We start from the raw sequence: 115,343 nt of genomic DNA, 5'->3' as shown, positions 1-115,343 counted from the left end.
TCATTAGTCATTAGTCATTAGTCATTGGTCATCACGAAGAAGGAAGAAGGCAGGATGCAGAAGGAAGACAAGGAGGAAGAAGTCAAGAGGAAGTTACAATCGACTGTTTATGTTTGTGCAATGCCAGAACGTCGTAACCGTCAGGGCGGTTGCTATATCGGTTCTCTAAAAAGTGAGGTATGCTTTTAGGCCCGATGCCCTGTTTGGCCGATGCCCTGTTTGGCCGATGCCCGGTTTGGCCTATGCCCGGTTTGGCCTATGCCGGATAGTACCTCATCTTTTTGAGACTCGTCTATATATCATCAGCATTGATCCGATGCAGGCTGGAGTGCCGGCAACTTTTAAGTTCTCAATACTAGCACTACTGTCAAAAGAACCACTATTGTATGGTTTTCTGGTTCTCAAACCTGGATATTCCGATATTTTAATGGGGAATTGTTCGCAGCCGGACGATCGCACCCTTGTTTCCCCACCAATTGATCTTTCACCCATCTTATAAAATTACACTTGCCAAGCTCATCAATGAATTAAATTAATGTTAATTCATATTAAGTTGCGATCGAAAGTAAAGATTCTTAACCTAACCTTTACTTTCGCGCGATATGCTATGGCCGGACATCCGTATAACGATCGCAGATTTTGTATACCTATGCTTTTTCGTCTGAACCTGATTAATCCGAATCGTGTGACAACAGCAATGTCCGCTGTGGCGATCGCCCTCAGCTTAGCAGCTTGCGGCGGTGGCAGCACAACCAGCAGCAACCCCGGCGACACCGCAGCATCCCCCGTTGCAGCCACAGGCACAGCCGCAAACAGCAAACTCACCCTAGCCTCAGACGTAGCCATAACCGCAGCAGGCGCCTCATTCCCCGCCCCCCTCTACCAGCGTTGGTTTCAAGACTTCAACAAAATCCACCCCAAAGTACAAATTAACTATCAATCAGTAGGCAGCGGCGCCGGAGTCGAACAATTTACCAAAGGCACAGTAGACTTTGGGGCCAGCGACACCGCCATGAAAGACGACGAAATCGCCAAAGTTCCAGCAGACAAAGGCGTGATTTTGCTGCCCATGACAGCCGGCAGCATCGTCATCGGCTACAACCTGCCAGCAGTACCCGAACTCAAACTGCCCAGAGACGTTTATACAGAAATCTTCCTCGGTAAAATTACCAAGTGGAACGACCCCAAAATTGCAGCAGCCAATCCCGGTGTAACATTGCCAGACCAAAACATCACCGTCGTCCACCGTTCCGACGGTAGCGGCACCACCGCCATCTTCACCAAACACCTCAGCGCCATCAGCCCCGACTGGAAAACAGCAGTAGGCGAGGGCAAAACAGTACAGTGGCCCGTAGGCGTAGGCGCAAAAGGCAACGAAGGCGTCACCAGCCAACTCCTGCAAACAGCAGGCAGCATCGGCTACATCGAATATGGCTACGCCAAAAACAACAACGTCAAATTTGCATCTTTGCAAAACAAAGCAGGCACATTTGTAGTACCTACAGACGATTCAGCTTCTCAAGCTTTAGCAACTGCGCCCCTGCCCGAAAACCTGCGAGCATTTATCGAAGACCCCGAAGGTGCTCAATCCTATCCAATTGTCACCTACACTTGGATGCTCGTTCCCAAAAAAGTTGCAGACCCCAACAAAGCCAAAGTTATCGAGGCAATGGTGGAATACGGCTTAACCGAAGGTCAAAAAGTTAGTGCAGAATTGGGTTACGTTCCTCTGCCCCAAAACGTCAGAGAAAAAGTTGCTTTGGCAGCCGACGGCATCAGCCCCGACTACAAGATTGAGATTGGTAAATAGTTATTGAAGTCATTTGACAGTTGACAGTTGATAGTTGACTGTTGACTGTTGACTGTTGACTGTTGGCAGAGGGAAAAAGGAAGAAGGAACAGAGATATTTCTGTAGGGGCGGCTTTAACCAGAAATACTTTTTCAAAAGTTAGGGAAGGCATCTACCCGCCCCTGTGTGTGTGATTTGATTTACAGTCTTTGTTTCTGCTTCGTTCTAGATTTTTCGGAAAAATGCGATTTTTCGTTACAGTTTTTTGAGACTTTTGTATATGATTTCAGATAGTAACACCGCTCAACCAGAGAAACGTTCCCGCTCTCGGATAGAAAAATCCTTAGACCAAGGCTTTATCTGGCTGACTCGGATTTTGGGAATCGGAGTTGGCGTAATTTTGCTGGTAATCGCGCTAACCGTTGCTTTCAGAGCTTTACCAGCGATTCAACAGTACGGTTTGGGCTTTCTGTTTAGCAGTGATTGGAATCCGGTTAAAGAAGAGTACGGTGCGCTGCCGATGATTTACGGGACGATCGTCAGTTCTGCGATCGCGCTCCTAATTGCAGTACCATTAGGAGTAGGGACTGCCATCTTTTTGAGCGAAGACTTTTTGCCGCTGCCAGTGCGTACAGCTTTAGTTTTCTTAGTAGAACTTTTAGCCGCCATTCCCAGCGTAGTCTACGGCTTGTGGGGAATTGCTGTATTGATTCCCATTATTAGCAACATCGGAAAGTTTCTCAACGGTAACTTCGGATGGCTGCCAATTTTTAGCACATCGCCAGTTGGCCCAGGAATGTTACCCGCCGGAGTAATTTTGGGGATTATGACTTTGCCCATTATTACTGCTATCTCCCGCGACTCTTTAGCAAGCCTCCCGCCCGAATTGCGACAAGCATCTCTGGGTTTGGGAGCAACTCGCTGGACAACAATTTTTAGAGTCCTCGTACCGGCCGCTTTCTCCGGCATTGTCGGCGGAATTATGCTAGGCCTCGGCCGCGCGATGGGAGAAACAATGGCGGCAACTCTGTTAATTGGCAATTCCAATCAGTTAAGTGCTTCTGTGCTAGCTCCTGCAAATACTATTGCTTCTCTGATGGCAAATCAATTTGCCGAAGCTTCAGGATTGCAAGTGGCTGCCCTGATGTATACGGGGCTAATTCTGTTTATTATGACGCTGATTGTCAATATTTTGGCAGAGTGGATTGTTTCTCAAGTAAGAGCGAAGTACAACTAGAAGTTTGGCACAATTTCCTACATAGTTTTAGTTTATGTCAAATAGCGTCTCAGATGAAAATCCTTTGGGATCGAAAACAGGCAGTTTAAAGAGGGTTAAAAACAGCTCGCAAGCGCTGTTTAGTATGGCGATGACTGTACTGGCTGGCTCGGCTCTGGCGATAACTCTGCTGCCTTTGTTTGCAGTGCTTTCCTACGTAGCCGTACAAGGTTTTAATCGCCTAAATTTAGACTTGTTCACCAAGCTGCCGCCCGCACCGGGACTGTCGGGAGGCGGTATCGCCAATGCCATTCTCGGTACATTAATGACCGTAGGAATTGCTTCTCTAATTGCTGTTCCTTTTGGAGTGTTGGCCGCCGTTTATTTGTCGGAGTTCAGCAGCGGCAAAATAACTCGCTGGGTGCGCTTTGCTACTAATGTCCTCAGCGGCGTTCCTTCGATTATTGCCGGGGTATTTGCCTACGGTTTGTTCGTGGTAAATATGGGAGGTTTTTCGGCAATCGCAGGGGGCGCGGCGCTGGCTGTGCTGATGTTGCCGACAATTGTGCGAACTACTGACGAAGCCCTACAAATCGTCCCGCAAGATATTAGATGGGCGTCGGTGGGTGTGGGTGCTTCTAATTATCAAACAGTGTTGCAGGTAGTTTTGCCTGCGGCTATTCCGGCTATTTTAACTGGTGTGACGCTGGCAATTGCTCGTGCTGCTGGAGAAACTGCTCCTTTGATTTTCACAGCGCTAAATTCGCCTTTTTGGCCTGCTGGATTTGATAAGCCAACTCCGAGTCTTTCGGTTTTGGTGTACAACTTTGCAACGGTTCCTTTTCAGGCACAGAAAGAGTTGGCTTGGGCTGCATCTTTGATTTTGGTGTTTATGGTTTTGCTGACGAGTATTCTTTCTCGCTGGGCTACTCGCCAAAAGGTTTATTGAAGTCATTGGCAGTTGGCAGTTGCAGTTGGTCTGAAAGTATTAGCTAATAACAACTAACAACTGACAACTGACAAAATTCGCTGGTTCTGTAAAAATTAAGAGGATAGTTATTTGTATGATGATGGATTTGGATAAGCAGACAGAAACTGTTTTACGGACTGAAAATATCAATATTTTTTACGGCGGTTTTCACGCGGTGAAAAATGTTTCGCTAGAAATTCCTAAAAATCGGATTACTGCTTTGATCGGGCCTTCTGGCTGTGGCAAAAGTACAATTCTCCGATGTTTTAACCGCCTCAACGATTTAGTTAACGGTTTTCGTTTAGAGGGCAGAATTCATTATCAAGGTCAAAATCTTTACGATCCTGATATTGATGCTGTGGAGGTGCGCCGCAAGATTGGGATGGTGTTTCAAAAGCCCAATCCTTTCCCGAAGTCAATTTATGACAATATTGCTTACGGTGCGAGGGTGAACAATTATAAGGGAGATATGGATGAGCTGGTGGAAAAGTCGCTCCAACAGGCTTATTTGTGGGATGAGGTTAAGGATAAGTTAAAGCAAAGCGGTTTTTCTCTTTCGGGCGGCCAGCAGCAGCGTTTGTGTATTGCTAGGGCGATCGCGATTAATCCTGATGTAGTGTTAATGGATGAACCTTGCGCTTCTCTTGACCCGATTTCGACGATTAAGGTTGAGGAGTTGATGCGGGAACTCAAGGAGAAGTATACCATCGTAATTGTGACTCACAATATGCAGCAGGCTTCTCGGGTTTCTGACCTGACTGCTTTTTTCAATGCTAAACTTTCTGACGATGGGAAGCGGTTTGGCTATCTTGTGGAGTGTGACAAAACTGAGGTAATTTTCCAAAGTCCGAAGGAAGAGTCTACTTTGGATTATGTCAGCGGCCGTTTTGGTTGAGTTACGGGAGTCTGTGGGAGTCTCCGCATGGTGCGCCACGATTTTTTATCTCTAAATTATCTTGAAAATTGAGCTAGCGACGCACCTGAGAATTTCTAGAGTGCGTCGCTAGCTCGAAAATCAATTTTGATTCAGAGATTTTTAATGGCGACACACCCTAGGGAAGACATTTGCATGATTTTCAATAGTTAGTATTATATCATGTCCGATCGACGATGGTAACAAAAAAGGTTCGTAATACGGACTTCAGTCCGATTTATATTGCGTATGCAAGTCCGCACTACGAACTAATTTTAGAGTAGCGGAAATTTTTATAAATTAATTCTATAACTGGAGAATTCCGGTGTCTCCAAGGCACCGGAATTCTGGGTTTTATATTTAATAGCTCGATCGCACTTTTTGCAGATACAAGCCGCTGATTTTGTTGAAGAAGTTATCGAAGAGTTCACATTTTCTTCATCCAATACTTTAACAAATTTTCCTTGACCATGTTCTGCCGCATAACTTCTAGCAAGTATTCCTGAGCTTGGTTTTGGCTCAAGTTTTTGACTTGTTCGCTCAGGACTTGCAGTTTGAACTGCTGTTCCATGCTGAGGCTGGTTGTAGGCATATCCATAATTCGCTCCTCCAGTTTGCTGAGATCGATGCGATCGCGATCGACATCACGTTTCGCAAGATTTGTTGTGTCTCCTACATTGTAAACTATCATAACATTCACTTGACAATATGTCCAAAGTAGACATTTTGAGACTAATTTGTGTCGCAAAAGTACATCTAAGTGGGGGGAGCTTTATCATAAAACAGGGGTAAAAACCGGGAAGCCTAAGCCAAAGGAGCTATTTTGTATGGATGCAATGGAGTTTTTTCAGAGTAGTGCTGGAGAATGGCGATCGCAGCGCAGCACTCACCACCTCGCTTTCCGCCAAGCGGAGATTGGGGATTCAAATATTCAGGTAACGGCCCTAGGTGCGGATGACGCGCGAGTGGCTGAAATTTGCCAGATGCACGAGGTCGATCCGAGTCGGGCTGCTGGGGGAGCATTTGTGACTTGGCACGGCACTATGGCGTGGGATAAGGATGATGAGAATCACAAGGGCTCTACCGTATTCGCGATCGTCCCAGATCCTGAGAATCCGCGGCAGGGTTTGATGTTGCGGGAACGCGGCTATGCGGAAATTGTGCCGGTGGCCGGCCGTTTTGAGATGGATGACGAGGATGCGCTGCTGCTGATTACGGAATACGAGACGATGAGTTCGATCGAGCGTTTTTGGTTTGCCAATCCCAACGTGCGGATGCGGACAAGCAGCGTCAAGCGCTTTGGCGGTTTCAGCACTTCAACTTTTTGTACTGAAATTCGGGTGGAACCAGACTCGGATGCAGCGGCCCCGGCTGCAGAGAAGGAACCCCTTGCTAGTGAGTTTTACTCGGCCCTAGGCTGGTAATTTATTTGGCAGTTGGCAGTTGGCAGTTGGCAGTTGGCAGTTGGCAGTTGGCAGTTGGCAGTTGGCAGTTGGCAGTTGTCAGTGGGTAGTTGTCAGTGGGTAGTTGTCCGTTGTCAGTTGTCAGTGGGTAGTTGTCAGCCAACAGCGAACAGTCAACAGCGAACAGCCAACAGCGAACAGTCAACAGCGAACAGTCAACAGTCAACAAATGTTACAGATTGTTGCAAAAAATCAGGAAAACCAGATTTAGATTGCGGGAATCCCCTAATCTGTATGTTGGTTAGTTGTATCGTTATGCTGGCAGCTCGCGGTATCAACTATTTCTGAAATTTGAGATAACGGAGATTATAACGTGGCGCTTCCTTTGTTAAATTACGCCCCTAAGAGCCAAAATCAGCGCGTTGCTGGTTATGAAATAGGGGGCGACGAGCAGCCGAGAGTTTTCACAACTGAAAACGTGCTCTCGTCGGGAGACATGGAAAATTTGATTTGGGCTGGATATCGCCAGATTTACAGCGAACACCAAATCCTCAAGAGCAACCGCCAAACGTTTTTGGAATCGCAACTAAAGTTCGGTCAGATTACGGTGCGGGATTTCATTCGCGGTTTGGCGACTTCGGCTCCTTTCTTGGAGCGGAATTACCAAACTAACAGCAACTACCGATTTGTGGAAATGTGCGTGCAGCGCGTTTTGGGTCGGGATGTGTACAGCGATCGCGAAAAGATTGCTTGGTCGATCGTGGTAGCCACTAAGGGGCCTCAAGGGTTTATTGACGAGTTGGTCAATAGCGATGAGTACCTGGGCAAGTTTGGCTACGATACAGTACCTTACCAGCAGCGCCGGGTTTTGCCTCAGCGAGTTGGAGGAGAAACTCCTTTCAACTTGAAGACTCCTCGCTACGGTGAGTACCACCGCTCGCAGCTAGGCTTCCCGCAAATCATTTGGCAGACGACTGTTCGCCGTTTTGTTCCTCAAGAGCAGCAAGCGAAGGCTGGCGATCCGTCCAACTATTTGGGTATGGCGCGGCAAGTCGCACCTCCTGCTACTCCTCCGCAGCGCGTGCCGTTGGCCAATATCAATATCGAGACGATGGTTCCTTACCGTCGGTAATTGATGCTGCCTGGTGCGATTATTTGTGTCGGGCGATCGACTTTTAGTCTAAAAGAATTTTGAGTTTTGAGTTTTGAGGTTTGAGTTTTTTGATAAACTTGGAATCCAAAACTCAGGACTCATAATTTTTTGGCTGTTGACTGTTGGCTGTTGTTATTTGTTATTTGTTATTTGTTATTTGTTATTGTTATTTGTTAGTTTTTGGTTCCTGTTTGGCCGATGCCCTGTTTGGCCGATGCCCTGTTTGGCTGATGCCCGAGGCCCAAGATATCAACTATTAGCTCGCAACCGCAATATTTTCAACAGGGTGTTGAATTGATCTGGTAAAGGCGCGATCGCCTCAATCAACTCTCCAGTTAAAGGATGTTGCAATTGCAACCTCCAAGCGTGCAGGGCTTGTCCTGTTAAATTTACGCCGATGGAACGGTTGGAACTGTACATCGGGTCGCCGATAATAGGATGTTTGATTTCGGCTGTGTGGACGCGAATTTGATGGGTGCGGCCGGTTTCTAATTGATAGTGAATTAAGCAATAGTTGCCGATTCTTTCTTTGATTGTCCAGTGAGTAACTGAGGGGCGGCCGCCTTTTTCTTCTGGTACTACTGCCATTTTTTTGCGGTCTGTGGGATGCCTGCCGATGGGTAGGTCTATTGTGCCTGTTTCGGTGTTAGGAACTCCGTAAACTACGCCTAAATATTCGCGGCGGGCGGTTTTGGTTTTCAGTTGGGCTTGCAGGTGTTGGTGAGCAATGTCGGTTTTGGCGATCGCGATCGCACCTGTTGTATCTTTGTCTAATCTGTGCACGATTCCCGGCCGCTGAACTCCGCCGATTTCTGCTAGGGGACAATGGGCTAAGAGGGCGTTAACTAATGTACCATCTGGGTGTCCGGCTGCTGGGTGAACGACTAATCCGGCTGGTTTGTTGATGATAATTAGGCTGTCGTCTTCGTAGAGGATGTCTAGAGGAATTGCTTGGGGTTTTAAGGTTGCAGGCTGGGCTTCGGGTAAGGTGAGGTGGATGCGATCGCCCGTTTTTACTGATATTTTTTTCGAGGTGCAGGTTTCGTCGTTGACTTTGACGTGGCCTTGTGATATGAGGGTTTGCACGCGCGATCGGGATAAGTCTGGTATCTGGTTTGACAGCCAAATATCTAATCGTTGAGTGACATTAATCGGGTTAAATTCCTCTGTATTTTCTACTGTATATATCTGTGCCGCCGTCTCTGTTTCTATCATTTAATTTTTACTGTTTGTTGCCGATTTTTTGGGCTGATATCATGTCCGATCTGCGATCGTCGCAAAAACTATTCGTACTGCGGACTAAAGCCCGCACTACGAACCGATCGCGATCTCGGTCAATCTACCCGACACGAAATGACGGATATGGGAATAGAAACCGGGTTTCTATGAGTTATGTAAACAAAAATGATAATTATAGGAAGAAACCCGGTTTTTGAGAGCATCTACTATTTTATCCTGGTTTCTACTCGCGATCGGGCGGGAGCCTGATAGCAGTATGATTTATGTCAAATAAATGCTTTTACTATAACATTTTTAAGTAAATTTGTCAATGCAAGCGACAATTATCGCAGTGGCCGCACCGCATAGATTGAGATTCCTTGGTAAAGCCAAAAGCTTGCAGCAAAAATTGCCACCGGCACTTTCGATGTTTGAGATATTGTGCCATTTCAGCAGGGGCGGTAAAATTTTGTTTTGCGCCTTTTTGCTGTGCGGATTTGTCGATCGCATAATTGAAAGGATCTTGCCAAGTTAATTGTCCGCTGCTGTGCAAGATAGAAAGGGCGATCGCGCTTTCGGGAAATTCGCGAGAAACTGCTTCTACATCGCCTTTAACTGGCAGTTGTTGGGCCAACTGCTGCGCTTCTCGGTATTGCGATCGCAATTTATCTTGAAAAAATTGTGCTCTTTGTTTGTCATCGGGATAAAGCAAACCCGTAGGTTCGCTAATCAATGTCAGGGCGATCGCCGATTTGCCGTCGCGTCCGCCTCTACCAATTTCCTGAATGTATTCCGATAATAGCAAAGGTGCTTGAAAGTGAACAACCCACCGCACATCCGGCTTGTTAATTCCCATCCCGAAAGCACAGGTACAAATCACAAATTTAAGAGCGTTATTTAGCCAAGCTGTTTCTATGTTTCGGCGCGATTCAGGACTCAAACCTGCATGATAGGCTGCGGTTTTATAACCTACATCTTCCAGCAAATTAGCCAAATTTTCGCTATCTTTTCTCGTGCGGACGTAGACTAAACCTGCTTGTTTTGGTCGAGATTTAATAAAATTTAACAACTGTTGTTTTCGTCCCCTCGGTGTCCAGACAGTCTGCACTTGCAGGTGCAGATTAGAACGGTAGGGACTTAGCAAAAATGCTTCTGGTTTTTGCAGTTGCAAGACATTTTTGATGATTTTTTGTGCTTCCGGGTTGGCGGTAGCGGTGAAAGCTGCGATCGCAATTTTACTACCTTCTGGTTTAGCTTTCAACAAAGCCGGTCGCACTGTTCCCAAACGGCGGTAAGCTGGTCGAAATGTATCACCCCACTGCACTAAACAGTGAGCTTCATCTAATATTAAACCGTTGATTTGGATGTGTGGCTGACTGATAATTTCCCAAACTGGTTTACTGAGTAATGTTTCGGGAGACAAATACAGCAATCTCAACTTGTTTTGTTGCAGCGATTGCATTGTTTGTCGGCGCTGCTGTGCTGACAGTTGACTGTGGAGGAGGGAAGCGGGCAAATTGCGATCGCGCAATTCTTGCACTTGATTTTCCATCAAGGCGACTAAGGGCGAAACCACCAAAGTTAAGCCTGTTTGTAACAAAGCTGGCAGTTGAAAGCAAATTGATTTGCCACCACCTGTCGGCATAATTATTATTGTATCTTTTCCTGCTAACAAACTACCGACAATTTCTGCTTGCGGCGGTCGAAAATCGTCGTATCCCCAGATTTCTTTGAAGGCGGCGCGGGCTTGATTTAATAATGTTGGTTCTGGTTGGTATTTCATTGGATTTATCCCCACATCAGAAGTATCAATTATACCAGACAGGAATTACGCATCAATGACAATTACAGTCGCAAGTGCGACTTCAGAAACCGGGTTTCTTCGTAGGCTTTTCGTTACTGATCGCCAAATTTTCTTAGAAACCCGGTTTCTCGCTCATGGGCGTCAGCCGTTAAACTGTCCGAAGTGTTAATTTAATAACAGTTAATAATTTTACTCGAATTTGAATTATGAACGCAAGCACCTTGAGCGAAGTTTTCAGCTATCGGCAAAAGACTTGTGAGCTTTCCGATACAGCAGGGGCGGTAGAGGCGTTACATGAAGATGGTTTTGCGCTGATTCCCGGTGTGCTCGACGAGTCGGAAATGGTGGCGGCCCGGGAAGCACTCGATCGCCTGCAACCCTTCGGACTTGATGGTAGCAGTTGGAGTGAATTGAACAAACATTTTAAATGCGTGTTTAATCGCGATCGGCTGTGGCTTTCCTATGCCGATCGACCTGGTATCATTGAATTGGCAGAAGCATTGATGGGCAGCGATTGCCACATTATCGGCATGACTGCATGGAAAAGTGGGCCCGGTTACGACGGTTGGCGCGTCCACGTCGATCAGGTGTTTGTGCCACTGCCCGAAAGCGTGTTTGCTGTTAGCGGATCCATCGAAGAAAATCGCACTTTTCAACTGCCAGTATGGATCTGTACAGCCCATTTCTATCTCAGTGACATCACAGAAGACCTCTGTCCTACCTATATTATTCCTGGCAGTCACAAATCGGGTAGAAAACCCGAACGCGGGGAAGAAACTTGGAACGGACACTCCCTAGAACCAGTTTTGTGCAAAGCTGGAGATGTGCTGTTTTTCCGCAGTGAAATTTGGCACTCTGGCGGCAGAAATACCACTGTCGATGGTAGTCGCTATATGCTGCAAGTGCATTATTCCCACCGCAACATCGCGCAGAAATTTTCGCCTTGGCCGTGGCAGTTCAATCCCGAAATTATCGCTACCGCTACAGAGCGGCAACTGCGACTTTTAGGCAAACATCCTGAGTCAAATTACGGTTAAAATACATTGCTAATTTTGTTTGAGGCGCGATCGACAAATAAACGGAAAATGTCATATTTATTTGAGAGTTGGAGTTTTGGATTTGAGATTGCGATCGATTCTAGAGGCTGGTAAATCTCCGAATATCTTGAGTAATCCAAAATCCCAAATCCAAAATCTACCATCGCCTAAGATTGACCGTCTCGGCGGCCGAGTTCGTAAACGCCGCCGCCAATACAGGCGATCGTCCCCATAGATACCGCCCAACCAGTACCCAGAGACCATTCGACTCCCCAATTGCACAATCCGCCCGCAATCAAAAAGGGCAGAATGCTCAACAGGGAAGCGTAAAAGGCATTTTGAGATTCTCTGGCTTGGCGGGTTCTTTCAAACTCGGCTTCCGAGGTGTAGAGGGATCTTTCGGCAAAATTCATCCAGCGGTTGAGTTGCAGGATTACCCATTCTGTCAGGGGCGACAGACCCCAGTACAGGGCTAAAGACCACAAGGAGGCACCGGCGATCGCAGTTGCGTCTATGGCAAAACTAAAAGGGAAAATTTCAGTAAGCATTGCTTATGTGTGTTATAAATTTGAGATTTCAGACTGCATCCAAAATCTCGTACTAAACTATAGTGTCAAATAAAAGCTCGATCGAATTCAACCGCAGCACAAATTTCACCGGGCCAATGACTTTCTGTTCGCTACAATATTTAAGCCAAAGGCTTGACATCAGTTCTCTATGCAGTAAGATACACCTTGGTTAACTGATTCGCTAGTAGATTCAGCACGCGAGGCAATCTTGCAGCGAATTGGCACAACAGACAACGCAGATTCGCCAACACATTAAACTTTCAGGAGTTAAATAAATCGTGCAAGACTCTAGGGGCCCGCTGACCGTTAAACGCTTTTTTCGCCTTAGACAGATATTACTGTTAGTTCTTTCGCTCTGTATCGTGGTGATTAGCCCTTATTTGCAGCAGGAGTTGGTCAAGGCTCAGTCAGCTTTACCAACCAAAATCGCTACGGGTAAGTTGTGGCAAGAAGCTTCTTTCCCAGTCGAAAATTTTGAAGCCTACAGTTCCACCTTCGGCCCCCGTGGTGGAGATTTTCATTACGGTTTGGACATGGCGGCGCCAGAAGGTAGCTATATCCGCAATTGGTGGGGCGGTCAAGTGGTGGAAGTTTGGGAAGATGGCAGGTGCGGCACTGGTATGGTGGTGCGATCGGGAGATTGGGAGCACATCTACTGTCACCTCGGAGGTAAGGTAGAAAAAGTTAACGGCGGGCGCTATTATGTCGATCGCGAAGGCAGCATGAAAATTTGGCAGGGTCAAACTGTGCCGGCTGGTGCGAGAATTGCCAGAGTGGGAATGACCGGCCGCACGACCGGCCCTCACCTGCATTGGGGATTGAAGTACGGCGGCCGCTGGGTAGACCCGGCTTTGGTACTTCGCGAAATGTATTCCAATCAGTCTTAATTAGTCATTAGTCGTTGGTCATTAGTCATTAGTCATGATAAAGAGTCATTAGTCATTGGTCATTAGTAATTTTTTTGGGTTAGTAGTAAAGTGCTTCAGACGCACTCTAAAAATAGAGTCGGTGCATAATTCCTACTTCGTCAACTAATGACTAATCACTAATCACCAATGATTGATGACTAATGATTCTTTACCTGAATTAATGACTAATGACTGATGACTGATGACTAATGACTCTTTACCAACTGCCAACTGACAACTGCCAACTGACAACTGCCAACTGACAACTGACAACGGACAACTGACAACGGACAACTGCCAACTGACTCTTTACGCTGGTTCCAACTCTTTTTTGGTCAACTCGGCGTATCGATCGACAATTTTGCGGAATTCATCACCGTCGATCGTTTCTTCATCCAACAGCACTTCAACCAGCTTGTCTACCAAATGACGGTTTTCGCGGATAATCCGGCGGGCTTCTTCGTAGCAGTGAATAGCAATTTCCCGGACTTGCCGATCGATCTTGATAGCCATTTCTTCGGAATACTCGGCCCGCGAATTCCAGCTTTGGCCCAAAAACACCTCATTGTTCGGACTTTCCAAAGCCACAGGCCCCAAATCCGACATTCCGTAAAGCGTTACCATCTGTCTCGCTAGTTTGCTGACTTCTGTGATATCGCTGCTGGCACCGAGAGTTACTTCGGCATCGCCATAAATTTCAGCCTCTGCAGCCCGTCCCCCCAAAGCTACTGTAATCCGGCTTAACAGCCACGCCCGACTCCTCAAACCTTCGCTGTCGATCATTTCGTCGTCGAGCACGTAGTTGGCAAAGCCTGCGATGCCGCCGGAACGCGGAATAATCGTGACTTTTTCTAGGGTGTCGGTATTTTTGAGCATGGATGATACGAGGGCGTGTCCGATTTCGTGGTATGCTACTAGCCACTTTTTCTTGCTGTCGAGCAGCGGATTCAGAGTCAGCCCGATCGTGATTCGGTCGATCGCATCATTAACTTCTAAGTTACCAATCGTGTCTTTGCGTCGCCTCGCGGTGAGAATTGCTGCTTCGTTGAGCAAGTTTGCCAAGTCAGCGCCGGAAAAGCCCGGAGTGCGGCGGGCGATCATGTCTAGGGCAACTTCGGCGTCAAGTTTTTTGTTGCGCGCGTGCACTTGCAAAATCCCCAAACGCCCTTTGTAGGTGGGCAAATCTACCATTACTTGGCGATCGAACCTGCCGGGCCGCAGCAGGGCAGTATCGAGTACATCAGGGCGGTTAGTAGCAGCAATCACAATCACGCCGCTGTTACCCTCAAAGCCGTCCATTTCTGTCAGCAACTGGTTGAGAGTTTGTTCGCGTTCGTCATTTCCACCGCCGATTCCAGCGCCGCGCTGCCTTCCTACCGCGTCTATTTCATCGATGAAGACGATGCAGGGCGAATTTTCTTTAGCTTTTTTGAACAAGTCGCGGACGCGGGAAGCGCCGACTCCGACGAACATTTCGACAAATTCGGAACCGGAGATGCTGAAGAAGGGGACGGCTGCTTCGCCTGCGATGGCTTTTGCCAGCATTGTTTTACCGGTTCCCGGAGGCCCGATTAACAAAACTCCTCTGGGAATTTTCGCGCCTATCGCGTTAAAGCGTTCGGGTTTTTTGAGGAAGGTGACAACTTCTTGCAGTTCTTCTTTGGCTTCTTCGATCCCTGCTACGTCGTCGAACATCACCCCGGTTTTGGCTTCCATTTGGAAACGGGCTCGGGATTTGCCGAAGTTCATGGCATTTCCTTGGGATTGGGTCGATCGGCGCACAATAGCCATCAACACCGCCAACACTGCAAAAATCACCAGTAAGTTTATTACTAAACTGACTGCCGCGGCATTGTCGGCTGTTTGTTTGACTTCAAAGTCAATCTTTTTGGCGCGGATTTGCGAGTAAAGTTCTCGGTTGTTGTAATCGAACAGAGTAACAGTTTGTTCTTGATCGGTTTTTTGATTTTTTAGCTTAACTTTTGCAGTTCTTTGAGTTTCGTCTATTTCGATTTTACTGACTTGCCCTTTCTCTATGTTGTCCATGAGTTTGCTGTAACTCATGGTGTTAGGCGCGCTGTCGGCCAAAACCGGGGGTGAGAGCAATATTCCTTGAGAAATCACCAAACTGCCCAGGATTCGCCAAAGATTCCGTCCGGGCATTGATTTTTTAGGATTCTGCTGGCTCGATTTGTCTTTGTTTACAGCTAGATGCCCCAGCCATACCTGTTTCCAAGAATTTTTCATATTGGTTTTTTGCCCGAGGTTGAAGACTGCCAAGATTGACCGCTTTTGATTTGCTACATTCATTTATTTTAACAAGATGCCGGGTGTTGGATGGGTTTCTCTGTCGCTGGCTTCTCAAGAGTCCGCTTGAGAGGGCTGGTTTTGAATCCACTGCCACTGATAAACCGGGTTTTTTACTGAATTTGGGGCTTTGATCGGGGATTTTGCTCAAAAAACCCGGTTTATCGGCCTGGTACACTAAACTTACGCACTGATCCTCAAAAAACCTGATTTTTTACCGAATCAGGGGCTTTGATCGGGGATTTTGCTCAAAAAACCCGGTTTTTCGGATCCCTCAGTCAATTCTTCCATCTAAAATCTTAAACTTGTACGCCGGCGTTGCCGAAGTATCTCAAATCGATTGACATTTGCCGATCGCACTTGTTATATTAATCATAGTCGTAATGAGTACGTTTTATTTCTGCAATTATTGTTTTTAAGTTTTATGGTGAAAATTGTCGGCATTGGTGGGAGTTTGCGGGCTGGATCTTACAGCCAGTTAGCGTTGAAGGTGGCAGCAGAACGGGCGCAAGCCCTGGGCGCGGAAGTTGAAATATTAGATTTGCGATCGCTCAATCTGCCCTTCTGCAACGGTGAGAATGATTATCTCGATTACCCCGATGTGGAAAAGCTGCGGAATGCGGTAAAGCAAGCCGACGCTTTGATTGTAGCAACGCCGGAGTATCACGGTAGCGTCAGCGGTGCTCTCAAGAATGCCCTCGATTTACTCACTTTCGAGCATTTGGACGGCAAAGTTGCGGGTTCGATTAGCGTTTTGGGAGGACAAGTTAACAGCAACGCACTTAACGATTTGCGAACTATTTTGAGATGGGTGCACGCTTGGGTAATTCCCGAACAAATTGCGATCGGACAAGCTTGGAAAGCTTTTAGTCCTGATGGTAAATTGTTGGATGAAAAATTGTCTGAAAGGTTCGATGAATTAGCTCGCAGTTTGGTAGAAAATACGCGGAAATTGCGAGAAATTTCTTAGTAGAAGGACTGTTAGTTGTTATTTGTTAGTTGTTATTTGTTAGTTCTTATTGGAAATTGAGAAGTGGAAAGTGGGAATTCGTAGCAAGTAACCAATAACCAATAACTACTGACTACTGACTACTGACTATTGCCAACTGCCAACTACCAACTGACTTCAAAATGGCATATCGATGATTTCTCCGAAAGGATGCGGTACGTCGATCGCCATTCTTCCGGGTTTTGACTCGTACTTATCAATCCACTTTTTCGCCAATTCCAAAGCTTCCTCTTCAGTCTTGGCATTTTGGACGGCGACGTGGCGGTTGCCCCGGCTATCCCAAACTTCGACGTAGAATACTTTCTGCGATTGCACAATCCAACCTTTATAACTGTCTGCTGGCTGCATAGTTAAAATTGTAAAATAATCGGGCGGGGAGTTGGACTGACGACCTAATTATAAATATTGCCCTGCATAAATTGAATTTTACGCTGGTTTCTATAGTATTTTTGGAAAAAAGTCAGTTTTACGGTTAACCTCATGACTAGACTCTTCAAGCAATTATTTAACTGGAGAAAATATCTCCAACCAGCGGCGGCGGCGATCGCGATCGCCCTGATCGCCTCGCAGATAGCGGTGTTGCCGGCGTTGGCGACTGGCGTGTACGACTTTCCCCTGTTGTCGGCGGGCGATCGAACTTGGGTGTTCGACAAAGGCGACGTACTCAGCCGTAGCAGCGAAAGCAATATCAACAGCGAACTCGACAAGGTGGAAAAGCAAACTGGCAAAGAAGTCAGGTTTGTCACCATCCGCCGCTTAGACTACGGCGAAACAGTTGCCACTTTTAGCGATCAACTGTTTGAACAGTGGTTTCCCACAAAAGAAGACCAGGCCAATCAAATTTTACTCGTTCTCGACACTGTTACCAACAGCGCGGTAATTCGCACCGGCGAAGGGGTTAAATCCCTGCTACCTGATGAAATTGCCCAGAGTGTAGCAGGGGAAACCCTGCAGGTTCCCCTGCGGGAAGCTAACAAATACAACGAGGCTTTGACTGAGGCCAGTTCGCGCATTGCTACTGTTTTGTCCGGTGAACCAGATCCGGGCGCGCCTAAAGTTGTTGACAACATTCAAGTTGAAGGCACCTTTAAAAAAGCTGAAGAAACAGAACAAGGTAATGCCACAGTTGTTGTGGTTGTGCTGTTGGTGTTGGCGACAGTGATTCCAATGGTGACTTATTTCTGGTATCAAGGTTTTTCGTAATCGCGTACTGCTAAATCCGATAAGTTACCTTTTTTCCAGAAATTAGGGCGAGGCTGGACTAATCTTGAACGTATTCTCGATCGCTCAACAATGCAAGTTCTGCCCGTACAAATTCCCGTCCCAGATAAGCCGCGTGATCTAACATTGTCACCGGGCTGGGGCGGGTTTCTTCTAGGATTTTGACGCAAAGTTCTTTGGCGGTTCTGCCGCTAAACAGCGTGCACTGAGTGCGTTCTACCTTGCCACGGGCGGGGATGGGTTTGCCAGTTTCGGGATCGACAGCCAGGCCGCGATCGTCGATGATGTTGGTGAAGTGTTTGGCACAAATTAAGCTGGTTTCGCGATCGAGATAGATGATGAAGTAGCCGCCTGGATCGAGGTCGATGTGGCGTTTGGAGAGGTTGTCATCGATGGCGGTGAGGTTTTCCAAGGTTTGACTCATGGTTGGTGAAAGGAAGTAAACAGTAGCTATATTTTTTTTGCTATTCCTAGTTTAGTGGGGTGCGGGACAAGTTTGGAAATTTTGGGCGATCGACATTATAGATGATATCTGCAGACACGGCAATTTCCTGTCCGTCGCCTGGTTTTTGTTTAAATTTGTATAATTAACCGCAGAGAACGCAGAGAACACAGAGTGAAAAAAGAAAGATAAACAAAATCTGTTATTATTAGCTTTAGCAAGATTTAGCATTAAATTATAGATGAAATTTATAGATTTGTTTTCGGGAATAGGAGGTTTCAGACAAGGTTTTGAAAACAATGGCTTTGAATGCGTCTTTTCCTGCGAAATCAATAGCAAATGCCGAGAAGTTTACACAGACAATTTCGGCGAAGTGCCTTTTGCCGACATCAGTAACATCAATCCCGCCGAGTTAGTAGACTTTGATGTTTTAGTCGCCGGTTTTCCGTGCCAACCTTTTAGCATCTGCGGCAAAAAGCTCGGTTTTGAAGATACTAGAGGCACGCTATTTTTTGAGATTTGTAAAATCATTAAAGTAAAACAACCTCAAGTAGTTGTCCTGGAAAATGTCAAGCACTTAATCCATCACGACAAGGGAAATACCTTAAAAGTAATTATTGCCAGCCTTGAAGATTTGGGCTACAGCGTGAATTACAAAATGCTGAATGCTAAAGACTTTGGACTTCCCCAACACCGCGAAAGAATATTTATTATTGCAACTAAAGGTAAACCCTTCAATTTTTCATTCCTAAAAAGCAAGTTTCCTCCCAAACTCAGGGAATTTCTAGACGAGACAGGGGATTTTGAAATATTGGACAAATCAGAGTATACTTTAATTGATTATCCGAAACAGCAAGATTCGGGACTTGTGTTTGTAGGATACAGAAATAAAGGTACTTGGAAAACTGGGGTGAGGCCGAATACAGAACATTTGTCGAGGGTTCACAGACAGCCGAATCGCATTTATTCGGTGGATGGCGTGCATCCGACAATTCCTTCGCAAGAAACATCGGGCAGGTTTTTTGTCTATTTTCCCGATCGAGATTTGGTGAGAAAGTTGACGCTGAAGGAATGTTACCGTCTCATGGGTTTTCCTGAAGATTTTAAGACTTATCCTAGTGCGGGGGAGAGTTACAAGCAAATTGGAAATTCGGTTGGCGTGCCCGTGGTGGTGGCGATCGCGCAAGAAATATTAAGTCAAAACTTATTGTCAAATGAGCCAAATAAACAGCAGACAAAAACAGAAGAATATATACAGCTTGTCGTCTTAAATTTCTGATATCAACTTGACGAAGATTCCCATACAATTAGAGACTGTCTTGCTAACAAAAGTGCAAGCTCATCAGCCCTTGGACGGTTATCTTCACGATAGGGCAACCCTATAATACTGCCATGAGATGAAGAGTCACATACTACATTTAGACCTAATTCTCGAATTTCCCCTACATTAAGGCTAGCAACTCCTTCACAGTTTCTCAATGCACTCAAAGATTGCTGAATGGAAAAATTGACAGAAATACCCTGTTCGTTTATACGTTGGCGCAAATAGTAGGCATCCGATTTGACGATCGATCTATCTCTATCTATCCATCCTTTTCGGAGAACTCGGTAAACAAGTGTACGATCCGGTAATTTTTCAAACTCTGACGCACTCCCTGAAGATTGTTCTATCATATTTTGTTAAACCACTGCAACCAGTAAACTAATGTTGATGATGAAGCGATATCTTCGACCGCATTTTCATTTTTTGCATGGTGATAAATGTCAACTGTTTGATCCGCACTGAATGGACAAAATAGGCGAACTGTACGCTCTGGTTCTAAGCTTGTCCAATCTAGTGTAATACTGCCTTGGTCATCTGTACCTGTAGAGCATTTTGGAAAACTGTTTCCCATGCTATCATAGGCCTCAACCACCAATTTCATCGCTGTCCTGAAAGCATATTCAGTCGGTCTCAAAACCCCGTACTCATCCTCTTCTTCTAAATCTAACAGTTCGATCAGACGTTCGACCGTGATGCGGAAATTCGATAAACCGCTGTTGCTATTGCTATTAGTAATCTGTTCTTTCGCTACAGTCATAAGATTCAATCCTTTTGAGCCGATCGCCAATTTGATCCTAACACAGCCTAATGCTGTCGAATTATTTGACAACTTACTGCACTATACTTGCGAAGGTTTCTAGACAATTTGAGACTGCTGTGCTAACAAATCAGCCAGCAAATCAGCATTACTACTAAACTCTTGTTCGTTCATGCTTGATTAAACCACTTTAGCCGATCGACTAATATTGCTGCTGAAATTACCTTCTCTGAACCGTGTTCATCATCTTTGCGATGATAAATGCGAACAGGTTGCTCGTCATCGTCAATAAACGGACAAAACAAGCGGACTTTACAAGCTGGATCTACACTTTTCCAAGTCAGGCTAACACCACCTTAATGATCGGTACAAGCTGACGCTTTTGGGAAACTGCTTCCCATAACAGAATGTGCTTCTACAACTAAATTAAGTGCTGTTTTGAAAGCAAAATCGCTGGTTTTTAAAAGGCCGTATTCATCCTCATCATCTTCGCCTTCATAAAGTTCTCCAAGACGTTTGAGAGTGATACTCAATCCTGAGCGGCTGTAGTTGCTATTGCTATCAGTAATCTGTTCCTTCGCTACAGTCATAAGATTCAATCCTTTTGAGCCGATCGCCAATTCGATCCTAACACAGCCTAATCATCTGCAATAATGACACGGCAGCAATAAGCAATAAGGACACCGCACTGTGTCCCTACTACTACAACAAACAAGTATTACGCTGGAACTTGAACTTTTTCACTGCCCGACAGCTCAAACGCCGCGTGAATTGCCTTCAAAGCTGTGACACCCTGTGCCTCATCCACAACGCAGCTAATCTTAATCTCAGAAGTTGCAATCATTTGAATGTTGATTTCGTGCTGCGAAAGCGCTTCAAACATCTTGGCGGCAACTCCCGGATGCGCTACCATCCCGGAACCGACAACGCTAACTTTGGCGATTTCTGTATCGACTGCTACTTCCCCCCATCCGAATTCAACTGCTGATTTTTCTAGGACTGTTTTAGCTGCTTCTGCGTCAATTTGTGCTACGGTAAATGCAATGTCGCGCGTTAATATGCCGTCGATATTGTGACACCGCTGCGATTGAATGATCGTGTCTACGCTAATATTTTCTTCGGCTAAAAGTCCGAACATTTTTGCTGCTACTCCGGGTCGATCGGGCAATTGGCGAATTGCCAGACGCGCTTGATTGAGATCCAACGCTACAGCCCTCACAGCGGGCGGTTTATGCGACGCACAACGCAGCCCGACAGGGGAGTTGGCGACATCAAATGCTTTGCAAAGTTCGGCAACTGCCCGATCGCACTCTGCAGCATCGATCGTACAACTAACCTTCACCTCGGAAGTCGAAATCATCTGAATATTAATCCCCGCATCCGCCAAAGTATTAAACATCTGGGCCGCTACCCTCGGACGGCCGATCATTCCCGCACCCGCAATGCTAACTTTAGCTATGGGTCTTTCTTCTGCCCTCACTTCCGGTTCCCCCAATTCTGGGCGCGAATTCTTGCCGAGGGAGGGCACGATCGCATCTGCAACCGCCACAGCTTGATTCAGCGAATTTCGCCTTACCGTAAAGGCGATATCGTTAGTATTTCCCTCGTGAATTGACTGAATAATTAAGTCTACATCGAGGTTTTGCTGCGCGATGGCCCCAAACAACCGCGCTGCTACCCCCGGGCGATCGGGCAAACGCAACAGCGACACCCCCGCCTGATCCAAATCAAACTCCACCGCATCCACCGCTTTCGCGAGCTCCAAGCCCTCCAAAGGCCGGGCTGATGGAGGGGGGGACACTACCCGCGTACCGGGCGCGTCACTCCAGCTAGAAAGCACCACCAGCGGCACACCGTAATTCTTGGCAATTTCTACGGCGCGCGGGTGCAGGACTTTTGCACCCAAACTCGCCAATTCCAGCATTTCGTCGCAGGTGATTTCGTCCATCAATTGCGCCTGTGCAACCAAGCGCGGATCTGTAGTCAGAATTCCGGGCACGTCAGTATAAATTTCGCATTTGTCGGCCCGCAGCGCTGCAGCGATGGCTACTGCTGTGGTGTCGGAACCGCCTCTACCCAAAGTAGTAATTTCCAATTCTGTCGCGTTAGCGATGCCTTGGAAACCTGCGACGACGACGACTTTACCGCTGTTTAACTGGGTTTGGAGCCTGTTCGGGTCGATTCGCAAAATCCGGGCGCGGGTGTGGGCGGCTTCGGTGACAATGCCGACTTGAGCTCCGGTGAGGGAAATTGCGGGCTGTCCCATTTCTTGCAATGCCATGCTCAAAAGCGCGATCGAGACTTGTTCCCCAGTCGAGAGCAACATATCCATTTCCCGCTTGCTGGGATTTGCGGAAATTTCCTTAGCCAGTTTCACTAAACCGTCAGTCGTTTTTCCCATAGCCGAAAGTACGACAACTAAGGAGTTTCCAAGCTGTACTGTTTTGACAACTCGTCGCGCTACTTCCAAAATGCGATCGACTGTACCAACCGATGTTCCGCCGTATTTCTGAACAATTAGTGACATAGGACTTTACACAAAAGTGATGCAATACTTTACTCTTAACCAATTAATATACGCAAATTCTGGATTATAGCCTACGTTTACCTATGAACTGCCAATAAAGAAACCGGGTTTTTGGCGAGATTGAGGGTTTGAATCGAATATCTTGACCCAAAAACCCGGTTTCTCGTCACCGCTGCGTAAGTTCAAAGAAACCGGGTTTTTGGGAGATTGAGGATTTTTTGCGAATATTTGGGCGAAAAAACCCGGTTTCTGGCTACCTATTAGCTGCCTTCTAACTCTCGCAAACGCGCTTCCAAAGCTTGAATTCACAACACAGCTTCTATGCGCCTTTGTCGTTCTTGTTCTGCCCGTTCCTCCGCCGCCGGCAGCAAAGTCCCCGATGCCTCCCACCAGCGCAGCAAAGGCAGTTCTACGCCCCGATCGACTCCTTGCCAAATGCCTAATTCTACTTTTATTTGTGCGATCGGGTAATGTCAGCGATTATTTTTTGCCACTAGCTCGAAGCGGTCTTCGATTAAATGATAAACTTCTACTAATAACTAGAAATATTTGTAGACACCGGGTTTATCGGGTCGATTGTCGGGGCGGGTTTAGCCTGTAAGCTCTAATACAATGGAGTTTATGACTGCTGCAAAAGTCGCATCTATGTTAAATTTATTCGCACATATTCTAATTTGAGGATTTTTTGAAGAAAATGAGTCAGTACAAGTTAATTATTTTCGATTTTGACGGCACCTTGGCAATTACTCACAGAGCTATTGTATATTGCTTTACCAAAACTTTTGAAAGTTTCAATATTGATCCGCCTGCTGCTGAGACAATTCAAGGGACAATCGGGATTAATTTAGCAAATAGTTTCAAAATCCTGCATCCGGCGATCGAGGAAAGTGCAATTCCCCAATGGGTGGAAACTTACCGCTCTTTTTATCGGACAGAAGGTGAAAAGCAGCTAGATTTATTTCCCGGAACCAAGCAAGTTTTGCAGTTGGCGAGCAAGTCGGGATTAAATTTGGGAGTTTTTAGCAACAAGCACGTTAGTTTTGTTAATTTGTTTCTAGAAAACTTGAAAATTCACAGTTTTTTTGATTTGATATTAGGTGATAACGGACAAATAATTCCGAAACCAAATCCGACTGTTTTTCACTCGATTATTAAACCGCTGTTCCCGGAGTTGGATAACAGTCAAATTTTAATGGTTGGCGATACAGCGATTGATTTGCTGTTTGCTAAAAATGCTGGGATAGATGTTGGTTGGGCGGCTTACGGATATGGCGATCGCGCTGAGTGTCTCGCCCTAGAGCCGACTTTCGCGATCGACGATATTTCAGAACTTGCTGTGTTCGTTCAAAATTAATTTTTCCTCGGTTTGTTTTAGAGAAGAGTTTGACTCATTTAACTATAAAGGATTTAATTATTTTTTTTACTAGAGCCGGATAATGTAGTTTTTATTTAATTAAAAAAATAAATGAACGAAATTGTAAGCCGCCTAAACTCTGCCAAGTAAACCATACCAGAGATAGAGTTATCGCTGGAACAACTATTATAAATTAACAACAAGGATTCCTTTGAAGGTAGAAGGCAGAAGGCAGAAGGCAGAAGGAAAAAAAACCGAGGGAAGCCAGATTTTATTTAGGTAGAATTTACCGCCCCAATTCTGCATGATAGCCTTTTAACTTCTGCCTTCGGAAAACAGACAATTCTGTTAAAATATAGGGTGTGCTGGCAGTCGGTATCTACAATAAACTCAATTTATAGAAACTCATGCAGATCGATATAAGCATTCCTTCTGAAACGCTATCGCCGACTCGTACTGGCGGCACACCAAATTTAATAGAAGAAGTCTGGAGGCTGTACGATCGCGCCCTGGCAGCTACCAGCAACGGCATCGCGATCGCGGACGCTACCCAGCCGGACAAGCCTATAGTCTACTGCAACGGCGCTTTCGAGCGGATTACAGGCTACAATCGCAGCGAAATAATCGGGCAGAACTGCCGCTTCCTGCAAGGCCCGGATACCGATCGCGCGGCCGTCGATCAAATCCGCGTGGCCCTCAAAGAACAGCATGACTGCAAAGTAGTTCTGAAAAACTACCGCAAAGACGGCACCGCCTTCTGGAACGAACTCAGCATCTCGCCGGTGCGCGACAGCAGCGGACTCGTTACCCACTTCATCGGCGTCCAATCTGATATCACCGATCGTAAACAAGCAGAAGAAGCCCTCAAACAAGCCGAGGCAAAATACCGCAGCATCTTTGAAAACGCCACCGAAGGCATATTTCAAACCGCCCCAGACGGGCGCTACCTCAGCGCCAACCAGGCACTCGCCCGAATGTACGGCTACGATTCCCCGTCAGAACTGATCGCAAAATGTTCGGCAAAAAACCTTTACGTCGATCGCACCCGCCGCGCTTCCTTCATGGCAGAAATCAGCAAAAACGGCTCCCTGAAGGAGTTTGAGTCCTGTGTCCGCCGCAAAGACGGCAGCACTACCTGGATCTCGGAAAACGTGCGCGAAGTCCGCGACGAAAACGGCGAACTCCTTTACTACGAGGGAACCGTGGCCGAAATCGTCGCCCGCAAAAAAGCCGAAGCAGCCCTGCGAAATCAAGAATACTGGCTGAAAACCGCGATCAACGCCGTCCCCGACGCGATCAACCTCACAGACAGCGAGGGGCGCTGGCTGATTGCCAACGACTGCGCCCTGCAACTTTTGGGGTGGGAAACCGCAGACTACCAGGGCAAAACTACTGCCGAACTCGCTGCCGCCGCCGATCCCAGAGTCAGAGAAATCCTGCTAACTTGGCAGGAAACCGACGAAACCACCTGGCAAGCAGGCACTCTTACCTCCAGCCGCCAAATTGTCTCCTTGCCCACAGGCGGCAGCAATTTGTTTGAAGTGCGGAAAGTGCCACTGTTCAACCCCGACGGTTCGCGCAAAGGTTTGGCAGTGGCGGGGCGGGACATTACGCAGGAAGTGGCAGCGGATGCAGCTTTGCGCGACAGCGAACAGCGGTTTCGGGCAATTTTTGAACGCGCTGCGATCGGCATGGTAGTCGCTACCCTCGAAGGTGTTGCGATCGCCACTAATCCGGCATTTCAAGCTATGCTGGGGATCTCGGAAGCTCAACTGCGGGGTGTCGGCCTCGACGACTGCGCGCATCCGGAAGACGCACCAGCTTCGCGGGAGTTGCGCCAACAGTTGGCAGCGGGATCGCGCGAAGCTTACCAAATAGAAAAGCGCTACCTCCGCCAAGACGGCAGCATCAGGTGGGGACGCCTCAGCGCCTCTGTTATCGACAGCAGTCAGGGAACCCCACAGTTTATTTTGCAAATGGTAGAGGATATTACCGATCGCAAACAAGCCGAGTCAGCTTTGTTGCAAAATGAGGCTAAATGGCGATCGCTGATTCTCAACAGTTCCGACATCATTACTATTCTCGACGAGGGCGGCGGCATTGTTTACGAAAGCCCTTCTGTAGAAACAGTCTTGGACTACGAACCAGAGGAACTCACCGATCGAATGGTTCTCGATTTCATTCACCCTGACGACATTTCCTCGGTGATATCCGACGGCGAAAAACTGCTCGCAAATCCAGGCGATCCGATCGCCCTAGAAGGTCGGTTCCGGCGCGCTGACGGTTCTTGGTGTTTTCTCGAAGGAGTCGGTATTAACCTGCTAGCAGACCCCGCTGTGAGGGGAATTGTGGTCAACTCCCGCGACATGACGGCGCGCCGGCAAGCAGAGTACCGCCTCAGCAAAATCAACGAGTGCTTTTTGGGATTCACCACCGATGCTGCTGACAACATCCAGCGCCTGACAACCTTAGCCGGCGAGCTTTTGGGCGGAACCTGCGCCGTCTACAGCCACGTCGGTGGCGGGCTGCTGCGCGCGATCGCAACTTGGCAAACGCCGCCTGACTACCCGGAGGTCGATCGCGCCGAGGGCCACATCTGCACTGACGTATACCAAAAAGCCAGCGATCTGGCTGTGGCAATTCCTGACTTGCAGAACACGATCTATGGCAAAAGCGATCCCGCTGTCATCCGCTACGAACTCAAAAGCTATCTGGGACAAGCAGTGCGGCGTGGCGACGATTATGTCGGTTCGGTGTGCGTTGTCTACACCGAACCGATCGCGCCTTCTAAAGCCGATTGCAAGCTGATCGGAATTATTGCTGGGGCGATCGGAGTTGAGGAAGAACGGGCCGCCTCCGCAAAGCGCGATCGGCAAAAATCTCAAGAACTGCAAACAGCTTTGCACAATTTGCAGCAAACTCAAATGCAGTTAGTCCAAACCGAAAAAATGTCTTCCCTCGGACAAGTCCTAGCAGGAATTGCCCACGAAATCAACAACCCAGTGGGCTTTGTCGCCGGCAACCTCTGCCACGTCCGCGACTACATTCTCGACTTGTTAGACATCGTGCAAATGTATCGAGAAGAGTACCCAACTCCCCCAGCCAAAATTCAGAAACAAGCCGAAGATATAGACATAGAATTTCTCGCAAAAGACCTGCCAAAATTGCTGAATTCGATGCACACAGGATGCGATCGCATTGTAGAAATCATTCAAACTCTCCGCAATTTCTCGCGGGCGGACGAAGCAAAAATCAAATCTGCCGACATTCACGAAGGTTTAGACAGTACCTTGTTAATGTTGAACAGCAGGCTGAAAGCCAAAGCCAACTGGCGGGGCATTGAAGTTATTAAAGAATACGGAGAAATGCCACAAATACAATGTCATCCCGGACTGTTAAATCAGGTATTCATGAATGTATTAGCCAATGCGATGGATGCCTTGGAAGAAAACAGCAGCCAAGGAAAGAATACCGCTGATTTTAACTTTCCTACAATTACAATTAAAACTGAAACAATTGATAATAAAAGTATTTGCGTTCGGATCAAAGACAACGGCCCTGGCATTCCCGAAGATAAGATTGTGCGTTTGTTTGATCCGTTTTATACCACAAAACCCGTAGGTAAAGGTACAGGTTTGGGTTTATCAATTTCGCACCAAATTGTCGTTGAAAAACATAACGGCAAATTGCAGTGTGTCTCCCAACCGGGTAAAGGTACCGAATTTATTATCGAAATTCCAATTCGTTGACATTCGGACGCAGGGGAAAAGTCAAATCGTCTCCGTTTGATTACCAAAACAAAAACCGTTTGTACTGCGTCCAAGTGTCCGTAGCGAAAACGGATTTAATATCAAATCCGGTTGCACTCATACATGACTGTTGACTGTTGACTGTTGACTGTTGACTGTTAACTGTTAAGAGGGCCCGCACGCACCATCCACCGCCCCTACGGACTGTTGACTGTTGACTCGATTTTATTTTTCCGATGCAACCGGAAACGATATAAGTCCGCACGCACGAACCCGATCGATCGCAGTCAAGCCATCGGACATGATATCATTAATCACTGATGACTGCTGACTATTGAATAATGCCAAAAATGAAGTTTTTGTTAGTTACAGATTTAGACAATACGCTCGTGGGAGATGACAAAGCAACTCAATTTTTCAACCAGCGCTTGCAATCAATGCGATCGCAAATTTGTTTGGTTTACGCTACCGGGCGTTCTCATGCTTCGACTTGCGAATTAATTGCAGAAAAACAACTGCTAGCACCGGATTATTTAATCGCAGGTGTAGGTAGCGAGATTTACCAAGATGGCGCGCTGGATTTAGATTGGGCTCAATATATTTCTCAAAATTGGGATAAAATGGCGATCGTCTCTTTAGTTCAGCAGTTTAAGAAACTTAAACCCCAACCCCCACAAACACAAAATCCTTGGAAAATCAGTTATTTTCTGGAACCATCAACAGAACATAGCTCGATTATTCAGGAATTGCAGCAAAAATTAACAGCATCGGGATTGGCCGCTCAAATCATTTTTAGCAGCAATCGCGATGTAGATATTTTACCGGAAACTAGCAATAAAGGTAATGCCTTGACTTATTTACAAAAGCGCCTGCAAATTCCATCAGAGTTAACATTAGTCTGCGGCGATTCTGGCAACGATATCAGTATGTTTGAACAAGATGTTCGGGGGGTAATCGTCGCTAACGCTATGTCCGAACTCTTAGCATGGCATCGCGAATTCGGCGGCAACAATCATTATTTAGCTCGCTCTGCTGGCGCTGGAGGAATCATGGAAGGAATGGCATATTTTTGGGAATTTTGATGGCACAAAATCCGGTTTTGTTCCCAGTCAGGATGACCGTCCTCATCGGGAGCATCTGTGTTTTGCATTTAAAGCCTGCGAGCACCTAAGCGAGCTCGCGCCCGATCGGGGTCAGAGGACTGAAGTCCTTACTACAAACGCACCGCAAGTCCCGCAAACCTTTAAAATCCGTTCAGAATCTCCACCGCATCTCGATCGAACCTGTGAGTGCGATACCATCAGCGTATACTAGCTTGCCAGACCGCCACATGGAACAAAATACTTTACCAGTAGAATTAATTCTCTCTCACCCCCGCCAATCTTTAGGCAGCACTCGGCTCGATTGGACACCGCAACCGGGGAACTATCTAGATTTCGAGGAACAAACCTATGCTGTTTTGGAACGCCACCACCGCTATCAACTCAAATCCGGCCGCTACCAACTGCAAAAAATTGCCCTGTACGTGCAGTCTGTGGAACCGCCGACGGAAAGAACATTTGTCAGCGGTATCTGGATTATCGGAGATCCTAGCTGTCGCTTTAACGCTCGATCGGAAATTCTCCGCTGTGCTGTCAAACCTAATGGCCCCTGCGACGGCTGCGGGGATTACCAAAAGTGTTAATCGCGATCGAACAGGTACACAATTATAGCTCGATCGCTCAACCGAGAGTGCCGAGCCGATCGGCATCTCCCCCATCAAGCGAAAACTATTCTTACCAACTAGCAACCCTCTCACCAGATTTAACTTGTTCCCAAACGCCACAATCTATCTTCTGATAGCTGTGCAGCACGTCGCGAATCCCAGTATGAATCAAATTTTCTATGTGCAGCAACTGCTCTGAAGAACAGCGAATCTGCACTTTTTGGTTGAGGGACTCACCGGAGTCGATCGCAATATATTTATTAGGAACTCGGCTGAGTACGTAAGCAATCAAATCCTGCCGCAAGCCCCAAGGGGAAAAAGCTTCTTGGTAAGGATACTTGGGATAAGACCCCAAGATAATTTCTACTTCCTCTGTCACTAAAGCCAAGGTCATATTGACAAGATTTTTCTGCATTTTTGCCGTCCTAAAACACTACTTAACTAATATTTTTTCCGCTCTAATTGTTCGGATTTTTTCTTGATTTTAGCGCGACAATACCGCACTTTTTTCTTTAGGAACAACCCGATCCAACTCAGAACTAACCTCTTCTATAACCCGCAGCACGTAGCACGGAATCTTGTCCGATAAAATAGCAGTTGCTACGGCGCAGGTGTGAATTTCTAAGACTGCTTCTACCGCAGCTTTAAACATCAGTCGCTCTCCCGGAAACACCACCCTTTCAAAGTACCAATTAGGAATGTTCCCAATCCGAACCACCTGAATTTGGTTCGTAGTATTTGGGTAATAGCACAAAATGTGGTCGCTATCTTTAGAAGATACCCGGTCTAACATTTAACAAATCTCCACAATCTTTCAAAAACTTATGCTGTGGCACCAGTTAATCGAAAGCACCATCCCTGACCCCGACTCCCCAGACTGCAGGTTTTTTCTTCGGCAGCGGGATACTGCTGAGAGTGTGACCTTCAACTGTAGAACCTAAAACAAACAATATCTAAAAAATCTGAGGGAATTATGAAGACTATCATTTTTTTTCGATGAATATACTTTTGCCCCAGCAGGCATTACCGCACTAGCGCAGAAACCCGGGTTTTTTACCTAATCTGTCGGCTGCAGACTCTGTAATTCGTGAAAAATCAAGGTGATTGCCGCCCGCGCGCCAGTCCTAAAAAAAACTTCGCTACATTCGACAGTCCGGGTTTTTAACCGGTGCTTGACGCAAGTCTCGGTAACTTCAACAACAGTTATTCTGCGCGTACATAATGTAGAGTTCGCTCAAATTTACGCGCCACAAAAAACCCGGACTCCCCGAGGTTATCTGTGGAACTTCTGGGGAATCAGGGTTTAAAGTAACCAATCACCCGATCTCAAAGCTAAATCCCAAAAATGAGGAAATTCTGAAAACAGCCGAATTAGGATTTTCCTGGACGCAGAAACCCAATTCATTAACATAATTGCGTGATTTTTGCAAGGAAATTACTGCGATTTGAGGGGGTTTTACCTTGATATTGTCGCTTTTTTCCGAGATTATTAGCTAACTTTTTCCCCTTCGCTTTCAAACGGTCCAGGCACCGTGAAATAGAAACTGCTGCCTTCAGAAACAACACTTTCGGCCCAAATTCTGCCGCCGTGCTGCTGTACGATGCTGCGACAGATAGCCAAACCCAAACCCGTACCTCCTTTTTGGCGCGAGTCAGAAGCATCCACCTGTTGAAATCGTCCAAAGATAGTTTCTAGTTGATCGGCAGGAATCCCCCGACCCCGATCTTTGACTTCAAATAAAACTCGTGAAGCGTAGCTATCCCGTAGGGAATCGCCCAAATCTTCAACCCTGACAGTTACTGTACACCCGCTCGGCGAAAATTTAATCGCATTGCTCAACAAATTTACCAGCATTTGAACGATCCTGTCCGGGTCAGCCCAAACTTTTGCAGAAGAGGGCAAAACCGACAAATTAATTTGATTTTCGGCCGCCACAGACAGCACAGCTTCCGCAGACTTCCGCATCAAAACCTCCGCGTCGCACCACTGCTTAATAATCGTAACTTGGCTCGATTCTAGCCGCTCTAAATCGAGAATATCATTGACCAAACGCACTAACCGTTCGGTCTGGTTCGACGCAATTTGTAACATCTTATTGGCCGTTTCCGGTTTGTCTTTGAGTACCCCAGCAGCCAGCAAACCTAAAGAACCGTGAATTGAAGTGAGCGGCGTTCGTAGTTCGTGGCTGACAATGGAAATAAACTCATTTTTCATTTTTTCAATTTCCCGGCTTTCTGTGATATCCGTGACTGTGCCGACGTGACCGATTAGTTGACCTCGGTTGGAAAAAATCGGAGCTGTTTTTAGCCAACAAAACCTGATTGTTCCGTCTAGTTTGACGTGGCGAAATTCGCAGGAAAATACCTCTTCTAGCGATCGCGATTCCGACCATTTAGACCGAATTAGTTTAATGTCTTCCGGGTGAACAAACTGCATCCAGCCGTTTCCCAAAGCTTGTGCTGCTGTGAAGCCACCAATTGCTTGACAGCGCGGATTTGTATAGGTACATTGTCCCCCACCATCGATTTTGAAAATGCCCACGGGGGAACTCTCGCTCAGAGAGCGAAATAAAGCTTCGTTTTCCCGGAGTTCTGCTTGAGAATTTCCTAGTTCTCTGGTTCGCTGCAAAACTCGCATTTCTAACAGTTCGTTGAGCTGTTGGAGGGCGGCTTCAGCTTGTTTGCGTTGCGTAGCTGCCGCCACGGCATCGCTAATATCGCGCTGCACGGCCACCCAATGGGTAAAGCAACCACTTTCGTTGGTTATGGGAACAATACTCAATTCTACCCAAAATTCCGTCCCGTCTTTGCGGCAATTTATCAACTCAACCCGCACCGGCTGCCAATTTTGCAAAGCTGTCCGAATGCTATCTAGACTTGCTCTATCTGTTTTTTCTCCTTGCAAAATGCGCGGCGTTTTGCCCAAAACTTCTTCTAGCGTATAGCCACTCATCCGCGTGAAAGCTGGGTTGACATACAGAATTCGCGGGCCCGGTTCGTCAATCGGTTCAGCTTCGGTAATTAACACCGCGTCGTTAGTCGTGGTGACTGCAGATTCCAACAAACGCAACTCTAATTCTCTAGCTTTGCGATCGGTAATTTCTCTAACAGTCCCCACCATCCGCACTGCATCGCCCGCTTCGCTATAAAAAAACTTACCTTTCCCCTCAATCCAGTGAATGCTGCCATCAGGCCAAATCACGCGGTGTTCGTGACAGAAGTTCGATCGCTGCACTCGCGCCACATTCACAGTATTCTCCAAACTTTCTAAATCTTCGGGGTAAATGCAGGCTACAAAGTTTTCATAATTTCCGGCAAAAGTTCCCGGTTTCAAACCAAACAACTCTTGGTGTTCCCTCGACCAAACAATTCGATTTTGCTGCACGTCCCAGTCCCAAAATCCGATTTTGGTAGCCGACAAAGCTAAGTTAAGCTGCTGGTTGATTTTCCGCAACTCAATGCTAGCAATCGCCACTCGCAGTTCTCGGGCAATTTCAATTTCGCACTGCTGCCAAGGCAAAGATTTTAACCTCACAGTTTCTTGCCACAAATCAAAGGAAGTGCGAGGAGACATCAACCTGCTGCCATCCGGTTTAAATTCAATTGGCCAGTCTGGTTGACCGGCCCAATTGACAGTTTGAATTGCTTCTGGACGGAACCACAAAATATAATAATTTTGCATTTCCGACAAAGCGATCACCAGCAAACCGCTAGCAACTTCTTTAAAGTTATGGGCTGGCGGATACAGTTTTGCCAGACAATCTGTATAAAAAATTTCATTATTTATTTGAGGTTTTATCCAAGCAATTAACTTTTCGATTTCTCCTAATTCCGGGGTTTTGCCGGTAGCGAGCAAATTTTCATTGGCACACACAACTCCACCGGTAGCCCCCACCAATGCCAGCCATGCCTCTGGGGATTTAAGTAAACCTTCTACAAAACAGTTTTCTTGAGAAAATTCTGCGATAAATTTACGGCAAATTTCTTTTAAAGAAATTGCATAGTTTCGATCTTCGTTATCTTGTTTGTAGTTTAGTTCTAAATTAACAAATTTGGCTAGTAATTCGCAACTCTTTCTTGTTCTGTAGTTGAGATACTTTGGTGTTTGGTGGTGACAGGCGATTAATCCCCAGAGTTTTTGATCTTTCATTAATGTCACAGTCATGCTAGCGCCAATCTTCATATTTTTTAGATATTGAAGATGGCAAGGAGAAACTGTTCTCAACAAAGAAAATTCCAGCTCCAGAGGGCAACCAGTCAGCGGATTGCAGTGAGGAATTAGTTGTACGGGCTGATAGTGAATATCGGGAATAAACCGAATTAAATTCATCGTGAACTGGTTTCTGGCCTGGTGGGGAATATCGGTAGCCGGATAGTGCAGCCCCAATAAAGGAGCTAAATTTTCTACTTTGTCTTCGGCGACGACTTTCCCGGCACCGGTGGCATCAAATTGATAGACGATCGCCCGATCGAAACCGATCGTTCTCCGCACTTCTTCAACTGCTGTCTGACACAGCGCTTGCAGGTTTGGCGTGTTGTGGATTTTGTCAATCTGCTGTTGAATCAAATCATCAGAATTGAAACAATCGCTAGCTTTGGGCGCAACAATCGGCTCTAGTTCCACAATTAATACTGAACTTGATTGATGCAGCGTTCCCTCAAAAACAGACTGGCGCTTTTGATTTTTGAATGATAATGTAATACGATTACGTTGAGAGCTATTTTCCAATAAAGCTTTTTCAATAGCCTCAATTTCCGCACTTTCAACAAATTCCTGTAAAAAATGATCCAAAAGTGCTTCGGGGTCAATGCCGAGTTCCTCAAAAGTATTGTTGCTAACTTGCAAAATTTTCAACAGCGGAGATTCTAGCACCAACAAAATACCGTGAGGTTGAATGGAACCCGGTGCGTAAATTAATTCGTATTCGCTGTCATTTAGAGCGGCTTTGTCTGAGGGTAATACCATTACTTTCGTGTTTTTGTAAATATGTTTTTAAATGAGTTTGTGTTTTTGCCTGTCGGTCATATCAAGTCTGGTCTATTGACCGCAGTAATACGAATTTCATAAAGTAGCGCTACATATTACCTTCCCCCAACCCCCCAAAGCATCGGGGGGCTATGACTTTATCCATAGCAAATCTTTAGAAAAATGGTATAAGGTTCGTGCGTGCGGACTTGCACAGGCTCAATATTGGGTACTTTTGTGGGCACGCGGGAACAGTATTTGTTATGGTAATCGACCTACATGATATCAAACATTGATCGGCACGCATCCGAATCGCACAACCTAACCATCCCAAATCTCGGTGAAAGCTTGCATTCACCGTCTCGGACATCTGCTGCATCCTTGATGTCAACAATTCCCTGAAAATCTTTGTACCTCGGGTTTACCGTCGAGTTCGGATTCCCCTCCCATCCCCCTTAAAAAGGGGAGTAGGGGTTGACGTCGATCCGCCCTAAATCACCCGATCATCCGGGGGATATGACGCTCTTGTCCCCCCTTCGATCGGAGGGCGCTGGGAGAATCGAGACTAAGCTTAACCCTGTGTCAGAGACAGTCTGTGTCTGAGTTGGCTTCGTTCCAAACGGTTCAGGAGGCGAGCAATCAATTCCGGTTCTACGATCGGCTTATTCACGTAATCGTCAGCACCCGCAACAAACATTTGGCGCACTATTTCCGACTCGGAATGAGCAGTCAAAAATAGGACTGGGAGCTTGCTCCAACGCAAATCGTTCCGTACTGCCAAACACAACTCAATACCGTTATAACCGGGCATTTCCACATCTAAAATTAGCAAATCGGGACAAGTGGTTTCGAGTACATCCCAGAATTTTTCTGGATTATCTAATGTTGTCACCTGAAATCCCCAAGGTTGTAGAATCACTTTCAGTACAGCCAATAGATGCACGTCATCATCTACCACCATAACTTTGGCTTCTGTAGAGTCCGTATGGTCGAGGAGTTGGGCGACTGCTTTGAGTATATCTGCTGCGGGAATTGATTTGTGTAAAAAGCCGGAAGCTCCCAAACGAGCAACTTCTATTCGATCGCTCAATTGATTGTGCCCGCTAAAAACCATCACCGGAATTTCGGGCTTTTCACTGCGGAGTTCGGCTAGGAGATTAAGTCCGTTTTCCTGAGTTCTGGAAAAGGTCAAATCCAGCAAAATCGCGTCGGGAGGCCGTTGAGAAATCGCATTTCTTGCGGATTGCGGAGAGTTTGCGACTTCTATCTCGAAGCCGGAACCGGAGGCGGCTATTTTTAGTCGATCGCTCTGCAAAGTATCATCATCAACAATCAGGATTCGGTATTGTTGGACAACCTGAGCAACAGGCTCGGTTTCAGGTTCCGGCGGGCGATCGAATACCTGTTTGAGCAAATCCAGAAATTCCTCCATCAGCTCAGCATTCCCAGGTTTCAAGACATTTTCCGCCTTGAACAAATGTTCGATTTTGCGCGCCACTTCCGAACCTTTCGGCAGCCCTAAAGTTCCCAAAGAACCGACTAATTTATGAGCTTGCTCCTGAGCTTCCCGTCGCAGTTCGTCCTCCAAGCTTCCGCTTTTGAGTTGAGCGATCGCGCGATAGAATATCGCCACCTTTTCGCTAAAATCGACTTTTAACTTTTCCCTAATTTGGGCGATCGCACTCAGGACTTTCAAGTGGCGATCCTCATTATTTAATTCCTGATTCTGCCCGCTGGATTCAGCAGATAAACTCTCTTGACTTCTAGTAGTTTCTGCCGTTTCCTGGAGAACTTTTTGGTTCTCCATATCCTCCGGCAGACTTTTGAGCCGATAGCCCAATCCGTACACAGTTTCGACTAAATCTACCGTCATCCCGGCTGCTTTCAGTTTGTGCCGCAACCCCTTAATGTGAGCGGTAACGGCTTCTTCTTGAGGAAATTCGCCGGACGACCAAATGCGATCGAGCATAGCGCTGCGGCTGAAAATGCGCCGGGGATTTCTCAGAAAAAGTTCCAACAAATTGTACTCTTTAGGAGTCAAATGCAGCATCTTTTCGGCATAAGTGACTTCCGTAGTATCCGGGTTGACTTGCAGTTTTTCCCAAGTCAAATTTGTACTCGACAAACTTGCCTTACCCCGGCGCAGCAAAGCCCGAATGCGAGCAATTAATTCTTTCAGATTGAAGGGTTTGACCACATAATCATCTGCACCGGCTTCTAAACCTTCAACTAAATTGCTGCTGCTATCTAGCGCCGTCAGCAGTAAAATCGGCATTTTGCAGCCGGACGATCGCAATTTCCGACACAAACTAATACCGTCTAATTTAGGAATCATCACATCCAAAACAATCAAGTCGTAATCGTAGGCCCGCGCCAAATGTAATGCTGTTTCACCGTCTGTCGCCGCATTCACATTGTAATTGTGAGCGTTGAGCGATTGAGTTAACAAATTAATTGTAATTGTGTCATCTTCTACTAGCAAAATCTTCATAAATATCACCTTTTAATTAAGCTGTTTGTGGAATGTGCGATCGATTTTTGCGGATTTCAATAGCCTGCCTCATGTCAAATGAAATTGTAACTTCTTGATACCTCTCGAACAATTATTGTGGAGTGTCGAGGATGCCTGCTCTGTACAGGCTTTTTATGAGAGGTCTTTTGTATCTCTCGTCCGATTGGTCTCGATGGGGAGCATACCCACTAATCACCCTCAACAATACTCACTTTAAACACTCTTCTCCCAAGGGAACAGGGGCGCAGGGGGTTCTGCCCGTCAAACAATAGATCGGCACGGCACAAGAGATTAAGTTGACACCCATGTTCAATAGCCTTTTCCAACTCTTATTTTAATTTGTTTCACCTCGCTCCAACAAATAGTATTTTTTCAACAGTCAAAATGTAAAGTTTTATTATGCTTGTAATTTTGGAAAAAAATTCAATTTATTACCATATTTTTACTAAAATTTCAGGGCTTTTTTGACTTCAGAGCCTGCTGAATTTTTTCGATCAGATATTGCGAAGAATTTTGCTGCTTAACTATTTCTTCTAATTCAGAAGCCGCGATTTCTGCGTGTTCTATATCTTTAACTAAAGAATGGGCTGTAACACTTTTGTTGATGCCTAAAGATTGTTTAGTATCTATAAATGAAGTAGGATTTTTTTCTGCTATTAATTCTTCCAATTCTAACAGCGCCATTTCGGCACGATCGATCTTGATGGTCACGAATTTTGCCACATTAGCACCAGCTCTTGCCGCCTCCGTGAGTTCGTGAACGCGAAGTTTAAACCGGCTGGCAATTTGCTCTATTTGAGTCCCCAATTCAAAAGTTTTACTTGCCAGTCGGCCAATTTCTAAACTCACTTGGCCAAGACCGTTGGGCTTGCTTTCCATCTGATTGGTAACTACAGCCACCTGTACTGCTAAATGCCTGACTTGTTCGATCGCCTCCCGGATGGTTCTGGAAGTGCGGTTAACTGTTTCTAGATCGTTAGCTATTGCTTTGCCAACTCCCAAAATTTTATCTGTATTGTTGCAAATAGAATTAGCACCTTGAAAAGTAGCTTGAAATGCTTGGCGACCCTCCGAGGAAATCAACTTCGCAATTCTCACAAATCGTCGATTCATTTGAGCAATTTGTTCGGCTTGTTTTGCCAGTGCCAATTCCTGAGAACTGGGAGTATTTTGCGATTTTTCTGTTTCCAGAAGTTGGGATTGTAAAAGCTTATGATATTCGCGAACTTGGGCTTGCTCTTTTTTAATTATCGCCAGATGTTTTTGTTTTTCTGCTCGGTATTTTTGAATAATTTTGTAAGCTTGCGCTAAATTTTTAGATTGCGCTATTATCAGAGTTTGAACATCCAAAAGGCGGAGTGTGTGGTTTTTCATTACCACAATAATTGGTTCATAAATCAAGTCTTTTTGCCTGTTGAGAGAGGCTTGCACGGCATCGTCAATTTTCCAGTTTTCCTCCATCACCAAAGGCGGAATTCTGATAAAATCTAACAAAGAGCGAATCGGGTGCTGCCCGTAAAGTTCTACGCGATCGGGAAGAATCATTTGCTCTCGAAATTTGACACGAGAAATCATTCCCAACACCTGCGATTCGTGAGTAATAATTACTCCCGGCAGGTCTGGTTCTTGCTCGAATTTTTCAGCCACTACCTGTCCTAGAGTTGCAGCACTCACTTGGCAGTGGTGAGACGGCAGATGTCCGATAGTGAAATCGGGGGTGAGTTGAGTTGGATTGCTCATTTACCCGGATAGTGTTAAGTAGAAGTTAACAAATTATATATTGATATTATACTGGAATAAGATTGTTTAAAGTAATCACAACTATAGGGAGAAATGTACTCTCCTACTCGCAGGCCTGATGAGAGCCTGCCTTCTGATTACTTTCATCTCAAGTCTTTGGGAGCGTTCGCGCCTGCTGCGCCCCGGTTTCGTCCCTAAAATATCGGGCTCGATCTTGTGTTCTTGAAAACAACCGGAAAAATACCTAGATTGAAACCAAAAAGCTTAAGTCGAACTTTGCCACTAGCAACCTTTGAGGCTGCTTACCAGTTGTTACAGCAAATGGCTGAACTCCCGGGGGCGATTTGGCTGGCGGACGATGCTCCTGCCTTTACTGAAAATCGGGAAAACTCGTCAGAACGGTTTGCAGCAGTAATATCAGATGGGTTTAGCGCGCTGCTGCGGGGGAAGCCCTTAGATGCTGCTGCAACAAACGAACGCAAACACAGCGAAAAATATCTCAATTGGCAATTAAATGTGGAGTTGACTTTTGAGCCAGAGGCGATCGCAAATTTTCTCTCTCCCATAGTAGCAAAAATCGCCCAAATAACGCCCGGAACCAAGGGAAAAATTAATATTCGTACCCTCAAACAAGCCATTAACAATATACAGCCAAACTCGGCCTTTATTCAAAGCGAATTTACCCTAAATTTGCTGGATATTCTCGCAATCGATGCCAGCAAAAACAATCACCAGCCCCTACAAGCCCAAACGGAAATAGAGGAAAATTCCGCGCCCCAACCGATCGCTCCCGAAACGCTACAGCACCAGATGACCGAAGTGGGCGATCGCGCAGAAGAAATGCCAAATTCCTGCATTCAATTTTGTCAGCCAGTGGAAGATGCTTTGCAGCAGCAGCTCGCACAAGAGCGACTTTTGAATCAGGTGACAACTCAAATCCGCCAGAGTTTGGAATTGCCTGTCATTTTGTCAAAAGCAGTTTCGAGAGTGCGAGAGTTTTTGGATGTAGATCGCCTGTTAATTTATCAATTTGAAAAAGTGCCAGCCTCTCCCGATGGCAAATTAAGTAAACAAATACTGGCAGAGGTTTCTGCGTCTGGCGAAGTCAAAGAAAATTCCCAGTATTTCTTATATTTAGGTCGCGTCACCTACGAAGCTTTAGCCAGCGACGCTATCTCGTCTGTACTAAATTTTAGTGAAGGTGCCGAGTGTTTTCCCGATGGAATCATCGACAGAGAAAAGTATCGCAAAGGTTTGGCTTTGTGCGTCGCGGATGTCGAAAAAACTTACTCTTCGCACCCTTGTTTTTTAGAGTTGATGCGGCGGGCTCAGGTGCGGGCGAAATTGCTAGTGCCGATCGTAGTTCAAGACGACTTGTGGGGGCTGCTAATTGCCCACCAGTTTACTGTGCGGGAGTGGGAAGAAAGCAAAATAACATTTTTGCGACAAATAGCAGAACATTTGGCGATCGCCATTTACCAAGCCGAACTTTATGCAGAAGTTCAGCAACAAAAGCGCACCTCAGAACAGCGCGTCATAGAGCGCACGCGAGAACTGCGCGATGCACTGGTCGCCGCCCAGTCTGCCAGCCTCGCCAAGAGCGAATTTTTGGCAGCTATGAGCCACGAATTGCGGACTCCCCTCACCTGCGTCATCGGCATTTCCGACACGCTGTTGCGGTGGTCTTACGGCAAAGTTGGCACCAAACAAGTGCCGCTGCAAAAGCAACGACAATACCTGCAAACTATCCGAGATAGCGGCGACCACTTATTAGAATTAATCAACGATATTTTAGATTTATCGCAAGTAGAAGCGGGAAAAGCAATCTTAAAAATTAGTGAATTTTCAATTTCTAAATTAGCTTCCCAGAGCCTGCACGCCCTCAAAGAAAAAGCTGCGGCTAAAGGAGTAGAATTAATACAAGAACAGCGGGTAAAACAAGAGTGCGATCGCTTCACCGCCGATCCGCGCCGCCTGAGACAAATTCTGTTCAATCTCTTAGGAAATGCGATCAAATTTACTCCCGAAGGCGGGCGAGTCATCCTGCGAGTTTGGGTGACAGAAGATAAAAATCAAACGCCTGCAGTGCGACAGCCGGGTACTGCACCTGCAGGTAGCACCGCTGTGTTTCAAATCAAAGATACCGGCATTGGAATTCCCGAAAATCAGCGATCGCTCTTGTTTCAAAAATTCCAGCAATTAGATTCCCCCTACCGCCGCGAATACGGCGGTACCGGTCTGGGATTAGCCTTAACCAAACAGTTAGTAGAACTTCACGGCGGCGCGATCGAAGTCAACTCTACAGTTGATGTCGGCTCTACTTTTACCGTTTTTATACCGAGTCAAACTAAAAGCAAAGATGAATCCACAAAATTCAAATATGAAAAATCCAATTCATCTTTACCGCTGCACTCCTCCTCCCTGCGAGGCAGCATCGTGCTCGTCGAAGAAGATGAAGAAACTGCCATGCTCATTTGCGATATCCTGACAGCAGCAGGACTGCAAGTAGTGTGGATGATTGAAGGTTCGGCAGCCGTAGAACAAATTGAACTTTTGCAACCGAATGCTGTGATTGTAGATATGCGTTTACCAGGGATGAATGGCTGCGAAATAATCCAACAACTGCGCCAAAAACCAGCTACTGAAAATCTCAAAATCCTGGCTTTAAGCGCCCAGGAAATTCCTGCAGATCGAGTATCTTTCGTGACAGCGGGAGCTAACGATTGTTTGGCTAAACCGATTCACCCTCAGCAATTGCTAGACAAAATTCTTTCTTTAATGGTGGGGATTGGTAATGGATAATTGGGCATGGGGCATGGGCCCGCGCAGGGCATTGGCCCGCGCAGGGCGAGCGCGAAGCGGAGGGATGGGCCCGCGCAGGGCGAGCGCGAAGCGGAGGGATGGGGCATTGGCCCGCGCAGGGCGAGCGCGAAGCGGAGGGATGGGGCATGGGCCCGCGCAGGGCATGGGCCCGCGCAGGGCATTTAATATAATTGAGTTTTTGAGGTAATTATGGGAAGACCTGATTTTGAGGAATTAGAGGTTTATAAGTTAGCGGAAAGTTTGGCGAATCAGATTTGGGAGATTGTTAAAAAATGGGATTACTTCACAAAAGATACGATGGGCAAACAGATCGTTCGGTCTGCTGATAGTGTATGTGCTAATATTGCTGAAGGAAGAGGTCGTTATAATGACCAAGATAATCGGCGTTTTGTAAAAATTGCGCTTAGGCTCTTTGTACGAAACCGTAAACTGGTTAAGATTAGCCTATGCTAGACAACTTATCACAAGCGAAGAAGTAAGCAAATTTAAACCAATTGTCGATAAATTACTACCAAAACTTAACGCTTATTTGAGTTCCATAGGACACAGGGAATAAATTACAAAAAAATCCCAATTCCCAATCCCCGATGCCCTGCGCGGGCCGATGCCCAATGCCGCGGGCCCATCCCTTCGCTGGGCCCTGCGCGGGCCGATTCCCAATTCCCAATTCCCAATTCCCAATTCCCAATTCCCAATTCCCAATTCCCCATGATTAATTGTCAAATTCCTACAGGATTAATTGTTTCTTGTCAAGCACCTGCCGATTCGCCGCTGCACGATCCGATCGTCATTGCGGCAATGGCTCGCACCGCTGTCAATCGAGGGGCTGCGGGGGTGCGGATTGACTCTCCGGCTCACATTGCGGCGGTGCGAAAACAGGTATCGGCTCCGATAATTGGGATTTGGAAGCAGCAATTGCCGGGATGCGAGATTTACATTACTCCTCGGTTTGAAGACGCGCGGGCGATCGCCACTTCTGGAGCCGATATTATCGCCGTTGACGCTACTCTGAGAAACCGTCCTCCTGGCGAAGACTTAAAGACGTTAATCGATCGAATTCACAGCGAATTAGGGAAATTGGTGATGGCGGATGTAGACACGATCGAAGCTGCGATCGCGGCGGCCCAAGCTGGTGCAGATACTGTCGCAACTACTCTTTTTGGCTACACTCCCCAGACGCAAAATTTCTCGCCGCCCGGATTTGATTTGCTCGCCCAAATGGTAGAAAAGCTTAAGATTCCAGTTATCTGCGAAGGCGGAATCGCCGGGCCAGAAATGGCAAAAAAAGCATTACACTTAGGAGCCGCCGCTGTAGTTGTCGGCACAGATATTACTGGAATTGACATCAAAGTAACAGCCTATAAGTCGGTGATTGGGAAGTAAGAAGGAAGAAGGAAGAAGGAAGAGGGAATATGGGACAACTAAGAAGGGAGAAAGAAGAAGGAATAAGGAATATTCGGCGATTGAAATCGGTTCTAGAGAAACGAAACGCGCAAGGTAATGTGTGGAAATATCGGGCGATTTCGATCGCCCTTTTTCTGGGGAAATTGCTAAATCAGCGCGCTATTGATAAAGCTGCTAACTGCTGCCAGGGCGATCGCCCCCAATACCGTGCTCCACAGGCCCATCCGTAGGTGAAATCCTTCCACTAGCTTCGCAGCAGAGGCAAAAACGATCGCATTCATCACAAAAGCAAACACGCCGGAAAGCAATCCCAGCGTCAGTAAGTTCGGCACGAAAAAAACTGTTTTCAGAATGGGCAAAATTAAAACATTCAACAATCCCAACACCGCAGCGGAAATTACGGCTTTCGGTGTGCTGTCAATTTCCACACCGATTGGCAGTTGAGAAATTAGCAGCAAGCTGCTGCCAGTCACCAGCCAAGCAATCAAAAAATCGAGTGGTTCCACAGCGCCTGTACCTCCTGAGAAGTTGAATTGTCACAAAAACTTGATATTTAAAATCTACTTTAATCACAAAATATCGCTGATTCGTCTGCCAACCGGTAGAATTTCTGTCTGTCACTAAAGAGTGAGAATTTATAATGGTTGCATCTTCCACCAAATAATCCGGATGGCAACTGCATCTACTTGTTAGTTGAATAAAAGAGCAGATTAATTAATATGGCTGGCGATTTTTCTTTTAAATCTCACGTCCGATTCGACAAAAATGCCTTGGATAATGGTACGCGCCAGCGCAGCCGATCGTTCCAAGTGATGGTTTTGATGCTGCTAGTCACTACTTTGGTGACGCTGCCGGTATTTCGTCTGGCAGAACTGCAACTGGTACAGGGAGCATACAACCGACAGCGGGCGGAAAATAACCGCATTCGCCCTGTTTCTGTCGCAGCTAATCGCGGTCAAATTTTAGACCGCAACGGCAAAATTTTTGCGGCTAACCGCGTATCTCGATCGGTTTATCTGTGGCCGAAAGAGCGATCGACCAAAGACTGGCAAGAAGTCGCCGCTACACTAGGCCCGATCGTCAAACTTCCCGCAGCCGAAATTATCAAAAAAATCGATGAAGCAGGCTACAAATCTGCCCTCCCAGTGCGAATTAGTAAAAATATCGATGTCGGTACTTTTGTCGCCTTGGGAGAACAAGCTAATACTTTGCGGGGAGTTGAAATTCGCGCCGAATCGAGCCGAGACAATCCCAACGAGCAACTTGCAGCTCACCTTTTGGGATACGTAGGCGAAGCTACTTTAGACGAATTAAAAGCTAATCCTACATATCCGATGGGAATGATTGTCGGTCAAATGGGAGTTGAAAAATTAGCCAATAAAAATTTAGAAGGCGTTTGGGGAAACCGTTTGATCGAGGTGAATGCTAAGGGTGAGGAAATCCAAGATTTAGGGGTAAAAGCTCCTATTCCCGGCAAACCGGTGCAGCTAACTTTAGATTTGGATATGCAGAAAACTGCAGAAAAAGCTTTGGGCGATCGCCTGGGTGCAGTTGTGGCGATCGATATCAAAACCGGAGCTCTTTTAACAATGGCTAGTTGGCCGACGTTTGACCCCAATATTTTCACTCGCAAGGTAACTCAAAAAGAATGGGATCGACTGCAAGGGCCAGACAAACCATTTTTAAATCGGGCAGTTCAAGGCTATCCAGTCGGCAGCACTTTTAAGATTGTAACTTCTGTAGCCGGGATGGAGTCGGGCAAGTTTTCTCCTGACTCGACTTTACTATCATCTTCTTCAATTAATATCGGCGGAATTACCTTTAACGAACACGGCGCTGGTTACGGCGTTATCGGTTTTCGGGACGCTTTAGCCTACAGCAGCAATACATTTTTCTATCAAGTAGGCATGGCTGTAGGGCCGGAAGAAATGGCGAAATGGGCTAAAAAAATGGGCATTGGCGGTGCTATTAATTTAAAGCTTTTGGGGTTGGATGCATCCAATCACGGTCAAGTTCCGATCCCTGCTGAGAAACAGAAAATGTATGGGGAAGATTGGTATGTGGGCGATACGGTAACAATGGCGATCGGTCAAGGTTTGGTACTTTGTACTCCCCTAGAATTGGCTGTGATGGTGTCAACTATTGCCAATGGCGGTTCGCGATTGCAGCCACATTTGTTGGCTTCTCAAACCAATACGCCTATTACTAAAAAAATCCCAACAGGTATTAAGCCGGCAACTTTAAACGTCATTAAACAAGGATTGATTGACGTGGTGAAAAAAGGTACAGGCCGCGCGATGAATGACGGTACTATTCCTTTAAGTGCTGGTAAAACTGGAACTGTGGAAATGCCCGGTCATCCTGACAATGCTATGTATGTAGGTTTTGCTCCCGCTGACAAGCCGGAAATTGCGATCGCAGTTATTGTTGAAGGCGGTGGATTTGGTGCGGTTTCGGCGGCACCCATTGCTCAAGAGGTATTCCGAACCTATTTTAAAAATCAGGGTTTTAAACCTACTAATAAACCTTTCTAGTCATGAGTTAATTGGTGACTGTTGACAGTTCATATTTTGTGGTATAGGGTGCGCGAGGCGCACCTTTTTGCTATCAGTGCGCTCAAAAGTTTTCCCCTACCAATTGTCTCCTATCGTTTCCGGTTGCATCGGAATGATTTAACCTTACTAGAACACAGAGAACACAGAGAGGTCAGAGAGAAATGAATAATTCCGATCCTAATGGAATTGATATCACTTCCAAGAAAATGCGATTTCTTAAAAAGATTAACAGCGGTAAGGTGTGCATTGCACACCTTACATAATTTGATTCTGCGTCCTAGAATTTAAAAATGGTCGGACGGTTTACAGATACAAAAAGTTAAAAATCTAATTAATGCCTCTTTCTAAAATAATCATTTCCGAACCAACAATTGGACTTCTAGCGATTAATTTACCTTCGGAATTGGCAATTTGTAACTTGCTGAAATCGAGTGCATTAGCTTCTTTCCACATTTTACTTGCTAGCTGATTTTGCTCTGTTGTGCTGAGATTGTACCAATCTTCAGCGACATTCACTGTCAAAAGGCCGATGGAGAAATCAGCTTGAACAGACCTAACTAAACCGCCGCCAAGTCGATCGGTAATGTCAGCAACTTGAGTTTGAATTGCAGCAATCAAAGACTGTTCCGGCGTTAGTGGTGGCGGGATAATTTCTATCGATTGCGGTTTGTCTGGTGCTACTAAATCGGGCGATTTGCTTTTTAATTTAGCGGATGTTGGCTGAGAATTTGCGATCGCCTCTGGTGATTTGGCTGTGTCCGGCAAAAAATCGCTAAAGGTAGCCGGCGACTGCGGCGGTGCTGCAATAGGCGCTTTTGCTAGTTGTTCCGGCGGTTTTGCTGAGAAACTGTTGAAAGTTAAACCGACTGCAACTATGAGAATTGCTGCTAAGGAAGCGTTTAAAATTGGATCTGACACCTTGGCACTGACAACAGGCGGTAGCAGCTCGCGCACTAACCGCACAATACTTTGCCAAAGTACAACGACTTTCTCTAAAAAACTGTCGCCTGCGGGTTTTGATACAGACTTTTTACGATCGGATTTTACCGCAACTTTTGGCGGGGGAACGCTGTTAACTTCCGCTTTAACTTCTGCAGCAACAGCCGGAGGAGTTACTGTTGCTGAGTCAGAAGCGGTGGGCGCGATCGGCCTTTGGGGCTGCAACGGGGGTTCTGCTGCTACATTTTTCCCTTTTTTCCCCAAATTCCGAATTGAGAAAATCAAAGCTTTGATTTTCTGATTTTTGGGAACAGCGCTGCTGGCATTTTGAGCTTGGCTGGGTGTGGCGGCAGACTTTGCAGCCGCCTCGCCAACCTCCACTTTCGGAGATTGAGACGCTTCTGGAGTTGGTTGGTTTAGTTGTTCTTCTGACATTTTCTTTGCCTTGGAGCGTTGCAAATATATCTAATATATCTAAAGATAAATTTTAGTTGAGCCTTCTGGGCCTTAATTTATCATTTTATTAGTTCTAACTGAATCATCATGAGCCTTAAACGCCGTCACTTTCTATTTTTAGCCAGTCTCAGCAGCTTAGGTTTTACCGGAGTCTGGAAAATGCTTCAGCTTCGGACTTCCTGGGGGACAGACGCGAATGCTGCTGTACCTTCTAATGTTGAGGGCCAAAGGGCGATCGTCCCATTGCCAGCCTCACCGCCTATTTTACGCTTTATTTCGGTTGCCGACACCGGTACCGGGGCCCAAGGTCAGTATGCTGTGGCTGAGGCGATGACCCAATATCACGGGGAAAATCCTTTTAATATTGCTGTTCTCGCCGGCGACAATATCTACAATAACGGCGAAATTGAACAAATTAATGCTGTTTTCGAGAAGCCTTATCAGTCATTATTGCAGCAAGGCGTAAAATTTTATGCTTGTCTGGGAAATCACGACATCCGCACTGCTAACGGCGACCCGCAAGTTAAATATGCGGGTTTTAATATGCAAGGTCGCTACTATACTTTTCGGCGCGATCCGGTACAGTTTTTTGCATTAGATACCAATCGTAATGCAGACTGGGAAAATCAGCTTGTTTGGCTGGAAAAAGAGTTGACTCAGAGCACCGCACCGTGGAAAGTTGTGTTCGGCCACCACCAGATTTATTCTTCTGGTATCTACGGAGTGAATCAACCTTTTCTTAAGACTTTGACGCCTTTGTTTAAAAAGTACGGCGTGCAGCTTTATATCAACGGACACGAGCACAGTTACGAACGCACCCGATCGATTAACGGTACGACTTATTTGACTTGTGGGGCGGGCGGGGGTACTCGTCCGGTGGGGCGTTCTGAGTGGACGGAGCATTCTGCTAGTCTGCTGAGTTTTGCGACGTTTGATGTCTATGAAGACCGGATGTTTGTCAGTTCTATCGGTACTGACAAGCGGGTTTTTGACCGGGGAGTGATTGAAGTGCGATCGGCTTAATTCACATTATATTCAGGAGCCAACAAAATGAATAGGGGTTGTAGAGCCAATAAAACTGGTTTTGTTTTAGAAGCAACTGTAGAAGGTACCTTGAGAGGTCATGGATATCTCGAAATATGTCCTGAGTTGCCAAAAAAGCGCAAGTTAGATTGGCTCTTGCTCTCAACGCAAAATCACAAGCGATATGCTAAACAAGTTTATATCGGGTCTAGCATTTATGAAACAGAAATAAATGTCGATTTTTATATTGTTAGTTCTGCTTCGTTTCCTCTTGGTCTAATTGTTGAGTGCAAGTGGCAAGAAGATAAAGGATCTGTTGATGAAAAGTATCCCTACCTCAATTTAAATATTAAAACTTGCTATCGGGTTCCGACTATTGTGATCGTGGGCGGCAATGGGATGAGGCAAGGTTCGATCGACTGGTTTAAAAAACAAATTCCCGACAATCAAAATCTTTTGGGGGTTTACAAGCTCGAAGGTTTTATTACCTGGGCAAACAAACATTTGTAATCACACATTATACCAATTCCGGTTGCACTCCTGGTGATGTTAACTGTTAACAGTCAACACTCAACAGTCAACGGTTAACAGTCAACAGTGAATTTATTATTCCGATGAAGAGAGGATTTGATATTACATCAAGATTTATTCGTTACCGATCGCGATCGCCCTTTTTCCATTCGCTACAGTACAGTTGCATTTTTTGCAGAAACTGCTATGATTTGCGGTAACGCAGGATTCAAATATTTTAATTTTATTAAATTGAAAAAAAGCGCCTTTTTTTTTCGAGTTAAACCCTTGACTGTCAGGTTTTTTGGAGGTATCATTTAATAATGGGAGTGGTGGCAAAAATAAAATTTAAGTTACCACTTCCATTATCTAAAATATACCACAGAAGTCTAGATAAATCAATAGGTAATAGTTCCTTTTTTAGCCAATTTTTTGACCCTTGTTCTACGAGTTTTCCGTTGAGTAGCTTGAAATCCACGAAGAAGCCGTATTTCTGAAACCACTGTTTCAGGGCTTACACATGGGGGCGATCGACCCGGTTTCTGAAGTCACGGGCTGCCGTACCAAATATGTTTAAGTAGAGGCTTTGCAAAGAGTGTTTATTTAAATTGAACTTATTAATAATTCCTTGACTAGACCGCGTTTGTAGCTATTAGAATTAATTCCCCTAGATGCTGATATTTCAATTTGTTTGGGGAGATGATTTTTTCTGAAAGCTTGACTGTCGCTGTAGATTTGAGCGATAAAATCGCAGTTAGAATTAGACAGCATAACTTTCACGCGGCGTTGGGCAAGTTCTACAAAAACATCTCTTAATTTAATCTGTTCCGATTCTTTGAAATTATCTCGGCTGTAAGCGGTGAAGTTACTTGTGGCACTAATCGGATAGTAAGGTGGGTCAAAATAAACAAAGTCTTTACTGCTTGTAGCAAACTCCAAAATTTCATCGAATTTTCTTACTTCAATTTGAGCGGGCGCGAGTAAAGAGGAGACCGATCGCAATAAATCGGCTTGACAAATGTTAGGATTTTTGTATCTGCCCATCGGAACATTAAATTGACCTTTGGAGTTTTCTCTGTAGAGGCCGTTGTAACAAGTTTTATTGAGGTAAATCAGCCGTGCTGCTTTTTCTGTAGCTGTATTGTAGGAGCGCGATCGCACCGAGTAATAATAGGCTTGATTGTCTTTGCTATGTTCAGAGGCGTGCTCTAACAAAAGCTCAATCAGTTCCTCGACTTTATCCCTGACACAGCGATAAGCATTAATCAACTCAGGATTAATATCTGTTAACACAGCTTGCAAAGAAGGGTTCTGTTGTGCTAAGTAAAAAAAGACGGCTCCGCCGCCCAAAAAAGGCTCGTAGTAAGTGGTGAACTTTTCAGGAAAATAAGGTTGATATTGTCCGATCAACCTAGTTTTGCCTCCAGCCCATTTCAGAAAAGGACGCGGCAAGACGAAAGAAGGTGCGGCAGCAGACATTTACTTAGAAATAACAGCCCTATAATATTTATCACAACTACAACTAAATATACATACTTCTCTCATTTGTCACGGGAGGTATGGTGGCATTAAACAGACAGTGCCCGATCGACCGATCGAAAATATTCGTTAGAATTATATATATCAGCCTCGCGGGCAAAAACGCCCGATCGCCCGAGGAGCCGATTTAGCTCCGGCTGTGCCAAAATTATCTAACTCGCTCACAAGTGTTACCAGTCAACGATCGAGCTGTAACAAATTACCCCATCTGCGCTCATGCAAGATTTCATTAATAACGTCTCTAGGTACCCCCGTTTTTTGATTACTGTCTGTCTCGGAATCTTCTTTTTCCTGTTCGAGCGACTCAAACCTCTACTCGATCGACCGGCAACAGCCATCGTCCTGGTTACTTCGATTGTAGCGACTTTTGTCTTTCTAACTTTTACCCTGCGCGCCATGTTAGGTCTGAGCCCGGTTTAAAAGCAAGTTTCGGCCCGAAAAAGCCGGCTCACTCTGACAAACTGTGGCCCGCTTGGAAAGGCAGGTAGAGAGTTTAGGGAAGTTTCTGCTGCTGAGTTTGAGCGGAAACACTAATCACTAAAGCCAACACAATTCTGATGTGCGATCGCCCGCGCCGGCAATAGCCGCTGCGATAGATTATAAGAGAAAGAAAGTTACCCTAGTTATGTGAGCGCTCCTCAACCTTGGCGCAAGCAAACATTACCTAAGTGCAGCACAACTCTTTCGAGCCATCAACACAACTGGGGAAATACTGCACCTCTGTTTCCCCGATTCCCACTTAGTTCTTAGGAAGCGGCACACCCCGCCCCGCTTTCCTCTCCCGTCAACCTGACGGTATCGCGAGAGTTTCTAGCGGACAAGACAGATGAAATTTGAACATATCTATCAATTTTTTCAAGACCCCCCTCCTGTTTATCTAAACAAGGAACTAGCAGTGTGCTACATTCTCTCGGTGTTATTGCGATCGGATTCCTACGGTACAGAACTCATCGGACAACTAGAGCGGGAATTCCCCATCTACCGACTTTCCGATACCGTCCTCTACAGCGCTCTCAAATTCCTCGAAGATGAAGCCGTCATCACCGGTTACTGGAAAAAAGTAGAAGGACGCGGCCGCCCCCGCCGGATGTATCAAATCCTCCCCGAGTGGCGGCATCAAGCTCAAGACCTAGCTCGCCTGTGGCACGAGTATATCGGTCAGGGAAACGGCGCGTCTGGCCGTCGCCCCCGCGCCCTAGAAACTGGTCACACGGGTTAGCCGCTGTTGAAATCGGATGCCTAAACCCTTGAAATGCTGGCGCTACTAGCAAAGCGAACTGCCTTCCTTGTCTTCGCTTTGCAAGCATTGCCGCACAGGAATTAGAGCAGCTACACTACGTCAGGACTTACGCATTGTCACTTGAAAATTAGAAAGCGTGGGGAGATATAAGAATTTGGTGATGGGGAGAAAAAAACCTTGCTACAAAGCTTGTTGGTAATTTTGGTAAGCAAGTGTCTGCGTAAGTCCTCGATCGCTTTTGTCTGTAAAGTTATGTAAAGTAGTAGTAGATAATTTCAATTACACAAACTTCTACCGATGGATACTACTGTTCTTTCTTCAACGTTTACGATCGCCCTGCTGATGACTGTAGGCTTGTTTTTCTTCATCAAGGCCTCAGTCAAAGAAAGAATCGAACAAATCAAGTTTGCTTCGCCTCGCCCCCAAGAGTCACTTTTAACCCAGCTACAAGAGTATTTTGCTTCTAGAGCTTACCGAGTTGCAGCCGTCGATGCCCCAAACTATAAAGTCACTTTTGAAGGTTTTGTGCGGCCTAGTTGGTTTTTAGCTATTTTTCTCACTTTGCTGAGTGCAGGCGGCACTCTGTCCTTGGGCTTGCTTTTGGGAATGCTACTTCCCCAGCAAGGTCAAATTTTCCTAGCTTTGGTACTGCTGTCACCGCTGGCGGGAATATTTTACTGGAAAAAAGCTGGACGCTCGGAGCAAGTTTCCCTTAAACTCGAATCTGTTGCTGAGTCGGGAAGCCAAACTAAGAGCCTGGTTACTGTCAGAGCTCACCGCGATGAACTAGCAGCTATGGAAAAAGCTTTAGATTTAAAACCGCTGGAATATTAAAATTTTGGTGTGGAACGTTTTTTGATATGCTAGATGCCGTGCTTAAAGTTCTAGCCGACCAACCGATGAATGTTTGCGGCTCTCTCAAAGAGTCCGAAAGCTCGATCGACAGAACACTCAGTCGATTTTAGAGTCGAGATTTGAGATTTTCGATTTATCCTCAAGATGAATCAGGGAATTTGAATTTTCGTCTAAAATTTGAAGCCGCGACAGCTCTGCGGGGCTTGTATCCGTGAGCAGTGTCACAAAAACCATTATCCTGAGAGTGCGCGCTGTGGCGATCGCCCGTTGCAGGCGAGTATCCTGTTGCGATGGAGCCTTATACCCTTGTTCTTTATTCTTAAGGACTTTTCGCGTAAATTTCAGCCAGCACTCTCCAGACAATGAGAACTCTCGCACTTTTGTTAAAAGAGCTAGACAAACATTGCTGTCAATGTTTTGAACTCAACATTTTGACCTATGCGCGGGCGGACACCACAGAAATTTTTTCTGCGGCTGTTTCCAGCATTACCTTTAAACTGGGAAACAAGAAATGGTTCTCTTCTACGTATTGGGCTCCGAATAAACCTTTTTCAGCCCAGAAGTATCTGTCGGTGGTATGCTCGTTACGCTTGACTAACAGCAATGCAGGGGGAGCAATGCCTTCAGCATGGATGAACTTGCGAGCCGCTGTTACGGGTTTATCTTCGCCGCTCTCGATGCTATATTGAGGCACGCACTCTAAAATTCTGCGTCCTTCTTGTCGGCGGCGACTCTTGCGTTTGCGTCTCCTGGCCAATTTCTTTACCTCCTCTGTAAGCAGACAGTATGAGCAGACAGTATGAACAGACAGGTTTTGACATACTCCCCATCCCTAAAAAAAATGGGGATTCTGGATTCTAACAGCTTTCCTCAAGCACGGCTTGTCCGATCTTGCCGAGCCCCAGGTTGATGCCCCAACCTATTTGAGATTTTTTGGATGCTAGAGTTGAGACCGGATTTTTACATCTGGCGAATCAACAATATATGATTCAATCATCAAAGCCGTCCCGATCGGACGGGGTTTGAGATCGATTTTTTAGGTAATCATAGCTACCAAATCCGAGGCCAGTATATCCCTTCTAGCTCAAAAAATCAACTGTTTTTAATATATCGACACAATCTTAACATTCGTGCCGATCGACAAAATGCACCAGTTGTGGTAATGTAGGCCGCAAGTTCCGGCAGCAGCCAAGCTGGGAAATCTGTGGAAAGTATGCAGGCGGGACTTTACTTTTAAGCAACTTTTGTTTGTGAAAGCCGAATGCTTTGAACCTATCCGCCTTCCATCAAAGGGGAGACACCACAAATTTAGAAGTTTCTCATCTGTAATCAGCAGCGGCCCAGTTGTAATTGACTTAGAATTCCGTTAGATATCTTAATGTGGCGCTCATGTTAATGCCAGCCAGTTCCGAATTTGTCCAGCTTTGCCGATCGCAGGTGGCGATCGCCGTCAGTTTGGGAGCGACATTCAGCGCGGTATACCTGACACAAGAGCTCGTACCCGGAAGCGCAGCAAAGTTGGTAGAGATCGCGGTTTACCCAGAAACATCAGCCGAATCGGAAGAAAATCTGGGGCTGAGGCTGCAATCTTCCGAAAACTCGACAGTCAAACCAGTGCCGCGGCTGGCTGCGCCAGCTTTTCCTGTGGAAGAATCAACGGTGGGGGCGATCGCGCCCGAGCAGAGCCCGGATAATCAGCGGCGGAACGATCAGTGTCAAGGCCCGGAGAATGTGTGGCAGCAACGCCGGCAAATTGTGACGCCTATGGTACACGAGGGAGTTGTAATGGGACTCCTGGTGTGCGGCAGGCAAGACAGGCCTTGGAACGATCGAGAGGAGGCTCAAATGCAGCAAATTGCTCGCACCTTAACCCTGGCTTGTATTTTAGACCAGCGATCCCAGTGGATGCAGCAGGAATTGGGCTCGGCGAGGCAAATCCAGACTCAGGTGTACGATACGATGCACAATTTGCTGCACCAGTTCAAAAGTCCGCTGACAGCGTTGCGAACTTTTGGTAAGCTGTTGGCGCGCAGGCTGGTACCGGAAGACAGAAATCGCAATGTGGCTTTTAGTATTGTCCGAGAGAGCGATCGGCTGCAAGACTTGCTCGCCGAGTTCGATCGCACCCTTGACACAGGCGAAGCAAATCTCAGACTCCCATTTGGCACTTCAGAAAAAGCAGTGTCCAATTTAGAATTAATGTCGCATTCTTCTCTGTCGCTTTCACCAGCAGCCAATTTGGAAGAATCCTGTTTTGTGGGATTGGTACTACAACCGCTGTTAATTTCCGCCCGGGCGATCGCATCTGAAAGGCGTCTGTCATTGGTAGCCGACATTCCGGCAGATTTGCCGCCAGTTTCGGCGAACGATCGAGCTTTGCGCGAAGTTTTGAGCAATTTAATTGACAATGCTTTGAAATATAGCTCTGCCGGCTGCCAAATTTATATTAAAGTAAGGCACAAGGAAGCGAATGGCGATCGGGCAACACACCGCCCATTACCTGCCGTCGCAGTGGCAGTCAGCGACACAGGTGCCGGGATTCCACCCCAAGATTTAGAACATTTATTTGAGCGGCACTACCGGGGAGAAAAAGCGCAGACAGAAATTCCCGGCACTGGATTGGGTTTGGCGATCGCCCGCGATTTAGTCCGCCAAATGCAAGGAGAAATCGAAGTATTTTCTCCAGTAAATCCCGAATGGCTGCCACCAGCAGAAACTCATTTATATCCAACAGATCGCGGCACTACATTTGTACTTTGGCTGCCGCTCAATCAGTAGTAACTAAGCCTATTGTTTGGAGAGAGTTTTTATGAAGCGTCGGTCTTTATTAGATAAAATTCCCAATTTTTCAAATTCTTTAGAAATTTTCAAAACACACTTTTTTACTGTACCGTTTTTAGCTGCTTTCAACATTCTGACTGTCCTGATTTTGGGCTGGCTAAGCGTCTACGCAAAACTAAACAAGAAGGGAGACGGAGTTGAACGCCTGTTTAGCGATCCTTTTAATTTCTGGTTCCCTTACGAAGGCATTCTCACCGGAGTTTCCGAATTCCTAGGGTGCATTTGTGTGGCAATTTGTGCATTTACTTTTGGATTGCTGCGCCACAAAGATCCCCGCAGTCGATCGGCCATCTTCTTATTTTTTAGTGCTTTACTGCTGGGAGTCTTGTATGTGGATGACAGGTTTCGGATGACTTTGATTCTTACTCGGCTGGGAATATCTAAAAAAATAATTTATTTATGTTATGCGAGCGGTGTTCTTCTTTACATATATAATTTTTGGCGGTACATCAAAACTACTCCTTACTTGCCATTAGTCGCAGCATTATTCTTGTTTGCTATCTCGCGGCTTGAGGATATTATAAACTCTCCAAGTACAGGATTGCACGCGATGTTAGAAGATGGCACTAAGTTATTAGCTCTTCTGAATTTGGCTTTGTATTTTTGGCACGTATGTCATCAGGAAGTTGGGCGGCATTTCCAGCAGAGCGAAAAAAATTAAGGAAGAAGAGTTAGTTGTTATTTGTTATTTGTTATTTGTTAGTTGTTATTTGTTAGTTGGTAGGGGCGGTGGATGGTGCGTGCCCGCCCTCAGTTGTTAGTTGTTAGTTGTTAGTTATTGGTTATATCAATTCCGGTTGCACTCATAAATGATGTTAACAGTCAACAGTCAACAGTCAACAGTTATCAGTCAACAGTCATTAGGGAAAATTCCCAATGCCCTGCGCGGGCCAATGACCAATGCCCTGCGCGGGCCAATGCCCTGCGCGGGCCAATTACCAATTACCAAGGATTGCCAATCATTGTAAAAGCAGCCCAATAATAAGGATGGGAAAGCATTCGATCGCCCCTGGCCGCAATTTCAGGAGGCAAAACGATCGCCTCAGAAAGCCCTTCAACTCGCAGCATCCCGTCTTGAATCCGCACCCGCCCCCGCAACATCTGCAATTGCGCCCACCGCAAAGCCTCGGCTTTAATCATCAAATTACCACCGCTTCTGGGAGTCCGCAACAGCCGGTAAAACTCCGTCATTAGTCCCAAAGTCCCCTCATCGCTGACTTCCCACAAACTCGCCAAAGCCGATCGCGCACCGCTAGCTACCGCCAAACCCGCAAACCCCAACTCCGCCTCTTCGTCGCCCAAAGCGGTACTGCACGCGCTTAAAACTAACAGGTGCACCGGGGGAGAATTCCACCGCAACTGCCGCATTTGATCGAGGCGCAATTTAGTATCCCACAACTGAATGTAAGAATTTTTCGGTGCCCCTGGCTGGAATTCGCTGTGAGTTGCTAAGTGAATAATTCCAAAAGGTTGATTTGCCCGTTGAGCTTGCAAATTTGCGAGAGTAAAATCTTGATTCAAAAATGATTTTCCGCGCGTCGGCGGGGCGATCGACTCTAACTCCACCGGTACCGCCGGTAATGGCGCTTTATCCTGAAATACCGACGCCCCCATCGCCAACACTTCATCGTCAGTAATATTGTCGTAGCGGATATCAGTCAAACTCAGACTCGGCATCACGCTAAAGCTGTATTGCTCAACTAAAAATTGTTTACCATCGTGAAGAGCAGCAAACGGCACGCTTCGCAAACCCGCTGCCGGAATTACAATTAAATTATTAATTTTTAAAGCTGCCAATTCTCCTGCAAATGGCGCAATTAACCACCGATAAAGTTTTTGAGCTGCATCCAAATAACTGATACTATTTCTTCTTCTAGGATTAGTGATTTCGGTTTGCAAAGCGTCGGCTAATTGCAGTACCTGCCAGCGCGTTGTCGCCGAAACTAAAACGCGCATCGGTTGAGCGTTAGCTGTGACTAACACTAATTCTAAATGCTCGCCGGTAGGAACATCGGAAACTTCTGTGCCTGCTGTTGGCAACTTCTCCATCAACCCATCTTCTAACATTTTGGGAGGCGGCGGGATGAGGTTTTTTCTGACAGGCAAGAGATTAGATAAATCTCGACTTGCCACCAGCACCGAATCATTTTCTTTGGCTGCTGCTTTTGATTCGCTGACCCAATTCATATAAATGATTGCAGATTTTACCCCGGTAATTTGTTCGTTTTTGCGAAGGGTTTCGTAAATTACCGACATATTTATAATCGGCTTTCTGGCGGGCAAATTTAGATATTTTTCGTATTCGCGAGTGAAGGTTTGCTCAAAGGCTAAAATACCGGAAACTGCGGTATCGAAGCTGCGAGAAGGAATCAAAAGCTCCGGGCTAGTTGGGGAATTTCTGTTTTGATTTGGCGATCGCAATTGTACTTGCAAAGATGCAGGAAGTGACAGCGCAGGTTCGGGAATTGGTTCGGGAATTGGTTCGGGAATTGGTTCGGGAATTGGTTCGGGAATTGGTTCGGGAATTGGTTCGGGGATTGGTTCGGGGATTGGTTCGGGGATTGGTGGAGGAGTAGGGCGCGCGCCCGGTGTAATTAGGGAAATCTGGTTTTGTAAACTTCCTTGGGTGTAAGTTTGCCCAAAGGAAAAACTAGGCAAAATGGCGTTTTCTACGCCAGCATTAATGCTTCCCTGAGTTCCGTTGTCGATCGCCCCGCCAACTACAAACGGTCGATCACTACCGCCTCCGTGCCGAATTGCGATCGCCCCGCCTCCTGTACCTCCTGCAGTAGAAATACTGGCAAGATTGCCGGATATATCGTTAAAAACATTGTTCGAGCGAAACAAACCGAGGGTTGTCACATCAACGCTGCCGCCTCTAGCATTGATAAAACCCAACTGAATGTTACCGATCGCGCTCAGGGAGACTGCGCCGCCGTTTCCCTGAGTGCCGCTGGAGTTGAGATCGAGAGTAGAAATGCCGGCTTGCGAGGTAAGGGCAATATTGCCGCCGATCGCCCCCGAAGAGTTCAAGCCTCCCGCAGTTAAAGAGCCGGCATTGCTTTTGAGGGCGATCGCGCCACCTGTTCCCGTTGCTGACGAAGAGTCGATCGCCCCTGCTGCAACAGTATTTCCCTCAACCCGAATGCTTCCGCCGTTGGAGGTAATATTGCCAGTCCGAACCTCATCCAAAGCTTGCAAGTTAGCGCTGCCGCCATCCGTCCTTAAATTACCCTCTAACAGTACATTTCCGGCCTTGATATCGGCTCCCAAAGCGGCCGTGCTGTCCCCCCTGATAGTAGCAAAATCTCGCGCGTTCACGCTCAAAATGCGGGCTGCAATTTGGGAAGTAGCCGTCACGCTAGCAGCATCAGCCGAGAGCACGCCCAACCTCTGACTTTGACCAACTGCGCCGGTAAAGGTAATGTTGCCGCCAGCGCGCAGCGTCAAATTATTTGCCCGGCCTTGGATGCTGTCGAGGCTACTGGCAAAAGTGATGTTGCCGGTACTGGCCGAAATTGTGCTGCGGCGATCGACTGTGACGGGATTGTTGAAAGTGATGTCGCCAGATGTGGCGATCGCCCCAAATATCTCGGTAATGCCACCGTTTACAGTCAAACTCGCCAGCGGTGCAGTTTGACCCACTGTCGCGCCGAACCGGACTCGCCCTGCGTCAAGTCTGAGGGCGCGAGCTCCGTCTAGGCTGCCGGAGAACAAAATGCTGCCGGTAGTTCGATCGCCCAAAGTGGCATCAGCATTCAGGGAAAGGTTGCCAGTAAAAGCGATATCTGCGCCCGGTGCGGCGATGTTGGCACCGATCTCCGTTTGAGGCGCGTCGAGTGTCAAGCTAGCGCTGCCGGTTGTTCTGAGGGGATGGTCGATCGCGATCGAACTGCCTTGAAGTGTCAACGGGCTTTTGAAGGTAATTGGTGCGACGATCGCGATCGAGCTGCTGTTGGCGCGCCCGATCGCGATCGAGCCGAAACCCGCTGCCAAAGCACCCAGATCCCCTCCCGTCAAGTCCAAAACCCCTAAAATATCGCCAGTGCCGCCCACCCGAATCCCTCGGCCGTCGCTGGGCTGCAAGCTAATTGTCCCCCCCGCACTGCTGACGGAATTGCTGCCGCCCCTGAAGTCAATGCCGTTAGCAGTCAGAGCGATATTGCCACCGTTAGCGTTGACTCCGCCCAGAGAAATGCTGCTGGCAAAAATGTTAATGTTGCCACCTTGAGTCTCGATTAAATCCTTGGGGTCATTGACAAAAAACACTCCGCCTGATGTAAATGTTACGCTGTCTCCGGTTTGCGCTTGCAGTGCGAGTTTGTTGTCGGGCAAGTTTTGCAGGGTAATGTAGCCGGGGGTTTCTACAACTACATTGCTGCCGGCCGCCATCTGTTCTAACTGCACTTCTGAGATCGATGTTTCAGTGGGTGATTCTGTGGATTGGAGTTCCCCGCCAGCAGAGGATGAAGGGCTGTTTTCGCCGTTACCGCTGACGATCGAAATATTTGCCGGATCGAGCCACAAATTGCCGATCGCCCCGTTAGGCGCGCGGGTATCGACCTCTCCTTGGAAAACTAAAGCATTTTTACCGGAAACTTCCACTCTGCCGCCGTTTCCTGCTGCTGTGCCGCCGCGAGCCGTAATATTGCCGAAGAAGCGAGTTGTATTGTCTGACCAAATTGTCGCAGTACCGCCGTTGCCGCGGTCGATCGCGTCTGCTGCGATCGTAGAATCAGGACTAACATAAGTTACCAGGGAATTTGGCACTGGTTCCGTCCCCCGGAAACCGCCACCGACGCGCACGACTCCTCCGCCATCTGTCCCGGAAGCATTGATATTTGCGCCGAACAGTCCGACTTTTGACCCTAAAATATTGACTGTGCCGCCTCTTGCGCCAGAAGGTGCAAAGACATTTACAGCACCCGATATGATCGCGCTTCCGGCATTTACCGGCACTGTTTGGCCCCCAGTCAGGATTAATTGACCTTGTTCGTTAGTCGTTAAACCTGTGGCTGACTCTACGCCCGGGCCAGTCAGCAACACAGGTAAAGTAACTGGGGCGATCGCCGATTTGTCTGACTGCAAAGACGGAGTAATTTCTAAACTCAATAAATTACCAGTCTGACTGATGCGGACTGCATTGCTTCCCGCAACAGCAGCCACCGTAATTTGACCGGCCGGGGCGGACAATTGCCCGGTATTAATCGCAGTACCGCCCAACAAAGTTAAATTTTGACCGCTACCAACTGCTAAGTTTCCAGCATTGACAATTATTCCAGATTGTGAGTTATTAAAATTAAATTGAGTGGGGTTTCCCTGTAAAGATTTATAATCATTAATTCCGGCCGCATTAAACCAGCGATCGCCGAAACCGATATTCGTAGAAGTTGTGGCGAAAAAAGACCCCGGCACGTTCAATCTCGCATTTTGACCGAAAACAATTCCCGCCGGATTCATTAAGAATAAATTCGAGTTTCCCCCGCTTACTGAAATCAGGCCGTTAATGATGGAAACATTGCCGCCGGAAATTCGCCCTAAAATATTTTGAATATTTGGATTAGTTAGAAAATTAGCAATTTGACCTTCGCTGAGATTAAATTGGCTGAAGCTGTGAAACAAGTTTGCGCCGTTTCCAGACAGTTGGCCGCCTCTAATCTCTAATCGATTTTGCTCCTGGTTGACAATAGTATTAGTGCCGTCATTTGCCGGAATGACAGGTTGCGATCGCGCTGCTAGCGGTAGCAGCAAAAAACCTAATGTCAAAATTATAGCAGAGCGAAAATAGGTCATCAGTTATTAGTTATTAGTCATCAGTCATCAGTCATCAGTCGTTAGTGGTTGACAATTCCCAATTCCCCATTCCCAATTCCCCATTCCCAATTCCCCATTCCCCATTCCCCATTCCCCATTCCCCATTCCAATTCCCATTCTAATCTATTGTAGTTTTGATTTTTTTTTGAGCTGTAATGTTCCGCTAAAGTGCCAATAAACTTAAAAAGCTTGCGGGCACGGCGGTTTGCTCCCAGGGTGCAAATCAGCGTCTTTGAGTCGATCGCCCTGCAAAACCATCTTTTGCCAGAATGTCAGAAATACCAAGCATATTTCGTATTTATCTATCGGTCGCAGGTGTCTTGACAAAAAGCCTGCTGAGTCCTAAGATTGAAGCAAAGATATGGATGAAAAGGCAAAAACCCACAAAATAACTGCCTCCTCTAGCAAAATTAAAAACCAAATATTGATGCTTTTAGGGACAGATAATGCAAAATCAACCCTTCCCATTTTTAAATGAACAAGTAGTTGAACGGATCTTTGCCTCTGGTCAACTGACTCGCGAAGACAGACAGCGAATTCAGTCAATGCTCTTAGATGAGTCGATCGGCGAACATGAATTGAGTTTAGTTGAAAAAGTAATGTCAGGCGTAGTCAATGGCCTACTCGACGTACTCAATTAGTTGAGAAAAATTGCTTGGATATGTGCGGAGGCCCTCCGCACATATCCGTTTTTATGATCTTAATCGATCGGACGCGATGTGAGATGCTTGATGCAGAAACCGGGTTTTTGGCCGGGGCGTGAGTCCGGGACTGTTTCAAATCCAATCGAAAGTCCTTCTAAAAATCATCATCGTCCTCATCAGAACCCTCATCCGAACTCTCGTCGGGACGCACAAGTTCAGAAGGAGGCCTATCGCTACTCCAGGCCCACCACACGCCGTCGCACTGACAGCGATAAAATTCTTGCCACTTGCGACGCTGGAACTCACTGTATACTGGCGATCGGCGATTAATCCAGACCTCGCGGGCATCAGTGCAGCTAGCACCGCACTTGGGACAGCAAAACTCAGTAGCGTGAACCGCCATCGCAGTCCATTCGGGAGGATGTGGAGCAAAAGCTTCCATGTGTTGCGTGTTTTTATTTAAACTGCTGGTAATTAGGGCAAATCAACGGTTGCTAAAGATCCGCTTCCGCTGGCGCTGACATAAGCAACGACATAAATACGCTGTTGAGTGCGTAATTTATCTGCTAATTATTTTTTTTGGCACTTGCCGTCCGATGAATAGTATAACTGATGTGGTGCAAACCGTCGATCGGTATTCTCAGCTATTTTAAGGACTAGACTCATGTCTATTTACAACTTTATCTCATTTCTGGGCATTTTTGGGCTCTGCGCGATCGCCTGGATTTTCTCAGAAAACCGCCAAGTTCGTTATATACCTTGGCGCGTCATCATCTGGGGAATTGGCCTGCAATTAGTCTTAGGATTTTTAGTATTCCTGTTTCCCCCAACTCGCATCGCCCTAGAATGGTTTACAGGCTTGCTCGATGGAGTATTCACCGCTGCTGACACCGGAGCGAGATTTGTATTCGGGAGCAATATTGTACCAGTACCGGGTAAAGAGCCGGCAATTAATTTAGGATATATTTTCGCCTTTCGAGCTTTACCGACAGTCGTCTTTTTTTCCGGCCTCATGGCTTTACTTTATAACATCGGCGTAATTCAAATTGTCACCGAAGTTTTTGCCAAAATATTTTATAAGACAATGCGGTTGAGCGGCGCAGAAGCCCTCAGCGGCGCAGCCAATATTTTTGTAGGAATAGAAGCAGCAATAGTCGTCAAGCCTTATTTGCCGCAAATGACTCGTTCCGAACTTTGTGCCATTCTCTCCTGCTGTTTTGGAACCGCCGCTTCATCAACTTTAGCAATTTACGTCAGCTTTCTCAAGCCTGTATTTCCCAATATTTTAGGACATTTAGTTTCCGCCTCAATTATCGCCATTCCCGCTTGCTTTGTCATCTCCAAAATTTTAGTTCCCGAAACAGGAGTACCGCTGACAATGGGCGGCATCCCCAAGGAAGAACGGAAACCTCAAGGCCTCGGCGAATTTATCAGCGACGAAATTTCGGAAATCGACGGCGAAGCGCTCAAACAAGAGACTGTGGGCGGAGAACCCATCGAACGAGTCAGCCCTTTGGATGCAGCGATAATTGGTGCATTGGACGGTGTAAAAATGGCTGTGGCGATCGCCGCTGTTTTGATTTTAATCTTGGGCTTAGTTTCCTTAATCAATCAATTCTTTGGCTGGTTGGCCGTGTTGCCGGCTCCCATCGGCACAATCTTTAGTTTTGTCACCCTGCAAAATATCCAAGGAGTTTTATTTTATCCGCTAACCTTATTAACTGGAGTTCCCATTGAGGATTCTTGGGTAGCATCAGTAATCATCGGACGGCGGCTGTTAGAAACCGCAATTCCACCCTATCAAAGTTTAGCAGAAGCCGCAAAACAAGGACTGATTAGCGATCGCACAGTTTTGATTGTCAGTTACGCCCTTTCCGGCTTCGCGCACCTAGCATCCGTCGGTATATTTGTCGGCGGTACGATCGCCCTAATTCCCTCCCGCCGCAAAGACATTTCCGAACTCGGTTGGAAAGCATTATTTGTCGGCACCTTAGCAACAATGATGATTGCCTGCATCGCCGGCTTATTTGACACCGGAGACGCGAGCATTTTAGGTGCTAAGGCAGCCCCTGCAGCTCCGATAACTGCCCCCGCCTCCCAAAAACAGCAGGCATCCCCAAGCGTAACTTCCCAGCCGTCCGTTGCCCCAGAAGTTGCCAGCCCGAAGCCTTCGCCCAAGGGTGAAAAAGCAACTCCAAAAGCTCAAGAATCTCCTAAATCTGAATCGAAGAAAACGCCTTAAACAAGGTATGAGTTAAGGACACTTAACGTCAAACCTAGTTCCAGTATTCTGTCTGGTAATTAAGGCCCGATCCCCCCCTAACCCCCCTTCTTAAGGGGGGGACAAGAAGTGGTCAAAGTTCCCCTTTTATTAGACGGGAACTGGAAGCGGTCAAAGTCCCTTTTTTTAAGGGGGATTTAGGGGGATCTAGACTAAGTAATAAGCGAAATTTATCCCACCAATGCCCTCTTCCTTCTTCCCTCTTCCTTCTTCCCTCTTCCTTCTTCCCTCTTCCTTCTTCCTTCTTCCTTCTTCCCTCTTCCTTCAATCATGAATCCCGAACCTGAAATTCGACGCCTGTTAGATGTGATGCCCGCTTCCGGTCGCATGACGTGTAAAATTATTAATAAGCCTCAACAATCGACGGTAATTGATTGTGATTTTCCTTTGCCTTGGAATCAATCTCGACCGATTTATATTAATTTTGATTTGTGGAGGTTGCTATCTCAGCCGCAGCGAGATTTGCTGCTATTGCGAAATGTGAGTTTTTTGGGCAATTTCAAGTGGTTTAAGCTGGATATTTATCAAGGTGCTGCTCTGGCGGGAATTGTCGGGACTGTTGTAGAGTTGTCGCAGCGAGATGCGATCGGAATTGCGATCGCGGGTGGTTTGACGGGACTGGCGATGACTCGAATTTGGCGCGACAACCGCAGTTCGCAAGTAGAGTTAGAGGCTGACGAGACGGCGATTAAAGTGGCTCTAAGGCGCGGTTACAGCGAAGCCGAGGCCGCCGGACATTTGCTGTCTGCTATTGAAGCTGCGGCGCAAATTGAAGGACGCAGTTTGGATTTTAATGAGTTGATTCGGTGTCAGAATTTAAGGGCGATATCGGGTATTTCGGCGGTGGGCGTGCCGGATAGTGTGAGGAAAGATTGAAAACTACTTTCTTCCTAGCCTGGGTTGATCCCTTACGAAGTGAAACCCCAACAAAGCCTCGGAAACGGAGGGTTAGTATCGTTGCCGGTTGCATCGGAATGATTTTTTTAACCACAGAGGGCGCAGAGTACACAGAGTCCGAGAATATATATCTGAATCATTCCGATGTTACCGGATTTGATCTAACTGCGAATAGTATTTTTGTAAAAAATCCCGTTTGTCCTTAACTAGAGCAATGATAAATTTGATATTCATACCCGTCTACCGCAGGCAACTGGCGCGACTCAAGCTGACATTTTTGTTCTGCTAAGTTGACAGGTGTGGGAAAATTTACCAACCACAAATCTAGCGGACGTTCTAATTGACTGAGTGTCCGATCGAGTATTCCAGTCACAATTTCCGGCGCATCCCTTCTCTGCTTAACCAAAAGAAACCGTGGAGAATCAAAGGCTTTAACTTCTTCCTTCTTCCCTCTTCCCTCTTCCTTCTTCCTTCTGACTTCTTCCTTATGCCTTCTTTCCCATTCCCATCCAATCCCCATCAACTCTCCTATTTCTACATGAGTCTTTTGAGTAGTGGCAATTAAAACGGGAACTTTCGACGACACTTCGCGGATAATCGGAATTAAAAGGTCTGGTTTGTAATATTTGCGATAGCCGAGATTGGAATTTACTGTGATACCGCTGACAAAACTCATTGCTAAAATTAGCATGACTGCTCTTTTGCCAGAAATTTCTACGGCAGGTAAATTAAACCATCGACTTTTGACTGTAGGTGTGCTATAAATAACTGCTAAGATTACTCCTAACAATAAAATTACGCCGGGAAAGTAGACGAAATTGTAGCGTGCGCCGCGAGTTAGGTCAATTCCTAGAATATATGCAAAGCTGAAAAATAGGAAAATTGCTCCTAGCACAAATCCGCCGAAAATAACATTACCTAAACGATTATTTGGCGTTTTTAAGGAGTTTTTTTGAGCCATAAATAGGATGGGAAGCGCCCACAGCAAAAATATTGTCATGCCGATCGCAGATCCAGCCACTACTGCCAAATTTGACGATTCCACCGGCAGCAGCGACACGATAGTAATCCATCCAGCTAAAGCTTGAACAATCGGATTAATCAAATCTAAAAATGTGCGATCGCCACTGACAAGCCAATTCGTGAGCTCGCTACCGTATTTATTTGACAAAAATATCGGTAACCAAACTAAACCGCCAGCTAAAGTCCCCAGCGCTACTGCTAACAGCCGCCAGATAATTTGAAATTGCCAAATATTCGGCTGCTGATTATTTGAAGTTGCCAATTTTTGATTAAATTGCAGCAAAATTACAGCAATTAAGGCGATGGCTTCGGCACACAAAGTAAGCACAAAAAAGTAGTGACAAGCAATTCCCCAACAGTTAACAACTATCCACAGCAGCACCGCCCAAATAGGCAGCGGAGCGCGCTGTTGCAGTTTTTTTCCAGCTAAGGTCAAGCAAAAAAGAGAGGCAATAACTAATAAGATTCCTAAAGTATAATGGCGGGCTTCTTGAGCGAGATAAATGCCGTAGGGAGAAACTGCCATCATCGCGGCGGCACATTGACCAACTAAACGAGAATTGAATGCAAATTTGCCTAAAAGGTAGATGGCGGGTACGGAAATAACGCCTAATAATGCCGGCAGCGATCGCCCGATCCAAACTAAACTATCTTCGGTCGGGCCAAACAACTGCATCCACCAGTGGGCTAGCATAAAATATACTGGCGGATGGTTGCTTTCTAGCAGCAAATGGTTTAGGACATCTCCAATGCCAGCATCGGGACGAAATTGCAGCGGTTGTAATAGAGTGGCAAGGTCGATCGCGCGATCGATCGGCACACCGCGAAAACTGTTCCCCAAACTAAACACTAGAGTCGAAAACTCGTCCGTCCACAGCGGTTTCGAGTCCAAATTGGCAAAGCGCAGCATTAGGGCGATCGCCATCCACAGCAATATTAGCAACAGTTGTTTATGTTTAATCATCAATTCAGTCATTCAAAGGCCTTGGGAAGAAGAGTCATTAGTCCTTAGTCATTAGTCATTAGTGCGAGCACCTCAATAACTCGCTTTCCGTCCAACGTCATTTTATCAATTACCAATCGCCAATTATCAATTCCCCATGACCCAGTTTCTAATCAACTTCCGTAACCCGCCAGCTCAGCTTCATATTAATCCAGAAATTCCACAGAGTCACGACTGCGATCGCAATTAAAGTCGCCAAATATTCATTCATCCCCAAAATATTAAACATCACATTAACCAGCAGCACATTCAAAATCAAACCCATCAAGCAAATTGTATTAAACTTTAACAGCCGTTTCAAGCGCTGCTTCATTCCCGGCTGTCGCTTAGAAATATCCCCAAAAGTCCACCAATCATTCCAAAAAAAGTTACTGATAATTGCTAATTCAGCAGCAAGAATCAGACTGCGAGTCAGCTCCAAATTTAATATCTCACGCAGCACGTACAAAACCGCCATATTCACAAACACGCCACTGAAACCAACCACGCCAAACCGCAGAAACTTACCCATCGGCCAGCGGGCAAACCGCAATATGAGCAAATGCCGCAAATACTCAATATACTGTTTTCCAGTAACTTTGCTCTCGCCTTCCTTCCGCTCCTGAAACACGTAACCAACTTCTCCAATCCAGCGGATGTTTCCCCTCCCAAGCACTTCAATCAAAATTTTGTAACCGGCAGGATTCATGGTTTTCTCGGCAATGCAACTGCGGCGCACCATAAAATAGCCGCTCATCGGATCGGAAACTCGGCCCACCACTCCCGGTAGTACGATCAATCCGACTATTTGAGCTCCCCGCGACAACAATCGCCTGACAACGCTCCAGTCGCTCACCCCGCCCTCGTCAACGTGGCGGCTCGCAGCGGCCAAATCGGCTCCCCGCTGAATTTCTGCTAAAAGCTGCAACAGTGTCTCCGGCGGATGCTGCAAGTCGGCATCGATCACCCCCAAAACCTCGCCCCTAGAGGCTTGCCACCCGCGAATTACGGCGGTAGAAAGTCCCCGCTCGTCTGAGCGGCGCATCACGCGCAATTGCGGATATTCTGGTGTCAGGGACAGGGCAACTTCCCAGGTGCGATCGGGGCTGTCGTCATCGACTACAATTAACTCGTAGTTGCCGGGAATCATGCCATCAAGCAATTGGCTCAATTGTTCCACAATACTCTTGACATTCTTGCACTCGTTATAGGTGGGAATGACGAGGGAAAAATAAATGGGCGCTGTATCTGTGTCTGTAAAAGTTGAAGCGAAAGTCGGTACAGCAGGAATTTGCAAAAGTCCAGAAGGCACTGGTAACAGATGATTTGTTTGGTTGATGCCCATAAATTAAGTTTCACAAATTAAAAGATGCTTTTGTAAACGTTGAGATTTTAGCAGAGCGTTCATCTACGATCGATTTGTTAAGATATAAAAACGCCTTAATTCTAGGCAGTAATTCTGTAACTGAGCCAAAAATAAAACTGTGGATGCAATTCTAGATCGAGCTTTACAAGGTTATAACATTTCTACCGCCGAAGCCTTGATACTTTTGCAACAAAGAGATCCAGAGGCGATCGCCCAAATTCAAGCAACCGCTGACTTGCTGCGTCGCCGACAATCAGGGGATACTGTTACCTATGTTATAAATCGCAATATTAATTTTACCAACATTTGCGAGCAGCATTGCAGTTTTTGTGCGTTCCGCCGCGACGACGGAGATGAAGGCGCTTTTTGGTTAGATGCAGCCCAAATTCAGGAAAAGGCAACTGATGCAGTGCAGCGGGGTGCGACGGAAATTTGTATGCAGGGCGGCTTAAATCTTCAAGCTAAACAGGGCGGTGCATCTTTGCCTTATTATCTGCAATTGGTAAAAACTATTAAAGATAAGTTTCCGCAGTTGCACTTGCACGCTTTTTCGCCGCAAGAAATAGAATTTATTGCCAGACAAGATAATCTGAGTTTCAGCTATGTAATTTCAGCTTTGCAAGATGCGGGAGTTGGTTCGATGCCGGGAACGGCAGCGGAAGTTCTCGACGATGCGGTGCGGAGGATAATTTGCCCGGAAAAACTAGATTCTGCAACTTGGTTAGAAATTGTGGGAACTGCTCACCGTCTGGGTTTACCGACAACTAGCACGATGCTTTGCGGGCATATTGAAACCGCCTCTCAGCAGGTTTTGCATTTAGAAAAAGTGCGATCGCTCCAACAAACAGCAATTAACAACAACTATCCAGCTCACATCACAGAATTTATTTTACTGCCCTTTGTCGGACAGGATGCACCGGCTCCTTTACGCAGTAGAGTCGGCCGCGATCAACCAGTTTTAGCAGATACATTGTTACTCACCGCTGTCTCTCGAATCTTTTTGGGAAATTTGATTTCCAATCATCAACCAAGCTGGGTAAAACTGGGTTTAGATGGAGCTACAGAAGCGCTCAAATGGGGCTGCAACGACATCGGTGGCACTTTGATGGAAGAGCACATTACTACAATGGCCGGTGCAGTTGGCGGCAGTTGTCAGTCTGTGGAAGATTTGCAAAATGCGATTCGTTCTTTGGGGCGGGATTATCAGCAAAGAGATACAATTTATCGACGTTTAGGGGTTGACAAATTGGCTGTAATAAGTTAATAAATTCGCCATAAATCGGCGGTTGAAACCGCTGCTATACAAACAATGTCCGCCTCCGCGGACTAAGAAATAATTAAGTAAAAATCCCGGATTGAGTACGGGTGAGCAGGGGAGATGTGCGATCGCGCTTTTGACTCAATTCTCGAAATGGCGATCGCACATTTGACACTTCAATCCAACCGAATTAACTTAACTAACAAACTCATGATTTCTCCTTGTTCCGGTGTAATAATGATGCGATTGTCGGGAATGGCGATGGGATGCGTCCAACGAGCAACTTCCGCGTAGCGCAAGGCGTGGAGTTGGTGGATTGTGCGCCGTACTCCCAGCGGCGAACCGATGATGACGTGACGGATGGATTCGCGATTATCGGCCTCAAAGCTTTGGTTGGTTAAAACTTGGGGCGATACTTGGTTCGATGCGGAATCTTGCAACATAGTTTTGACAATTTTCGATAGGTTTGATGCTTTGTAACGGTAAAACCGCGTACAATGACAGATCGAAGAAAAGACAACAATTCCCCTACAGCACAAGTTGCGGTTCTGGTGCTGTCTAATCTTTATTGGCTTAAATCTAAATTAATTTAGGGCAGATGTCAATTATTTTAGGCAAAATCTAAATTATTTAATATAAGTTAACAAATAGCCTATGGAAACCTCAGAAAGAGCCGATCGATCGCCCTTAATGCGATTGAGAACTCAGCGGTTTATGACTCAAAAGCAGCTAGCAGAAGCACTTGGCGTTACGGAAGCGACGGTAAGCAACTGGGAAGCTGGGCGATCTGTACCGAAGCTGACGCCTGTGCAATACAAGAAGTTGCTAGAGATTTTGCAAATTACCTCTGCTGAATTACCAGACCAATTTGGTTTTCCTAGCGATGCTGATGGATAGAAAATGGAATATTATAATTGAGGCGTTTTATCTAAATAAACTAACTCATACAATGTTTTGAAAAAAAAAGGAATATGAGACTTAACATCGCTACTTTGCTCTGAATAAAATCTCCCAATTTCTGACGCTAGTTGCTCTCTATATACCCAATCTTCCCGGCTAAAGTCACCGGATGGCTTAATTAGATGCCAATAATCCTTAGCTTTTTTAATTGTCAGCAAAGCTACTATTAACTCATGCTTCTGGGTTGCATCAGTCGTATTTTGAAACTGATGTTTCCATGAATCCTGGAATTTGTCTAAGTCTAATTCCGTACAATCCAATCCCGAACAATGATTTATGCGCTCTAATGCTCTCTTTGTGTTAAGCTGCAAATCTTTATCGCTACTAATTGTATCAGCCATATCACTATAAATATTTGTTAGTGACGCTAAATTTTCTTGATATTTATAATACGGAGAATTAGGATAATCATCAAATACTGATTGAAGTTCAGGTGTCAGAAAATATGCTTCTTTGTGGATCAAACCTGTAATCCAGATCCGATGCTGTGCTGCGTTTGGCTCTTTCACCTGCGATTTTTCGTAAAGATTGCGAAAAATTGCTTCTGTATCTTTAAAAATATAATTCTCGATCGTTTGCAGTTGCAAGTCTAAATCTATCATTGCAAAAAGTCGCTCGGGAGCTAAATTTGAATTAGTGGTATCCTGTTCGTGTAATGTTAAAAGAGTAAAGTAGGTGTCTATTACATCTTTGCGATCGCCACAGTTGAAAAATGTCGGTCGCTTCTGGCTCCACCATTTCGGAATGCAATCCATATAAAAATTGGCATCTGGTCTGTGCTTCATTGCTTTATAAGATTGAACTGACTTTCTACCCCCGATCTCGGGAATCGTGCCTTCGCACAAGACAACAATTTTGTTTCTAATTTCGGGAGACTTAAGAATTATCTCGCAATGTTCTTCTAGCTGTTCTGGATTAAGACTCATTTGTAATATTAGATTCTTGTTTGATCAGTTTTGGCTCAATTTCTTTAACGTGAGCTGGTGTCAGAGCTTCACACAATGCGTAGGAGTGAGTTGCCAGAATATATTGATTGCTAGGAGCCCACTCTTGAAGGTCTGATATAATTTGATATTGCCAATCTGGATGAAAAGCAATTTCAACTTCATCCATCAAAACTATAGCATCTTTTATGTTGCGGGACTTTAGCCATATATAGATGCTAAGTCTTTTGAGTTCGCCGTGACTTAAATCTTCGGGATATAGTTCTATAGTTTCACCGTTATTATCCAATTTAAAATTGACACCAGCAAAATCTTCATTGAAATTTATTTTTTTATTTGCCAATAGCATATTTAATTCCTTAATTAGAGCTTGATAGCTGTTCCCGTAGCTGCCTGTGATTATCGCTTCTCTGAAATCGCGATCGCGAGCAGCTTTAAATGATTGAATAAGTATATCTACAGCAAGGAATTCATAGGTAAAAAAACCATTTAATTTAGATTTTACCGAGTCAACTATTCCATAATAACCACCATCTCCCTGACTCGATCCTCTAAATAATAATACTTGATAATACCTCGGCAAAAACAGAAAAACTTGTGTTAAAGGAGCTGCCAGAAAAATTTTATCGGACACTTTATTTAAAAATAATTTTCCTTCGTCCTGTTTCAGATTATTAAAATAACATAGTAACTGTGTATTTGGGTTTTCATGACCATTATAGTTTCGATCGCTTGAATAATTACATATATTTATTCTATGCTCTGGCTCTATATCTTCCTGCTGTATATTTTCATCTACCAAAGTAGGATCTTCAAATTTACGGACATAGAATTCAATTTTGAATGTTTCTTCTCCATCCCAAATGTCAATAATGGCTAAGACTCTTTTGTCTTCTCCATCAGCAATTTTAAAGCCGTGAAGTATATTTTGTAAAAACGGTTTTTTATCATCATCACCCGAACAGTGCAACAACACAAAAATCAACTGCAACAGCGTACTTTTTCCGCCACCATTTTGACTTCCCAGCGGAAAAATCTTAGGAACAAAATCCTTTTCAAAAGTGATGTCAATATCTTTTAAACCGCGAAAATCAGGAACTTGAACTCGTAGCAAGTGCATAATAAACTCCTGGTGTTGGGTTGCATTTTTTATTTAAACCCTGAGCCACAATCATTTTAGATTATAACTCACATCTTTTACTATTTTCATGAACAGGCAAGATGCCTGTTCCACAACATATCTATTTCTTGTGGGGTGGGCATCTTGCCCGCCCCAAAAAGACTTGCCTCTCGCCCTTTTACACCTTAAACTCTTCCCCAATCCGTCGCATCGCTTCCTCCACATTTTCCCGACTATTAAACGCCGAAATGCGGAAATAACCCTCACCCGCCGCACCGAAACCAGAACCCGGTGTCCCCACCACATTTACAGTTTGCAGCAACTTATCAAAAAACTCCCAACTCGTCAAGCCGTGAGGCGTTTTCACCCATACATAAGGCGCATTTTCTCCACCATAAACCTCGATTCCCGCCGCTGTCAATTTCTCGCGAATTATCTTCGCATTTTCCATGTAAAAATTGACTAATGCCTGAATTTCAGCCTTGCCTTTCTCAGAATAAACGGCTTCTGCACCGCGCTGCACGATGTAAGAAACTCCGTTAAACTTAGTAGATTGGCGGCGGTTCCACAACTTCCAAATTTCGACATCGGAACCGTCGGCTGCTTTTCCTGTCAAAGTCTTCGGTACTACTGTGAAGGCGCAGCGAGTACCGGTGAAACCAGCATTTTTGGAGAACGAACGAAATTCGATCGCACAATCGCGCGCACCTTCAATTTCGTAGATAGAATGTGGTAAACTCGGATCGGTAATATACGCTTCGTAGGCCGCATCGAAGAAAATAATCGAACCGTTCGCCTTAGCATAATTTACCCAAGCTTGCAAGTGTTCCTTCGTTGCAGTTGCCCCCGTCGGATTGTTGGGAAAACACAGGTAAATTAAATCGACTTTTTTGTCTGTCGGAATTTGGGCAGTAAAATTGTTTTCTGCTGTAATTGGCAGGTAAACAAAGCCTTCGTACTCGCCTTTGTCGTTGGCATCTCCCGTGTGTCCGGCCATCACGTTTGTGTCTACGTACACCGGATATACAGGGTCTGTAACTGCGATCGTGTTATTGTTGCCAAAGATATCGAGAATGTTGCCGCAGTCGCACTTAGAACCGTCAGAAATAAAGATTTCCGAAGCATCAATTTCGCATCCCCGCGACTTAAAATCGTGCTCGGCAATTTTCTCGCGCAGCCATTCATAACCTTGTTCCGGGCCGTATCCTTTGAAGGTATCCCGCGAACCCATGTCTGCTACCGCCGCCACCATCGCCTCGCGACAAGCAGCCGGTAGCGGTTCAGTCACGTCGCCAATCCCCAGCCGGATGATGGGCGCTTGGGGATTCGCATCTGCAAAGGCTTTGACTCTGCGCCCAATTTCGGGAAACAGGTAGCCGGCTTTGAGTTTGAGGTAGTTGTCGTTGATAGTTGCCATAGTTCGATCGCTAGTTTGTCGTAAAATAGCTTACTGCTAATTGGCAGTTGAGTGTTGACTGTTGGCTGTTGGCAGATTGACAAAAAAATCAACCACCTTGTATAATTAGATATAGTGTGCAGTGCAGAAGCAATTATGGACGACATCGAGTACGCCAAACTCTATCAAGAACTGGCGGCAATTCTAAATGAGTTTAAATTGGATTGGGTAGTTCAACAAGTAGCGGATACTGTAGAGATAGGTAAAGTAATTCAAGAGCGATCGCTCAAAAGAAAGACACCTCTGCTCAAGATAGAAGATTATACCGCAAAAGAACAACTTTTGCTGTTAATTGATGCTGTCGGACAAGCGACGGTGAACACTTCCGAAATGGAAGACGAAATAGCTTATTTCTTGAAAGTAGAATCGGAAACCTCTCCTCTGGGCACAAAAATTATTTTTGCCAATTCAGGTGCAGAAACAGCCCAAACAATCGAGTTTACCTCCAGCGTGACTGCCCCTCGCCACAAACAGGCGATCGCCCTCAAGCAATTACTCGAAAAACTGCCCTCAGAGCCTAGCAACTACGCCCTCAATTCCGACATTAAAAGCAAATTAAAAAGCTCCATCGACCCCGATTTCAACGGAGCAGCAGAACAAGCAAGAATTTTTGACGCTTACTTATTCACCATCCTGCTAAAAGCAGTTGCTAATGAAGGCGGTAATATTTATTACAACAATGTTTTAGACGACGAAACACCGAAATATTTAACCTTTAGAAAAACAGCCGGAACAATCCACGGCACCGCACATCCATACACTCATGCTGTGGTGGAATTTCCCGACAAACCAGCCCTAGAAATTCACCTCGGAGTAAAAGTCCAAGGTAGAGCCGGAGTTCTGCACAACTGCAACGTTTTAATTTTGTACCAAAAAGAAGCGAATATCTGTCGCTTGCTCAACCGCGAACCCCGACACTCGCAAGTAATTTTAGCGGTCAAAACTGAACACTACACCTCGGAACTTCAACTAGAAACGGCCGGTGCTTTTATCGGATTAGCGTCAGATATTCGTTACGAAGGCGGCAGCTATTTCATTTCTAACAGTTACTCCCAGCCCGTAGCAAAACTACTAACAACTGCGCGCAAAAAATGGGAGCTCAACATTTTTCCGAGGGCGACAAACGATGTCCACCGGTTGATGTACTCGTTTCAAACGATTTTTAAAGACTTTAAGGCGAGAAACTGATTCAATTAATCTGTTGCGGCATTTATATTTGACTTTTCGGAGGCTGTCGGAGCAAAGGCTTACAAAAAGTTTATTATTTACTAGCAGGGAATTTCAAGGTCGATCGGCTTAACTAAAGCAGGAGTTGCGCTCTCAAACCGAGTTTCTTAGAAAAATCCTCGGTTCTTCGCTAGATATTTAGGCAGAAATCCGGTTTGTGCCCTCGGCGCGCGTAAGTTTTGTAAAGTCTTCTTTTCTCGGAGATTTTGCGACTTCACGCTTTACTGCTTCTATTGCTATTCTTGCTTCTTCCGACTTCCGTTTCTGTTTTTCCTTCTTGTTTCAACATTTGCTACATTAGGCAAGGAAATCATCTATCATGTTCCGAGCACCCAAACCTTACGAATAATGTTTAAGAAAGATAAATCTTCCCTGCTGTTTGCGATCGGAGCCGCTACACTTCTGATCGGTTTAGGCTTTCTCGCGTACTACCTCGTCATTTCTCGCGGGTCCGCCAAAGATTTACCGGCGGGAGCAACGGTTGTCCCGCAAGATGCGATGATGGCTCTATCGATCACTACGGATGAATCGCAGTGGAATAAACTGCGAGAGTTTGGTACGCCCGAGTCAAAAGCTTCGTTTGAAAGGTTTTTAAGCGAATTGCGCGATCGCCTCCTGACAACCAACGGTTACGCCTACGCGCAAGACATTCAACCGTGGGTAGGTAACACAGCAATGGTAGCGTTTCTGCGAAACAAAACAGCAATACCAGTCCCCCCACGGACACCCAACTCGCCCCCGCCTCAGCCAATGCAGCAGTCAGTCGCAATTATCTTGCCAATTGCTAACCCGATTAAAGCCAAAGAATTATTAGCAAAACCCAGATCCCTCAACCAAGGAAAAATGGTTGAGCGCAATTATAAAGGCGTGCAAGTTACAGAAACTCAAGGTATACCCGATCGCAGTTTTTCAGTTGCGGTACTCGGCACAAACTATCTAGCAGTCACCACAGATCCCACGGCTACAGACAGAATAATTGACACCTACAAAGGCGAACCATCCCTCGCCAAAACCCCCGGCTATGCAGACGCCATCCAACAAATAAAAGATCCAGCAGCCTTCGGTCAACTCTACGTCAATATGCCCGTTGCAGCAGCCTTTACAGCAGCCAACTCAGCCCGCGAAATTTCGCCAGAAAACCTGGAAAAACTGCAACAAAATCAGGGATTTGCCACCACAGCGACACTAGATTCAGAAGGCATTGGATTCAAATCCATCTCTTGGCTCAAACCAGATTCCACGAGAAAGATAGTGGTAGAAAACAACGCTTTAAAAATGGTTGACCGCCTCCCAAGCAATACAATCATGATGGTATCGGGCGGCAACTTGCAGCGTTTGTGGCAAGACTATGTATTGGGAGCGGATGCTAACCCGCTGTCCCCAATTAATCCCCAAATTTTGCGTACAGGTTTAAAATCCACTACCGGCTTGGATTTAGATAAAGATTTGCTCGACTGGATGGGGGGAGAATTTTCTCTGTCATTAATACCTGCCAGCGCGCCAAATCCCAAAGACAAATATGCTGCTGGATTTGTATTTATGGTGGAAACAAACAACCGCAGCGCAGCTAACAAATCCCTGAAACAGCTTGATGAAACGATGAAAATGAAAGGGTTTAGAGTTGAGGATATTAAAGTCGGCGGTCAACCTGCGACTAAATGGACATCGCAGTTTGGAGGGATTGCGGTAACTCGCGGCTGGATGAATAATGTTGCGTTTATCGCAGTAGGAGCTCCCGTGGTTGAGGCGATCGTTCCTGCGCCGAAAAGTCCGCTTTTAAGCAGCGAAATTTTTCAGAAAACTGTACGATCGCAACTTAAGCCCAACAACGGCAATTTTTTCATCGACACCGAAACTGCGTTTAACCCGAAAAACCTAGCTTTACCGGAGTTTCCTCCCACCCAAAAAATGTGGATAGATGCCACGCGGTCGATCGGCGTTACAGCGGCCGTCATTAGCGATCGTACCACCCGCTACGACGCTTTTGTCAGACTCAAAAAATCCGACCAATCCACTCCTTCTCCAAAGCCCTCGCCGAATCCTAGTGCACCGAGTCCTTCGCCCACCGTCCAAACTTCTCCCAATTAGCTCTTAAATCATGGAACAAATCCGCCATGAAAACTCTTTATATCATGTCGGGTCGATTGCCATAACAAACACGGTTTGTAGTATCCATTTTTTGCTGGCGGAAAGCGGAGTCAAGTCCGCACTACGAACCTGCTTGCGCGTGCAGTTCGTAGTGCGGATATGATATTAAACAGCAACGGCGGGAGGCAAGATTATTTATTATTTTTATAATTTAATTAGGACTTGTGCAGCGGTTGTCACAAACCTGGTTTAATGGACTAAAATCCTCCGCTGCAGTCCCCAGTAATGCAAAGAAACCGGGTTTCTTGGCGGGCGATTGCGTGCTGGACTGTTAATGTTAGGTCATTGTACAGGCTATTTTGGTAGTGCTTTTATGTAAAGGATTGAGAAAATTGAGGGGGGTTGAATCTTCAGCATTGCTAATCGGATTTGGTGATTGTAGTCATGAATAAAATTCCAAGGGGGGATTTCTCCTAAAAGAATTACGCAATTGATTTAGACTAGCCATACAGAAAAATTTAACATCAGTCTGTGGGTACGATCGCCCAAAACATCTTCCACCATCATCAATCCGCTTCTAATCCGCCGGAATCATCCCCGATCGCACCCTTAACATCCTCCCAGCAACGGCGGATGCACTTTCATACGCCCCAGAACCTAGGAAGCAGAGGGGGAGTACGTTTGAGGTATTTGTGCGCGCAAAGGGCGCGATCGCCCCCTCAAGTGTAATCCCTCACATCGCCTCAATCTTCCTGCGGCAAATTTTCCAGCCAAACCTCTAAATCTGCGATCGACTGAAAATCTAACAATTCCTCTGCTAGAGTTTCAATTTGCTCGATCGACAAATCAGCAATTCTAGAGGTGATAGATTCCGGCAAAGTTCCAACTCGCCAATTTAACAAACGGCGATTTAGCTGACGTAAAATCAAGGCTCTTCCTTCTTGTTCGCGGCCTTGTTCAATGCCTTGTTCAATGCCTTGTTCAATGCCTTGTTCGATGCCTTCTTCCTTAGCTTCCCGATAAAACCGAGTTTCCTCAAGCGTAATCCCTAACATCGCCTCTGCCTCCCTTCGGTTTAAATTTGTAAACTTGTAAACCAGTATTGTCGTCAGCATCTCTATTATGGCGCGACTCGCCGCTTCCGATTCCTCCCGCTGCGATCGCGCCAGCAACAATCGCGCAGCTTCCGGCGTACTCGCTTCGTCGATAGTCGTCAACGCCATCAGCGCCACTCCCAGCGGCAACTGTTCGATCGCACCCAACTCATCCAAATATACCCGATGTACCTGATTGCTGCTGGTGAGCGATCGATAGGGATGCGTTTCTGATTGTTCAGTCGATCGACTCGGATAAATTACCACCGCTTCCCAATCAGTAAATCGCTGGCGGTTGCGATAAAAATACAAAAACGACTCACCAAACAATCTCTCATAAAGCAATTCATCCCGCTGAAACTGCACCTCACAGAAATATACAACTCCCGGTGCAGCATCCGGCGGCAAAAACACCCCATCAATTTCAAACTTCGGTTCCTTCACCGCCACCGAATCAAATCGATACTGTTCCGCATTTGATGGTGACTCTTCCAATAGCTCAAACAACAGCGTCGGAGCTTCTTGAAATAACTTATAAAAAATTGAATCTCGACGCATTAACTCAACATCTCCTATCGTGTGCGGTCGATTAACTTATCTCGGATTGGTTCGTCGTAGTGCGTATGCAAGTCCGCTCCGGGATTGCGTATGCCAGTCCGCACTACGAACTATTTTTGTTATACTAATCGACTGCACATGATATCATCTAGCCTGTGCAAATTATCCAGCCATCAGTCTATTTTAGATTTTAGATTTTCAATTTTAGAATTGACTTTTCTAGATAAATCACCGGAGCTTGAGCTTTGGTCTAAAATTTGGGGAGTATCCACGACTTGATTCGGGGGATTCCGTTGTTTTGCTGGTTGCAAAAACAGCAAGTGGGTAATCTGCTAAATCTATTTTAAACGATTCGAGATAGCCCAATATCAAAAAATATCCTATATTTTCAGTCCTAGACGCACTCCCGACAAAGAAACCGAGTTTTTTACTTAATCTCTGGGTGAAAACGAAGGATTTTCCTGAAAAAACCCCGTTTCTGCCCCTCTACGTCCAAGACTAAATTTGTTAGCGGGCGATCGAATTTCGACCCTCAGCATTCGGTGTTTCCTTACTTTCAACTCGTCCAACCTCAAGCCGTCAGCCAGAATCAACAAGCCCGACTTGACGGGGTGACAGTCGTCTGGTGGGTCAAGAGTAGCTTGTTTTAGGCGTCAGTGCGATCGCCCCCAGGCACCTCAACCATAGCCAAAAACTCATAATTGCCACAAAAATTCCAAATCTCAAACCCAAAACTCCCGAACCCCAGTACGATCGATCTAGTTAGCAAAAATAAGTAAAAACACTACCGGAGTAAATAATATGGATCTGGTCGTACTTCAGAACTGGCTGGACAACATCTCCTTCGCCATCCTGTTCGCAACAATGCTCATCTACTGGGTAGGCGCAGCCTTCCCCAACATTCCCTACCTGGCCGCCCTAGGCACCGCAGGAATGGCCGTCGCCAACCTCTCCATCGCCGCCTTACTCGGTTCTAGGTGGATAGAAGCCGGCTACTTCCCGCTCAGCAACCTCTACGAATCCCTATTTTTCCTAGTTTGGGGCATCACCGCCATCCATCTAGTCGCCGAAAACATGAGCCGTTCCCGTCTAGTCGGAGTAGCGACAACCCCCGTAGCAATGGCAATAACCGCCTTTGCCGCCCTGACTCTCCCCGACACCATGCAATCGGCAGAGCCCCTAGTACCAGCCCTCAAATCCAACTGGCTGATGATGCACGTTAGCGTCATGATGCTCAGTTACGCCACCTTAATGGTAGGAGCATTGCTAGCGATCGCATTTTTAATCGTCACCCGCGGCCAAAAAATCGAACTCACCGGTAGTTCCTTCGGCACCAGCAGCAACCGCAACGGCAACTACCGCCTCCAACGCCCGCAAAACCCCCAACCCCCAGCCGACGACGACAGCGGACAACCTGTTGGCGAACCCGCTTTCAACAGCAATAACGGTTACAGCACCACCGCAGTGCTCGAACTAGCAACCGTTCAAACCGCATCAACCGCCCCAACTCAAACCGCAGAACTTCTCTCGCCCCAGCGCTTGAATCTAGCAGAAACCCTTGATAACATTAGCTATCGCATCATCGGTTTAGGATTTCCCTTGCTGACAGTTGGAATTATCGCCGGTGCCGTTTGGGCTAACGAAGCTTGGGGATCGTACTGGAGTTGGGACCCGAAAGAAACTTGGGCGCTAATTACTTGGTTAGTATTTGCAGCCTACCTGCACGCCCGCATCACTCGCGGCTGGCAGGGAAGACGCCCAGCAATTTTAGCCGCCACAGGTTTTGTAGTAGTTTGGATTTGCTATTTAGGCGTTAATCTGCTAGGCAAAGGTTTACATTCCTACGGTTGGTTTTTCTAATTTCTCAGCCACCAATGGGCCAAAGAAAAACAGCATAAATCAAAGTGTAGGGATTAATAGCATCTCCGGTTCTCAGGTGGCAACGCCCAATATTAGTGTCAAATTCAGCCTAAAATCCTTTGTATCTCTCGTTTGCATCCGAGTCTGCCTCTTTCTCAATTCCCCTTTAAAAGGGGACTTCCATCGCTTCCACCCCCCCTCTTCTTAAGGGGGAGTAGGGGGCAAGAATTCGGCGGGCTCGGAGCCTAATCGTAAAACAGCAGACCGGTACTGCGTTTGAGGTAAACTTGACATCAATGTAATGCCAGCTTATAAAAGCATCGAGAATCAAAAACTTTCTTCCCTTTTCCTTCTTTTTACCCGCTCGCGTAGCCAAAGGGCTCTCTTCCCTTTTCCGTCTTCCTTCATTAACAGGACAATTGATATGGACGAATCACAAATATTTCTCAAAGAAGACGATGTTTTGTCTGCTCCTGCCAGCGCTTTAATGTATCAGTGTACATTCAAAGTTAGCGAATTTATGACCATTATGCAGTCAAAATTGCTAGAACAACACTTATTTTCAGACGGCATGGATTGCGAAGTTTTAAGTGCCGGAAAAAACTGGACAAAAGGCAAACTTAGGATGCGTCTGGAGTTTTACCCGATCGAATCTGAGGTAACAGAACAAAAAGCCCTTCCAGCCTCCCCAGAAACATCAGACACCACGCAGACCTACGACCAAAATAGCTCATTCCCAACTGATACTAATGATGAACCAACTGTAGCCGATTCAACACAAATAAGTGACAATTATCCTTTGTCTGGGTATCCAGACAGCAACCCTCACAGTAGAGGAATGTGGAGCTAAAAAGCAGAAATTTAGAGAATGGGAAAGTGGCAATTGTGAGTGAAAAAAAGGGGGAAATTGCCCTATTACCAATTCCCAATCCCTCCGCTTCGCTCCGCCCAATTCCCAATTCCCTCAACATCCATCTGTTAGGATCATCTCATATTTTTGCAAAAAGCTTTTTTTTCGCTTTGCAAGCTGTCGCGATATAGCACGGGCTTAGTGTCGGCGATGAGCGAGTTTTGTCTAACCGCTCTTCGTGGACAGCACTACCATAGCTTGCAGGCTAGACTGCGAGTACGCTGAACTTCCTTCTTCCTTCTTCCATTTCTCTTCGGACGTTGGACATTGGACGGAAAGCTCGGGAAGGACAGCACCAATGACTAATGACTGTTGACTGTTAACTGTTGACTGTTGACTGTTGACTGTTGACTAATGCCCTGTTTGGCCAATGCCCTGTTTGGCCAATGACCAATGACTAATGCCCAATGCCCAATGACTTACTGCATGAAAAACTGCTCTCATGGCTGAATCTTCCAATTGGACGTACCTCCACGCTCAACTGCACCGGACGCTGCTGCTGCGACAAATATTGCCATCAAATCAGCGATTGTTGGTAGCAGTATCCGGCGGCCAAGATTCTCTGTGTTCGCTCAAATTACTGGTGGATTTGCAACCAAAATGGGGTTGGGATTTAGCGATCACCCACTGCGATCACCGCTGGCGTTCTGATTCTCAATTAAATGCAAGTCATGTAGAAAATTTAGCGAAAAATTGGGGCATATCCTATTATTTGCAAACCGCCTTGTTAGTGCCCAAAACCGAAGCGGCGGCAAGACAGTGGCGGTATCAAGCTTTAACCGAAATTGCGATCGCCCACAACTACCCCTACATTGTCACAGGTCACACAGCCAGCGATCGCGCCGAAACACTCCTCTACAACCTGATTCGCGGTAGCGGTGCCGACGGACTTTCTGCCCTCACCTGGACGCGCCCCCTGTTCGATTTTCGATCGCCGATTTTAGATTTTAGATTGGAGAATCAAAATGAAAATTCCCAATCGAAAATCGAAAATCTAAAATCTAAAATCTATTTAGTTCGTCCCTTGCTCGAAATCACCCGATCGCAAACCGGTCAATTTTGTCAAGAGCAAAAACTACCAATTTGGGAAGATTCCACAAATCAAGACTTAAAATATGCCCGCAACCGCATTCGATCGGAATTATTGCCTTATTTAGAAACTCATTTCAACCCAAAAGCCCAACAGGCGATCGCCCAAACAGCCGAACTCCTCCGCGCCGATGTCGAATATCTCGAACTTGCAGCCAGCGACTTGCTACAGCGAGCAATCTGTCCCATTGCAGACAGCGAGCCGGTAAAATTTCAAATCCCCGTCAAGTTAAATCGCCCGATTTTGCGAGAAGCACCCCTAGCGTTGCAGCGACGGGCTATGCGACAGCTACTGCAACAAATATTACCCTCAGCGCCCAGCTTTGACAGCGTAGAAAAACTCACCAGCTTAATCGCAGCGCCCAACCGATCGCAAACCGATCCATTTCCAGGAGGAGCGATCGCCCGAGTTGAAAAACCTTGGATAATTTTAGATATTTAATTTTCAGCCGTCATGAAACCCGAAAGAACTTCTCGCAGATCCGAAGCTACCCGATCTTGCTCCTCCCCAGTCTGCTGCACGCGATCGAGTTCCGCCCCCGCCGCTTCCAGCTTGAGGCGCAGCCCGCTCAAATTGTCCTGCACCGGTTGCAACATTTCTTGATAAACATTCACCCGGCCCCATAGTTCCGCCATAGCACCTTTTTGGTTGAACAAATTCTGCTCTAACTGCTTGAGTTCGTAACGTTTCGACTCACTTTCTACATTTTGGCGGTTGACATTTTCCTCAATTTGAGATATAAGTTCCCGCACCTGCCTAATTTCATTTTCCAGCCTTTGCAGTTCTTGGCTTTGCTGCTGGCGCACAGAATTGAGCTTTGCAACCATCGGCTCCCAATCAATATCAGCAGGATCTTGTTTTGGAGCATTAGCAGTACCCAATCTTCGCCACAGCACCCCCTGATGCTGCTTCAAAACATCCTCCCGTTCCTGCAAGCGGAGCCGCTGTCCCACCAGAGTTTCGTTCAACATCTGATAACTTTCGAGCTCATCGGCCATTTCATTTTCCAAAGCCATGCGATCGTACTCCGAAGCCGCTTGAATTTTTCCTTGCAGCTCCTCAATAGTCTCCCGTTGGAGAGTCAACTCCTCCTCTTGATCGTTAACAAAGCGGAACACCTTTTCCAAATCCTCTTGCAAGTGTTGCACCAGCCCCTGCAACTCCTCAACCGGCATCTGCTCCAGAGCAGACACATCTACTGCCTGCTCCATACCCCCAGCACCCGCAGCAGATGCGAACCGAGAAAATTGCTCGTACATATCCTCAACAGCCCGCGCCTGCAAAGACATCGACTCAACCTGATCCTGCTTAGCGCTGAGCGTACTTTGATGCCCCTTAAGATCCGCCCGAGCTTGTCCCAAAACATCTTGAGATTGATACCACTCCTGCCAGCGGCTTTGCAGGCTTTGAAGCTGTCGATCAACATCTTCCTGCTGCTGCTGAGCATTGGCCCGTTTTTGCTCCAACTGCTGCCAGTGCAAATCCAAAATTGCTTGCTGAGCCCCCACAACACCAAAAGACTGATTCAATTGTTCCCGAACCCCTTGAGCTGCAGAAATTGCACCTCCCAGCTTGTTCATCAACTCCTGAATCCTCAGTGCCTGCTGCTCGTCGATCGCAGCCCCCTGCGGAATCTGAGACTGCTGAGTCGCCACCTGCTGCTGTTCGCCCCGCAACTGTTCCCAAGCCGTCTCAATTTCCACCCGGCTGCGATCGACCTCATCCCGCAATCGGTTAGCCTCATCGCGAGTATTTTCAATTTCCGAGCGCTGAGCCTCCAGCCGCTCCAACTCCTCCTCCATTTGAGCCAACTGCTCTTCGCGGGCTTGCATTTCCATTTCCCGGCGATTGAGCTCCTGACTCGAAAACGTCAGAGAAGCCTTCCACTGTTCAATTTCCTCTTCCTTATCCTTAAACTTGTCCTGCAAGCGCGAGAAATTTTGCAGAATGCTCACCAACTGGCGGGCAGCCTCCTGAATCCGCTGTACTTGCTTGTTAGCGCTCAACTCAACCAGCACCAGCGTGCCGTCGTTAAACTTATTAGCTTCCTCAACTGGAATCGCATCATCCCCCGGTACGGCACTCCAATTGTGTTCGCCCCGCTGACAAGCTAGCAGTTTCAGTTCAGCCTTACCGCCACCGAGACCAAAGCCGCTTCTCTGTTTTTGTACTTCTGCTAGATACAGCACACTAATAGTCCTCTGCTTCCTAAAACCTATCCAAACATACTTTAAGCTACTTAAAGACCGAAAATATAAGTCGTCTTTAGTGTCGTTTTCCCAATTCGGGGATAGCATCCTTTCCCAACTCTCTCGATCGCTCGCCCACAGCACTATACTCCCCAGCAGTGCATCCAAAAAGCACTGCCGCCGCCAGCTTTCTGGACGAAAGGGAGATCGGTATCAATGTCGCTTGATTAAAGACTAGCAAAACTGCGAGAATTCTCACAGCCCAAAACCGAAAAAGGTCAGTTTTTCGATTTTAGATTAAAGAATTGGATATTGAGAGATTTAAGCTGTTGTGCAAATAAACAGTGTATATTGCTGCAAGAATCCCAAAATCCTGCAATCTTCTCCCCTTCCACCTCTGAAACTCTCTCCCGCTCAATCGCTACCAACAATCTAGATGCAGTACAGCTTGCTTGCAGCATTGCACCTGGGAGCGGGAACTAAAGTCTCAAATTTGGGAATCGCCACTGGGGATAGTCAGCAACTTGTATCCCATTATTTTCGCTCGGTCAATTGGGGCATTGAAAATGTGAGAGTTGAGAGTTGAGATTTGAGATGCACTCCACAGACGAATCTGGGAGGTTGAAGTTTCTTCTAAAATTTGTGGCTCGCCACGACAGGAGTACGCGGCACTGTATCGGTTTTTGGGCGGTGTCAGTCAAAAACTGTCTGTTGATTGTACCAGGCTTTAGTTGCCGATCGAGCGTGATCTCCTCCCGGTTGCCCAAAGCAAGCTTCCAAAGCCGGCGGACTAGGGATTTGAACCGTGCTGTCATAGAATAGTGGAATGACGCGAGCCTGTGACTGAGCTGCAGGCGAGCAAAAAGGTCGATCGAGAGTCTGGATTTTCCTGACAGTTGCCAACAAATGTTCATACTTGACGGCACACAATTTTGGGGTTTAAAAAAGAACTCAAGCAAAAAGATCGACAGCGCAGGGTAAACCTCAAAAGTCTTGCACTCCCAGACTTGAACCAGTCGGGAATGCCAGCGTTGCCAGCTCCCCAAGCCCGTACAATTAATTGTGCGATTTGGCTTTTGCGAGTTTAGGCAACAGTTGGCATAGAAGGTGAAACTCTACAGCGGGAGAATGTCGCGAGTTTCGCGGTTTCAGGTTGTGGACTCGTAGCGCTGCCAACTCGCCCGCCGCTTGCCGCGATCCCTTTCGTCAATTCCCAATTGTACGATCGTCAGCATCAGCGCGTGAACGATCGCGGAAACTCAAGTCAATCTTTGGGCCAGCACACAGTCTTTCCGATCTCAGACAACGGTTTTAAAGAGGATAGTTTAGCTGCATGCAGGGAAATTTGAGTGAAATTGACATCCGCAGCATCCTGCAATTGATTGAGTTAGGTCAGCGCACCGGAGAACTGTTCGTAGAAGCCTACAGTTCCACCGCCAGCAACACGGGTACTCAACCCCCCCCGCGCTCCCTTGCAGGACAATCCTGGTATGTCTTCTGCTTCAACGGTCAGATTATTTACGCTACCCAGAGTGCGGGCAGTTTGTTGCGCTTGCGCGACTACCTGCGCCGCTACAAAGCAGACACAGCCCTCGACAAAATCCAAGTTCCTTATATGGCATCTACCAATGCCCCAGAATACGGCTATCTGTGGGCCCTGCTAGAAAACCACATCCTCACCCCAGCTCAAGGGCGCAACATCATCCACAGCATGGTTCACGAAACCCTGTTTGACTTGCTCAGCCTTCATCAAGGTTCCTTCACTTTTGAAATGGGGTCAGCATTAGCTCCTCAACTGACCAGCTTAGAAATTAGCCCCCTCCTAGCGAAGATTGTCAAACAGGTGCAGCAGTGGAAACAGTTTCACCCTCACATTCAGTCGCCAAACCAATGTCCGGTTATTTCAGATCCAACCGAGCTACGAGTCGCCCTCCCAGCCAGTACCTTTAATACTCTCAGGCGCTGGGCCGACGGTCACACTTCGATCCGCCAAATGGCACGCTACCTCAACAGAGATGTGCTGACTGTCGCTAAGGCGATTTACCCCTTCGTGCAGCAGGGATTGGTGCAAGTATTTTACGAGCCATCTGTTGCGCCGGCAAACGACAGAAGAGAATGGCCGCCGCATCCAGAAAACAAGGTTAAGAGAGTTGTCTGCATTGACGATGACAATGTGATTCGCAAAACAGTCGAGTCAATTTTAAACGAACACGGTTACGAAGCTACTGCCATCGGCAATCCCCTGCAAGCCCTGAGTTTGGTTTTTCAACTCAAACCCGATTTAATTCTGTGCGACATCGCCATGCCGGAACTCGACGGCTACGAAGTTTGCGCTATGCTCCGCAATTCTACCGCTTTCCGGCAAACGCCGATCGTCATGCTCACAGGCATCGACGGATTTATCGATCGCGTTAAAGCCCGCATGGCCGGAGCTACAGACTTCTACACCAAACCTTTTGGCGAAAGCGAATTATTAATGTTGGTAGAAAAATATGTGGGCCCAGGCTATCCTTCATCGAATCTATCAACAAGATTATTAGATCGCTCGCTCGAAGATGAACTCAAAGAAAAATAGACGTTGCTGATTTACGGTAAGGGTGCTGTTGGACTCGAAGTCGATGGAAGAAAGCAATAATCTTTTCACAGATCGCCTAAAAAAACCACTTGAATTAAACTGGATGAATCAATTGTCTGACAGGATGTATCAAAACGCTTTGATTAACCTCAAGGATGCTTTGACTCAGTATCGTTTTGGGCGATCGAGCGATTCAACTGTTGCCGATCGGCGAAACGGTCAATCCGGCGCGCTATATTTGTCAAATCGAAAAATTGTGTCCCATCCGAAAAACACAAGAATCGTCTCGCAAAAAGCCTGTAAAAAGCTAGCGAAAAACCTGCCCCACAAGGACGATCGCAGAAGTATAATTAAGATTGCCACACTTGGGACGTTCGACCTTGACGAACCTTTAAACTGTAGTTTGGTTTCCCAGACTTTTACCGTCAAAAAAAAAGCTGGTCGTTGGTTGGTTTCATTCTGCGATGCCGAAAGTTTACCATTCCCCAACCCCAAAAATCGGTAGGTAGGTATTAATGTAAGCGTTAAAACCTTCGTCACCGAAAACGCAATCGAAGAAAGCAAAGCCGAGGTGTCAAATAATGACGCTTTTGATGGAGAAAAATCGCTGTTTCCTTTGAACCAATTTGTCAGCCAATTAAGCCTAAAAAGCCAGATGTTCTCAAGCGGATTATCGCTCAAGCAAAGCATATCCTGAAAAATGCAGCAGCAGTTAATTCAACTCGGTGGGCATTATTTAATCGGCTGAAAGAAACTGGATTGCGTGTTTCAACTGGTTCTGGTGGATTAACCAAGTTTAATCGGACTCGACTGGGATTCCCTAAATCTAACTGGATTGATGCTGCTGGCGTCGGTCAAATAGAGTCTTTAGAAGTGGTGAATAATCGATCGCACCCTAAATTATTATTGAGAGCGCGCATTTATTGCCAAAAACGAGCAGCAGGATAGCCATTCACCCCTTGGCTGTGTCAAGCTTGGCATTGTCAAGTTTTGACCGTCGAAGTTTCCACAGTGCCTTCTCAAGGCGCTAAACGTTAAAAATTTGCTAGAAATGCAGGTGTCAGAATTATGATTAGTGGCAGCTCAGACTTTATATTACCAGGACAAAGCATAGATCAGGCTCCAGAATTCCAAGAACTGGAAACTCCCGAAGGCGAGCTGCACCTGCGGTTCTACGTTCCTTCGGGGAACGAGTTCGCACTGCCGGCGATCGGGATTAGAGAGGTATTATCTCCCTCCCCAGACCGCATGACACCTATCCCTAACGTTTCTTCTCTGCTTTTAGGTACGCTAAACATGAGAGGACGAGTGATTTGGGTGGCGGATCTCGGTCAGTTTTTGGGAGACCAAACACCTCTCAACACAGACAGACCCGAAATTCCCATCGTGGCTGTGGAAGACCAAGACACGATTTTGGGGCTCGCAGTCGATCGCATTGTGGGGATGGACTGGCTCGACGTAGAGCAACTGCACTCCCAAAACAATGCACCAGACGGCATGATTCCATTTCTGAGGGGAGAATGGATGTTAGGCCCACAAGCTCAAACAGTGCTGCGACTGCTAGATCAAGTGAAAATTCTGCGATCGGCGCGGTGGGCAGCGTGAAATCGATTTTAGATTGGCGATTGGCGATAGGGGTCTAATCATTAACAGTCACAGGACTTGAGGCGCGCATCTAAACATTCAAGATAAAAATCTAAAATCTAAAATCTAAAATCTAAAATCAAAAGAGGGCGGCAAATGGCAACAAGTACCAACTTTCAGCAGGACTACCAACGGGCAGAAGCGGCCTACATGGAGGGCAACTATTCAGAAGCTGCGGCCCTAGTTTATCAATTAGTAGAAGATTTTCCCGAAGACCCCAGCGCTCGCCTGCTGTGCGGACACATCTACTGCTACGGACTGCAACAGTACGAGGTAGCACGGGAACAGTACACGGTGGTGTTAGGTCTCAGCGACGACCCCAGTTTGGTCGAACACGCTCACAGCGGAATTACCTACACAGACCAATTTTTATCGGGAGAACTGCACACGGAAAATTTAGAGGCTTTGTCGGCTCAAACAGAATTGGAATTCTACCCAGACTTATCTGTTGATGAAGGCTTAGAAGACCCGGATCTGGGACTTTTTGGTGGAAATTCTGTCGCCGGGGAGCCCTATGTCGGTCAATTGGCAGACGACGACCTAGAAAACCTGGACTTGGCCGACTTGGGCATGAGCGGCTTGGAGTGGGAACCACAAGATGCCACGAGCAGGGACAATCAAGAAGATTTAACCTCGCATTCTCACCCCTTTGGTAGCGATAGCGGCGGGATGGCAGCTTATGCTGATGCGTCGGAGCCGCTAGACATGGATCGGTTTGCCGATTCTGATTTTGAAGACCCTTTTGCCTTGGATGAGGGAGCGTTTGATGCTGGTGACTTGTCTGGGGACAAAGCGTCTGCTAAAAGCGCACCTTATTCAGGAGATGCGTTTTCAGAAGCTCCGACTCAACTCAACGGTCAAGGTTTCGCTTCTTCAGAAATCGAGAATTCTTTTGACTCTAACGACATCGACTCCCGCACCGGGCCGTCGGACAATTTTAGCGAACCTTTTGGTGCGCTAGATTTGCCAGACGAACTCGACGATTTCTCTGACTACGACTACCAAACCCCGCCGACAAGCGGCTCGGATCTCGGTCAAAATCTACCTCCTTCGGCGACAGCGGCAGACCCCTTTGCCGATCCGATACCTTCGGGTTTCGGGTCTTCGGGAGCTCAAAACCAGCCGAATACTAACAACTCGGACTACTCGTCAAACTATTCGCTGGCGGAAGACGAAACGCTGCTGATGGGAGGTGCTGTCCCTAATTCTCACAGTCAAAGATCGAGCCAGGGACAATTTAATTCGGTCGATCGCTCTTCCTCTAACAACAACGGTTACGGCGACTCGGAACCCCCGGCATTTGGTTCGATCGACAGCTTCGAGTTAGACGCTTTTGATGACGACGCTTTCAGCGATGCTTTTTCTTTCGACGACAGCGAGCAAGCGACAGCTTTCGGGGCGGGCAACGCTCCCAACAGCGACTGGTCGTCAAAAACTGGGAATTCTCCAGAAAACAGCGACTTTTTAGACGAATTTGACGAGTTTGACGATTTGGGCAATTTGCCGGACTTTGACATCTCAGAAGATGCCAGCAGTTCGATGCTGACTCGAGGTAACACCAATTTTGGCAACTCGACGAGCGGCATGATCGGCTCGACGGGCAGCCTGGACTTTGACAACAGCGACGGCTCGGCAATTCGAGACGACGAGATGTTTACCATTTCTGGTCCTGTTGGTGCGTCGGTGTCGAGTTTTGCTGCGACAGAATCTGAAGCGCTGGATACTTCGGTGACTGTAGAACAGGGGGGATTGGCTTTCTTGGAAAATGCTCCTTTGTTTACAAAACAGTTGTACACGGCGATCGGGGCCGGACTGGTTTCTCTGGTAGCTGTGGCTTTCGTTACTAACATTGCTTCCTATCAAGCTCTGCGGCAAGACAAGCCGGAGGCGATCGTATACCTGCGACAAACAGGCTGGGTAATGACCGCAGCCGCAGGTATTACCAGCTTTTTAACTTCTTGGGGCATCGGCCAGTTGATCGCCAAGCAGGTGCGTAAATCCTCGGACAATTTGCAAGCTCAGTTCGATGCTGTATCTCAAGGAACTTTGGACGCTCGCGCTACGATTTATTCGGAGGATGAGTTTGGCAGAATGGCTGCTAAATTCAACCACATGGCGAAGGTGATCCAAACCACGATTAGCGATACCAGGCGCAAGTCTGACGAGCAGGAACAGGCAAAGGAAGATTTGCAGCGCCAGGTGATTCGCTTGCTAGATGACGTGGAAGGAGCGGCGCGGGGCGATTTGACTGTGACTGCGGAAGTGACGGCAGACGTTTTGGGCGCTGTTGCTGACTCGTTTAACTTGACGATTCAAAATTTGCGCGAAATTGTCCATCAAGTGAAGCAGGCGGCTCGCGAGGTCAGCAAGGGCGCTACGGATAGTGCCAAGTTTGCGGGCGATTTGTCTTCTGACGCGCTGCGGCAGGCTGAAGAACAGGCGGCGACGCTCAATTCGGTGCAAGTCCTCACCGACGCGATTCAGCGGGTTGCAGAGAGCGCTAGGGAGGCGGAAGAAGTGGCCCGGGGCGCGGCGGCGACGGCTCTCAAAGGTGGCGAGGCTGTAGAACGGACGGTGGCCGGGATTTTGGACATTCGAGAAACGGTTGCAGAAACCACGCGAAAAGTCAAGCGGTTGGCGGAAGCTTCTCAAGAAATTTCTAAGATTGTGGGTTTGATTGCGGCGATCGCCTCTCGGACGAATTTGTTGGCTCTCAACGCTAGTATTGAGGCGGCGAGAGCTGGGGAATCGGGTAGGGGTTTTGCGATCGTGGCGGATGAGGTGCGACAGTTGGCAGATCGATCGGCTAAGTCTTTGAAAGAAATTGAGCAGATCGTGATGCAAATTCAAAGTGAAACCGGCGCGGTAATGACGGCGATGGAAGAAGGGACGCAGCAGGTTATTGAGGGGACAAAGTTGGCCGAGCAGGCGAAGCGATCGCTTGAAGATATCATTCAAGTGACTAATCGAATTGACGTGTTAGTGCGATCGATTACAGCGGACACTGTAGAACAGAATGAAACAGCTCGCTCCGTCGCCAGTGTGATGCAGGCCGTGGAATTAACCGCTCAGGAAACATCCCAGGAAGCGCAGCGAGTTTCCGGTGCTTTGCAAAATTTGGTAGGCGTTGCTCGCGACCTTTTGACATCGGTGGAAAGGTTCCGAGTAGAAACGACAGAAAGACAATAATTGATTGTTTGATGCTTTTTTTACTTGCTAATTTATCAGCAGGTTTCTGCAGAAACAATGAAAGACAAAAAGTAACCTCGCAGCATTAAAAGCGCTGCGGGGATACCTATCCAGCACCTAAATAAACTAGGAGTTGTACAAATGGACGATACATAGTAGAGGTGATTACTGGCATATTTGGTGAAATTCAGCCGATGGGCTGTATTATCTCTACTCTTTCAAAAAATAGCAGGAGTTATACCGACAAAAGATATAAAATTGAGGGTGAAGAGAAACGTTTACAATACACCGTTTAGTATTAGCAAATAGCTTGGATCGTCCGACGATTAAAGCAGAATACTTTTTTCGCCATAGTGGTGATGTCCGTAACTGCATTAATTCTAATCATTTATGGAAAGTTTCTCGATTAGAAAAATCTCAAAATAGGTTTAAAAAAGGAAGGATTAAAGATGTAAGAAGCACATCTGCACCTCAACCTCAAAAACTACCGCGAGGCATAGAAATAATTCCTGGTATTCGGACTCAAATACAGCAAAATGGCTGCATGATTTGTATCTTGGGTGAAGTACCCACACCAACCGCTAGCCGGTATGGTGTATGTGTCCCAAGGGAGCATCTCAGTTTTGCAAAAAGCATTTTTTTTATTGTAGTGCGAGCACATCAAGAGCTCGCGTCTTGTACTCGCGAGCGGGGACGCTCGCACTATAAATGCAAAACTGAGATGCTCCCAGTAACGCTCTCTTGAGAGTTAACCTCTACTGTCGCTGGAGAAATCCTGCCTCAGCAAGTCGGCTCGTAGATTAAAGAATCTCCGTGCGTTTACGCCGGAGAGTGTCAATTAATCTAACAGAATATTTACGCAGTGTGCAGATATTTTCCGGTTGCGAAGCAAAATGGTCAACATCCCAACCTCGATCGACCAGGCTTTCATCCCACCCCAAATTGAAAATTATGAAGTGGGGATTCACGCGCCCGCTAGCTAAAATAGACCCAATACAATAACGATTAAAATCAGGAATAAAACTATGCTGCCAGAACAACAACAGAGGATAATGGGCTATTTTATTGAGGAGGCAAAAGACCATCTCAATACGATCGAACAAGGTTTGCTGAATCTGCAGGCGACGATCGAAGACCCAGAACTGGTTAACGAAGTATTTAGGGCCGCTCACTCTGTTAAGGGAGGTGCGGCAATGCTGGGGCTGACGAGCATTCAGCAAACATCTCACCGATTAGAGGATAGTTTTAAGGTTTTAAAAGAGTGCAGCGTTAAGGTAGACCAACAGCTAGAATCTCTGTTCCTGCGAATTTTTGATACGTTGCAAGGGTTGTTGGAGCAACTTTCGGGGCCTTTTGGGCTGACGGAAGAGATGGGCGAACAGATGGTTCGAGAGTTGGAGCCGGTGTTTGATGAACTCAACGGACATTTGGGGGGACTTGTCGGACACTCGGGACGGGATGTAGATCAGAGCAGTCCGCTGTCGTTACCTCAACCGGTTCTGGCTGGGATGGGGGCGGGGGCGTTTGGCTCAAAGAGGGGTATGGCGGGTTCGGGGGCGGTTTACGACTTTGATTCGACAGAAACAGAAGACAGTGCGCTGCATTTGGTGTTTGACTCGGATGTGCCCGCGAGGATGCGGGAAATGCTGCAGGAGTTCAAACAGCCGGAGGGGAATGAAAGCAGGCGGCAGCTCAAGAATATTTGTCGGAATTTGAGAATGGCGGGGGAGGAATTTGAGCTTCCCGGCTGGATCGAGTTGATGGCTGTGGTGTCTGAGGCGATCGCCAATCCAGAAAATACTTACCGGATTTTGGCTCCCACTGTGATTAAGGATATCAAACAAGCGCAGGAGTTGGTGCTTTCGGGATTGTCTGAGTCGATCGCGCCTAGCGAAAAACTTCTGTCGCTGATGCCCGAGGCTCGGGTTCCCGAAACCGATTTTGAGGATTTGCTGGCCTTCGCTCAACCGAGTAGTGCCGGCGGAAATTGGATCTCTGCTGAAGATGCCGCTTGGAAGCGGGCTGGGTTAGGCGATTCTGGTTCGGACGAACAATTACTACCGACGGTTTCTGGGTTGAATATAGATGAGTTGTTCGATCAATTGGATACTACCGAAGGCAATGATGTCAGTGAGGGTCGATCGCTGCAGTTCGATGATTTTCAAGGGTTCCTAGAGTCAGATATAGAGACTGATTCTTTGAGAATTTCTGCTCGCAGCGGCCCTGAAGTGGGGGTGGCGGAACTCAATACTTTGGCTGATTTGTTTAATGGCGAGTCTCCAGATCTTGAGGGTGCTTGGGAAGAAGAAGAAGATTTGGATTACGCGCACTCGAATGGGATCGCAGTAGAGGGACTGCTGGGGTCGGATGATGATGATGATGATGACAATTCGGGCGATTTTACTGATTTGTTGTTTGATGAACAGACTGTGGAAGATTTGGAAGTTGATAGCGAAAATCTGATGGACGATCTTAACAGTTTGTTTGGGGAAGATTTGATGTCGGCCGAGTCTGACGGTTCTGGAGTCGCTGCGGGTGAGGAAAATGCAGATTTGAGGCAGGGGCTGGCTTCCAAGCAGTTTGCCGCAAGTGGAGAAAGCGGTTTGGGTCAGCGGAAGCAGAGGGCCAAGAAAGCTGGGGCGCTGGCAGATGAGGATGCTTTGGGTACGTTTTTGGATGAGGTGGCTGCTCAATCTTCTCTGGATGTTACCGGGGACACTGATTTGGATGATTTGTTTGGTAATTTGGGTGTTTCGGAGGAGGCGGGCTTGGTTGCGATATCGAACAGGGATGCTTTTGATGCTGAGGTTTTTGATGCTGGGTCGATCGAGTCTGCTGTCGGCGGTGACGATGATTCGGGGAATGCTGAAACGTTTGGTCTAGTTTCTTCTCTGGATGATTTTGATGTTCTGGCTTCGGGGGCTTCGGATTCCGATTTGACAGATTTGTTGAGTATCAGTTCTGGTTATTTGGATTCTGAAGGTGAAGGTGGAGACAGTGAGGACGATCGATTTATGAGCAATGCAGCCGTACCGCAAAATGAAAACGTTGAGAGTGTTCTGGATCTAACTTCAAGTTCTGATTTAGATGTTTCTGAGGATGGAAATTGGCTGGAAGATGTTTTCGGTGTGGATGATGAATCTTTGCAGCCGGCAAGCTTAGATATGGGCGATACGGATTTGGATGCGCTGTTTGGTTCGATGGAGGAAGACTTGATTTCTGGGGACGATGATGATGGGCTCGATCGCTCTGCTGGTACGGTTACTTCCCAGGAGGCGGCGGATTTGGCAGATCTTTTTGGTTCGGTACCTACAGGTACTGAGTATGACGGGGAGGCTTCGGGGTTGGTTGGCGAAGAATTGCAGAGTTTAGATGAAGATGCAGAATTGCTGAGTGGGGATGGGGAAGCTTCCTCTAGTAATGGGGCGATCGAGTTTTTCGACGCTGCTGTGGCCCCGGACGATCGGGATTTGGCCGATTTGGCAGAGGTTGATTTTGAGGCGATGTCGGATAATTTCCCTCAAAATGTTTCAAGTTTCGAGCCTGATGGGGATAGCACTTTTGATTTGTTGGAGGATATGTTTGGCGAACAGCTTTTGAGCCCGGCGGATGCTGGTTTGTCCGTCGCAGATGAGGATGCTGCTTTAGATTTACAGGAGTTGTCGGCCGGGCCAGCAGATAGTTTGTTGGATGCTACGGATACAGATTTGTTTGCTCTACCTGAAACTTTCGCAGATGAAGAGTCTGGCGGTGGAGATGATTTGTTTGAGGCTCTGGAAAGGGATTTTGGGGGTACGGATTTTGAGCCTCTGTCGCCAGATTATGTCTCGGCTATGTTTGATGGCGATGATGATTTGCTGGCGGCTTTGGAAACAGGGGCGACTCTGAATACTCAGGAGTTGGAGGGTTTTGATGATTTGTTGGATTCGATCGATGCAGGGCCTTTGGTGACTTCGGAACTGACATCTGGGTTGTGGGATGCTGAGGACGAATCGGATCTTGTGGATGCCTCGGATTTGGAAGAGGGCTCGCTGGCGGACTTTTTTGGCGGCAATGAATCCGACGACGGTGAGGACGATGAAGACAATTTTGATGATTTAGAAGCGCTGTTGATTGCAGGGGGTGCTACGGCTGCGGCTTCAGCATCTGGGGGAAAAAATTTGAGTCCGGTCAACACGGAGGTTTTCTCAGATCTTGAGGAATTGCTCAGCGAGAGTGCAACACTTGCAGAAATTCCCGATTCCTTGGCAAGTTCTGGAAGTGTTGCTGCGTCCAATTCCCATCAAGCCAGCGATGACGAGTTTGGCGATTTGGAAAAATTGCTGCAAGATTCCAAGGACGGGGGCGGCCGCCAAGGGGAAGGCAATATTGTGCCGTCGGCGATTAACAGACCCAGACGTACTGCTCGGGCTGGTGGGTTCGGCGACCACACGATGCGGGTGCCGGTGAAGCAACTGGACAACCTCAGCAATTTGATGGGGGAACTGGTGGTCAACCGCAACAGTTTGGAGCAGGATCAAGAACGGATGCGGCAGTTTTTGGACAATTTGCTGCACCAGGTGACGCTGCTGAGCGATGTGAGCCAGCGGACTCAGGATTTCTACGAGCGGAGTCTTTTGGAGATTGCTTTGCTAGCAAACCGTCAGGGACACCGAGCTTCCTCGTCGCCTTGGCGCTCGGAGGAGGTTACTAACCACCGGGAAGGTGCCTGGAAACCGGAGGAAATGGACAGGTTTACTCCTTTCCACAGTTTGGCTCAGGAGATTATTGAGCTGATCGTGCGGGTGCGGGAGTCGGCGGCGGATATTGAGTTTTTGGTGGATGAGGCGGATCAGGTGACTCGCCAATTGCGACAAGTCACGACTCAGTTGCAAGAAGGTTTGACTCGGGCCCGGATGAAGCCGTTTGCTGAGACGACGGACAGGTTGTTCCGGGCGGTGCGGGAAATTGCGATTAAGTGCGGTAAGCAAGCTCAGTTGCAGGTTGAGGGTAAGGATATTTTGATCGACAAGATGATTGTAGATCAGCTTTATGACCCGATGACTCATTTGGTGAACAATGCGATTACTCACGGGATTGAGCCGCCGGAGGTGCGTTTGGCGGCGGGGAAACCGGGGATGGGCAGGATTACGATTCGGGCTTTTCACCAAGGAAATCAAACGGTGATTTCGGTTTCTGATGATGGGGCGGGAATTGACCCGCAAAAGGTGAAGGCTAAGGCGATTAAGCAGGGTTTGTTGACGGCTGCTCAGGCTCAGAGAATGTCGCGCTCGGAGGTGTACGATTTGCTGTTTATGCCTGGTTTTAGCACTCAGGAACAGGCGACGGAGTATGCCGGCCGCGGGGTTGGGATGGATGTGGTGCGGACTTCTTTGCAGGAGATTCGAGGGGTTGTGGCGATCGATTCGACGATCGGCAAGGGAACTGTATTCACCATCCGTTTACCTCTGGTGTTGAGTATTTCTAAGGCTCTGACTTGCATTAGCGATCGGGCTCGGATTGCTTTTCCGATGGATGGGGTGGAGGACATGATCGATGTGCCTCGGGATCAGGTGACGACGGGGGCGGATGGTTTACCCTGCATTGAGTGGCGGGGTTCGATTTTGCCGTTCCGGCCGCTGCGGGATTTGCTAGCTTACAACCGCCATTTGGGCCGGGGCAGTGTTTACGGGTTTAATACTGACGATGACATGATTTCGGTGATCGTGCTGCGGTCGGGTGGCAATTTCTTGGCGGTGCAGGTGGATCAGGTTTCAACTGAACAGGAAATTGTGATCAAGCAGTTGGAGGGGCCTGTGCCGAAGCCGATCGGGATTGCGGGTGCTACGGTACTTGGTGATGGTCGGATTGTGGCAATTGCCGATGTTCTGGAGCTGATCGATTTGGCTACCGGCAGGCTGCAGAAGGAAGCTGGCGGTACGCTTTGGGATGAGAGCGATCGGGCGGCTGCGGAGGCGGAGGTTGAGAAGACTGAGCCTACTGTGCTGATTGTGGATGATTCGATTACGGTGCGATCGCTCTTGTCGATTACTTTTGAGAAAGCCGGCTACCGGGTTGAGGAGGCTCGCGACGGTAAGGAGGCTTGGGAAAAGATGAAGTCTGGCCTGCCTTGCGATATCGTGTTTTGCGATATTGAGATGCCGCGCATGGACGGTTTGGAGCTGCTTTCTCGGATGCAGAAGGATACGGTTTTGTGCGAATTGCCGATCGCGATGTTAACTTCTCGCGGTGCTGACAGACACCGCCAAATGGCTTACGGTTTGGGCGCGAAGGGCTATTTCACCAAGCCTTATTTGGAGGAACAGTTGCTTGATGCTGCTTCTCGGATGTTGAAGGGTGAGGTTGTTGGTGCTCCGGCTATGGCTTAGGCGGTTGATGTTTGAAAATATATGAGTCCTGTGGGGGCTAAACTCTCACAGGACTTATATTACATCCGGTCAATTACCAGCAATCAAACCAATTTTATTGTCGATCGCCCGCGATCTCGATCGCACTGCACAATGCTACGACGATCAATGTGCCAGTTTTGTAGAAATCCTCGAAGTTATCACAGTTTTGGGCAGAGAATTTGAAACTGCTGTAAATAGAGCTGCTACGCATTTAAATTGAATCTAGAGACTGGCATCCTGCCCGTTCCACAATAATTGTAGAAAAATCGACTGTCAAATTAGATGCACAACAGCTTAGACATTAGTTATGGCTAGATTTCTTTAATATCAAGCTTATTAGTTTATAAAGTTCCCGTCATTACCATAGGCCCCGCAGGATTTTTAAGTAAGGGCGATGCTTCAACCGTAACAACTAATGGTGTTACTTCCGCATTAGCCGGCAGAGAAAGTTTGACAAAAACTGTTCCTGCTTCATTAGTATTAAATTGCTCCCAAGCTATTTTATTATTATTATTAACTGACCATAACTGATAAAACTGACCCTTTGGTAAAACCGGAAGGTTCCTTAAGATTAAAACAGCTTTGGGTTCACCCGGTGTGATTACAATACTTCCAGAAGCGGCAGATGCGTCAGCCATGCCTTTGAGGGAAACTAGACGAGTATTAGGCTGTTGCAGCATTGCAATCACATCTTTTTGTCGCATTACCTGAGCTTCAAGCGTTGTGATTTCTTGCCTGAGTCGGTAGTTTTCCACACCAACGGCCAACGCCAATAATGCCGCTATGCTACCAAGAACGCGACTCCATTGTAGAGGTGAGTGCTTCAGTTTTTTCTGGGGTAATGAGTTAGGAGATCCAGAAACATGAGGATTTGGTACTGCAATGCTAGCCGCCGAGGCAGATTCCAAAATGGCGGAATAAAGGTGTGGTGGCGGTGCGATATCAGGTAGGGCGTAGGGCATAACTTCCAGGACTTCCTGCAGGCTAGCTACCTCTGTAGCTAGTTCAGGATTTTCTTTCATCACTCGCCTTAATTCCTCAGCTTCTGAGGAGCTGAGGTTGCCAAGTACATAACCTGCCATCAATTCTTCTGAGCGATCGGGAAATAAAGGCTCTGTCATAGGTGCAACTAGCCAATTAAATTTTTTAAGTTTTTTCTTAAGTTCAATAAACCTTGCCGAGACCAAGTTTTAATTGTTCCCAGCGGTATACTAAGTTTAGCTGCAATTTCTGATTGACTCAGACCCTCATAGTAAGCCATTTCTAACACCTGTCGCTGTTGTTCTGGAAGTTGAGTTAAGGCATCGCGAACACAGTGGGAGCGGTCACTTAAAGAAGCTGACTCGAAAGGGGTGAGAGGGGGAATTTCAGTAGCCATCATCTGACTCCATCGCTGGAGAAATTTTAAGTTAGTGCTGCGAGAACGAAGTTTATCAATTGCCCGCGAGCGAGTCATAGTTGTCAAAAAGCTGCTCATAGAGCCGCGATTCGGATTGTATGCGCCCCTATTCCAGAGAGTTAGAAATATCTCTTGGGTTAAGTCTTCTGCCTCTTGAGGATTGCTGAGAATTCTCAGCGCCAATCTGTAGACTAAGCTGCCATAGCGGTTATAGAGAATGCCCAAAGCAGAGGGTTGACCAACACTCATCAACTGAAATAACTCAGCGTCAGTCTGTTTGTCAGGGTTGTCCGCGCTTGTTTCGGCAGAGTTCAAATCCATAGGTGTTTTGTAGAACAGACCTAAACCGATAATTTTAAGTTGACTCTGGTTATTGCAGCAAGCGCGTCTCTAAAAATAATCGGGCATCATCTTCTTAAATACGACCACCAGAGCTGATTGGATGTATACAAGCTGAGTATCTTGACCTCCCTCACAACAAATTTAGGATATTGACAATCCAATCACAGGAGTAATCCGTACTATAAGAGGAACCACGGCTAGCTATTACCTGCTGACTGCTCAAATCAAAATTCATCAGATTTGGAAGAAAAATATGAACCGGAAAGTGCTTTATTTGATTGTTGGTCTGACTCTAACGGCTAGTCTGTATGCCTGCTCTTCTACTCCTAGCGCTTCCCCTGATGCTATGAAGAGTCCTGATGCTATGAAGAGTCCCGATGCCATGAAGAGTCCTGATGCTATGAAGAGTCCCGATGCTATGAAGAGTCCCGATGCCATGAAGAGTCCCGATGCTATGAAGAGTCCCGATGCTATGAAAAAATAGCCTCCACCAAAGACATCACCGACTTTTACCTTCAACTGCCATTCATCTCTCGCCATAACTCTACCCAAGTTGGCGGCGAGATGAATGGCGGACTGTATCTCAACAATAATTAATAGTTTATTCCGATCGCACTTCACAGTGGCAGAGTTGGAAAAAACGGAGCTAACCAAAGCTGTATCTTGACATCCCAACCCAAAAGAATCGCGATCGCACTTCCCACAACAATTACGCCGCCGATTCTTTGTAAAGCTTCACTGTGGGGGCGCAAACGTAATAAGTGCTGGCTGAAATAGCGTCCTCCATAGGCGATCGCCAGTAGCGGCAACCCAGCGCCCAAACCGTACAAAATCAGTAAAACAAACGCAGTTACAGGCTGAGGATTGACAACAGCTATGACCAGAATACTGCCAAGAACAGGCCCCGCACAAGGTGTCCAAAGCAAGCCGAGTTGGGTTCCCAGCCAAAATTCGCCAACCAATCCTACTCGTGCGGGTGCTTTGGGCCAATTTTCAAAGTGTAAATATTTAAACAGGAGTTGATAACTCTGCGGAAAAATGGCACTTATCCCAGCAATCAAAAGAAAGGCAAGTGCTCCAGTTCGGAGGATAGTAGCAAAGCTGACAAACCACCCTGATGTCACTCCCAACAAGCTCCCAATTGCCGCAAAACCAGCGATCAATCCTGATACCAAAGCAATGGGCCCATAGCGATGAGATTGCAGGCTGCGTCCTAATAATATGGGTAGGATTGGTAAGACGCAGGGCGAGAGAATTGTTAAAAATCCTGCTAGTAAAGCCACACCAGCCGAAGTGAGTGAAATTGCCATCTGACTAACCTAATAACTTGCGAATTGTCTGTTCGGTTTCCTCATAAGCTCCTTCCCCAATATGGTCGTAGCGCTGAATGCCTTGGCGATCGGCTAAAAATAAATGAGGCCAATATTCATTCTGGTAAGCCGCCCAAGTTTTAAATTCGTTATCCAGAGGCACTGGATAGGTAATTTGGTGTTCTTTCAAAGCTTTTTTGACGTTGTTGGCATCTCGCTCAAAGGGAAATTCTGGGGTGTGTATGCCTACAATCTTCAATCCGCGATCGGCATATTGCTGGTTCCAGCGGACGATGTAGGGCAGAGTGCGCTGACAGTTAATGCAGGCAAATGTCCAAAATTGCACCAACACCACTTTGCCTTTAAGGTCAGCTATTTTCAGCGGCGCAGAATTTAGCCACTGGCTGATGCCTTGAAACTCTGGTAAAGACTTTCCAGTTGGTGAGGCAGCAACGTTCTCGGCTGTGGGAAAATTAGGAATTTTAGCAGGATCGGGTATGGGGATATTGTCAGAGCTAGAAGTTACGATACCAGTTCGGATAATATCTTTCTTAAGCCCACAACCCAGAGCAGTCCCACCAACTCCCAGCCCTAAATACCAAAGTAATTGGCGTCGCCCCAGCCAGCGATTGTTCATAAAGTAATTTCCTTCCTTATTTACTTTATATACGGAGATGACCGGAAATTGGATGTTTTATGCAAACAGGAAAAATTTTAAATCCAAAATAGACTTAGCATCGTATTAAGTTAGAGACTACTAAAAACCCAGTCTCTTCTGGACTTATGCAAAAAGTAGTTTTACGTGCTATTTATAACGATCAGGTGCGGTGTGCATCGCCCTACATATAGAGGTTTTGCATAAATCCTGTTCTTGTCACCCTTACGCACTATGGATTCATCTGCTCCTTCTAAAAAATCTCGGTCTAAACCTTTACCGAGTCAGACTACTTTGGCGAAGTTATTTCACTGGTTAAATATCATTAGTCTAGTTATGATGATTGGCAGTGGATTGCAAATTTACAACTCGAATCCGGTTTTTGGTGGGCGGGGAGGATGGCAGTTCCCACCCATATTTTTGCTAGGCGGTTGGCTGGCTGGTGGCAGGCATTGGCATTTCGCGGCCATGTGGTTATTCGCACTCAATCTATTTTGGTACGGTCTCTATATTTTGTTCACCCGCCGCTGGCAGCATCGTTTTCTCGGCTATAATGACCTGAAAGCTTTGCAGAATTCTCAGAACCAGAAGCGCAAAAATTATTCATGGCACCGCCTAGCTTACACAGCAATTATTCCGGTTTTGCTACTAGCTTTATTTAGCGGAATGGGAATGTATAAACCTGCTCAATTCCACTGGATTGTTGATTTATTCGGCAGTTGGCAGGCGCTGAGAGTAGTTCACTTTATATCGGTTCCTACCGTCATCATCTTTGCACTAATTCACTCTTTGCTGGGCCTCAAGGTAGGGGGTTGGCGCTTGGTTCAGTCAATTTTTAAGTAGAGGTTTCCTTATGTTTCCAGACTCTCCTCGTTTGTGGCAGCGCCGCCAATTTCTCCAATTATCTGGACTTTCTAGTATCGGTTTGGTTTTAGGTGGTTGTGGGTTGATTCCATTTGATGAGGTGGTGGGTAAGACTTTTGAACCTCTCAACCAAAGTGTTGAAGCTTTGTTGTTGAATCCTCAAAAACCAGTACCGGAATTTCCTGCTAGTGCGATCGAGCCGAATGCCTTAATTATCAATACCTTTGATTCTACTCCAAACATTGACCCAAAAGCTTTCCGTCTGATAATTGATGGTGAGGTAAATCGTCCCCTCAACCTCAGTCTAGAACAACTTCAGATTATGCCTTTGAGTGTAATGACAATTCGCCATGTTTGTGTGGAGGGTTGGGCTGCTATTGTGCAGTGGGGCGGGGTACGGTTGCGGGATTTGGTGGCCCTTGCTCAACCAAAGACAAATGCTCGCTATGTTTATTTTAAGTCTGCTGATGGCTACTATGAGAGTTGGGATATGCCTTCGGCGTTGCACCCGCAGACTTTGATGGTTTATCAGAAGAATGGTAATCCTCTGAGTGTTGAGAATGGTGCGCCTTTACGCCTCGCATCTCCAATTAAGCTAGGTTACAAACAGAGTAAGTGGGTGACTCGAATTACATTAGTTTCTGAATTGCTGCCTGAAAAGGGTTACTGGGAGGATCAAGGTTACGAGTGGTTTGGAGGGCTATAATAATATGTTTGAGAAGCCTGAATTAGGCAGTCTCCTTAGTTTTCCGAATTGGTATTAATTAACAAGTGGATGATGTACAATGAAAAAACGATTATTTTTGAAAGCGGGTCTAGCCACAGCAAGCATGGCATGGTTATCGTCCTGTTTGCCGGGAAAGTCAGATGTTATGGCTGCTTCTAAGGGTGTTTTTGAAGTTACTAAAACTGAGGAAGAGTGGCGCAAGATTTTGACACCGGCACAGTTTGAGGTGTTGCGAAAACACGGCACTGAACGCTCTCACACTAGCATTCTCGACAAGCAATACGGCAAGGGAATTTATGCGTGTGCTGCGTGCAGTTTGCCACTTTTTTCATCGCAAACCAAATTTGATAGCGGTACTGGTTGGCCAAGTTTTTATGAACCGATCAAAGGGGCGATCGCCACATCGGTAGATAATTCGCTGTTTGGGACTAGAATTGAGGTGCATTGCCGTCGCTGCGGCGGGCATTTGGGTCACGTATTTGATGATGGCCCTGCACCTACTGGGAAACGCTACTGCATGAATGGTGTTGCTATGAAATTTATTGCTGGCTGACGTTCTTTCACGGGTCATTCTGTGGTATGGAATCCGATAATTATCCATCCGCAAAACCGCTAGTGCAGGCGGATTCGCGCGGATGGTATAGTGATTTTTGGGACGTAAGGGCGATCGAGGTTATGAATGAACGCTGAAGACAACACTTCGGACTGTTTTTGATTGCCGATCATATAATAAGAGTTTCATGGCGATCGAGTACGGGAGGGGTTTGAGCAAGAGCATTCGGAATTTGGATCGGCAAGCGGATGCTTATACGCGGACGCATTTAGAGGAAACGCGCGATCGAATTTCTAAGGTTTTGAATGCTCAGATTCAGTCGAATTGAGGGTTTTCAAAATTTAGTTCTACGGCTGAAATTGCAATGTTAGATCGCTTTTGTAGTTGAGGGCGATCGGGTTGTCGAACTCATGTTAAAATAGCAAAACTCAGGCTCGTTCAATAATTGTATAAACTCTTTGAAATCCTGGTTCAGCATGGTATTTCCAGTGATGAAATTCTCGACGAATGGTTTCTAAAGCAGCAAGTCACACAGCATAAGGCTGACTCCGCCAATAAGCTACGTCTGACTTTGAATTTTTTCAGTTTGTTTTAGTGACTGCGATCGAATGTTTTTCAAACACGGGTTCTGAAGTAGTTATTCTCGATCGAGGTTGAATCTGTGAATTATATCAATATAAGGATGCAGTGGCAAGGGAAGAACAAAAATGGGTCAAAAATCCATAATAACCTTACGGTTTAATAACATCTATTATTTCCTGCAAGGTGAAATAAATATAATAAAAAATGGGTTTTCCGTTAATATCGATTGTTCCATATCTATAGTGAGTTTTTTTATTGTTATGGTAATCATCATCGAATGGTTTGAATTGAGGGTGAGATGTTGGAGAAACCGTATAATTATGGGGTAAATGGCTTACTTCAATAGGCGCGCATTTTTGATCGAAGGTAATTCCCCATTTAGGAGACACATCTAATTTGCCAGCGTGATCGCGTTTACCTAAGTCAACAAAAATATTTTCATAAAAATAGCTAATAGGCTTTTCAGTAAAGTCTTTTTCTGTAATTGTATTGGAATAGTTTATCTGAGATTTTTTGACATCAAATTCAATTTTAATTATGCGTTTAAAGAAAAAAGTAACTTTATTCAAGATATATTGCTCAACAGCATTTTTTTGCTTTTCACTTTTAAATGCTATCAACGGCAGGTAATCACTTTCAAAGTTTAAATTTTCGTTATAAACATCAACATTTTTTATGTCTCGATTCATAATAAGTTCTCCTTAAGATATTCACTTTGGATTAAAAAGAAGTTAGCTTTAAAGACACGAATTCCTTTTATATCTAGTGATGGGTCAACCTCGCCTAAATCATTAATAGGTGGTGATTCGTAGTAGTACGGGAGAAAAAATAAATTTTCTGAAACTGTATGTGTTTGTTGAAGTGCTAATTCATAAGTAAGCTGCTTAATAATATCATGTTTATACTTGTTCTGTTCTTTAGGAGATAGATTAGAAGGATTAAGATAGAACTCAAGTGGAACATCTTTATAATCAATTATTCTTAGGTTAAAATCCCTGTTGGTTAAAACCAAATCAGGACGTAAAAATTTACGCCTTAAACTGATTGAATTTTCTGTATCATAACCATAATCCTCTTGATAATCTGGATGTGCTACGGCTCCATTTGTTAAAACTAGATGTCTAGGATTTAAGTTAAATTCAATAACAAGTAACTGATGCCATTTCAGTTCTTGAATGTCATCTTCAGCTTTATCTGATTCAGTAGAATAAATCCATTGCTGCCAGAAAATAGAGCCATTTGAGACTTTGATTGCGCAGTTACCAACTCTATTTTTTTCTTCCCTTCTTTGAGGAAGAGGATTATCATGATCCTTCAAAGGTATATCTGTATCTGCATAGCAAATTTCAGCTTTATGCTTTCTGAAAAAATATGTATTACACATATCTTCCCAAATCAACGAAAATCCTTTGATTCCCCAGTAATCGCCATCATCAAGCCCTGGATTAAGTTCACCATATAAAAATATCTCAATAGCTTCATAAAGACCCCAATAATCAGTATCCTTGTAGTAAGTATTTTTATCTATAGTATCTAGTGCTTCTTTTAGAATACTTGTGGTTTCTAAAAAAGTATCTTGATCAAAAATTGATTGTTCACTACTTAAATAATCATCTTTAAAACGTTGAGCGAGAAAACGAATATCTTGAGTACGAGCTTTAATATTATCGGGTATATCTTCTTTTAATTGTTGAATAATTTCATCAAGAATATAACAATAAAGATTAACAATATCTGTATTTTCATAAAGCAAGACTGGACGGGGTAAATCCATTGTTTCCACATAAATTACATCATTCTCTAGATAGATAGCCCTATCTAAGTATTTATAAATTTGGGAATAATCAATATCTTCAGTCCGTTTGATTTTTCTTTGAATTGAGTTAATAGCCAAGTCATCGTAAGTTTCGAGTACACACTCAATCATTTTGAGTTTGCTATATAGCTGACAAGGTTCTCCTTCCTCTGTTTGCAGAGAAATTCCACCAGAAGAAACAGTCGTCTGATCTTGATCTGTTTGATAATGAAGTCTGTTATAATTAACTCGATTTTTATTATCATTTTCAAATTTGCGAAAGGTACGATACATTTTAAAGAATAAATCTCGCACCTTATCGAAATCTCCTTCAGGAAAGTCATTAAATCCATTCGGTAGCCAGAATTCGTAAGTATCTCCTGATTGTGATTTACGAATTCCTACAAAATTCTCATTAGGGTCTTTGACCAGCTTAATTTCTGAAAAGTTAATCATTGGTTAATTTAACTTTGATTTAATTACTTAATATTCATAATTTTTTCAACAAACATATTATGTAACTTGGTGAAGTCACCAAAAGTGACAAGTTCATCTCTTTGTTTACCTAAAAGCTCTAACAAGGGTTTTTTATCCCGGGTAAAGACACTATCCCACAAGAAAAACATTAGCTTGTTTTGAATTTGCTCTGCCGTGATAGGCCGTTCTTTAATGAAATATTTACCAATCTGCTTATCTTCAATTCCACGAATGGAAGCATGATGGCTTTTGATAAAATTATTAATTTTTTTAATAAAAACTAGCCATTCTTTCTCGTCAAAAGCTCCTTGTTTCGCTTTTCCGTATGTTCCACATGGAGGGATACTATCATCCCAATTGACAAACTCCCAATTCCAACGCCGTTTAAAGGCACTATCCATAAAATAAATCGAGTTGTCAGATGTATTCATAGTAGCAAGTATGGATAAATTGGGGGGAATCCGAATAGAACTACCAATTACTTTACTTTTTTCAACTTTAATATTAATCTTAGATAGAATCTCAAAATATTCTTCAAGAAGTTTACCACTTTTTACCTTTCCGTATTTATACAAGGGGCTACCATCATCAGATTTTCCACCTTCCTGAAATCCTATTAATTTCACTATTGTTCTTAGTTCTAAATCAGAAACATTAATGCCATAATCTGACCAGCCATCTTCATGTCGATCCAAGAGTTGAAAAACTGTACCGAAAATTGCTGAGGAATTACCTCTATTTATTTCGTCGATAACCAGAGCAACATTTTTCAGCACTTCATCTTCTTTTTTAGAAAGTATATTTTTATAAGCTTGTGCAAGTGCTTTTAAAAAATGACCTTCATAAAATTTGTACTCTACTTTTCCATCAGTTGTAGTTAGTGGCATCAGTTTTCCCATAAAATCACCATAGGTATACTCAGGATGAAAAACTGTTTTTATGACATTTTCCGGGTCACTTTCTTTGTCAATTCCTAAAAGTTTAGGAATTATTTCATTGTCAATTCTGTAGCTTTTTCCAGTTCCAGGGCTGCCAAAAAAAATTTTCTGAATGGGAGTCTTCACCACTATTAACCTTTAATGCTACAGGGAGTTATGATTATGATTATGATTATGATTATACTGAATATTCCCCCCAAATTCCTTTCTATTTGCTACCTGAGTAGTAAATTTTTGTAAAGTTTTTAGCTGGCGATCGATCAATTCAAAGAAGAAGGTGGGAAATTCCTGAAACAGGCTGTAGAAAATTGTGTCTGTTTTCATGAGTTTTAGATGCGAATCTATAGACACCACTCTATATATTAATCGAATAATCGAAATACAGACTTAACAGGTGCTATAATGCCCGATGGAGAAATCCACCAGCCAGAAATCTCCGACAAATCAGCCCAAAAAGTGACTTATATGACGCGCAAAATTATTCGTACTGACAAAGCACCCGCACCCGTGGGCCCTTACAATCAAGCGATCGCCGCTACGGGCACTATGCTGTTTGTAGCTGGTCAAATTGCGATCGACATTCGACTCAACGATATCGTCTACACCGACGACGTGGCAAAGCAAACCGAACAAGTTATGGCAAATCTCGAAGCGATTCTCACAGAAGCCGGCGCTACTTGGTTGGATGTGGTAAAAACTACGGTTTTTCTCAAGGATATGAATGATTTTGCCGCCGTGAATGCGGTTTATGCGAAATATTTTGATGCGGAAACTGCACCGGCGCGCGCTTGTGTGGAAGTTGCTCGCTTACCGAAAGATGTTTTGGTGGAGATTGATTGTATTGCTGTTATTTAAACTCAGGGAATCGGCGGTTGAAACCGCGTCTACACAAACGATGTCCGCCTCCGCGGACTAAGAGTAAAAGCGATCGCCATTCGTCAATATCTGTCAAAATCTTAGCACCAATATCCTAGAAATCGAAGGGTAAAGTGCGCGACTGTCTTAACTCCCACAGCCGATCGCACAAAGTCGATCTGTCGCTGTCGCGCACTCCACACCCAAATCAACCCGCAACAACCGGATTGAATCTTAACCAAGCAATTAGCAATTACCTCCTAGCAATTACTAATTACCGCCCAGAAATTAGCAATTAGCAATTACTTTTGAGCAATTACCAATTACCAACCATAAACTACTTATTCAGCGCTTCGCGGGCGGCTACCGCTTCATCAGGATGAATGTTCAAACGGGTCAAATTAATTCGACCTTTATTGTCAATTTCTCGCACTTTGACAATCACTTCATCATTCACAGCTAACTCGTCTTCCACTTTCCCAACACGGTAATCCGCTAACTGGGAAATGTGAATCATTCCTTCTTTTCCTGGCAGAATTTCGACAAAAGCGCCGATCGGAATAATTCGAGTTACGCGGCCGACATACACGTCTCCAGCATTCAACTTCCGCGTCATGCCTTGGACAATATTGTAAGCCCGCTGAGCTTTCTCGCTGTCGTTACCGGCAATTGTCACGGTTCCGTCGTCTTCGATGTCAATCTTGACACCGGTTTCTTCGGTGATGGCTTTGATTGTTTTGCCACCTGGCCCAATTACCAAACCGATAAATTCTGGATCGATTTTCAGGGTTAACAAACGCGGTGCAAACGGCGACATTTCCTTGCGGGGAGCGTCGATGGTTGCTAGCATTCTTTCTAAAATGTGCAGTCTGGCGGGTTTTGCTTGGCGGATGGCGGTGGCTATGACATCTAAGGGCAAACCTTTGATTTTCATGTCCATTTGCAAAGCAGTAATTCCGGTGTCGGTACCGGCTACTTTGAAGTCCATGTCGCCTAAGAAGTCTTCAATTGCTTGAATGTCTGTCAAAATTCGGACTTCATCGCCTTCTTTGATTAATCCCATTGCCGCGCCGCTGACGGGTTGGGAAAGGGGAACGCCTGCATCCATTAATGCTAGTGTCGATCCGCACACTGAACCCATTGATGTTGAACCGTCGGAAGAAAGGATTTCGGAGACTACGCGAATTACGTAGGGGAAATCTTCTTTTGATGGCAAAACGGGGACTAGGGCGCGTTCTGCGAGGGCTCCGTGACCGATTTCTCGGCGTCCGGGCGATCGCATCGGCTTAGTTTCTCCGACGGAAAACGGCGGGAAATTGTAGTGATGCAAGTAGCGTTTGTCTTGCTGTGGGTGCAAGTCGTCTCCTAAGTCTTGGGCGTCGCCGGGGGTTCCCAGGGTAGCTGTGGACAAGACTTGGGTTAACCCGCGATTGAACAACGCACAGCCGTGTACTCGCGACGGCAGCACCCCTACGCGACAAGAAACGGAACGCACCTCGTCTAGCTTGCGGCCGTCTACACGAACGCCATCTTCGATGATTTGCTTCCGCATCATTTTTTTGGTAACGTCTTTGAAAACGTTGCCAATTGTCTTGCTGTTGGCACCTGCAGCTACTTTGATCGGATCGTCTTCGGCGAGTTCGGCGATCGCAGCTTCGACTTCATTGGCTTTCACTTCATCTAAAGCCGCATTCCGTACTGTTTTGTCTTTTTCAAATCTTGACAAAATGATGCGGATTGGTTCTTGGGCGCGATCGCGAATAAAGTTTTCCAAGGCCATATCTGGCGATGGTCTTTCCTCTACCACCAAATCGATGCCCAATTCTGCCATAATTTCGCGCTGGGCTTGAATCAAGTCGCAGGCTGCTTCGTAGCCGAAGTCGATCGCCTCGATGATATCCTGTTCCGGCAATTGGTTGGCGCTGGCTTCCACCATGATTACTCCGTCTGGAGAACCGGCTACCACGAGATCCAACTCGCCTTCTTTGATTTCGCTGTAGGTTGGGTTGATGATGAAATCGTCCCCTACCAAACCGACTCGCACCGCAGCCATCGGCCCGTAAAACGGCATTTTCGCCAGCAGGATCGCTACTGAAGCGCCCGTTACCGCCAAAACGTCCGGCGGTACTTGTTCGTCCATCGACAGGGTTGTGGCTACGACTTGGATGTCATCTCGCAGCCAGCTTGGGAATAGCGGGCGCAGCGGGCGATCGATCAAACGCCCAGTCAAAGTCACTTTTTCTGGGGGACGCCCTTCCCGGCGCAAAAATCCACCGGGAATTTTACCGCCTGCGTACAGTCTCTCTTCGTAATCCACCAACAGGGGCAGGAAATCAATTCCTTCTCTCCCCTGCGATCGAGTCGCCGTGACTAAAACCGCCGTGTCACCGGACTGAATCAACACTGCACCGCCTGCTTGAGGCGCCAGTAAACCAATCTTCAGTCTAATATCCCTTCCATCGAAGGATATTGACTTGTCTATCTCTACCATGTAGGACTGCTTCCTTATCTACCACATTCTTTCTCTGTCGGGATCGTAACACTACCACAGGATGTTTGAGAGTCCAATGCCAAAAGAGAGAGATTATTTGGTGCGGTCGATCGAGTCATGGCGCTGGATGTGTAAGCATTTATACTCTCAATTTTGGAGATTCTGGGGTCGGTTCGCCCGGTCGATCGCCCCCCCCAAACGCCTGCTCTAGATGGTAGGATGAGTTTTCGATTGGGACTTGGGAGCGATCGGGTCAACCATCCGGCATAGGGCATGGGCCAAACAGGGCATTGGCCAAACAGGGCATACCTCACCGCGCTTGAGAACCACTATATTTCTGATATTTCGTATTTTTGTATTGCCACAGTTCTCTTATTCACAATTCAGACAAAACTGAGGCAGCAAGTCTCGGAATTAAATAAAAATATTAGGATTTAAAAATGGCTATTTTACACGGCAGTTGGCTACCAAATAACGAAAAAAGCGGCTTATTTATTTGGGGAGAAACTTGGCGGAAGATTGGGGCGATCGATATTGTTGAATCTGAGATGATTCCGCATAATCCTTTGGCAATGACTGAGGCGGAGTTGAATACTTTTCTAAATTCTTTGCAGCAGTCGGGGAAACTCAACTGGCAATTACCCGAAACCGCAGAAATCAAGCAGAAAACTAAGAAAACTCGGAGTTCGTCCAAAACGACGGCGGCAGCCCTTCCCAGGGAAAATTTATCGATTCAGAGGCAAGTTCGGGCGATCGCGCTGCCGACCAAAATCTCGGAATCCAACGCAACTATTATGCCGCAGCACTCAGCCGCAGCATTAGAGGAACCAGCCCAAATCGATGAAATTTATCTTTATCCCTGGCAAGTTGAGGGTTATTTGCTCAACCCTCAAGCCACTTTTGTTTTTTTGCAATCGCTGCCGCTAAACAGCACAGAAGCAGATTCTTTTGTCGGCTCGGATTTGCGTTTTTGGTCGCATCTTTCTAGGTGGAGTTTGGATTTGTTGGCTAGGTGCAAATTCTTGCCAGCATTGGAGAGGCAATCTGATGGTTCGGCTATTGCTAAATGGCAACCTTTGTTAGACAGTTCGACAGATATTCTCCGTCTCGCTACTTTTTCTAAGCAAATGCCGACGGCTTGTCGAACTTATCAGAAGGAAGAAGGTTCGGCAGCGGATTTTGTAGCGGATGTAACGGATGTAATAAAAGAAGGTTCGCCAGAAAGTAAGGTACGGGATGTTGCGGTGGATTTGCCTGTGGGGGCGCAGGAGTTGGTTTTGGGGTTTTTGAGTAGTATTGTAGATGGTGAAGTGCGATCGTCTTCGAGGGCTGCGCTAACGGCTGCTGGCTCAAATTTAGACATCAAAACACTTTCTCCAACCCGCGAATGGCTGCAAGCTTTGCAACAAGAATCTGGAGTCGTGCAAGCAGAATCAGCCGCTTTAGAAAAGTTGGCAAACAAGCTTGTTGCTTGGACTTCGCCGCTGCAAAACCAACTGTCTGAACAAAGTCAGTTTCGCACTTGTTTTCAACTTATTCCGCCGTCTCCGGGTAAAGTTAATTGGAGTTTAAATTATTGTTTGCAAGCAGTAGATGAAACGGATTTTTTGGTAGATGCTACAACTGTTTGGAACAATTCTGTTGAACGTTTGGCCTATGCGGGGCGGACAATTGAATTGCCACAAGAAACTTTGCTGGGAGGTTTGGGTTTAGCATCGAAACTTTATCCGTTAATTGAACCGAGTTTGCAAGCACAACGACCTCAATCTTGTCAATTAAATCCGCTGCAAGCTTATGAGTTTATTAAGTCTGTGGCTTGGCGGTTTGCAGATAGCGGGTTGGGCGTTCTTTTGCCGCCTAGTTTGACAAAGGCTGATGGTTGGGCGAGTCGTTTGGGTTTGAGTATTCAGGCGGAAACTCCGAAAGCAAATCCGGCGAAGGGCGGGCTGGGTTTGCAAAGTCTGCTAAGTTTTAAGTGGGAATTGACGATCGGGGGACAGCGCATTTCTAAGGCAGAATTCGATCGGCTGGTAGCGCTGAATTCGCCTTTGGTGGAAATTAACGGCGAGTGGGTGGAGTTGCGCGCCACCGATGTGAAGGCTGCTAAAACTTTTTTTGCTAGTCGCAAGGAGCAAATGACTCTTTCTTTGGAGGATGCTTTGCGTTTGGCTTCGGGCGATTCTCAGACTATTGAAAAGTTGCCGGTGGTGAATTTTGAAGCTACGGGTCAACTTCAGGAATTGTTGAATACTTTAAGCGATAATCAGGCCGTAAGTGCGATCGCGACTCCGGCTAGTTTCCGGGGAGAATTGCGGCCTTATCAAGCATTGGGAGTTGGCTGGTTAGCATTTTTAGAACGCTGGGGTTTAGGTGCTTGTCTCGCGGACGATATGGGTTTGGGAAAGTCGATCGAGCTAATTGCTTTCCTCCTGCACTTGCAAGAACAAAATTCTCTAGAAGCGCCCACATTATTGGTTTGTCCGACATCGGTATTGGGCAATTGGGAGCGGGAAGTCAAGAAATTTGGGCCGACGCTGAAAGTATTGCTACACCACGGAGACAAACGTGCTAAAGGCAAAGCATTTGCGGCTGAAATTAAGGGAAAGCATTTAATAATTACCAGTTACGCCCTGGTGTTTCGCGATGCTAAGGAAATTCAAAGCACTAAATGGCAAGGATTGGTTTTAGATGAAGCCCAAAATATTAAGAATTCCGAGGCTAAGCAGTCGCAGGCGGTGCGGCAAATCGAGGCAGATTTTAGAATTGCGCTGACGGGAACTCCGGTGGAAAATAGACTGCAAGAATTGTGGTCAATTTTGGAGTTTCTGAATCCCGGCTATTTGGGGCCGCGCAATTTCTTTCAGCGCCGATTTGCTATTCCGATCGAGAAATATGGCGATAGAGAATCATTGCATACTTTGCGATCGCTCGTGCGGCCTTTTATCCTCCGCCGCCTGAAAACCGACAAGGAAATCATCCAAGATTTGCCGGAAAAACAGGAAATGACTGTATTTTGCAGTCTGGCTGCTGGACAGGCCGCATTATATCAGAAAGTAGTCGAAGAGTCGATCGCTAATTTAGAGTCAGCCGAAGGTATTCAGCGCCGGGGCATGATTCTGGCTTTGCTGGTAAAACTCAAGCAACTTTGCAACCATCCGGCTCTTGTGAACGCAGCAGCTAAGCCGAAGGAATTGAGCGTTAACAGCCAAGAATCGGGGAAATTGCAGCGGTTGGTGGAAATGTTGGAAGAGGTTGTCGCTGAGGGCGATCGGGCTTTGATTTTTACTCAATTTGCTGAATGGGGAAAACTCCTAAAACCGCATCTAGAAAAGCATTTAGGGCGAGAAGTTTTGTTTTTGTACGGCGGAATTAAGCAACAGCAGCGGGAAGAAATGATCGATCGCTTCCAACACGATCCGCAAGGCCCGCCGATTATGATATTATCCTTAAAAGCTGGCGGCACCGGTTTGAATTTAACCAGGGCTACCCACGTTTTCCACTATGACAGGTGGTGGAATCCCGCAGTAGAAAATCAGGCAACTGACCGCGTATTTCGCATCGGTCAAACTCGCAATGTGCAAGTCCACAAATTTGTCTGCACGGGTACGCTAGAGGAGAAAATTCACGATATGATCGAAAGTAAAAAAGCTCTCGCCGAGCAAGTAGTCAGCGCTGGCGAAAACTGGCTCACCGAACTCGACACAGACCAACTTCGCAATTTACTAATTCTCGATCGCGATGCTATTATAGAAACCGAAGAAGAATAATGTGATTAATTTTCTTCGGCTTGTCGTGAGAACTTCAGTCCTAAACAATCCGAGGAATTACGCACTCTGACTCTCCTAAATAACTAAAGCTTTCTTCCTCCTTCCTCCTTCCTCCTTCCTTCTTCCTTCTTCCTCCTTCCTCCTTCCTCCTTCCTTCTTCCTCCTTCCTCCTTCCTTCTTCCTTCTTCCTTCTTCCTTCTTCCTTCTTCCTTCTTCCTTCTTCCTTCTTCCTTCTTCCTTCTTCCTTCTTC

The 115,343-nt window shown here is 46.3% G+C and carries 92 protein-coding genes and 1 pseudogene; 51 read left to right on the top strand and 42 right to left on the bottom strand.

All coding sequences use genetic code 11. The annotated features are described in order from the left end of the window. Positions 1 to 649: 649 nt before the first annotated feature. The 4 genes from pstS (at position 650) to pstB (ending at position 4,871) form a co-directional block, all read left to right on the top strand. Positions 650 to 1,810: a phosphate ABC transporter substrate-binding protein PstS gene (pstS, locus tag QUA01_RS00460; protein ID WP_333088560.1), complete on the top strand. Its 1,161-nt coding sequence runs from the start codon at positions 650 to 652 to the stop codon at positions 1,808 to 1,810. 260 nt (positions 1,811 to 2,070) lie between these two features. Then, positions 2,071 to 3,027 (top strand): phosphate ABC transporter permease subunit PstC, encoded by a 957-nt coding sequence (gene pstC, locus QUA01_RS00455; RefSeq protein ID WP_333088558.1) that lies wholly within the window; start codon positions 2,071 to 2,073, stop codon positions 3,025 to 3,027. Between the two features lie 34 nt (positions 3,028 to 3,061). Continuing rightward, complete coding sequence (gene pstA, locus QUA01_RS00450; protein WP_333088556.1) at positions 3,062 to 3,955, top strand: phosphate ABC transporter permease PstA; 894 nt, start codon at positions 3,062 to 3,064, stop codon at positions 3,953 to 3,955. Between the two features lie 115 nt (positions 3,956 to 4,070). Further along, complete coding sequence (gene pstB, locus QUA01_RS00445; RefSeq protein WP_194067040.1) at positions 4,071 to 4,871, top strand: phosphate ABC transporter ATP-binding protein PstB; 801 nt, start codon at positions 4,071 to 4,073, stop codon at positions 4,869 to 4,871. A gap of 445 nt (positions 4,872 to 5,316) precedes the next feature. On the opposite strand, the gene QUA01_RS27275 is transcribed toward pstB, so the two are convergent. Continuing rightward, complete coding sequence (locus QUA01_RS27275) at positions 5,317 to 5,580, bottom strand: NblA/ycf18 family protein (RefSeq protein WP_442921518.1); 264 nt, start codon at positions 5,578 to 5,580, stop codon at positions 5,317 to 5,319. A gap of 136 nt (positions 5,581 to 5,716) precedes the next feature. Between QUA01_RS27275 and QUA01_RS00435 the strand changes: the two genes are divergently transcribed. After that, positions 5,717 to 6,313 (top strand): phycobiliprotein lyase, encoded by a 597-nt coding sequence (locus QUA01_RS00435; RefSeq protein WP_333088554.1) that lies wholly within the window; start codon positions 5,717 to 5,719, stop codon positions 6,311 to 6,313. Between the two features lie 352 nt (positions 6,314 to 6,665). Then, positions 6,666 to 7,424 (top strand): phycobilisome rod-core linker polypeptide, encoded by a 759-nt coding sequence (locus QUA01_RS00430; RefSeq protein WP_333088553.1) that lies wholly within the window; start codon positions 6,666 to 6,668, stop codon positions 7,422 to 7,424. A 270-nt stretch (positions 7,425 to 7,694) separates the two neighbouring features. Here QUA01_RS00430 and QUA01_RS00425 read toward each other — a convergent pair whose 3' ends face one another. Both QUA01_RS00425 and QUA01_RS00420 read right to left on the bottom strand, forming a co-directional pair. Beyond that, a complete protein-coding gene (locus QUA01_RS00425; RefSeq protein ID WP_333088552.1) occupies positions 7,695 to 8,660 on the bottom strand; it encodes an RluA family pseudouridine synthase in 966 nt (321 codons plus the stop codon). 331 nt (positions 8,661 to 8,991) lie between these two features. After that, complete coding sequence (locus QUA01_RS00420; protein WP_333088551.1) at positions 8,992 to 10,446, bottom strand: RecQ family ATP-dependent DNA helicase; 1,455 nt, start codon at positions 10,444 to 10,446, stop codon at positions 8,992 to 8,994. A 227-nt stretch (positions 10,447 to 10,673) separates the two neighbouring features. On the opposite strand from QUA01_RS00420, the gene QUA01_RS00415 reads away from it, so the two are divergent. Further along, a complete protein-coding gene (locus QUA01_RS00415; RefSeq protein WP_333088549.1) occupies positions 10,674 to 11,504 on the top strand; it encodes a phytanoyl-CoA dioxygenase family protein in 831 nt (276 codons plus the stop codon). 167 nt (positions 11,505 to 11,671) lie between these two features. Here QUA01_RS00415 and QUA01_RS00410 read toward each other — a convergent pair whose 3' ends face one another. Beyond that, a complete protein-coding gene (locus QUA01_RS00410; RefSeq protein ID WP_194067622.1) occupies positions 11,672 to 12,052 on the bottom strand; it encodes a hypothetical protein in 381 nt (126 codons plus the stop codon). Between the two features lie 296 nt (positions 12,053 to 12,348). Between QUA01_RS00410 and QUA01_RS00405 the strand changes: the two genes are divergently transcribed. Then, positions 12,349 to 12,960: a M23 family metallopeptidase gene (locus tag QUA01_RS00405; RefSeq protein ID WP_442921522.1), complete on the top strand. Its 612-nt coding sequence runs from the start codon at positions 12,349 to 12,351 to the stop codon at positions 12,958 to 12,960. A gap of 330 nt (positions 12,961 to 13,290) precedes the next feature. Here QUA01_RS00405 and ftsH read toward each other — a convergent pair whose 3' ends face one another. Then, the gene (ftsH, locus tag QUA01_RS00400) at positions 13,291 to 15,228 is read right to left on the bottom strand and encodes an ATP-dependent zinc metalloprotease FtsH (RefSeq protein ID WP_333088547.1); all 1,938 of its coding nucleotides are present in this window, start codon (positions 15,226 to 15,228) and stop codon (positions 13,291 to 13,293) included. Positions 15,229 to 15,712: 484 nt separating this feature from the next. Between ftsH and QUA01_RS00395 the strand changes: the two genes are divergently transcribed. Beyond that, a complete protein-coding gene (locus QUA01_RS00395) occupies positions 15,713 to 16,258 on the top strand; it encodes an NADPH-dependent FMN reductase (protein WP_333088546.1) in 546 nt (181 codons plus the stop codon). Between the two features lie 156 nt (positions 16,259 to 16,414). Here QUA01_RS00395 and QUA01_RS00390 read toward each other — a convergent pair whose 3' ends face one another. Next, the gene (locus QUA01_RS00390) at positions 16,415 to 16,645 is read right to left on the bottom strand and encodes a hypothetical protein (protein WP_333088545.1); all 231 of its coding nucleotides are present in this window, start codon (positions 16,643 to 16,645) and stop codon (positions 16,415 to 16,417) included. A 132-nt stretch (positions 16,646 to 16,777) separates the two neighbouring features. Here QUA01_RS00390 and psb32 point away from each other — a divergent pair, with 132 nt between their 5' ends. After that, positions 16,778 to 17,500, top strand: a complete 723-nt coding sequence (psb32, locus tag QUA01_RS00385) for a photosystem II repair protein Psb32 (RefSeq protein ID WP_333088544.1) — start codon at positions 16,778 to 16,780, stop codon at positions 17,498 to 17,500. 58 nt (positions 17,501 to 17,558) lie between these two features. Here the strand turns inward: psb32 and QUA01_RS00380 are convergent, their stop codons facing one another. Continuing rightward, a complete protein-coding gene (locus QUA01_RS00380) occupies positions 17,559 to 17,942 on the bottom strand; it encodes a DUF4346 domain-containing protein (RefSeq protein WP_333088543.1) in 384 nt (127 codons plus the stop codon). A 259-nt stretch (positions 17,943 to 18,201) separates the two neighbouring features. Between QUA01_RS00380 and dcm the strand changes: the two genes are divergently transcribed. Further along, positions 18,202 to 19,239, top strand: a complete 1,038-nt coding sequence (dcm, locus tag QUA01_RS00375) for a DNA (cytosine-5-)-methyltransferase (protein ID WP_333088540.1) — start codon at positions 18,202 to 18,204, stop codon at positions 19,237 to 19,239. 391 nt (positions 19,240 to 19,630) lie between these two features. Here the strand turns inward: dcm and QUA01_RS00370 are convergent, their stop codons facing one another. The 3 genes from QUA01_RS00370 to QUA01_RS00360 form a co-directional block, all read right to left on the bottom strand. Beyond that, positions 19,631 to 20,041, bottom strand: a complete 411-nt coding sequence (locus QUA01_RS00370) for a hypothetical protein (protein ID WP_333088538.1) — start codon at positions 20,039 to 20,041, stop codon at positions 19,631 to 19,633. Between the two features lie 356 nt (positions 20,042 to 20,397). Continuing rightward, complete coding sequence (locus QUA01_RS00365; protein ID WP_333088537.1) at positions 20,398 to 20,631, bottom strand: hypothetical protein; 234 nt, start codon at positions 20,629 to 20,631, stop codon at positions 20,398 to 20,400. A 128-nt stretch (positions 20,632 to 20,759) separates the two neighbouring features. Then, positions 20,760 to 22,568, bottom strand: a complete 1,809-nt coding sequence (locus tag QUA01_RS00360; protein WP_333088536.1) for an aspartate kinase — start codon at positions 22,566 to 22,568, stop codon at positions 20,760 to 20,762. 694 nt (positions 22,569 to 23,262) lie between these two features. On the opposite strand from QUA01_RS00360, the gene QUA01_RS00355 reads away from it, so the two are divergent. The 4 genes from QUA01_RS00355 to QUA01_RS00340 all read left to right on the top strand — a co-directional run bounded on the left by QUA01_RS00355 (position 23,263) and on the right by QUA01_RS00340 (position 29,355). After that, positions 23,263 to 23,922, top strand: a complete 660-nt coding sequence (locus QUA01_RS00355) for an HAD family hydrolase (RefSeq protein ID WP_333088534.1) — start codon at positions 23,263 to 23,265, stop codon at positions 23,920 to 23,922. A 407-nt stretch (positions 23,923 to 24,329) separates the two neighbouring features. Then, positions 24,330 to 27,671 carry a PAS domain S-box protein gene (locus QUA01_RS00350; RefSeq protein ID WP_333088533.1) on the top strand — a complete coding sequence of 1,114 codons (3,342 nt, stop codon included), beginning with the start codon at positions 24,330 to 24,332 and terminating at the stop codon, positions 27,669 to 27,671. A gap of 350 nt (positions 27,672 to 28,021) precedes the next feature. After that, positions 28,022 to 28,753: a sucrose-phosphate phosphatase gene (locus QUA01_RS00345; RefSeq protein WP_333088532.1), complete on the top strand. Its 732-nt coding sequence runs from the start codon at positions 28,022 to 28,024 to the stop codon at positions 28,751 to 28,753. A 248-nt stretch (positions 28,754 to 29,001) separates the two neighbouring features. Then, positions 29,002 to 29,355, top strand: coding sequence for a DUF6464 family protein (locus QUA01_RS00340; protein WP_333088823.1), 354 nt, complete (start codon positions 29,002 to 29,004; stop codon positions 29,353 to 29,355). 91 nt (positions 29,356 to 29,446) lie between these two features. Here the strand turns inward: QUA01_RS00340 and QUA01_RS00335 are convergent, their stop codons facing one another. From QUA01_RS00335 to QUA01_RS00315, 5 genes are all read right to left on the bottom strand, one after another. Further along, positions 29,447 to 29,791, bottom strand: coding sequence for a late competence development ComFB family protein (locus QUA01_RS00335; protein WP_333088531.1), 345 nt, complete (start codon positions 29,789 to 29,791; stop codon positions 29,447 to 29,449). A 69-nt stretch (positions 29,792 to 29,860) separates the two neighbouring features. Continuing rightward, the gene (locus QUA01_RS00330) at positions 29,861 to 30,169 is read right to left on the bottom strand and encodes a DUF1830 domain-containing protein (protein WP_333088530.1); all 309 of its coding nucleotides are present in this window, start codon (positions 30,167 to 30,169) and stop codon (positions 29,861 to 29,863) included. A gap of 696 nt (positions 30,170 to 30,865) precedes the next feature. Further along, entirely contained in the window at positions 30,866 to 34,342 is a 3,477-nt protein-coding gene (locus QUA01_RS00325) for a PAS domain S-box protein (RefSeq protein ID WP_194067640.1), read from the bottom strand. A gap of 571 nt (positions 34,343 to 34,913) precedes the next feature. Then, positions 34,914 to 36,833: a response regulator gene (locus QUA01_RS00320; RefSeq protein WP_333088526.1), complete on the bottom strand. Its 1,920-nt coding sequence runs from the start codon at positions 36,831 to 36,833 to the stop codon at positions 34,914 to 34,916. 474 nt (positions 36,834 to 37,307) lie between these two features. Then, positions 37,308 to 38,594, bottom strand: a complete 1,287-nt coding sequence (locus QUA01_RS00315; protein WP_333088524.1) for a chemotaxis protein — start codon at positions 38,592 to 38,594, stop codon at positions 37,308 to 37,310. A 249-nt stretch (positions 38,595 to 38,843) separates the two neighbouring features. Between QUA01_RS00315 and QUA01_RS00310 the strand changes: the two genes are divergently transcribed. The 3 genes from QUA01_RS00310 to QUA01_RS00300 all read left to right on the top strand — a co-directional run bounded on the left by QUA01_RS00310 (position 38,844) and on the right by QUA01_RS00300 (position 41,973). Continuing rightward, positions 38,844 to 41,396: a hybrid sensor histidine kinase/response regulator gene (locus QUA01_RS00310; protein WP_333088521.1), complete on the top strand. Its 2,553-nt coding sequence runs from the start codon at positions 38,844 to 38,846 to the stop codon at positions 41,394 to 41,396. 210 nt (positions 41,397 to 41,606) lie between these two features. Continuing rightward, positions 41,607 to 41,870: a four helix bundle protein gene (locus QUA01_RS00305; protein ID WP_333088519.1), complete on the top strand. Its 264-nt coding sequence runs from the start codon at positions 41,607 to 41,609 to the stop codon at positions 41,868 to 41,870. Next, positions 41,815 to 41,973 carry a four helix bundle protein gene (locus QUA01_RS00300; RefSeq protein WP_333088517.1) on the top strand — a complete coding sequence of 53 codons (159 nt, stop codon included), beginning with the start codon at positions 41,815 to 41,817 and terminating at the stop codon, positions 41,971 to 41,973. The genes QUA01_RS00305 and QUA01_RS00300 overlap by 56 nt, the downstream gene beginning before the upstream one ends. Position 41,974: 1 nt before the next feature. On the opposite strand, the gene QUA01_RS00295 is transcribed toward QUA01_RS00300, so the two are convergent. Next, a complete protein-coding gene (locus QUA01_RS00295; RefSeq protein WP_333088515.1) occupies positions 41,975 to 42,127 on the bottom strand; it encodes a hypothetical protein in 153 nt (50 codons plus the stop codon). Here QUA01_RS00295 and QUA01_RS00290 point away from each other — a divergent pair. Beyond that, positions 42,126 to 42,800 (top strand): N-acetylmannosamine-6-phosphate 2-epimerase, encoded by a 675-nt coding sequence (locus tag QUA01_RS00290; RefSeq protein ID WP_333088514.1) that lies wholly within the window; start codon positions 42,126 to 42,128, stop codon positions 42,798 to 42,800. The two genes, QUA01_RS00295 and QUA01_RS00290, sit on opposite strands and share 2 nt — an antisense overlap. A 167-nt stretch (positions 42,801 to 42,967) precedes the next feature. Here QUA01_RS00290 and QUA01_RS00285 read toward each other — a convergent pair whose 3' ends face one another. Next, positions 42,968 to 43,327: a phage holin family protein gene (locus tag QUA01_RS00285; RefSeq protein ID WP_333088512.1), complete on the bottom strand. Its 360-nt coding sequence runs from the start codon at positions 43,325 to 43,327 to the stop codon at positions 42,968 to 42,970. A gap of 213 nt (positions 43,328 to 43,540) precedes the next feature. On the opposite strand from QUA01_RS00285, the gene mrdA reads away from it, so the two are divergent. After that, positions 43,541 to 45,355: a penicillin-binding protein 2 gene (mrdA, locus tag QUA01_RS00280; RefSeq protein ID WP_333088511.1), complete on the top strand. Its 1,815-nt coding sequence runs from the start codon at positions 43,541 to 43,543 to the stop codon at positions 45,353 to 45,355. A 348-nt stretch (positions 45,356 to 45,703) separates the two neighbouring features. Here the strand turns inward: mrdA and QUA01_RS00275 are convergent, their stop codons facing one another. Then, positions 45,704 to 46,750 (bottom strand): hypothetical protein, encoded by a 1,047-nt coding sequence (locus tag QUA01_RS00275; RefSeq protein ID WP_333088509.1) that lies wholly within the window; start codon positions 46,748 to 46,750, stop codon positions 45,704 to 45,706. A 108-nt stretch (positions 46,751 to 46,858) separates the two neighbouring features. Between QUA01_RS00275 and QUA01_RS00270 the strand changes: the two genes are divergently transcribed. Together QUA01_RS00270 and QUA01_RS00265 are read left to right on the top strand one after the other, a co-directional pair. After that, entirely contained in the window at positions 46,859 to 47,794 is a 936-nt protein-coding gene (locus QUA01_RS00270) for a metallophosphoesterase family protein (protein WP_333088506.1), read from the top strand. Positions 47,795 to 47,821: 27 nt separating this feature from the next. Next, positions 47,822 to 48,304, top strand: a complete 483-nt coding sequence (locus QUA01_RS00265; RefSeq protein WP_333088505.1) for a PD-(D/E)XK nuclease superfamily protein — start codon at positions 47,822 to 47,824, stop codon at positions 48,302 to 48,304. Between the two features lie 603 nt (positions 48,305 to 48,907). Here the strand turns inward: QUA01_RS00265 and QUA01_RS00260 are convergent. Next, complete coding sequence (locus QUA01_RS00260) at positions 48,908 to 49,783, bottom strand: DNA adenine methylase (RefSeq protein ID WP_333088503.1); 876 nt, start codon at positions 49,781 to 49,783, stop codon at positions 48,908 to 48,910. Between the two features lie 276 nt (positions 49,784 to 50,059). On the opposite strand from QUA01_RS00260, the gene QUA01_RS00255 reads away from it, so the two are divergent. The 3 genes from QUA01_RS00255 (at position 50,060) to QUA01_RS00245 (ending at position 51,917) form a co-directional block, all read left to right on the top strand. Then, positions 50,060 to 50,263 (top strand): DUF751 family protein, encoded by a 204-nt coding sequence (locus QUA01_RS00255; RefSeq protein ID WP_194011343.1) that lies wholly within the window; start codon positions 50,060 to 50,062, stop codon positions 50,261 to 50,263. Between the two features lie 406 nt (positions 50,264 to 50,669). Beyond that, positions 50,670 to 51,062 carry a PadR family transcriptional regulator gene (locus QUA01_RS00250; RefSeq protein ID WP_194011342.1) on the top strand — a complete coding sequence of 131 codons (393 nt, stop codon included), beginning with the start codon at positions 50,670 to 50,672 and terminating at the stop codon, positions 51,060 to 51,062. A 318-nt stretch (positions 51,063 to 51,380) separates the two neighbouring features. Then, complete coding sequence (locus QUA01_RS00245; RefSeq protein WP_333088501.1) at positions 51,381 to 51,917, top strand: cofactor assembly of complex C subunit B; 537 nt, start codon at positions 51,381 to 51,383, stop codon at positions 51,915 to 51,917. 117 nt (positions 51,918 to 52,034) lie between these two features. Here QUA01_RS00245 and QUA01_RS00240 read toward each other — a convergent pair whose 3' ends face one another. Both QUA01_RS00240 and QUA01_RS00235 read right to left on the bottom strand, forming a co-directional pair. Next, positions 52,035 to 52,301, bottom strand: coding sequence for a hypothetical protein (locus QUA01_RS00240; RefSeq protein ID WP_333088500.1), 267 nt, complete (start codon positions 52,299 to 52,301; stop codon positions 52,035 to 52,037). A 73-nt stretch (positions 52,302 to 52,374) separates the two neighbouring features. Beyond that, complete coding sequence (locus QUA01_RS00235) at positions 52,375 to 52,695, bottom strand: DUF3155 domain-containing protein (protein ID WP_333088499.1); 321 nt, start codon at positions 52,693 to 52,695, stop codon at positions 52,375 to 52,377. A gap of 638 nt (positions 52,696 to 53,333) precedes the next feature. Between QUA01_RS00235 and QUA01_RS00230 the strand changes: the two genes are divergently transcribed. Both QUA01_RS00230 and QUA01_RS00225 read left to right on the top strand, forming a co-directional pair. After that, positions 53,334 to 54,716 carry a GAF domain-containing sensor histidine kinase gene (locus tag QUA01_RS00230; RefSeq protein ID WP_333088498.1) on the top strand — a complete coding sequence of 461 codons (1,383 nt, stop codon included), beginning with the start codon at positions 53,334 to 53,336 and terminating at the stop codon, positions 54,714 to 54,716. 31 nt (positions 54,717 to 54,747) lie between these two features. After that, a complete protein-coding gene (locus tag QUA01_RS00225) occupies positions 54,748 to 55,440 on the top strand; it encodes a hypothetical protein (RefSeq protein ID WP_333088497.1) in 693 nt (230 codons plus the stop codon). A 281-nt stretch (positions 55,441 to 55,721) separates the two neighbouring features. Here QUA01_RS00225 and QUA01_RS00220 read toward each other — a convergent pair whose 3' ends face one another. Continuing rightward, positions 55,722 to 60,572, bottom strand: a complete 4,851-nt coding sequence (locus QUA01_RS00220; RefSeq protein ID WP_333088495.1) for a CHAT domain-containing protein — start codon at positions 60,570 to 60,572, stop codon at positions 55,722 to 55,724. Between the two features lie 467 nt (positions 60,573 to 61,039). On the opposite strand from QUA01_RS00220, the gene QUA01_RS00215 reads away from it, so the two are divergent. Next, complete coding sequence (locus tag QUA01_RS00215) at positions 61,040 to 61,234, top strand: hypothetical protein (RefSeq protein ID WP_333088493.1); 195 nt, start codon at positions 61,040 to 61,042, stop codon at positions 61,232 to 61,234. 157 nt (positions 61,235 to 61,391) lie between these two features. Here QUA01_RS00215 and QUA01_RS00210 read toward each other — a convergent pair whose 3' ends face one another. Then, positions 61,392 to 61,679: a hypothetical protein gene (locus QUA01_RS00210; RefSeq protein WP_333088492.1), complete on the bottom strand. Its 288-nt coding sequence runs from the start codon at positions 61,677 to 61,679 to the stop codon at positions 61,392 to 61,394. 222 nt (positions 61,680 to 61,901) lie between these two features. Here QUA01_RS00210 and QUA01_RS00205 point away from each other — a divergent pair, with 222 nt between their 5' ends. Beyond that, positions 61,902 to 63,479, top strand: coding sequence for a NupC/NupG family nucleoside CNT transporter (locus QUA01_RS00205; RefSeq protein WP_333088491.1), 1,578 nt, complete (start codon positions 61,902 to 61,904; stop codon positions 63,477 to 63,479). Positions 63,480 to 63,788: 309 nt separating this feature from the next. Beyond that, positions 63,789 to 64,394, top strand: coding sequence for a DUF3318 domain-containing protein (locus QUA01_RS00200; protein WP_333088490.1), 606 nt, complete (start codon positions 63,789 to 63,791; stop codon positions 64,392 to 64,394). A gap of 223 nt (positions 64,395 to 64,617) precedes the next feature. Here the strand turns inward: QUA01_RS00200 and QUA01_RS00195 are convergent, their stop codons facing one another. Further along, on the bottom strand, positions 64,618 to 66,414 hold the full coding sequence (locus QUA01_RS00195) for a glycosyltransferase family 39 protein (protein WP_333088489.1): 1,797 nt from the start codon (positions 66,412 to 66,414) through the stop codon (positions 64,618 to 64,620). Between the two features lie 136 nt (positions 66,415 to 66,550). Next, on the bottom strand, positions 66,551 to 67,765 hold the full coding sequence (locus QUA01_RS00190; protein WP_333088486.1) for a glycosyltransferase: 1,215 nt from the start codon (positions 67,763 to 67,765) through the stop codon (positions 66,551 to 66,553). A gap of 139 nt (positions 67,766 to 67,904) precedes the next feature. Here QUA01_RS00190 and cofH point away from each other — a divergent pair, with 139 nt between their 5' ends. Next, positions 67,905 to 69,050: a 7,8-didemethyl-8-hydroxy-5-deazariboflavin synthase subunit CofH gene (gene cofH, locus QUA01_RS00185; RefSeq protein ID WP_333088483.1), complete on the top strand. Its 1,146-nt coding sequence runs from the start codon at positions 67,905 to 67,907 to the stop codon at positions 69,048 to 69,050. A gap of 170 nt (positions 69,051 to 69,220) precedes the next feature. On the opposite strand, the gene QUA01_RS00180 is transcribed toward cofH, so the two are convergent. After that, complete coding sequence (locus QUA01_RS00180) at positions 69,221 to 69,487, bottom strand: hypothetical protein (protein ID WP_106149473.1); 267 nt, start codon at positions 69,485 to 69,487, stop codon at positions 69,221 to 69,223. 211 nt (positions 69,488 to 69,698) lie between these two features. Here QUA01_RS00180 and QUA01_RS00175 point away from each other — a divergent pair, with 211 nt between their 5' ends. Beyond that, a complete protein-coding gene (locus QUA01_RS00175; protein ID WP_333088482.1) occupies positions 69,699 to 69,941 on the top strand; it encodes a helix-turn-helix domain-containing protein in 243 nt (80 codons plus the stop codon). Positions 69,942 to 69,952: 11 nt separating this feature from the next. Here QUA01_RS00175 and QUA01_RS00170 read toward each other — a convergent pair whose 3' ends face one another. From QUA01_RS00170 to QUA01_RS00160, 3 genes are all read right to left on the bottom strand, one after another. Continuing rightward, a complete protein-coding gene (locus tag QUA01_RS00170; protein WP_333265711.1) occupies positions 69,953 to 70,759 on the bottom strand; it encodes a hypothetical protein in 807 nt (268 codons plus the stop codon). A gap of 160 nt (positions 70,760 to 70,919) precedes the next feature. After that, positions 70,920 to 72,068, bottom strand: coding sequence for an AAA family ATPase (locus tag QUA01_RS00165; RefSeq protein ID WP_333088477.1), 1,149 nt, complete (start codon positions 72,066 to 72,068; stop codon positions 70,920 to 70,922). Between the two features lie 178 nt (positions 72,069 to 72,246). After that, positions 72,247 to 73,485, bottom strand: a complete 1,239-nt coding sequence (locus QUA01_RS00160; RefSeq protein WP_333088476.1) for an LL-diaminopimelate aminotransferase — start codon at positions 73,483 to 73,485, stop codon at positions 72,247 to 72,249. A 135-nt stretch (positions 73,486 to 73,620) separates the two neighbouring features. Between QUA01_RS00160 and QUA01_RS00155 the strand changes: the two genes are divergently transcribed. Together QUA01_RS00155 and QUA01_RS00150 are read left to right on the top strand one after the other, a co-directional pair. Further along, the gene (locus QUA01_RS00155) at positions 73,621 to 74,712 is read left to right on the top strand and encodes a hypothetical protein (RefSeq protein WP_333088473.1); all 1,092 of its coding nucleotides are present in this window, start codon (positions 73,621 to 73,623) and stop codon (positions 74,710 to 74,712) included. Positions 74,713 to 75,099: 387 nt separating this feature from the next. Next, on the top strand, positions 75,100 to 76,839 hold the full coding sequence (locus tag QUA01_RS00150; RefSeq protein ID WP_333088471.1) for a DUF3352 domain-containing protein: 1,740 nt from the start codon (positions 75,100 to 75,102) through the stop codon (positions 76,837 to 76,839). 743 nt (positions 76,840 to 77,582) lie between these two features. Here QUA01_RS00150 and QUA01_RS00145 read toward each other — a convergent pair. After that, complete coding sequence (locus QUA01_RS00145) at positions 77,583 to 78,491, bottom strand: Rpn family recombination-promoting nuclease/putative transposase (RefSeq protein ID WP_333088469.1); 909 nt, start codon at positions 78,489 to 78,491, stop codon at positions 77,583 to 77,585. 801 nt (positions 78,492 to 79,292) lie between these two features. On the opposite strand from QUA01_RS00145, the gene ccsB reads away from it, so the two are divergent. The 3 genes from ccsB (at position 79,293) to tilS (ending at position 82,792) form a co-directional block, all read left to right on the top strand. Continuing rightward, complete coding sequence (gene ccsB, locus QUA01_RS00140) at positions 79,293 to 80,351, top strand: c-type cytochrome biogenesis protein CcsB (protein ID WP_333088467.1); 1,059 nt, start codon at positions 79,293 to 79,295, stop codon at positions 80,349 to 80,351. Positions 80,352 to 80,775: 424 nt separating this feature from the next. Then, on the top strand, positions 80,776 to 81,201 hold the full coding sequence (locus QUA01_RS00135) for a KGK domain-containing protein (protein WP_194011953.1): 426 nt from the start codon (positions 80,776 to 80,778) through the stop codon (positions 81,199 to 81,201). Between the two features lie 502 nt (positions 81,202 to 81,703). Next, complete coding sequence (tilS, locus tag QUA01_RS00130; RefSeq protein ID WP_333088463.1) at positions 81,704 to 82,792, top strand: tRNA lysidine(34) synthetase TilS; 1,089 nt, start codon at positions 81,704 to 81,706, stop codon at positions 82,790 to 82,792. Here tilS and hmpF read toward each other — a convergent pair. Beyond that, positions 82,789 to 84,708, bottom strand: a complete 1,920-nt coding sequence (gene hmpF, locus QUA01_RS00125; protein ID WP_333088460.1) for a pilus motility taxis protein HmpF — start codon at positions 84,706 to 84,708, stop codon at positions 82,789 to 82,791. The genes tilS and hmpF overlap by 4 nt on opposite strands. 525 nt (positions 84,709 to 85,233) lie before the next feature. After that, on the bottom strand, positions 85,234 to 85,443 hold the full coding sequence (locus tag QUA01_RS00120) for a hypothetical protein (RefSeq protein WP_333088459.1): 210 nt from the start codon (positions 85,441 to 85,443) through the stop codon (positions 85,234 to 85,236). A gap of 430 nt (positions 85,444 to 85,873) precedes the next feature. Here QUA01_RS00120 and QUA01_RS00115 point away from each other — a divergent pair, with 430 nt between their 5' ends. The 6 genes and pseudogenes from QUA01_RS00115 to QUA01_RS00090 all read left to right on the top strand — a co-directional run bounded on the left by QUA01_RS00115 (position 85,874) and on the right by QUA01_RS00090 (position 98,316). Beyond that, positions 85,874 to 87,115: a response regulator gene (locus QUA01_RS00115; protein WP_333088458.1), complete on the top strand. Its 1,242-nt coding sequence runs from the start codon at positions 85,874 to 85,876 to the stop codon at positions 87,113 to 87,115. A gap of 103 nt (positions 87,116 to 87,218) precedes the next feature. Continuing rightward, the gene (locus QUA01_RS00110; RefSeq protein ID WP_333088456.1) at positions 87,219 to 87,620 is read left to right on the top strand and encodes a hypothetical protein; all 402 of its coding nucleotides are present in this window, start codon (positions 87,219 to 87,221) and stop codon (positions 87,618 to 87,620) included. 140 nt (positions 87,621 to 87,760) lie between these two features. After that, positions 87,761 to 88,003 (top strand): annotated as a pseudogene (locus QUA01_RS00105) (RNA-guided endonuclease IscB); the annotation flags it as partial. Positions 88,004 to 88,186: 183 nt separating this feature from the next. Beyond that, a complete protein-coding gene (locus QUA01_RS00100; RefSeq protein WP_333088822.1) occupies positions 88,187 to 88,720 on the top strand; it encodes a chemotaxis protein CheW in 534 nt (177 codons plus the stop codon). A gap of 135 nt (positions 88,721 to 88,855) precedes the next feature. Next, a complete protein-coding gene (locus tag QUA01_RS00095; protein WP_333088453.1) occupies positions 88,856 to 91,948 on the top strand; it encodes a methyl-accepting chemotaxis protein in 3,093 nt (1,030 codons plus the stop codon). A 1,025-nt stretch (positions 91,949 to 92,973) separates the two neighbouring features. Next, positions 92,974 to 98,316, top strand: a complete 5,343-nt coding sequence (locus QUA01_RS00090) for a hybrid sensor histidine kinase/response regulator (RefSeq protein WP_333088452.1) — start codon at positions 92,974 to 92,976, stop codon at positions 98,314 to 98,316. Between the two features lie 94 nt (positions 98,317 to 98,410). Here the strand turns inward: QUA01_RS00090 and QUA01_RS00085 are convergent, their stop codons facing one another. The 3 genes from QUA01_RS00085 to QUA01_RS00075 all read right to left on the bottom strand — a co-directional run bounded on the left by QUA01_RS00085 (position 98,411) and on the right by QUA01_RS00075 (position 100,057). Continuing rightward, positions 98,411 to 98,548, bottom strand: a complete 138-nt coding sequence (locus QUA01_RS00085) for a hypothetical protein (protein WP_333088450.1) — start codon at positions 98,546 to 98,548, stop codon at positions 98,411 to 98,413. 130 nt (positions 98,549 to 98,678) lie between these two features. Next, positions 98,679 to 99,458, bottom strand: a complete 780-nt coding sequence (locus QUA01_RS00080; RefSeq protein WP_333088449.1) for an anti-sigma factor — start codon at positions 99,456 to 99,458, stop codon at positions 98,679 to 98,681. 8 nt (positions 99,459 to 99,466) lie between these two features. Continuing rightward, positions 99,467 to 100,057, bottom strand: coding sequence for a sigma-70 family RNA polymerase sigma factor (locus QUA01_RS00075; protein WP_333088448.1), 591 nt, complete (start codon positions 100,055 to 100,057; stop codon positions 99,467 to 99,469). Positions 100,058 to 100,331: 274 nt separating this feature from the next. On the opposite strand from QUA01_RS00075, the gene QUA01_RS00070 reads away from it, so the two are divergent. Next, positions 100,332 to 100,562, top strand: a complete 231-nt coding sequence (locus QUA01_RS00070) for a hypothetical protein (RefSeq protein ID WP_333088447.1) — start codon at positions 100,332 to 100,334, stop codon at positions 100,560 to 100,562. A gap of 133 nt (positions 100,563 to 100,695) precedes the next feature. Here the strand turns inward: QUA01_RS00070 and QUA01_RS00065 are convergent, their stop codons facing one another. Continuing rightward, positions 100,696 to 101,388 (bottom strand): cytochrome c biogenesis CcdA family protein, encoded by a 693-nt coding sequence (locus QUA01_RS00065; RefSeq protein WP_333088445.1) that lies wholly within the window; start codon positions 101,386 to 101,388, stop codon positions 100,696 to 100,698. 4 nt (positions 101,389 to 101,392) lie between these two features. Next, a complete protein-coding gene (locus tag QUA01_RS00060) occupies positions 101,393 to 102,025 on the bottom strand; it encodes a thioredoxin family protein (RefSeq protein WP_333088444.1) in 633 nt (210 codons plus the stop codon). Positions 102,026 to 102,277: 252 nt separating this feature from the next. Here QUA01_RS00060 and QUA01_RS00055 point away from each other — a divergent pair, with 252 nt between their 5' ends. The 4 genes from QUA01_RS00055 to QUA01_RS00040 all read left to right on the top strand — a co-directional run bounded on the left by QUA01_RS00055 (position 102,278) and on the right by QUA01_RS00040 (position 104,515). Beyond that, positions 102,278 to 102,886, top strand: coding sequence for a cytochrome b/b6 domain-containing protein (locus QUA01_RS00055; RefSeq protein ID WP_333088443.1), 609 nt, complete (start codon positions 102,278 to 102,280; stop codon positions 102,884 to 102,886). Positions 102,887 to 102,896: 10 nt separating this feature from the next. Then, on the top strand, positions 102,897 to 103,613 hold the full coding sequence (locus QUA01_RS00050) for a molybdopterin-dependent oxidoreductase (protein ID WP_333088442.1): 717 nt from the start codon (positions 102,897 to 102,899) through the stop codon (positions 103,611 to 103,613). A 79-nt stretch (positions 103,614 to 103,692) separates the two neighbouring features. Then, positions 103,693 to 104,187, top strand: a complete 495-nt coding sequence (gene msrB / locus QUA01_RS00045) for a peptide-methionine (R)-S-oxide reductase MsrB (RefSeq protein WP_333088439.1) — start codon at positions 103,693 to 103,695, stop codon at positions 104,185 to 104,187. 187 nt (positions 104,188 to 104,374) lie between these two features. Continuing rightward, a complete protein-coding gene (locus QUA01_RS00040) occupies positions 104,375 to 104,515 on the top strand; it encodes a hypothetical protein (protein WP_333088438.1) in 141 nt (46 codons plus the stop codon). Between the two features lie 403 nt (positions 104,516 to 104,918). On the opposite strand, the gene QUA01_RS00035 is transcribed toward QUA01_RS00040, so the two are convergent. From QUA01_RS00035 to QUA01_RS27270, 4 genes are read right to left on the bottom strand one after another with little or no spacing between them, the layout of a single operon-like run. After that, positions 104,919 to 105,458, bottom strand: a complete 540-nt coding sequence (locus QUA01_RS00035) for a hypothetical protein (protein WP_333088437.1) — start codon at positions 105,456 to 105,458, stop codon at positions 104,919 to 104,921. Beyond that, entirely contained in the window at positions 105,455 to 107,020 is a 1,566-nt protein-coding gene (locus QUA01_RS00030; RefSeq protein WP_333088436.1) for a hypothetical protein, read from the bottom strand. Before QUA01_RS00030 ends, QUA01_RS00035 begins: the two co-directional genes overlap by 4 nt. Positions 107,021 to 107,043: 23 nt before the next feature. Further along, positions 107,044 to 108,105 (bottom strand): restriction endonuclease, encoded by a 1,062-nt coding sequence (locus QUA01_RS00025; RefSeq protein WP_333088434.1) that lies wholly within the window; start codon positions 108,103 to 108,105, stop codon positions 107,044 to 107,046. Between the two features lie 18 nt (positions 108,106 to 108,123). After that, positions 108,124 to 108,303, bottom strand: a complete 180-nt coding sequence (locus QUA01_RS27270) for a DUF2887 domain-containing protein (protein ID WP_442921517.1) — start codon at positions 108,301 to 108,303, stop codon at positions 108,124 to 108,126. Between the two features lie 78 nt (positions 108,304 to 108,381). Between QUA01_RS27270 and QUA01_RS00020 the strand changes: the two genes are divergently transcribed. Continuing rightward, positions 108,382 to 108,834 (top strand): RidA family protein, encoded by a 453-nt coding sequence (locus tag QUA01_RS00020; RefSeq protein ID WP_333088433.1) that lies wholly within the window; start codon positions 108,382 to 108,384, stop codon positions 108,832 to 108,834. Positions 108,835 to 108,968: 134 nt separating this feature from the next. Further along, positions 108,969 to 109,133: a hypothetical protein gene (locus tag QUA01_RS00015; protein WP_333088432.1), complete on the top strand. Its 165-nt coding sequence runs from the start codon at positions 108,969 to 108,971 to the stop codon at positions 109,131 to 109,133. 38 nt (positions 109,134 to 109,171) lie between these two features. On the opposite strand, the gene QUA01_RS00010 is transcribed toward QUA01_RS00015, so the two are convergent. Next, positions 109,172 to 111,325, bottom strand: a complete 2,154-nt coding sequence (locus tag QUA01_RS00010; protein WP_333088431.1) for a polyribonucleotide nucleotidyltransferase — start codon at positions 111,323 to 111,325, stop codon at positions 109,172 to 109,174. 440 nt (positions 111,326 to 111,765) lie between these two features. On the opposite strand from QUA01_RS00010, the gene QUA01_RS00005 reads away from it, so the two are divergent. Beyond that, on the top strand, positions 111,766 to 115,092 hold the full coding sequence (locus tag QUA01_RS00005; protein WP_333088429.1) for a DEAD/DEAH box helicase: 3,327 nt from the start codon (positions 111,766 to 111,768) through the stop codon (positions 115,090 to 115,092). Positions 115,093 to 115,343: the final 251 nt, after the last annotated feature.

The organism is Microcoleus sp. S36a_B3, from assembly GCF_036700745.1.
In the GTDB taxonomy this organism is placed as follows: Bacteria; Cyanobacteriota; Cyanobacteriia; order Cyanobacteriales; family Microcoleaceae; genus Microcoleus.
The sequence above is the reverse complement of the archived record's forward strand: the minus strand, read 5'-3'. Positions and strand labels throughout refer to the sequence as shown.

Excerpts from the sequence above, each read along its gene's own strand:
- QUA01_RS00170 (WP_333265711.1), bottom strand. The coding sequence starts at position 70,759 with ATGGATTGCATTCCGAAATGGTGGAGCCAGAAGCGACCGACATTTTTC.
- ftsH (WP_333088547.1), bottom strand. The coding sequence starts at position 15,228 with ATGAAAAATTCTTGGAAACAGGTATGGCTGGGGCATCTAGCTGTAAAC.
- QUA01_RS00330 (WP_333088530.1), bottom strand. The coding sequence starts at position 30,169 with ATGTTAGACCGGGTATCTTCTAAAGATAGCGACCACATTTTGTGCTAT.
- pstS (WP_333088560.1), top strand. The coding sequence starts at position 650 with ATGCTTTTTCGTCTGAACCTGATTAATCCGAATCGTGTGACAACAGCA.
- QUA01_RS00350 (WP_333088533.1), top strand. The coding sequence starts at position 24,330 with ATGCAGATCGATATAAGCATTCCTTCTGAAACGCTATCGCCGACTCGT.
- QUA01_RS00420 (WP_333088551.1), bottom strand. The coding sequence starts at position 10,446 with ATGAAATACCAACCAGAACCAACATTATTAAATCAAGCCCGCGCCGCC.
- QUA01_RS00245 (WP_333088501.1), top strand. The coding sequence starts at position 51,381 with ATGGATACTACTGTTCTTTCTTCAACGTTTACGATCGCCCTGCTGATG.
- QUA01_RS00275 (WP_333088509.1), bottom strand. The coding sequence starts at position 46,750 with ATGTCAGAAGAACAACTAAACCAACCAACTCCAGAAGCGTCTCAATCT.
- QUA01_RS00370 (WP_333088538.1), bottom strand. The coding sequence starts at position 20,041 with ATGACTGTAGCGAAAGAACAGATTACTAATAGCAATAGCAACAGCGGT.
- QUA01_RS00380 (WP_333088543.1), bottom strand. The coding sequence starts at position 17,942 with ATGAGTCAAACCTTGGAAAACCTCACCGCCATCGATGACAACCTCTCC.
- QUA01_RS00220 (WP_333088495.1), bottom strand. The coding sequence starts at position 60,572 with ATGACCTATTTTCGCTCTGCTATAATTTTGACATTAGGTTTTTTGCTG.
- QUA01_RS00265 (WP_333088505.1), top strand. The coding sequence starts at position 47,822 with ATGAATAGGGGTTGTAGAGCCAATAAAACTGGTTTTGTTTTAGAAGCA.
- QUA01_RS00190 (WP_333088486.1), bottom strand. The coding sequence starts at position 67,765 with ATGGGCATCAACCAAACAAATCATCTGTTACCAGTGCCTTCTGGACTT.
- QUA01_RS00005 (WP_333088429.1), top strand. The coding sequence starts at position 111,766 with ATGGCTATTTTACACGGCAGTTGGCTACCAAATAACGAAAAAAGCGGC.
- QUA01_RS00200 (WP_333088490.1), top strand. The coding sequence starts at position 63,789 with ATGAATCCCGAACCTGAAATTCGACGCCTGTTAGATGTGATGCCCGCT.
- QUA01_RS00270 (WP_333088506.1), top strand. The coding sequence starts at position 46,859 with ATGAGCCTTAAACGCCGTCACTTTCTATTTTTAGCCAGTCTCAGCAGC.
- QUA01_RS00150 (WP_333088471.1), top strand. The coding sequence starts at position 75,100 with ATGTTTAAGAAAGATAAATCTTCCCTGCTGTTTGCGATCGGAGCCGCT.
- QUA01_RS00230 (WP_333088498.1), top strand. The coding sequence starts at position 53,334 with ATGCCAGCCAGTTCCGAATTTGTCCAGCTTTGCCGATCGCAGGTGGCG.
- QUA01_RS00345 (WP_333088532.1), top strand. The coding sequence starts at position 28,022 with ATGAAGTTTTTGTTAGTTACAGATTTAGACAATACGCTCGTGGGAGAT.
- QUA01_RS00365 (WP_333088537.1), bottom strand. The coding sequence starts at position 20,631 with ATGACTGTAGCGAAGGAACAGATTACTGATAGCAATAGCAACTACAGC.
- QUA01_RS00085 (WP_333088450.1), bottom strand. The coding sequence starts at position 98,548 with ATGCGTAGCAGCTCTATTTACAGCAGTTTCAAATTCTCTGCCCAAAAC.
- QUA01_RS00335 (WP_333088531.1), bottom strand. The coding sequence starts at position 29,791 with ATGCAGAAAAATCTTGTCAATATGACCTTGGCTTTAGTGACAGAGGAA.
- dcm (WP_333088540.1), top strand. The coding sequence starts at position 18,202 with ATGAAATTTATAGATTTGTTTTCGGGAATAGGAGGTTTCAGACAAGGT.
- QUA01_RS00415 (WP_333088549.1), top strand. The coding sequence starts at position 10,674 with ATGAACGCAAGCACCTTGAGCGAAGTTTTCAGCTATCGGCAAAAGACT.
- QUA01_RS00255 (WP_194011343.1), top strand. The coding sequence starts at position 50,060 with ATGCAAGATTTCATTAATAACGTCTCTAGGTACCCCCGTTTTTTGATT.
- QUA01_RS00095 (WP_333088453.1), top strand. The coding sequence starts at position 88,856 with ATGGCAACAAGTACCAACTTTCAGCAGGACTACCAACGGGCAGAAGCG.
- QUA01_RS00010 (WP_333088431.1), bottom strand. The coding sequence starts at position 111,325 with ATGGTAGAGATAGACAAGTCAATATCCTTCGATGGAAGGGATATTAGA.
- QUA01_RS00410 (WP_194067622.1), bottom strand. The coding sequence starts at position 12,052 with ATGCTTACTGAAATTTTCCCTTTTAGTTTTGCCATAGACGCAACTGCG.
- QUA01_RS00435 (WP_333088554.1), top strand. The coding sequence starts at position 5,717 with ATGGATGCAATGGAGTTTTTTCAGAGTAGTGCTGGAGAATGGCGATCG.
- QUA01_RS00360 (WP_333088536.1), bottom strand. The coding sequence starts at position 22,568 with ATGTCACTAATTGTTCAGAAATACGGCGGAACATCGGTTGGTACAGTC.
- QUA01_RS00210 (WP_333088492.1), bottom strand. The coding sequence starts at position 61,679 with ATGGAAGCTTTTGCTCCACATCCTCCCGAATGGACTGCGATGGCGGTT.
- QUA01_RS00180 (WP_106149473.1), bottom strand. The coding sequence starts at position 69,487 with ATGTTGCAAGATTCCGCATCGAACCAAGTATCGCCCCAAGTTTTAACC.
- QUA01_RS00390 (WP_333088545.1), bottom strand. The coding sequence starts at position 16,645 with ATGCAGCCAGCAGACAGTTATAAAGGTTGGATTGTGCAATCGCAGAAA.
- QUA01_RS00320 (WP_333088526.1), bottom strand. The coding sequence starts at position 36,833 with ATGAAGATTTTGCTAGTAGAAGATGACACAATTACAATTAATTTGTTA.
- ccsB (WP_333088467.1), top strand. The coding sequence starts at position 79,293 with ATGGATCTGGTCGTACTTCAGAACTGGCTGGACAACATCTCCTTCGCC.
- QUA01_RS00040 (WP_333088438.1), top strand. The coding sequence starts at position 104,375 with ATGGCGATCGAGTACGGGAGGGGTTTGAGCAAGAGCATTCGGAATTTG.
- QUA01_RS00135 (WP_194011953.1), top strand. The coding sequence starts at position 80,776 with ATGGACGAATCACAAATATTTCTCAAAGAAGACGATGTTTTGTCTGCT.
- QUA01_RS00315 (WP_333088524.1), bottom strand. The coding sequence starts at position 38,594 with ATGAGCAATCCAACTCAACTCACCCCCGATTTCACTATCGGACATCTG.
- QUA01_RS00225 (WP_333088497.1), top strand. The coding sequence starts at position 54,748 with ATGAAGCGTCGGTCTTTATTAGATAAAATTCCCAATTTTTCAAATTCT.
- QUA01_RS00340 (WP_333088823.1), top strand. The coding sequence starts at position 29,002 with ATGGAACAAAATACTTTACCAGTAGAATTAATTCTCTCTCACCCCCGC.
- QUA01_RS00205 (WP_333088491.1), top strand. The coding sequence starts at position 61,902 with ATGTCTATTTACAACTTTATCTCATTTCTGGGCATTTTTGGGCTCTGC.
- QUA01_RS00175 (WP_333088482.1), top strand. The coding sequence starts at position 69,699 with ATGGAAACCTCAGAAAGAGCCGATCGATCGCCCTTAATGCGATTGAGA.
- psb32 (WP_333088544.1), top strand. The coding sequence starts at position 16,778 with ATGACTAGACTCTTCAAGCAATTATTTAACTGGAGAAAATATCTCCAA.
- QUA01_RS00295 (WP_333088515.1), bottom strand. The coding sequence starts at position 42,127 with ATGGGGAATTGGGAATTGGGAATTGGGAATTGGGAATTGGGAATTGGG.
- QUA01_RS00260 (WP_333088503.1), bottom strand. The coding sequence starts at position 49,783 with ATGTCTGCTGCCGCACCTTCTTTCGTCTTGCCGCGTCCTTTTCTGAAA.
- QUA01_RS00305 (WP_333088519.1), top strand. The coding sequence starts at position 41,607 with ATGGGAAGACCTGATTTTGAGGAATTAGAGGTTTATAAGTTAGCGGAA.
- QUA01_RS00035 (WP_333088437.1), bottom strand. The coding sequence starts at position 105,458 with ATGAATCGAGACATAAAAAATGTTGATGTTTATAACGAAAATTTAAAC.
- QUA01_RS00165 (WP_333088477.1), bottom strand. The coding sequence starts at position 72,068 with ATGCACTTGCTACGAGTTCAAGTTCCTGATTTTCGCGGTTTAAAAGAT.
- QUA01_RS00145 (WP_333088469.1), bottom strand. The coding sequence starts at position 78,491 with ATGCGTCGAGATTCAATTTTTTATAAGTTATTTCAAGAAGCTCCGACG.
- pstA (WP_333088556.1), top strand. The coding sequence starts at position 3,062 with ATGTCAAATAGCGTCTCAGATGAAAATCCTTTGGGATCGAAAACAGGC.
- mrdA (WP_333088511.1), top strand. The coding sequence starts at position 43,541 with ATGGCTGGCGATTTTTCTTTTAAATCTCACGTCCGATTCGACAAAAAT.
- QUA01_RS27275 (WP_442921518.1), bottom strand. The coding sequence starts at position 5,580 with ATGATAGTTTACAATGTAGGAGACACAACAAATCTTGCGAAACGTGAT.
- QUA01_RS00020 (WP_333088433.1), top strand. The coding sequence starts at position 108,382 with ATGCCCGATGGAGAAATCCACCAGCCAGAAATCTCCGACAAATCAGCC.
- QUA01_RS00090 (WP_333088452.1), top strand. The coding sequence starts at position 92,974 with ATGCTGCCAGAACAACAACAGAGGATAATGGGCTATTTTATTGAGGAG.
- QUA01_RS00065 (WP_333088445.1), bottom strand. The coding sequence starts at position 101,388 with ATGGCAATTTCACTCACTTCGGCTGGTGTGGCTTTACTAGCAGGATTT.
- QUA01_RS00395 (WP_333088546.1), top strand. The coding sequence starts at position 15,713 with ATGGTGAAAATTGTCGGCATTGGTGGGAGTTTGCGGGCTGGATCTTAC.
- QUA01_RS00050 (WP_333088442.1), top strand. The coding sequence starts at position 102,897 with ATGTTTCCAGACTCTCCTCGTTTGTGGCAGCGCCGCCAATTTCTCCAA.
- QUA01_RS00160 (WP_333088476.1), bottom strand. The coding sequence starts at position 73,485 with ATGGCAACTATCAACGACAACTACCTCAAACTCAAAGCCGGCTACCTG.
- tilS (WP_333088463.1), top strand. The coding sequence starts at position 81,704 with ATGGCTGAATCTTCCAATTGGACGTACCTCCACGCTCAACTGCACCGG.
- QUA01_RS00055 (WP_333088443.1), top strand. The coding sequence starts at position 102,278 with ATGGATTCATCTGCTCCTTCTAAAAAATCTCGGTCTAAACCTTTACCG.
- pstB (WP_194067040.1), top strand. The coding sequence starts at position 4,071 with ATGATGATGGATTTGGATAAGCAGACAGAAACTGTTTTACGGACTGAA.
- QUA01_RS00110 (WP_333088456.1), top strand. The coding sequence starts at position 87,219 with ATGAATCAATTGTCTGACAGGATGTATCAAAACGCTTTGATTAACCTC.
- QUA01_RS27270 (WP_442921517.1), bottom strand. The coding sequence starts at position 108,303 with ATGAAAACAGACACAATTTTCTACAGCCTGTTTCAGGAATTTCCCACC.
- QUA01_RS00425 (WP_333088552.1), bottom strand. The coding sequence starts at position 8,660 with ATGATAGAAACAGAGACGGCGGCACAGATATATACAGTAGAAAATACA.
- QUA01_RS00115 (WP_333088458.1), top strand. The coding sequence starts at position 85,874 with ATGCAGGGAAATTTGAGTGAAATTGACATCCGCAGCATCCTGCAATTG.
- QUA01_RS00195 (WP_333088489.1), bottom strand. The coding sequence starts at position 66,414 with ATGACTGAATTGATGATTAAACATAAACAACTGTTGCTAATATTGCTG.
- QUA01_RS00290 (WP_333088514.1), top strand. The coding sequence starts at position 42,126 with ATGATTAATTGTCAAATTCCTACAGGATTAATTGTTTCTTGTCAAGCA.
- QUA01_RS00355 (WP_333088534.1), top strand. The coding sequence starts at position 23,263 with ATGAGTCAGTACAAGTTAATTATTTTCGATTTTGACGGCACCTTGGCA.
- QUA01_RS00070 (WP_333088447.1), top strand. The coding sequence starts at position 100,332 with ATGAACCGGAAAGTGCTTTATTTGATTGTTGGTCTGACTCTAACGGCT.
- QUA01_RS00060 (WP_333088444.1), bottom strand. The coding sequence starts at position 102,025 with ATGAACAATCGCTGGCTGGGGCGACGCCAATTACTTTGGTATTTAGGG.
- QUA01_RS00080 (WP_333088449.1), bottom strand. The coding sequence starts at position 99,458 with ATGACAGAGCCTTTATTTCCCGATCGCTCAGAAGAATTGATGGCAGGT.
- QUA01_RS00215 (WP_333088493.1), top strand. The coding sequence starts at position 61,040 with ATGCAAAATCAACCCTTCCCATTTTTAAATGAACAAGTAGTTGAACGG.
- msrB (WP_333088439.1), top strand. The coding sequence starts at position 103,693 with ATGAAAAAACGATTATTTTTGAAAGCGGGTCTAGCCACAGCAAGCATG.
- QUA01_RS00325 (WP_194067640.1), bottom strand. The coding sequence starts at position 34,342 with ATGGTATTACCCTCAGACAAAGCCGCTCTAAATGACAGCGAATACGAA.
- QUA01_RS00155 (WP_333088473.1), top strand. The coding sequence starts at position 73,621 with ATGGACGACATCGAGTACGCCAAACTCTATCAAGAACTGGCGGCAATT.
- QUA01_RS00075 (WP_333088448.1), bottom strand. The coding sequence starts at position 100,057 with ATGGATTTGAACTCTGCCGAAACAAGCGCGGACAACCCTGACAAACAG.
- QUA01_RS00030 (WP_333088436.1), bottom strand. The coding sequence starts at position 107,020 with ATGATTAACTTTTCAGAAATTAAGCTGGTCAAAGACCCTAATGAGAAT.
- QUA01_RS00250 (WP_194011342.1), top strand. The coding sequence starts at position 50,670 with ATGAAATTTGAACATATCTATCAATTTTTTCAAGACCCCCCTCCTGTT.
- pstC (WP_333088558.1), top strand. The coding sequence starts at position 2,071 with ATGATTTCAGATAGTAACACCGCTCAACCAGAGAAACGTTCCCGCTCT.